Origin of the sequence: Bdellovibrio sp., from assembly GCF_047637665.1 — a bacterium.
GTDB lineage: Bacteria > Bdellovibrionota > Bdellovibrionia > Bdellovibrionales > Bdellovibrionaceae > Bdellovibrio.
On sequence record NZ_JBLJBT010000016.1, the window covers coordinates 115343 to 229603 of the forward strand.

The following is a 114261-nucleotide window of genomic DNA, read 5'->3' on the forward strand; positions in this document are numbered from 1 at the left end:
GAAGGATCAATTGAACAAGCCTAAAAACTAAGATAAGGTCAGTTCATGACCTTTCACGCGCTTTTGATCTTTCTATTATGGGCTGCTCCAGCACTGGCTTCCGTTGATGAAGAAGTGCCTGTGGTGCTGCGTGAGCCCGCCTCCGTGGATACGCGGGTTTTTCGTCCCGAGGCGCGGGCGCGTGTTGAAAGTTTCATTGACAGTAAAACTCTCAGAGCGATCAGCACTTATAACGATTGGTTTATTGGTGAGGTGATCTCTTTGGAGTCGCAGACTCCGGGGGCCGGGATTATTGGTTTTTTGGAGGTGACGGGGATTGAGAACAAACAAGACGGCACCTACGAATTGACCTGCCAACTTTTGCGCCAATCACGTCTTAGTTTCATTCAGGTGGGTGACCAGTTAATGCATCTTGATTTGAGCTCAACCAACGAGCGCTACAAGGGAACCACAGATCTGATTGTGAAGGAATCCAATAAAGACATTTCAGCGAAGTACAAACCCTTATTCACCCAAGGGGTTGCGGTCGGAGAAACGGCGCAAACTCTTTGGGAAGATGAGTATCTTGTGACGTGGTTTGGTCAGGTGAATTATGGTTTGAAATCTTGGCTCACGGTGAACACCGTCGTGCCGGCCGACTTTTTAGGGGCCATGAATGCGGGAGCCAAAGCCCTGATCTATGAGTCGTATTCGAATATTTTTGCGATGGGATTGAACTTCGCGAAGATTCCCAATCAGACACGCTCAACCTTGAATCTGAATATTCACTGGGATTCGATTTCTTCCGAAAGCGTGGTTTCTCATACACTTTTATCGATGGCCCTTTTCAGCTTTGAAGATGCCGAAGACACCACGGCGATTAAATCCTTAGGGACAAGCTCTTTCCAGACAGGGTATGAGTTCATTCTGGATAATTGGGATCGAGTTCTATTGGGCCCCAGTTATAACTTCGAAAAGAAGGCCGTGGGGGGCTATCTGACTTATCTCAAGATTTGGGATAAGTTTCATCTCAGTTTTTCTTTGAATGCGACGGATGTGGCTTCTCTTAAGTTCTCTCCGGTGGATGGTTATTATCTTCTCTTTGATGCCTATTGGAGATTTTAAGAATGAATCGTTTTTTTGTTTCAACTCCTCTGGGCTTTGAAGAAAGAACTCTTTTGGAAATGAAGGAAGTGTGGCCTTATTTGCTGGGTAAAGATGCAAAAACTCACGTTCTGCCTTTTCCTGAGGTGGCGGTTCTTCAAGGAGGACTGGAGTTTGAAACGGATCTTTTTGCAGCTCTTCAGTTGAATTTCTTTTTAAAAACCGCCAATCGAGTTCTTTTAAGAATGACTTCTTTCAAGACGCGCGACCTTCCTAAGTTCTATCAAAAATTTAAGTCATTGCCGTGGCGCGAATATTTAAGTCACGGCAAAGTCGAGTGGGAAGTGGCCGCTCAAAAAAGCCGTCTGAACAATGAAAAGCGCCTTCAAGAAAGTGCGGAAAAAGCCCTGACAGAGATTTTTGGAGCAGCCCAGTCACCAGAGCCTTGCGCCAGTATTTATATTCGTATGGAAGACGATCTTTGCACGATCAGTTTGGATTCAACCGGGGAGCACTTACATAAAAGGGGTTGGTCGACATTAAAAGGCGAAGCGCCTTTGCGGGAAACCATCGCCGCTTTTCTTTTGCACGAAATGATCAGTGATGCCACTCCGGCGGAGGTGGCGCAGGTCACGCTTTTGGATCCGATGATGGGCTCGGGAACTTTTTTAAGTGAAGCCCGGGCTTTGCGAAGTGGGCAGTTTGCGCGGCCTTATGCTTTTCAGAAGTGGAAGAAAACTCCGAAGTTGTTTTTGTCGCCAAGTTTTGCATTCAACTATGAAATGCCCACGGAAACCGTATTTAAGAAATTGATGGGTTTTGATCTGGAACAGGAGATGATCCCTGCAGCCGAAAAGAACTTCACGGAAGTGGAAAGGCAACTGGCGTTGGTTCAAAAAGACGGCTTTAAAGCCGCCGTCAAAGAGTACCGGGTCCAAGACGCCCTTCAGGGCGAGGTCCACGCCGAGAGCCCTCTCTGGATGATCGTCAACCCTCCTTACGGGGAGCGCCTTCCGGAGGCCCTTAAGGGAGGCCTTTCTGGCTTGGCCAAGGTGCTTTGTGGACGCTATAAACCAAATAAAGTGGGTATTTTGTATCCCGAAAAAGAGCGTGTTGTGCCGGTGCCAGAGGGCTACCAGCTTCTTAAAGAGGTTAAAATCAATAATGGCGGACTGCGCTGCCTGTTCACAATTTTGACACGTCTGTAAATTTTCAGGAATTGGTTAGAATTCAGGGAACCCCCTCGGGTTCCCCTAGAAAGTTCAGGGATTTCAAGATAGATTCCTGACCCATGAAAACAAGCAAATTTATTTCAGCTCTTTTTGTTTCTTCTCTTCTGGGTGTGACGGCCTGTACTCCTCGCGATGTGAAGGTGGTGGATGAAAACACGCGCCTTAAGATCAACGCTCAAAAAGGGGGCGCGCGCGGCAGTCAAAAACAATCGGGCGAGTTCAGCTTGGGTAATTTTGCTTTGGCGTCTTTCCTGATGGAGCGACAGATTGAAGCTTTAGAGTTTGTGAAATTGGCAACGGGAACGACAGAGGCCAGAAAGACCCAGTATGTGCTTGAGGATCAAGGAGTGGCGACCGATGGTTCTCAGCAGGTGAAGATCTCTTCTTCGAAAGAGAACCTTGAGTATCTAAGTGGGGACATCACTTGGAAGGTCAAAGCAGCTAAAACCTTGTTGGCGTCTTATGCATTGAAGAATGGTCTTTTGGACTCTGTTTTAGTCAAAGGTGCCAATATCAAAGCGACCGTGGATGCGGTCGGTAAAGACAGAACCTATGTGAATCTGGTTGAGAACTATGAACTTACTTTGAAACCCACCAAAGACGAAAATGTTGCGATGATTGAAGTCAAAACGGATGGAACAATCAGCGGCGCCAAAGGTGGCAAAAACATTCCGAATAAAATCACAGTTTCATTGACCATGACTGTCGACAAAGCTTCCTTGGCAACTCAAGAGGTGAAGATTCTGAGCGTGAAGGCGGATATGACATATCCCGGACCAGGAGCGAAAATTTATAACTCAGGAATTCAAGGTGGAAACCTGAATCTGAAGATGAGTGGTCTCTGCAATGTCCTGGACGGAAAGGTGACAGGCAGTGCGGGTCCTAAAAACAAATTCGATGTGAAGTTTGAAGGTGAACAGATTTCAATCGGAACGAATTGGACAAACAAGCTGGCAGGGTGTGGCCAGCGCCCGACGGTCGATCTAGGTCGTCTTCAAGTGTACTAATTAATTTGTTTTCAATGAGAATGAAAAAGGCCGCTTAGTCAGCGGCCTTTTTTTATTTCTTTTTCTTGGCTTTCGGGGTGGGCTTGGTTTCGGCTTTGGGGGCTTCTTCTTGAAGCACCGGAGTTTTGGCCGGGCTTCGTTGTTTCAAACGAACATAAAGTGGGAAGTGGTCAGCGACTCCATCCATGCGGTCATAGTCCCAGCGTTTCGGATACTTTCCCTTTTTAAGATGAACATCGTTGTACCGAATCACATCAATCGTGTTGGGTTCCATCTGATAGCTGCCAGAGCCCTCTCCCAAGAGACCTTTTGAGTAGACATGAGCATCTAAGAAGGACCAGGACTTGCGATAGTTGTGAGTTCCGGGGCACTCTTTGCAGCCGACAAAGTGAGACACGGCACCCGCTTGGCCAAGAATGTCGCGGAAGTAGTGCTCTTTGGATTCCTCTTCGTGTGTGATATTGAGATCTCCCCCAGCTATAACCATCGCATTGGGGCCTTTGTCTTTAATTAATTGCGCGACAAACTCTGCCGCCTGCTTGCGCCAGTAAGACGGATTGGCTTGGGACGGGAAGTGGGCCACGAGGAAGGTGATGGGATCGCCGTTCGGAGCTTTCAAAGTCACCTCGAGAACTCCACGGGATTGTTCCATCCATTTTTTGTCGTTTTCATTGGCGGGCTTCCAAGGGATGGGATGAAGCGTGGGCTTCCCGACCAGAGGTAAGCGAGACATTAAACCTACGTCAATACCTCGTTTGTCGGGACCTTCAATCAAAACGACGGTCTGGTATTGGGCCTTTTGAAGATAGTTTTTATTCCAAATATTCAGAACGTTTTCATTCTCAACTTCGATCAACATGAGAACATCGGGGCCTTGGCCATCAACATCAAGAACGACGGACGTCAGATTTTTAAGTTTGGTATCGAGCTGAAGTTCATTCCAATCGGTGGACATGCACTCGGACACGCGGTAGGCGCTGTCGTTGGTGTCCCGACAGGCTTTTTGATAGGCTGGCGTCTTCTGTTTTACCATGAGTGGGAGGAACGTATAATCGTTGCGATCTTCATCATGAACAGTGTCGAAAAGGTTTTCCACGTTGAACGACATCACAGAGACTTCATTGTCGGCCTTGGGTGGCAAGTCCCAGTGAGGTTTTTTAAAGCTAATGGCGCAGCCGGTAACAAGTGATAATACAAGAGCGAGAGTCAGGTTCTTATAGGTCAGAATTTTTTTCATGCTCTGGTTTTAAGGGGATTGGGTGGAGGACTCAAGCCTAAAGATATTTAGGATTTTATTGAGACTCGGCCTGTCTAAATTTTGGATATTGTGTAACGTGCTGCAATATGGCATAACTCCATGGATTTCAATTCCTTAAGGAGCTCTCATGCTTAAAAAGGCCCTGGTTTTCACTCTTGCATTGTCTTGTTTTGCTCCATTCGCACTGGCTCAAGAGCGTGAAGAAAGCATGGTGATGTCGGCAGGAGAGTCGATGAGACGAAACTGGAATGTGACGCTGTTTTCGATCGCTTCACTTTCCAATATGAGTTACGGAAAAACCGCTAACTCCACTCGCTCCGTCGACTCTTACAGCTACTTCGGATTTAACTACAAAATTGACTCTGATACGAAGTTTTCAGTGCGCGTTCCCTTTATCTACAATACGGCGGGACAGAATGAATATGCGGATCAGGTCAGCTCCGTGTTGGATCTTCAGGACGTGCACTTTGCTTACTCGAAATATGATCTTGGTTATATCGGAGATGTCGATATTTCTGGGAACGTGAAGCTTTATATGCCGACCAGTGAATATTCGCAGAACTCTAAGCTAGTGACGAAACTTCGTTTTGAGGTTTATTTCGAGTACTCCATCGGCCGCTTTTCTTCGATCACCTACGGAGTGAAACCTGATATTTATTGGCAAAGACAGACGGCCTATTACGATCCCAATACTCCGCAATGGGAAGATGGCACGTTTAAAAAGGATCCGCGAGGGACCACAAAACAATATTCTTTCGAGCATTTTGTTGAGGGGGTCATTGATATCAATCGGTACTTCTCTGTGAAACCCAAAGCGGGTTTTGATGAAGACTGGTACTATTCTTCAGATGCAGAACAGCTTGAAGGGAATCATGTTACGAAAGTGCGAGCAGGTCTTGGACTTGAGATGCGCGTGATGCGTGGTTTGACTTTCACTGCGGGAGTTCAAAACACCACAAGCCTTGGCAGTTACAAAGGCAAAGACGTGACATGGATGCAGCCTGAGAATACCGAATACACGTTGATGACCAACGCCTTTATTTTCTAGATACGGAAATGATGTGATTCCCCTGTGAGTGGATTGATGAACTCCAGCTCACAGGCCTCAAGTTCAATTTTATCATCGACATAGATTTTTTCCGCGCCATAGGCATGATCGCCAACAATCGGATGCTTTTCGTATCCCAGTTGCGCACGAATCTGATGGGTTCGGCCCGTGTGCAATTGAATTTTAAGCTCACTGCGGTTGTTGTCTAAAAGGTTGATATTGAGAATCTCGAGCACACACTCTTGCCAGCCCGGCTGAGCTTCATGAGAAACTATTTTCGGAGCCCGGGGAGAGGGTTCCATATAATGGGTTAATACTCCCGTTCTGAGTTCCTGTCCTTCGACCAGCGCGCGATAGACTTTCTTCATGTCCCGTTGAATAAGCAGCTTGTTGAAGGCCGTCTGAAAAGGCAGAGTCTTGGCATAAACAATAAGACCTCGCGTTGGCACATCAAGACGGTGAGTGACAAAGAGTTCGTGTCCGACAGCTTTTGCGAGATAGGACTGAAGATGTTCTTTGTGATTATCGACGCTGGCATGAACGGGGAGCCCGGAAATTTTTTGTGCGACCAGAAAGTGTTCGTTCTGAAACACAATCCGCGAAGACCATTGGTGGTCATCGCCGATGAAACGGCGAGGTTTTGTATGGACGCGCAAGTAATCGCCGACAGAAACTGAGGAATCTTCCTTTAGTCTTTGGTGATTTAAATATATTGAACCAAGATCCAGCAAAAACTCAATCTGGGTTCGATCTAGATCCAAAATGCCTAATAAAACATCACAAACAGCTCCCGACTGAGGGCTTATTATGTGACGAACTCCGTATTCAAATCCTCTGGCACTCTGCATACTATTCCTTTGAGCAGAAAGAACACATAGCACGGTGTAGCAAGGGTGTTCAAGTGGGAGTGTTTCCTCCATATTAAAGTTCTTGGGAGAAAGCTATATTGGATTTTGCTAACGAACCGATCTTTCAATGGATGTCACAGTTCGCTTATCAGCCGGGGACGGTTTATGCGGCCTTGATCGGAATGATGATGCTGTCTGCTGTGGGCTTTCCCTTGCCTGAGGAAGTGACTTTGATCAGTGTGGGGATTTTGGCGTTCATGGGCGCGCATCCTCAGCATTTCCCGCCTCCATATGAGGGGGCTCCGGTTGTCAGCGTGCATACGGCGTCGGCCATTGCGTTTGCGGCCGTTGTGATGAGTGATACGCTCATATATCTGATAGGTAGGGTGTTCGGACGAAAACTGCTCTATCATCCACGCGTGCATAAATTCTTCCCTGAGCACATGATGAAACGAGTGGAGGAGTGGACTCACAAGTACGGAGCCTACGCTTGTGGAATTTTCCGTTTCACTCCAGGCTTACGTTTCCCGGGGCATCTGGCTTGCGGTATGCTTCGTTATCCTGCGTGGAAGTTTATCCTCATTGATGGGATTGCAGCTCTTATCAGTGTGCCGACACAGATTTATCTTTTGGCTCACTACGGAGAGCCCATCCTAAATAAACTGCGCCAATTCAAGCTGGTCGTGCTGGCTCTCTTGGCGGTGTTGCTGGTTTATTTTATCTTTAAGAAAATTCGTGCAAGAAGAGCAGAAAGAGCGTCTTAAACCTCGTCCTGGTTCCTTCAAAGCCCTTAAAGCTCCTCCCTAATCACAGATCTTCTCGGACAGTCCTCGCGGACGCCCTCCCGTTGGGAGAGGCTGCTGCGGAAGTCGAATATCTGTGATTAGGGAGGAGCTTTAAGGGCTTTGCAGGACGAGGAGAGGGTTAGTCTCCTCGTTTAATGTCGTTTCTGTTTAAGCGGCTTTGTTATCAAAGACGTAGTCTTCGCTGATTTCACAGCAAAGGTGTAAAGCAAAGGGTTTGCTGTGGAATTTAGGTTCCACGTCCTTCCAGAAGATTTTTTCGTAGCCACTTTGCAGGGCGTACACTTCTTCGCGGATTTTGAATAACAAACCTGCCGGAGAGCCTAGCAACCAGTCCATTTGTACCAAATAGAAAGCTTCTTCAAGCTCAACAGGGTTCAAGGAATTAATAAAATTCGGCGGCAAATTGTCTACCAAATGGCAGGCGTTATGAGAGTACTTATGGAAGGCTTTTTCCAAGGGATTGACGAACAACTTTTCAACTCGGCTGTCAGGAGTTTTAGGGCCTGAATAGGGTTGAGCATATTTTTTAAAATTCCAATAAAGAAGAGCATCATTCACCACATACTCTGCGCGAGGCAAGTAGTCGGTGATCGCGTCCACTTTGACGCCCTCGTGCGAAGGATCTTCAACATGGGCGTTATGATCAACGGCGACCAGGCCGCGCAAGTGATAAAGGAAAGAATAAAGTGTGTGCAGCTTTTCCGTGAAGGGTTTAGAAAAATTCAAACCAAAATTGTAAAGTAAAGGCGAGCCCACTTTGTTTTCAAACCAGGCGAAGGTGTCTAACAATGGCCAAAGTGCCGTCAGGTCCACGCCCCAAGGTTTCATCGCCATTTCAAAGTGTTCATTGAAGTGATTTTCAAACTCTGCACAAAGCTCTGGATTCACCACAGCCAAGTGAGCCTGCAACGCGCGAATGCGGGGGTGAGAGCGTTCGTAAAGCTCGATGTGAGGATCCAGGGCTTTCCATGCATCCACGGCAAACGAGTAGTCAAGGTGGGGAGTTGCGACGGGGCTTTTGATGTAATGGTTCAATTTGACCAAAGACAATCCCGCCAGTGCGTCGGCCATATATTTAAAAGGCGCAGAGGGTTTAAACTTGGCATAGTGGCCTTCATGATTCCAATACTGAACCTTCACAGGTTTCCAAGTGGAACCTTTCTCCATTGTCACATCAAAACCCAAACGTAAGCTTTTATGCTTCATACAGACTCCTTCACCTGAAACATATCGGCGGAACTTGAACCTTGTTCGAGTCCTGGAAATAGGGGTATAACCTAGCCTTATGGTTGGATTTGGCTATTGGATCGATGCACATGGGCACCTGGCAGACCCTCGATGGGAGGGTCAGCAGGAACTTATTATTCAAGAGGCTCGTGCGCGGGGAATTCACTTCTTTATGCAAGGGGGAGTGGGGCCCGAAGACTGGCAACGCCAGCGAGAGCTCAAAAGCCGTTTTCCTCAGCATATCGGTCTTTGTTTCGGTCTTCACCCTTATTGGGTGGTAGATCACGATGACGAACAATGTGAAGAAGCGTTGGATTTATTGGCCTCGCAACTGGTGGATGCTCAAGGATTGGGCGAGGCGGGATTGGATTTTCGCCCGCATATTATGAAAGACTCTCGCGAGCGGCAAATGAGCGTTTTTGAGCAGCAGTTGGAGTTGGCCCACATGGCGGCCAAACCCCTGGTTTTGCATCTGGTGCAGGCCCACGAGGAAAGCCTCAGGATCATGGACCTGTGGGGGCTTCCCTCACAAAAAGGCATGGTACACTCTTTCAACGGAAGTTTAAAAAAGGCGCAGGATTTTCTCGGTCGCGGCCTTTATCTTTCGATCGGGGGGCCGGTCTGCCGACCCGATAATCAGAAGCTGCATCAGGCCGTGAAAGAAATGCCCTTGGAATACCTTCTTATTGAAAGTGACAGCCCGGATCAGGCTCCTCCGGCCTATCAGGGGCGTTTAAATCCTCCCGAAAGCATCTGGGAGGTGGCAAGAACTATAGGGGAGCTAAAATCACTTGATCCTCTAGAAATTTTAGATATCACTACAGGGAATTTTAAAAGACTTTTCGCGCTTGGCGCACAGGGTGAGGGAACTCCATGGACGTAACCGCTCAAGATAACAATTTGCCGCAACCTCAAGAAACTGAATACGTGATGCATCGTCGTTTCGATCGCATGGGACGTTTGGTGGGCGATGAGGTGATGAAAAAGCTCTTCGGCACGCATGTTATGGTGATTGGTTTGGGAGGAGTTGGTTCCTGGGCGGCGGAATCTTTAGCTCGTTCCGGGGTTGGAACATTGACGGTTGTAGATTTTGATGAAGTCTGCATCACCAACGCCAATCGTCAGTTGCATGCCCTGCAAGGTTTGGTGGGAAAAAAGAAAGCCGAAATCATGGGCGAGCGTCTTCGTAAGGTGAACCCTCAGGCGACCGTGAATGTGATTCCTGAATTTTATAATGAACAGAATTCTGAGATGATGTTGGCTTATAAGCCCGACTATATCGTGGATGCGATTGATAACTTAACGGCGAAGGCGCACTTGTTGGCGACGTGTCGTGAAAAGGGAATCAAAGTCATTACTTCGGGGGGATCTGCGGCGAAGATGGATCCACTTCGTATCAAGTTGATGGATTTAGGTGAGACCTACGTGGACCCTATGGCGGCACAAGTTCGCAAGATTCTTCGTCAGAAATACAATTTCCCTGATACAAAAAAGTTTGGAATTCCTTGTGTGTTTTCAGACGAGGTTCCGATGCAGCCAGAAGAGTTGAAGTACGACAAGGGCATGGGCTTTAAATGCGTGTGTCCTCAAGGTCAAAACGATCTTCATAGTTGCGAACACCGCAATGTGATTTACGGAACAGCGAGCTTTGTGACAGGTTCCTTTGGTTTGGCGATGGCCTCTCACATCGTGAATGAAATTTATGCGAGCGTTCGCAATCCAAAAGCGCAGGAGTCATTATGATCGTCTTTGCTTGGTTTATGATGATTGCGTTTATAATTCTGGTGGGTTTTGCTCTTGTGGGAGCGACCTTTGTGCATTGGTACCGCGAGAAGAAAAACGCCGCGAAAGCCCCCAAAGGCCATTCTCCACTTGAGTTTTAACGTAAACATGCTAAGGTCCTGCTTCTGATTTAAGGAGCATTCGAATGGGACCTATTTCTCAGTTTATTGAGCATCACTATCGTCACTTTAATGCTGCGGCTTTGAAAGATGCGGCTAAAGGATATAAAAAACACATCGAAAATAAGGGTCAGATGTTGGTGACATTGGCAGGTGCCATGTCCACAGCGGAATTGGGTCTTTCTTTGGCAGAAATGATTCGCCAAGGGAAAGTACACGCGATTTCTTGCACAGGTGCGAACCTTGAAGAAGACGTTTTCAACCTCGTGGCGCACAATCACTATGAGCGCATTCCTAATTACCGTGATTTGACTCCTCAGGATGAACAAAAGCTTTTGGAAAGACACTTGAACCGTGTGACTGACACTTGCATCCCTGAAGAGGAAGCCATCCGTCGTATTGAAAAGGTCGTTCTTGAGTACTGGCAAGATGCGGATCAAAAGGGCGAATCTTACTTCCCTCACGAGTTCATGTACAAAATTCTTCTTTCTGGCAAGCTTGAGCAGTACTACCAAATTGATCCTAAAAATTCTTGGTTGTTGGCTGCTGCTGAAAAAAATCTTCCGATGGTTGTTCCTGGTTGGGAAGACTCTACTTTGGGTAACATCTTTACCGGTCACTGCATCAAAGGTGATGTGAAAAACATCCATACTGTGAAAAGCGGTATTCAGTACATGAAATCTTGGGCTGAGTGGTACATGAGCGCATCTAAAAAAGCTCCTGTGGGCTTTTTCCAGATCGGCGGTGGTATTGCTGGCGACTTCCCAATCTGTGTTGTTCCAATGCTTGAGCAGGATTTGGGTCATGAGGACATTGCTTTGTGGAGTTATTTCTGTCAAATCTCTGACTCGACGACTTCTTATGGGTCCTACTCTGGAGCCATTCCAAATGAAAAGATCACTTGGGGTAAATTGGCACCAACGACGCCAAGTTATATCGTAGAGTCTGATGCAACTATCTGCGCACCGCTGATTTTCAGCTACGTACTAGGACTATAATTTAGTAAGATCTTGGTTGCGTAAATGAAAGGGTCTCCTTAAGGGAGGCCCTTTTTTTTGATCTAGGGATGGGGGACGGAGGCGCAGTCCAGAATTTCCTTCGAACTTTCAGGACCGATGGTGATGGAGAGAGGGATTTTTGCGAATCCAGAGAAGTGACCCTCAGAGTTGGTGACCTCCAAGATCAGTTGCGTTTGCATAACGGAATAGGTCTTGTTATCGACTTTAGAAACTGTATTTTCAGACTGAGCTTTTTCTAACCAGAGTCCCCTAATCTTGAGTTTCTTCGAGGTGAGAGGGAATGACTCGAAGGAACTTTGAAATTCAGGAATTTCAGGGTGTTTTTGAGGGTGTCCATCATAGAAGATGAAGAAGTTTTGGAGAGTGCGACGGCAGATCTGGGGATTTTCCAGAAGATCTTGGGCGTAGAGGCGAAAAGTCATGAGATCCCGTTGGAAATGGAAACGCGAGGGGAGCTCTTGCAAAAGGGGCAGAGATTTAAGATTCCACAGGATCAGCGAAATTCCGAGAAATAGAAAAACTGGAAGAAGAAGGGCTTCTTTGGAGTGTTTCATGATTCTTCATCCTTCTTTTTTAAGGGACGCAGAATCACCTCATAAACGCCGGCATGAAGTTCGCCAAGCAAAAGATCCTTATTTAGCAGAGGTTTTGTGGGACTTTTTTTAGAACGACCATAGAGTTCTTCGATTGATAAATTGAGGACGTCACAGATGCGAAAAAGATGTTCGATCTTTCGAGGTTGCTGTCCCGACAGCCAGTGATAGATCGTTTTCGCCGGGACTCCCGTTTGACGGGAGAGTTGTGCGACAGTGATTTTTCTGTTGTCCAAAATGTGGCGCAAGCTCTTTGTCAGGCTCATAGAAGACCTTTCGACCAAACCAAGATTAGTTTTGAGAAGAAACCTTGGTTTAGAAACAAAATTCTCGCTCACGAGGTTTCATTTCTCGTGAATGAGAAGAAAATTTCGAGATGTCTTGATTTGAGCTGAATGACTTCGGGTAAAAATCAGCCCCGCGATTTTGTTTTGGCAACAAACAAGCCCTATAAGCCGTATGGCGAATAAAAGTATAGCGAGAGAGAAATATAAAAATCAAGCGGCATTCAAGTTTACTCTTGATTTCATGGGGACAAAAAGAAAGCATGAGACTCATGAAAGTTGAAGAGCTATTTATTTATCCGATAAAGTCCGCACGATCTCAAAGTCTCAAAGAAATGAAGATCACCCAAGAAGGGCCCGAGGGTGATCGCCAATGGATGTTGGTTGATGAAAGCGGAAAGTTTATTTCACAAAGAACTGTTCCTAAGGTGGCGACCATTGAGGTGTTTCACGAAGCCGCGTCGTTGACGATAGGCTTTCAGAAAATGTTCTTTAAGATATCCAAAAATAGTTCCTTTCAGCGAAAAGTGAAGGTGCAGATTTGGAATGACAGTTTTGAGGCGGCGCTAGAGCCAGATCTATACTCGCAAGCGATTTCCCAATACTTAGGGGTTCCGTGCCGGTTGGTTCGTTATGCTCCGTATTCGCAACGCCGGGTTCGCTCTCACTCCATGGAATGGAAGCCGGAGGTGCGATTTGCTGATGGGCGGCCTTTGCAGCTTTTAAACCTGAAAAGTTTAGAGGAACTTAATTCACGCCTTCCGAAGGCTGTTACGGCGGATCGCTTTCGTGCGAATATCCTGTATTCAGGACAGAATGCTTATGAGGAAGAAACCTGGAAGCGCATTCGCGTGGGGGATGTGGTGTTCTCTCAACCAAAGCGGTGTTCTCGTTGCACTATGCTCACGATTAATCAAGAAAGCGGAATACCTGAAGGACCCGAGCCATTAAAGACGTTGGCAAACTATCGTCGTGAAGGGAATGAGGTTTTTTTCGGAACCTTATGGATTCCTGAAAATGAAGGGGTCCTTCGCAAGGGTGATCATCTTGAGATTCTGGAGTAACCTCGACCTTCGCTCGGGGTTTTGTCTAAGAGTTTTACAGAAAATCCGGGATCACTCCTGTGCGATACTTTTCTCTGAGGATTTATAGATTTTCTCCGATAGGAAGGCACCAACCTATTGGAGAAGCAACATGAAGACTCCCGCAAGTTTAATCAGAGCTCTTTTTTCGGCTCTGCTCATTCTTTCCCATATTTCGTATGCGCACGCGGCTCAGGAAAAAACAGGTCTTAAGGATCTGACTCCTGAAGAGGACGCTATCCTTAAAAAGCACAAAGTAAAAAAAGTACGCCCGAATGACATGGGGCTTGGACGAATCAATCAAGAGCGCAAAAAGCAAGGCTTGCCTCCTCTGAAAAAAGAAGAGGGACTTCCTGAGTATGAAACTGAATCAGGAGGTGCCGCCAACTCTCAAGACAGTGGTGTTCTGGCGACAAGCGGTGTGCCGGCTCAGGTGGACAATTCGACTTTGGTGGCGTTCCCGTCCATTGCCAATCAGGGAAATCAGTCCTCTTGCGTGGCTTTTGCAAGTACCTATTATGTGGCCAGCCATGAAATCTGTTTAACTTTAGGATGCGATAATAAGACCGCAGGTCAGAAGGTGTTGTCTCCGAAGTGGACCTACAATCTGATTAACGGTGGGGTTGATGCCGGAGCTCGCTTTTCTGATGCTTTTGCTGTGATGAACAAGCACGGGGCTCCGCTGAATGTCGAGTATCCTTATGACTCGGACTTCAAAGCTTGGAGTTTGAATTCCACACATTGGAAGGGGGCTTTGAATTCACGCCTTTCAACCTTTGCGGCGGTGGCAGTGAATACCGACACGGGAATGGCCAATCTAAAACAAATTTTGCTCAACGGTCACGTTGTGATGGTGGGGACCTATATTAATAGTTGGGTTTATAAGACAGTAGGCAGTGGCCCCTTTGCCGGAGAAAAAATTGTGACCCATCTTAACGGAACTTTGGGTGGTCATGCGATGACGATTGTTGGTTATGACGATGGCGTATGGACTGACATCAATGGCAACGGTTTGGTTGAAGCCGGAGAAATGGGCGCATTTAAAATTGCCAACTCTTGGGGGGCAAACTGGGGCAATAAAGGTTTTGCATGGGCTTCCTATGATGCCTTTAGAACGACCTCCACGGTGCCTAATTGGAGTGTGACGGGACGCCTTCCTTTAACTCAAGGAACCAGTGTATATTTTGCGACCTACACAGCGACGACACCCAAGGCCTTGGCGGAAGTGACCTTATCTCATGCCTTGAGAAGTCAAATCTCATTGCAATTTGGTTCCTCCGCGAACACTCAATTGTCGCCAACCAGCACCTGGGTGCCATTTGCTTTTGCGAATGTTGGTGGGGATTGGGCTTTTGATGGCGCTTCTGTTGAAAAAGAAGGGACCTTCTATTTTGACATTTCCTCATTGGTTGGAACAGATTTGAATACGCAAATGTTCTACCTGTCACTGAAAGACAGCCTTGCAGGAAGTGCTTTGCAAGCCAAGTCATTTAAGATCGTCGATCCTCAAGTAGGAAATACTCTGTACGCAGCAAACAACGTCCCGATGTTCGTGGATGCGGGGACCGGAACTCTGAATGCTGGCAATTACAATCCGGGGGATGTTACCGCCCCGTCAGTCCCGCAAAACTTCGTGGCCACTTTGAACTACTATAAAGTTGGTAAAACAACCAAAGCTCGAACTCTCTTGAGCTGGTCGGCTTCCACCGACAACGTGGGCGTGGCTAAATATAGAATTTATCGCAATGGCGTGAAGTTAACGGAAACGACCTCGTTGTCCTACACGGATACGAGTATCTCCAAAGGGGTTCGTTATATCTATGAAGTGACGGCCCTCGACAGCAAGGGGAATGAATCTGGTAAGTCCTCATCTTTGACGATTCTCTGGTAAAGGTATTTTGGGGAGGGGGCTTAGGGGCCTCCTTCTTTAGCTAGTGCCGCTCTTGCGTCCCTGACAAAAATCTAATCACTTAAAGTCCTTTAAAATTTCTCATACTCCGGTCCGATGTGTGCATTCTTTTTCCTACGAAGTTTAAACTTTAAGGATGTATCATGTTGAGACAGTTCAAAATCGGAATCTTCCTGTGTATTTTGTTATGCAGATTCGCCTGGGCGGCCTCCCCCGATGCCACCGGTTTGCACCTTTCTTTTGAACAACGTCTGGCATTGACCTACGCTCTTTTAGCGCAAGGTGAAGAAGAAGCAAAAAAAGAGAAAATCCTTGAGAGAGCCAAATCCTATATGCAAGGGGTTTTCAGTCAGGACGTTCAGACCGTCAAAGTGAAAAACTTCGATCAATTTTTAAAACTCTTTAAGGGCGAGTGGCCCAATACTCACAGTGTGGCGTTGGATGTTGAAGTTTTGGAAAAACGAGGCCCGCATCCTATGATGATCTTTGAAGCGGAAAGTTCACGGGTACAAAAACAAATTGATCAATATATAGAGTGGCAGCAAGAACAGCTTAAAATCATGGCTGAAAAGGAAAAGGGCACCGAAGGTGTCTCTGTTGAAAAGGTGGGCGCCCAGGTGATGGCCTTATTGCAAGATCCTCAGGGGCAGAAGATTGCAGAAAAGTGGATGCTGAGTGAAAGTGAGACCCTTCTTGCGGATCGCATGAAAGAACTCGATCGTGTGGGTGAAAAAATGGCGGAATCCAGTTTTGCTCAGCAACAAGATGCGACGATGCGAATCTTTATGGAAACGATGTTCAGTGAATACTTCTCTCGCCTCAGTCCCGAGTCAAAAAAATTGATAGTATCGTCTTACTTGGGCGGTGATCTTCGTGTCAGTGATATGAAGAAATTTGAGATCATGGTTCAAAATAGCGGACCTCAGTTGCAAAAACTATTGCAGGTGGTGGCGCGCCAAGCGAACTTGGCTCCTGAAATGTTGGAAGTGTTTCGAGGTCTTGAAAATTCAGTTCGTCCCGTGCCATGGACTCAAGTGGAAGAGATTCTACAGCAAGAAAAGGGCAACTATAAGTTTACCTATTTCGAAAAAAAGCCCTTGGGTGTAGGGACCATGGCTCAGGTTCATCGCGCAAAGATTCTAGTCAACGGCGAGCGTAAGGACGTGGTGGTTCGGTTTATTAAGCCCGGAATTTCCCAACGAGTCGCTGAAGACAAAAAGATCTTGGCCGAAGTGGCGCAGATCCTTGATAACAATCCGGAGTTTCGTAAAACGGGAGCACCAAGGCTTTCGCCGGTGGTGGATGATATCACGGCCACGGTCACGGCAGAGCTAAGCCAAGAGGACACCATTCAACGTCAAAAATTCGCTAAAACACGCTACGAAAAAACTGTTCTTCTGAAGACGCCTGAATACAAGAATTATATCGAGTTTCACGTTCCAGAGATCTATGAATCCACTCATAAGTCAAATTTGATGGTCCAAGAGATGGTCATCGGGAAAAAGCTGGATAAGGAAGTTGCGATGTATTCCGAGATCGCGCCTCAGTTGAAAAAAGGTGTGATTGAAGAGATGGCTAGAGTCTGGGCCCATGAGGTGATGTTTGGCAGTGGTTTTTATCATTCGGATTTGCATCAAGGAAACTTCATGCTTCAAGTCACGGACCCTAAAATTCGTCTTCACATCTTAGATTTCGGCATGGGTGGAGTTATCCCTGCGAATATGCAACGTCAGGTGATGGTGTTGGGCGCGGGGACTGAGCTCTTGAACGCCGATTTGATTGCGCGAGCTTATTGGAAGGTCAGTGAACAATCTCAAAATACGATCAATGAAACTCAGTTCCGATCTTTGGTTCAAGCTAAAGTCGCAAGAATTCGGGCGGGCCACGAGGTCAGTCCTTCTTTAGAGCTGTGGACAGCTTGGGCGATGGATAGTGGTCTGAAGCTTCCTTATGAGTTCGTCAGTCTGAATCGAGGAATTGTGATCGTCAATAAGCTCTTGGCCGATGCGGGCAGTAAGATGACCGTCACCTCATTAATGAAAAGTCTGGCAAAGGGCAATCCCACCCTAGTCTATCGCCGGTTGGTGATTGAAGAAAAAATCTCTCATAAGGATCTTGTCAAGTTGGGGTGGGGGGAGCTGAAAGCCGCACTTCAAAGTGAACAGTCCCCCCAAGCCATCCTCGGTGTGCGTTGTGAGATGGTTTTTCAATAGCAAAATCTGACCTAACTATGAAAGTGGCGTGTGGCCTCATAAAGAAACCAAGAGCGCCGCTCGCTTTCATCAATCCAAACTTCGATCTGCGCGGTGCTTGCGATGTCTCGATGTTCCGCACAGACATCGTGTGCACCTCTCAATGAAGCGGTTAAGGCTCTGTTGTCTTGGCAAAGCTCTGAGAGCATATCCTGAGGTGTCACAAATTCGGCATCGTTATCTGAAATTCTTTGCAGGCGAGAGATCTGGCCGATGGAACGAATTGTCGTGCCGCCAACTTTGCGAACTCGTTCGGCCAAAGGATCGGTCATGGCAAATATTTGATCGGCCTGTTCATCAAGGAGAAGGTGAAGATCTCGGAAGTGCGTACCACTCATGTGCCAATGAAAGTTTTTTGTTTTAAGATAAAGAGCGTAGACATCCGCCAGGGCTAAGTTTAAAGCGGCAGAGATGTCTTTGGTGGCTCGTTCCCCAAGATCTGTTGGTGTACGTAGGGGAGCGATTCTTGATTTATGTTGTTGTTGCTGTTCCATGCAAACCTCCGCCAGTCAGTTTAGCGTCTGTTCAAGATAAAAGATCTTTGTAAGTTGTCTTGATGTTGCCCGACATTTGACAGATAGCAGGTCTCAATTAAGTTTTCGAAATTTTCACAGTTTTGATTGTGGGCCAACTTGAGTGCTGCCAACAATAATGTCAAAGCAGAGGGGGACGTTGTTATGGCAGCCGCAGGCACTGTGATTTCTACGACTGAAAAACGAAATATTTGGAAGGTGATTGCCGCCTCCAGTGCGGGGACTCTGATTGAGTGGTATGACTTTTATATCTTCGGAAGTTTGGCGACGATAATTTCGGCTCAGTTCTTTCCCAAAGGGCATGAAACCGCAGCTCTCTTGGGGACTTTGGCAACCTTTGCGACGGGATTTATCGTGCGACCTTTTGGAGCCTTGGTGTTTGGGCGAGTCGGCGACGTTGTGGGAAGAAAATACGCCTTTATGGTGACTTTGTTGATCATGGGCCTTGCGACAACAGCGATTGGTCTTTTGCCGGGATATGAGACGATCGGAATTTTGGCTCCTATTTTACTTTTGGTCTTAAGACTTCTTCAGGGTTTGGCTTTGGGAGGAGAATATGGAGGAGCGGCAACCTATGTGGCCGAGCACAGTCCTGACGGGAAACGGGGATACTACACAAGTTTTATTCAAACGACGGCGACTTTGGGGCTCTTTGTTTCCTTAGGGGTGATCCTGGTGACACGTCTTTCTTTAGGGGAAGAGGCTTTTAAGGTGTGGGGATGGCGTGTTCCCTTTATTCTTTCGGTCTTGCTAGTTTTGGTGTCCTATTTGATTCGACGAAAAATGGAAGAGTCACCTTTGTTTGTTCAAATGAAATCAGAAGGAAAAACCTCCGCCAGCCCTTTGCGTGATAGTTTTATGAATCCTGAAAATAGACGCTTGGTGATCCTGTCTTTGTTAGGGGCGACCGCTGGCCAAGGGGTGGTGTGGTACACCGGGCAATTCTACGCTCTTTATTATTTGCAGACGGTTTTGAAAGTGGATTTCGTATTGGCGAACCAAATCATTGCCGTTGCTCTTCTTTTTGCGACGCCCTTTTTTGTGGTGTTCGGTGCTTTGTCGGATCGAATGGGACGAAAAAGAATCATGATGGCAGGATGTTTGATTGCGGCGTTAACTTATTATCCCATTTATCGTGCGATGGAAGCTTATTCTGGTTGGAACCCGATGGAGCCCAATGCGACAGCGATTAATCCCAATGTCTTTATGCTAACACTGCTGGTTTTCATTCAGGTTATTTATGTGACGATGGTTTATGGGCCCATCGCCGCCTTCCTGGTGGAGCTATTTCCGACGCGCATTCGTTACACGTCGATGTCTTTACCGTATCATATTGGAAATGGCGTCTTCGGAGGACTGGTACCTTTTATCGGAACTGCCTTGGTGGCGTCGACGGGCAATCACTTTGCTGGGCTGATGTATCCCATTGCCGTCGCGGTGATGACATTTATTATTGGCAGCCTCTATATCAAAGAGGATCTTGATGTTCGTTGGCATGCATCACCGTCTCATTCTGGGAAAGAGTGAGGACATATACTGCCTACAGAATTAATGGGATAATCTCAGTATGGGTCTCAATCTAAGGTCTATAAAGCCGATAAGTTTAGTATGCGGTTGGGGACCTGGGGCCATGACTTATCCTTAAGTTTTTCTTGGAGAAATTATTTTTTCCCTCTGTTGCTATTGATGCTCACCGCGTGTTCTGATCCTAAAATCGAAGTCGGTGTTCTGAATAAACTCGCCAAAACAAAAGCTGAATTTAAAGTGACCAACGCCATCGGTGATGGGGATATGCTTCCTGATGCAACGGAGTCGTCCATTCCTATCGAGATCTCGTGCTCAAGCACTGTTGAAATGATGGAAATCCAAAATCCTCAAACAAAAGAGTGGAAGAAGATTTCGGATCTTATTGCTGGCGCGAGTTTTAGCTGCAGCTCCGGGGGCCCTGTGAGGTTCAATTTGCCTCTGACCCATGTCGCTCCGTATTCGGCACCCACGACTTCTGGGGATCGTCGTCAGGATTTTCAGATTCGCTGGATGGTGAAAAATATGTACGGCGAAACGTCAGTTTACTATCGAACGTTGTCGGCACTGTTCAAAGCACCTACGGTGGGTGTTGTTGCTTCGGATATCAACCTCGCCAATGCTGCTCCGGGTTCGTATGGAATCTCGGGCTCCTGCTCGCAAGAGGGGGCTGAAGTTGCGATCGAGGGGCCTTTTTCTTCGGTGATTAAAGGGATTTGTTCCAGTGGCTCCTATAGTGTTGTTGCAAGTGTCGATACAGCTTGGGCTGATGGCTCCACGGTGATCAAGGTGAAGCACTACACAGTGGACTCTTATCGAGCCTACGGAGAGGCGACAAAAACCATTCTTATTGATCGCATGGCTCCTGTGTTAAGTATTTCGTCACCTTCGGATGGGACGGTGTTTACGTCAAGTCACTTTACTGCGGGAAGTACTATTCGAGTTGAAGGAAATTGCAGTGAGTCTTTGTTGCCAGTTAAGATCGAACTGAACGGAAGTTTTATTGTTGAAACCTCGTGTTCGTCTGTTGGCACCTTTCAGGCGGACGTGAATCCTCCTGAGGGGCTCTTTACAATCAAAGCTTCGCACTCTGACGGGGCGGGAAATAATACCAGCACAAGTCTTTTGTCGCTAGAAAAGGACACAACTCCTCCGGGAGCTTTCAGTATTTCTGGGGTTCGCTCTAACAGTGGGGCTGACGTCACTGCAGACTCTGTATTAACTGATTTAGGCTTGCGTGTGGATCTGAGTACCGCAGCAGGAGCCGCCTCGTATGACGTTGTCGTGAAGGATAGCGCCGGGGCCTCCGTCATTTGTCCTTTACAAGCGGGGGCCGTGACTCAATTCTCTTTTGACGGATGTGTTTTGAATCAAAGTGGCACCTACAAGGTTTTTGCTCAGGCCAAAGATTCTCATGGCAATGTGATAGCGGCTTCCAATAATGGATTTTCTTTCACAGTGCAATATCCAGTTCCTGAAATCGTGAAGGTTTATGGAAGTGTTCCGAATACGACGCAAATGCAAGGGGCAACTATATATATTTACGTTGTATATAATCGCGCCGTCTCGGTTTTGGGAACTCCTAAACTTGCACTGAATACCTCCGCAGAAGCGAGCTTTGTGATGATGGCCGACGCAGATAAAAAAACATTGAAGTTTCAGTATGTGGTCGGGGCCAATCAGTACGCGGGGATGTTGGGCGTAGAAGGGGCGGGAGTATCTTTAAACGGCGGAAGTATTAATGATATTGCGAACTCGGCGGTGAATGCCTCCTTGGCTGTGCCTGTTGATGACGGTGTGAATGCAAATTGGTTGAAATCAAATCGAATAAAGGTCGACTCGCAGCCACCGGGATTTGTGACGGGGCTCACCTTGAATCAGGTGTCCCCTTATTATTTTAGAACTCCAATGATTCATTTCGAACTTCCTGCAGGGGAGCCAGAGCCTGTGACCGTGTTTGCGCGTGTGCGCACCTCCAGCAATAGTGAGTTGCAGGGCTGGACAGCTGTTGTCTCTGACCAACGCTTGGATCTTGTGACTCATATGATGCCTGGAACCACCTATTACGTCGATCTTCGTGCGCAGGACCCCGCCGGGAATATTGGTTCTGTTGTGACGAGTTCCTTTGTGAGCTTCTTGTGCCCGACAGGGTTTGTATATATTTATAATCCAGCGATGCCCGCCGTGGCGCCCTTTTGTGTGGGGCAGTTTGAAGCGAAGCTGGGAGCGGGTAATTTACCAAGTTTTGTAGCTGCGGGATATCCTTGGGCCTTAGGGCGAAATGATGCCATGACAAAATGCCAAAGTCTTGGCGGGAACTATGATCTGATTTCGAATACGGAGTGGAATACTGTTGCTGAACTTATCGCTCAGCAAAGCGTAAACTGGACGGGGGATGGAATATTATTCAGAGGAAATAATAATCTTAATCCACCGAGAGAAGTGAATACAGCGGCTCCCTTTTACCCTAATTTGATGGTGGATCTTTCGCAAATACGTTCTCACTCTCTTCCTTACAATCAGACTTTGTGGGATTTTTCGGGAAATGCCACAGAGGTGGTTAAGGATCTCGATGCTGTCGTATACAGTCCTTATGACGGTTATGTGGCCCAGTTGGCTCTAGGGACTACGCCTCTCAAAGAGAAATACGGGACCAGTCGCATTTGTGCAAGTTTTGGGGTAAGCCCCTATTGTGGTTTGGGTTATATCAATGTTCAATACTCAGGGACTATTTGGAGAGGCGGTTCTTGCATTGATGCCGATGGAGCTGGGGTCTTTGCTACATGGCGGAACTACACGACAGGAGCGAATGATCCTGCGACTATGCCTCCCCCGTATGGTTACACAAACGATGGCGGCTTCCGCTGCGTCTATCACCCTTAAGATTTCAGAAAACGTTTTGTGAGTATATGAAATCTCAACGTCAATAAGATCGAAGCGCAGATCAAGCCCAAGAGAAGACCAATCCAGATTCCGACAGGGCCAGCACCGCCGTGGAAGGCTAAGAGATATCCAATGGGAAGGCCCATGATCCAATAAGAAAAAAAGGCGATGACACTCGGCCATTGTGTATCACTCATGCCACGCAAGGCTCCAATGGCAATGGCTTGAATGCCGTCAAAGACTTCAAAGATCGCAACAACGATTAAAAGCTGAGCTGCCCACGTGATGACGTCTTGATCTGTCACGTAAAGCGTGGGGAACCAATGGCGAAGGAAAAAGAATCCCAAGGCACAAAGACCCATATAGTAGGAACCAAGCTTAATCGCCGTGAATCCCGCAAAGCGAGCAAGCGAATAGTCACCACGTCCTAGTTCATAAGCCACGCGGATACTTGAGGCGATGCCGATACCTAATGTAATCATAAAGCTGGTGCTGGCTAAGCTAATAGTAATTTGGTGAGCGGCGAGGGGAGCGGCACCAAACCATCCCATCATAATCGCCGCCGAAGCAAAAGCGCCAACCTCAAAAACAAAAGTCAGGCCATTGGGAAGTCCCAGGCGCAGCATGTTCTTAAGAAGATGATGGTCGAAGCGATGAGTCCAGCGTTCCGTCAAATAGTGTTTAAACTGAGAATGCCAGTGAACATAAGCAATCATAATCAGCGCCATCAGGGTGCGCGCCATCAAGGTCGCATAAGCCGCCCCATTAAGACCTAATTTGGGAAATCCATAATGACCGTGAATCAAGACATAGTTCCCGGCGATATTGAAAAGAACGCCAAAGAGCATCACAAACATGGCGACCTTCGTTTTGCCGATCCCATCTGTGAACTGTTTGTAGGTTTGATAAAGAAGACTTGGCAGAACCGACCAAGTGATGATTTCAAAAAAAGAAGCCCCCAGAGTTAAAATTTCTGGTGTCTGTCCAAACCAATGAAGATTCGGCAGAAGCAGATAAAGCAGACCAATGATAAGGGCACTCACCCCAAGGGCGATAAAAACACTGTGCCTAAGAAGCACGCCGCCCTCTGGATAGTTTTCTTGTCCCTGCATCCGCGCAAAAAGCGCCGTGACGGGAGCCAGCATCCCCAAGCCAAAAATCAAAAAGACGACGAAGACACTTCCCGCAAAAGCCGAGGCTCCTAAAGCGATGGAGCCAAGCGCGCCCACCATAAGAGTGTCTACTAAAGTAATCACATTTTGTCCCACTTGGCCGACAATGATGGGGCCCGCAAGTTTGGACAGTAATTTACTTTCGTGAAAAAACTTAGACCGCGACAACTTCTTGGATCTCCGGGAAAAGTTCTTTCATGCGTGTCTCGATACCCTCTTTAAGAGTGATCGAAGAACTTGGACATCCAGAGCAAGCGCCCTTCATGCGGATATAAAGAATCTGATTTTCATATTTATAGAAAACAATATCGCCCCCGTCGAGGGCAACAACAGGACGGATTTCTCGATTTAGCACCGACTTGATATTGCGAACCATGGGCGAGTCATTGGCGTCGTCTTCTGGGGTTGTCACGAGCTCCACCACGACAGGTTCATTACGTTCGAGGTGCTCTTGAATCAAGCCACAAAGCGGGGATGCCAAAAGATCCCACTCCACCCAGTCTTGCTTAGTGATGGCAATGAAGTCAGGTCCCACATAGACGGAACTGGTCCAAGGAAATCCAAAGATTTTAGAGGCCAAAGGGGAGCGTTCCGCCTCCTGAGACGTAGGGCAATCAAAACCCTGGGAGGTCACCTGGCGATGTAAAAGGAACTTCATCGTCGCCGGGTTGGGGGTTAGTTCATACGTTACCTGAGTTTGTACACTAGTGCTCATAGGGACCTCTAAATGAAGAACAAGGAACATTATAGCACAGAGTCTTTTCTGCCAAGCGTGTTAATCCTTGAGACGCACTTGATTATATTAGAAAAACTCAATAACTTTACAGCGCTCAAGGGGTTTTATGAAGACAACAAAACCCTGGTTTTGAGCCAATAGCTGAGTTCTACACATGTTTTGAGGAGACAAAGATGACGCCAAGAGTTAGAGAGATTTTGAGCTGGTACGGAGCTGACAATCCAGGAGTACTTACGAATTTAGCTCGTATGATGAACCACGGAAAATTGGCTGGCACCGGTAAATTGGTGATTTTGCCTGTCGACCAAGGTTTTGAACATGGTCCGGCTCGCTCTTTTGCGAAAAATCCAGATGGATATGATCCTGCTTTCCACGTTGAGTTGGCGATTGAGTCAGGCTGTAACGCCTATGCCGCTCCTCTTGGCGCATTGGAGGCTATTGCGCGCGATTATGCCGGTGAGATTCCTTTGATTCTTAAAATCAACAACTCCGACACCCTTTACACCAACAAAAGCCCGATTTCAGCGATGACCTCATACATCGACGATGCTTTGCGACTGGGTTGTGCGGGAATTGGTTTTACAATTTACCCTGGATCTTCTGAGCGAAAAAATCAGTATGAAGAAATCGCGCAGGCAGCTCGTGAAGCGAAAGCAGCGGGTCTTGCGGTTGTGATTTGGTCTTACCCTCGTGGTGAGCAATTATCCAAAGAAGGCGAAACCGCGATTGACGTGGTTGCTTACGCAGCTCACATTGCGGCTCAATTGGGCGCGCACATTATCAAAGTGAAACCTCCAACAGCACACATCGAACAAGCGGCTGCAGCGAAGGTTTACCAAGAGCAAGGTATTAAAGTCACAACGATGGCAGATCGTATCCGTCACGTTGTTCAATCTTCTTTCAACGGAAAGCGCATTGTGATTTTCTCTGGCGGAGAAGCCAAGGGCACAGAAGAGCTTCTGAAGGAAGTTTCTGAATTGGCACAAGGTGGAGCTTTCGGCTCTATCATGGGTCGTAACGCCTTCCAACGTCCGAAGAAAGAAGCGATTCAATTGTTGCACAATGTGATGGAAACTTTTGCCGGTAAAAAACTATAGGAACTTCAATGTCGATCAATGAGAACCCCTTAAGAGCCGAAAAACGCAAAAAACTTCATGCCCTTCGCGAGAAAGGCATCAACCCTTATCCTTATGTGTTTGAGAATAAGGCGAAGATTGCAGAAATCGTTGCCGAGCACGCAGCGACTTTGCAACCCGGTGAAAAGAAGCCTGAATTTGCTTATCGTATTGCCGGTCGTTTGATGACTTTGCGTGCGATGGGGAAAGCTTCGTTCTTCAACATGCAGGATCAGACGGGCACCGTGCAAGTCTATGTAAAAACGGAAGAGCTTTCTGAACAAGATCGCGCGGCGTTTGAGTTGGTTGATTTGGGTGATATCGTCGGCGTGAATGGTTTTGTGTTTAAATCGCAAAAAGGTGAGTTCTCAATTTACGTTAAAAGTTTTCAAATTTTGACGAAATCAATTGAGCCTTTGCCCGAGAAATTCCACGGGGTTCAAGATATTGAAATCAAGTATCGTCACAGACACTTGGATTTGATCTCAGATCCGGACTCGCGCAAGGTCTTTGAAACTCGCTCTAAGATTATCAAAGAAATCCGTCGTTTCTTGGACGACCGTGGTTTCATGGAAGTAGAAACTCCGACGTTGCAACCTGTTTACGGGGGAGCTGCAGCGACTCCGTTTACAACTCATCATAAAGCTTTGGACATGAAGCTTTACATGAGAATTTCTCCTGAGCTTTATTTGAAGCGTTTGATCGTGGGCGGATTTGAAAAAGTTTACGAGATCAGCAAGAACTTCCGCAATGAAGGAATCGATAGAACTCACAACCCAGAGTTTGCATTGCTTGAGTTCTATGAGGCCTACACCGACTACAACTATCAAATGAAACAGTTTGAAGAGATCATTTCCACTTTGGCGCAAAAAGTGACCGGCGGCATGAAGATCACTTACCAAGGTAAAGAAATTGATTTCACTCCTCCGTGGAGACGTTTGACGGTTTTTGATGGCGTTCGTGAGTATGCAGGGGTTGATCCTGAAAACGCGACGGATGAAGAGATCTTCCAAGCGACTCGTAAACACGGCAGCAAAGAAGACAAGCCTGGAAAGCGTGGTGAGATGTTGATGGAGCTTTTTGAGCTCACAGCAGAACAGCACTTGTGGCAACCGACCTTTGTGTTGGATCACCCGGTAGAGATTTCTCCATTGACGAAGATTCATCGCCGCGATTCCAGATTGGTGGAACGTTTTGAGCCGTTTGCAGCGTGCATGGAAATCGGGAATGCTTATTCGGAACTCAACGATCCAGAGGATCAGTTGGCGCGTTTGAAAGAGCAAGAAGCGTCACGCGCGACGGATGAAGAGGCGCACCCTATGGACGAGGACTTCTTGTTGGCGATTGATGCGGGAATGCCGCCAACGGGCGGAGTGGGAATCGGCATCGAGCGCATCGTGATGCTCTTGACCGATCGACCTAGTATTCGGGATATCATTTTCTTCCCGACGATGAGAATTACTAAATAGGAATTACGAAGGGGGCTTGTGGCCCCCTTCTCTTTGCCGGGAGCCCCTTCCTTCCCTCACGCCAGCGGCCCTCAGACAGTCCTCGCGGACGCCCTCCCTTTGGGAGAGGCTGCTGCGGAACTCGGGCCGCTAGCGTAAGGGAAGGAAGGGGCTCCCAGCAAAGAGAAGGCACGACGACCGGTCTATTTAATGCCAATGAATCTCCCCTGGATTTTTGGTTTCCCGAGCTGGATGCTCGGGAAAGGGGGCTCGGGGTCGCCCGATTGTCAGGATGCTCAGATGGGGTAGATGACGGAAGTTCATTAGTTAACATGAATCCGAAAAGTAATCGGAGGGTAGAATGAAAAGATATGTCTTAATTGTAGTCGCAGTTCTCTTGGCATCAGCCTGTCAGCAAAAGCCGACAAAGATTTCAGTTCAAGAGCCTGTGATCAGTGAAGGGGTGACGGCGGAAAAGCTTTTGAAAGAGAAGGCTGTTATCTTGGATGCTCGGCCGGCTTTTGAATTTAATTTGGCGCATGTGCCAGGCGCGATCAATGTTCGGTGGGAAGATTTTTCGCAAAACAGTCCTCGCTCTCGGGGGCTTTTGCAGGGGGATCTTTTTTCTTTGGCTCGCCGTTTGGCTTTGGTGGGGATTGATCCTGATACCAAGGTTGTTGTTTTGGGAAAAGGGGCTCAAGGGGGCGGTGAAGAGGGGCGTGTTGCTTGGACTTTGAAGGTTTTAGGAGTCAAAGATGTTTATACGCTGGTGCATACTTCCTATCGAGAGATGAATACAGCCAAGGAAGCGCCGCTTATTCAGAATAAATCTTATTGGAAGCCGCAGGAAAGTGAATCTTTAGTCACGGATATCAAAGACTTCAAAAAGCAGATCGCTAAGCCAGGTGCGGTGATTTTGGACGTGCGTTCTTCGCAAGAGTTTGCACTTCGCAATCTTTCGATTGAAAAAGGGGTGAAGGCCTCTGTGTACAATGTTGAGTGGAAAGAGTTCTTTGATGGCAAGGGTCTGCCTCAGTCAAAAATCGAGGGGCTTCTTCGTGAAAAAGGAATTCCTAAAGAGGCCATGATTTTTGTGGTAAGCAATCATGGTGTGCGCTCCGGCGCGGTCACTTATGCTTTGCAGTTTCTTGGCTACAAAAGAGTCAGCAATGTGGCCGGAGGATATGAACAATGGAAGTAGACTCTCAAGAACTCATTCGTATTTTAAAGGATAAAATTGTTCTTTATCAGCACTTGGGAATTGAAGTTGTTAAAATAGATTCTCATGAAGTTCGTTTTAAGGTCTCTTTAGAGAAAAACAAGAATCACAAAGGGACCGCCTTTGGGGGAAGTCTTTACGCTACGGGAGTGTTGGCTTCTTATGCCTTAGTGCTTGCCGGTCTTCATGAACGACATATTCCGACTGAAAATATTGTGATAGCCAAAGGCGAGATTCAGTATCTGCGCCCTGTGGATACGGATTTTGAAGTTGTGTGCCAGTTTTCTTCTCTCGAGGAAGAGGATCAGTTCTTCGCTGAGCTTAATACTAAAGGCAAAGTTCGGGGAGCCCTTGCGACGCGAATATTGGGCGCGGATGGCGTTCTAAAGGCCACGCTGATGGGTGTGTTTGTTGTAAAGAAATGAGAATCAATAGGGGACCTTATCAAACAAAATAGGGGTCCCCGCTCTGCTGACTGCTTCGAGTACGATTATTTTCTATAAACATTAAGTAATTTTCTTGTTTCTCCGAAGAATACAAAGATGTGATGGGCTCGCATTGAGTTCTTCTTAAATGTACGTAATGGAAACAAGGAGATTGCCTCTTTATGAAACACCTTAGTCATTGTTCGTTGCTCATGAGGGCAGTCCGTTTCCTCTTCCTTTCTGCGATCTTTGTTTTCCTTTCTGCCTGTGGAAATATGACCGCCGATCTGGCAAGTATTCTCAGCGGCTCTTCTATTCAGTTCCCGGAAGCAAGTAATCCTTCCAGTATTGTTGTTGGCGAGTCGAGTGCTTTGAACCCCGTTGGTGGTGTTGAGCCTTACACCTATACAGTGGTGTCAGGCGGGGGAAGCATCTCAGACTCGTCCACATATACGGCGCCGTCTTCACCAGGAGTTGTGGTTATTAAGGTGACTGATTCTGCGGGGAATTCTTCTCACTTTACAGTTAATATTGTTCCCGGTTTAACAGCGAGTATTGCAACTCCAGTGATTGCCTTAAATAATGCGGCGACGGTGGTCCCTCAAGGGGGGATTGCGGGTTACTCATACTCAGTGGTTAGCGGAGGTGGAGTGATTAGCGCATCGGGGAATTATGAACCTCAGGGGTTCATGGGGACTGCGACGATCCACATTTCTGATTCAGCAAATCATACGTTTGCAATCGACATCACCACAAACGCTCTTTTGCAGATTTCTCCTGCTAATTCTTCTATCTATACAATGACGACACAGCCCTTTTCGGCAACTGGTGGTGTTCCTCCTCTTAGCTATTCCGTGCTCTTGGGAGGAGGCTCGATAGGGTTTAGTGATGGTCTTTATCAGGCCAGCGCCTCTTCGGGAACCGCGACGGTTGTCGTCAGTGATGCTCTCGGGAACTCGTCATCAACTCAAGTCACTATTCAACAAGGAGTCAGCCTTATGCCGACAGCTGTGACCTTGGCTGTGGGAAATACGCAAGTTTTCACTGCGGGCGGGGGACCGGCGCCCTATGTTTTTGAAATTTCTAATGGGGATGGTGTCACGGGAGCGATCGTCAGTTCTACGGGGACAACGGTCACGGCAGAAGCTTTAGCTGTGGGCACATTTGTTCTGCGAGTAACGGACTCCACTCCGCGAAGTTTTGATGTTTTAGTAACGGTCAATCAGGCTCTAACGGCTTCAGCGTCGCATTCTACCATCACGGAAAATAACACGTCGACGGTTTCGGGGGTGAATGGTGTTCCGCCGTATTCATATGCTCTTGCATCGGGTCCAGGGAGTGTTAATGCCACGACAGGTGTTTATACGCCAGGAACAGGTGGTGCTGGTGTAATTGTCGTCACTGACTCCAAAGGGAATACAAGTTCTCGTACCATCTTCGTGAATCCAGCGGTGAGAATCGTAACGCTTTCTTCTGTCGTTGCGACGGGGGAAAGTCTGTCCATGGATGTCGCAGGAGGTGTTTCTCCTTATAATTTCTTTGTTGTTTCCGGGGCAGGCAATCTGTCTGGGTGGTCCTATATAGCTCCAGCAAATCCCGAGACTCTGGTTTTAAGAGTCCAAGACAGTCTTGGTAATATAGATGAAGTCTCTATTCCGGTGGTGCATCGTCCTTTGATTTCTGATTTTCAAATAACGACATCGGTGTTTCAAAACACGGCGTTCGCACAAAATAGCCTTTCTTTGTCGTTTGTAGCGTCACATCACACACAGTGGTGTATTCAGTTCAGAGTCTCGGCACCTGATAGTTGTACTTGGAACTCGACGCCGCTGCCAGCCTCCACGCCATTGGAAGATGATGGAAAAGAAATTAAAACTTTTTATGCGTGGGTAAAGAACAGTTATGGATTGATTTCTGCTCCGAAAAGTTCTTCGGTGGCTTTTAATTCTAAATTCCCAATTGGTTCGAATCTCCTGTTCGATGCGCCAGTCAGTGTAACAGTTGATGGAGATGGTTTTGTTTATACGCTGGATTGGTTCAAGGGAATATTTCGTAAGTTCTCCGCCACAGGCGAGCCAGTTTTAAGTTTCGGTGGCAAAGGCAGTACAAACGGCAAGTTTAGTGTTCCTCAAAGTGGTATTGTTCGTCATCCGTCCGGAGACATCTATATTTATGATACCGGCAATTCATGTATCAAGGTTTTTGACTCACAAGGAAATTATAAATTTCAATTTGGATACCCAGGGACAGGTCCTGGTCAGCTTTCCCCTTTGCTTGGTGCAAAGAATGGCAATTCAATAGCTCTTGCATCTGATGGAAACATCTTGGTGGCGGATACGAACAATCATCGAGTGCAAGTCTTTACTCCGACGGGCAATTACCTAAGTCAGTTCGGATCTTTAGGCAGTGCCGATGGAAAATTCAATTTACCTATTTCTCTCACGTTAGGCTCTGGTGGTGATATCTATGTCCTTGAAAGGGGTAATAATCGTATCCAAAGATTTGATTCGGCAGGGGTTTACAAAAGTAAATTTGGAGTGGCAGGAACGGGTGATGGTCAGATATCTGCGGCAAGTGCGGGACTCGCCGTTGATTCTGGTGGAAATATTTATGTCTCGGAACATCCAAGAGTTCAGAAGTTTAGTCCGGCAGGAACGTTTTTGTTTAAACTGACTGTCGATTATGTGACCGGTTTGGCAGTTGATAGTAGTGACAATTTATATGTTACCGTGAGTAGGGATGCTGAAGGAGCTGTTCGAAAGTATTCGCCTTCTGGAGGCCTTTTAGACTCCTTTGGTAGTGCTTCTGCTAAGTTGGGCCATTTTGAAAACCCGGAAGATTTTGCGACGGATGCATCAGGAAATATCTATGTTGCAGATACTGGCAATCACCGTATTCAGAAATTTGATTCCAGTGGTAATTTTATTTTATCCTTTGGCAGTAAGGGAACCGGAAATACTGAGTTTAATAGACCTTTCAGTATTACTATTGATAGCGACGGGAATATTCAGGTCATTGACCTGGATAATAATCGTATCAAGAAGTTCACCTCTTCTGGAGGCTTCATTTCATCCAGATCCGCAAGTGGCTTAATGATGATACGCAGTGATTCAGCAGGGGGTCTTTATGTAGGAAGTGGTGGATGGATTACAAAAACGGACAATGATGGAAATTATATCAAGGACGTTGGGGCAGCGGAGAAAATGAGTGTATATCAAGATCGAATTTATATGCTTTCTGATACAGGAATAAATGTTTATGATTTGGCTGGAAATACTTTAGGAAGTGATCTGGATATAAGTGGCACAATAGATGTGAACAACGTTCGCGCGATGCTGTTTAACGGTGGTTATCTTTTGGTGTGTGGAAGTGGTGGAGCTCAGAGCAATATGCTTCACTATTTTTATGCCGGCGATAACTATTTGACATGGCATACGTCGATGCGGTCCCTTGATCAAAATTTCTATGGCTTTCCTTTTGATTACCAAGGAATTGTTAGTGGGAATGGTGGCATCCTGATTTTGGATAGAAGGATGAGTCGTATTGTGAAGTTAGAAAGCTATGGTGGATGGTATTTGTTGCAGTAGCAATGAAAAATCACTGATGGCAAAGGCTTGTAGCTCTCAGGTACTCATTCGAATTTAAAAAGATAAGATCGTTATGAACGGCAGGATTTGTAGTTAAGCTTTAGTATTTTTTGACGAATAAACGGCCTGGGCCTTTTCACCCATTTTTTTCAGAGAACCGTCCTTTACGGCTTGTGCCAGATCTCGACTAGCTGTGGCTGTAGAAATGCTCTTGTGGATTTCAAGATAGTCCTTTCTTGAAAATGTTTTTCCATTGAAGTGCGCCATCGCATATTCAATTCGATTTGAGATGTTGGGTTTGCTAGGGCGATAAGAGGCTTTGAATTCTTCGAGACTCTTAAGGATATTCTCAAGCGAAAATTCAATAAATAATGTTGAGTCCCCCGCGCGATCACACTGCTCCAGGATCTTATAGTACTCCCTTTGTCTTTGATGAATCAGAGTCTCTGTGGAGAGGTATTCGAAAATAGGGGATTGTTTCATTAGCAGAAGTTGCTGCCAGAGTCTGCCCATGCGTCCGTTTCCGTCAGAAAATGGATGGATAAACTCAAGCTCATAGTGAAAAACGCAAGCTTTAATAAGCCAAGGAGTGTTTTTGTCTTTAGTGAGAAAATCAAAGAGCTTTCCCATAAGATGGGGGACTTGCTTGGGGGATGGGGCCACGTGGCTCACGGTGGTTCCTTTGAAAATTCCGACAGATGTTGTTCTGAACCTTCCCGCATCTTTCGCAAGATCTGACATAAGGGCTTTGTGTGCGGCCAGCAGGTCCTTTTCTTTAAGAGGGTTGTATTGTTCCAGGGAGTCATACAACTTAAGAGCGTTTTTAACTTCAATAATCTGCTTTTTTGGCCCTATGACTCTTTTGTTTTCAAGAATGGCAGTCATCTGTTCTTCAGTCAGAGAATTTCCTTCAATAGCCAAACTATGATGTACGGTTCGGACTTTATTTTCCTTGCGAAGTTTTACCGAAGGTTTTTGTGCCGAAAAACCATTAAGTTCCCCCACAAGTTCCTGGGTTTGGGAGATGAGATTTAGAATCTTTAAGGTTATCTGAAAGGGGGGCTTTTCTAGCATCAAATGATACTATCAAATGATACTATCATTTTCAATGAGATTTACGATGGAGCTGGTCCAGGAGGCTCTTTAAAAGCCTCGCTCATGGGTGTTTTTGTGGTTAAACTTTGAGTGAGAATTTCCAGGATCTCACTTTTCTTCACCGGCTTTACCGCGTAAGAATTGCAGCCACTGGCAAGGGCCCGTTGAAGATCTTCCACGACAGCCGTGGCCGTGAGGGCGATGATCGGGATCGGAGTCAGGTTTTTTTCTTTCTCCCAAAAGCGAATCAGCTCCGTGGCTTTATAGCCCGTCATGATGGGCATTTGCATGTCCATAAAAATCAGGTCGTACTTGTTCTTTCTAAATTTATCGACCGCCTCTTCTCCGTTTTTGGCCTCGTCACAATCAAAGGGCAGGTTTTTTAGGTAGTGAATCATCAGAACGCGATTGTCCTCTGAATCGTCGACCAGCAGAAGGTTAAAACGGCGATGGGGGAAGAGGTCGGCCCAGGAGGTCTCGACAGAGGCCTTTTTTTCGATTCGCGGGTTTAGATCGGGACGATGGGGAAGATAAATTCGAAAGGTGGTTCCTCGCCCTGCAAGACTTTTGACATCCATACTGCCACCCATGATCTCGACCAGATTTTTTGAAATGACCAAACCCAGACCTGTTCCGCCATATTTTCGCGTGATTCCAGGGTCTGCCTGAAAAAAAGGGGAAAACAAGCCTGATTGTTTTTCTCGAGGAATTCCAATGCCGGTGTCTTGCACCTCGATGAGCAACTTTTCTCCTCGTTCTTGTACAATTTTGACTGCGACTTGAACGGCTCCCTCGTCGGTGAATTTCAAGGCATTTCCGATAAGATTAAAAAGAACCTGACGAACGCGAGTGGGATCTCCCCATTGGTATTTGGGGACTTCGCGACTGATATTCAGTATGAAGTTCAATCCCTTTTCTTCGGCTTTGATCTGCAGAATTTCAAACACGCTGCGGATGGTGGAGTGTAAATCATAACTGGTATTTTCTACCGTCAAAGCCTTGGCTTCAATTTTTGAAAAGTCCAGGAGATCATTGATCAATGCTTTTAGATTTTCTCCGGCATGACTGAACAGCGTGAGATAACGTTCTTGATCCTTTGAAAGTTGAGTCTCTTTTAAAAGCTCTAACATTCCTAGCACCGAATTCAGAGGTGTGCGAATCTCATGACTCATCCTCGCTAGAAACTCTGATTTTGCCAAAGAGGCCTCTTCCGCTTGTTCTTTGGCGGTTTTCAATTCTCGTTCTGTTTCTCGGATGGTGACGAGTTTTCCGGTCAAAGAGGTGACTGCAGATCCGGTCACCAGAGAACAAAAACACAGCGTCAGCAGTGTTGCGGGGGTGTGGATTAAGACGGGATCGTTTGCCCAGGGAAGACCCAACAACTTAGGAAGGATCACGGTGATAGCCATGATCCAGGTGTTGATTAAGAGTGCGGCATAAAGTCCATACCAGGCCGAGGATATCAAGATAAGTATTCCATAGACATACCAAGTTTGAGAAAGAGGCAGGGAGATCCCCAATACGAGGCTTCCTGCCAAGATCGCCACCCAAAGGAATTTTTCTTTTCGAGGAACCCGATCTAAGCGTAAAGGGGGCAAAGAGTTATTGGGGAAGTAAGACAGTCCGGATCTATATAGAATGGGAGTCATAAGAATAAGAAGAGGCAAACAAATAAGAACGGCCCCCGTGAGATCTCCTATGATTGTCACCAAAGAAAACCATAGAAGTTGGGACTTGTCGGTCACCCCAGTTAAGACAAAGAGCGTTTGAATAGCAATGGAACTCACAATAGACGGAATCAGAAGGCCATAGACAAAGAAAAGACTGATGTTTTTTGGGTTCGGTCTCCAGCAAGTCATAAGCTTAAAGCGTTCACGGACCAGCATCCAGGCAAAGAAGACCTCCAGGGTTTCAGGAACTGCATAGACCGGATAGAGGAGGGGATTGGGAAGACCCAAGAGGGGGGCGGCGAAAAGTGCATTGAGATAGACCGCCATCAGAACCCGTGGGCCCCACCAAAGACTCATGGCAATGGCAATATTGACGGGAAAGTAGATCCAATAGATGCCTTGAGCGACCACGAACTGGCGGCTTGCCAGAGTGGCGAGAATCAATACTAGGAATGGGACAACCCAGGTCCACCAAGGCAGGCGCTTTGTGTTCATGGATGCAGTCTAGAAAAGATAACGGCGTCTGACTAAAACGGACTGATTCTTTTGTTAAAGGTCAATGTTTGAAGTTTTAAAGAACCTCTCCCCAAAGCAGGTCCCATTTTTACAGCGATGAAAGTTAATACAGCCGCCTTCGGATTGAACCCGATAGATGTCATCTTCCAAAAAATCTTCCATGCCACTACTCAAGATGCCAAGGAGTTCGCCCTTGCCATTAAAAAGCGGAGAGCCCGAACTTCCCATAAAGGTGTCGACTTCCACTTTGAGAGTGTAGGACCCGTCCGCGTTTTCAAGGACTTTGCCGATATCTTGTTTCAGAGGCAGTCCCATCGGATAAGAAAGGCTTAAAACTAAATCACCGCGTTTATTAAGTGCATCCTTGGCAATACTGACAGGTTGTATTCCCTTCGCGGGGCGATCCAATTCAATGATGGCATAGTCGATGCCTTTGCTGCGGTTATTTTCTTGGCGCAAAATATTTTTGCAGTGAAAGACCTCAGAGTTTGCGAGGGTTTTGTGTTGAGATCTTTCTAGATCCCAGCCAAAGATAAACTTTGTATTTTTACAGATGTCTTTTTCGGCGACGCAATGCCCGGCGGTCAGAATTTTGTCGGGGGCAATTAAAACGCCAGAACAAAATCCCAAGACGGGTTGCTTTAAGAACTTCTCATCTGCACAAAGGGGATAGCTTTTTTCTAGAGGCCGTGTCCCCAAGGACCACGTGGTGTCGGCATTTTGAGAGATAAGTCGTCCCTCGACAAGAGTGACGGTGGCTTGCGCTAGAGATGACACGGAACTGTTTTTTTCGACCTCCTGGCGTGTGTCCTCGTGGTAGATCACAGCCGAAGTTTGAGAGAGATCGACCTCGGGGGCGACAGGAGCGCAGGCTATCAAAACAAAGGGCAGAAGAAGAAGGATGTAATTCATTTTATTGCCCCGACTTCGAGTCGATCAGTCCCGTGACGACACCGTTTATCGCTAAATATCCGTCATCGTGAGCGCTCTTTTTGGGGCTGACATGCAACCAATGAATAACCGCTTTAAATGGCGAATAGGGGTCAGCAACAAAGTCTCCACAGGCGATAAGCTCATCTCCAGAACGGTTTTCGGGAAGGGGACCAAACTTGGTGTTGTAAATGACTTCGATGCGATCGTCATTGGTGGAAAGATCGGCATCAAGATCCACCTCAAAATGAACATGCTTTTGGCGGTCCTCCATGATGCGCACGATGACGCCTTTGATGAAAGCGCGAGCGGTGAATTTCTTCTCCATTAAATCCCGCCAAGTTAAAACCTGACTTTCATTGAATTCAAGGCGTTCTTTCTTGTCCATGCACGCGGGAACCTTGGCAAAACCAGGGGCTGAATAAGCTAAAAGAAGGCAGAGTAAAAGAGCGAGTCGTTTCATGCCGACAATATAACAGACGAGCGCTCCAGCATCCCAAGGGAAGCTCTCAGAGGGAAACGATTTCAGGGGTGTCAAAAGATTTGACGGTGGAGGCGATCCTAAGGGAGGGCGGGAGGCTAGAAAAACATTTTTACGGAGAGTTTTCCGTAATAAGCGTTCCCAATATCCACGGGCGCATCTGGATTCGTCGTATAGTTCTCAGAAATAAAGAAGGATCGATCAAAGGCATGGCCGGCCTCGATCTCTGCAAAAATATTTTTAGACAATGGAGTCTTTAGTCCCAGAAAAATCTTCTTTTCGTCATAAAAAAGACGATCTTTTTCATTTTGGCGGCCATACAAATAGTAAGTGACCTGCGAGAAGTCAATTCCACTGTAAACTCGCGCATATTCATTGAGTTTGTAGCTGAGAGAGCTTTTAAGAATCCAAGGAACTAAAGCAAAAAGATCCAAGACCCATTTTTCGCTGAAATTCCAGTTGATGGAAGCAAAGGGGGCTCCGAACACCGCGCGGAATTCTTTAGAAGGATAATAGAAATAAGCAAATCCCGGCAGTGGGATATTATTAAGAATCGGGCGGTTGTTTGAATAGTCCACCAAAAGCAACCAGCGGCTGGTTTCGTCACTCGGAAACGAATAGAATGCAGTCATTCCCAAAGTCGTGACATTGGCCGCTTCAAAGGGTTTGTCGCTGGCTGAACCATAGCGGGCAGAGGCGGACCACAAACGTTGTTCATCCAAAGCTTTGGTGTATCCCAAGCCTAACTTAAGATCATAGAGCTCAGAAAAATTGTTCTGCGCAGGGCGAACTGAGAACTGCGTTCCGCTCAGAGAAACCGTGACGGAATCGACCTCCGACTTGTAGACCGGAATCGAAAAATCGGCGGTTTGATAGGAGGTCGAAGCCCGCTCTTGAGGGAAATCTGACTTGTCATGAAATAGGCCTGAATAATTGATAAGAATTTTTTGCTGTTTCGGAGGAGTTAAGCCCGCAGCAAGTTCAAAAGCGTTAGCGGTCAGGGGAAGCCAAAGGCTGAAAACAAAAAAGAAACCGACTTTATTCATTTAAATAGCATAGAGGAACTATGCCAGATTACACAACTTCTTTTCGTTCCATGCGTACCACTCGTGCGCAGTTTTGACAAATTTCTGACAGGGGCCATTGCAGTTCGGTGGACTTAATTTTTACCGGATACTGGCAATGAGGGCAGACAGTTTCTCCGCCTAAGACTTTGCCCTCAGCTTTATAGCTTCGAAAGGCGAAGAATAATCCAAGAAAGAAAAACAGGGGCACAGTCACAAAGTGAAAGACCGGGATAAGAATGGATAAAATGGCGATCCCCCAGAAAAGGCCCAGCTTCTTTAGCGCTTGAAGAACTCGATCCGATGGCGAAAAGTCTTGGACATAAACAAAGCCCTCACTGCGACGTTCGTCGTTGACGTTTCCCACGATCAGAACTTTTCTTCCGTTATGAGTGTTATCCATCAAAACAATCCCCCAGCTAAATTAGATTGGGTCCCATGATGGCTTAATGTCAAAGTCTTTCCGCTATAATATTTAAAATCCTCTCGCAGGCTTTTCCATCGCCAAACGGATTTTTAGCTTGAGACATCCGGCGATAGATTTCGGGATTATCTAAGACTTCAGCCGCCGTAGCTACGAAAGCCTTTTCTTCCAGAGGAATAAGCTTTGAAGTGCCCGCGGCAATGGCCTCGGGGCGTTCGGTTTTCTCTCGCGCGACAAGAATGGGTTTTCCCAGCGATGGGGCCTCCTCTTGCACACCCCCAGAATCCGTGATGATAAGATGAGCTCGATTCATCAGATAAACGAAGGGAACATAGTCGACAGGCTCACAAAGCCAGATGCGACTTTGTCCCATGTGCACAGGATGACCTTTGTCGATCCATTGGGCGTGCGCACCGAAGATCTTTTCTGCGGATGCCCGCACCTGGGGATTCATATGCAGAGGAATTAGAAGTTCAACATCTTCTCTTTGAGATAAAGAGACCAATCCTTTCATGACCTCTTCCATAGGGGTTCCAAAAGATTCGCGACGATGGACCGTGACTAAAATGAACTTCTTTTTAGGATTAAGAAAAGAATAGGTTTTATCCAGCGAGGCTCTGAGTTCAGGGGACTCCGCTAACTTCTTAATGACCGTGAAGAGCGCGTCGATCCCAGTATTGCCGGTAACATAAATATCTTCGTCGGGATAGTGTTCGCGGAGAAGATTCTCGCGTGAGGGTTCGGTTGGCGAAAAGTGCAAAGAGGCCACAAGCCCTGTGGCCTTGCGATTGAATTCCTCCGGGTAAGGAGAGTAGATGTCTCCAGAGCGCAGACCCGCTTCGACATGCATGACCGGCACCTTATGATAAAAAGCAATCAGGCTTGCAATAAAACAACTCGTTGTATCTCCCTGCACCACAACGGCATCCATCTTGTGAGTGTTTAAGATGTCATGAAGTCCTCTCATAACGCCAATAGAAATGTCCGCCAGTGACTGTCCCGGTTTCATCAAATCCAAATCAAAATCCGGAGTGATGTCGAAAAAGTTTAAGAGAGGCTTAAGCATTTCGCGATGTTGTCCCGTAGAGCAAACATAAGTGCGAAAGCGGCGATCGCTTTTTGCTTGAAGAATAAAAGGGGCAAGTTTGATGGCTTCAGGTCTCGTTCCGAATACAACAACAATGTTTTTCATGCGTCGTAAACTATGGTGGGGGATTATTCTTTGGCAACTTTATTATTGTTACATCAGTTTAATTACTATTCTCAAAGGTCCTCGATTAGCGTTGATTCAACTTTTTGTGGGTGAATTATGAAAATCTCATCGAGATGTGTTTTGTACGTTGTAGGTCTTATTGTCTTGATGACGTCTTTGTCTCAAGCTTCCCAAGCTGAAGAGGCGATGTCTTACAAGTTAGTAAAAAAGTTTCGGCAAGAACTTTATTCGGAAAGTACTTACTACCAAAAATATGACGTCGTCACAGAAAGTCGACTGCGTTCTTACATTTCCATTTGGCAAGATGAACACTGGGAGCTTCGTCCTTATTTGGGAGTCTCCCTTCAGTATCAGACGCCCGGGGCTCAAAATAAGTATTTTGATAACACACTCCATCCCGCTTTAGGTGTGCAGATGACTTATCTGCGAAAAATATCTCTTTCTTTGCAAGGGGGAGTGCGGATGAACCTGTCGCAAACAGAAAAACAAAGCGAGTGGGACCCTCGCGCCGTTCTGAGCTTCGGCGACTTCTGGTCTTGGGTGCCCGTGAAGCTCCCTGGCGTGTTCACGGAGGTTTATGCCGAAAGTGCCTATCTGCCTCGGCTTTCAAGCACTCCAGTTTCAACTCTGTGGTTGAAACAAGGATATCGCATGAACCTTGTGTCGCATCTTTATCTGGATCCCTATGTCGAACTCTTTTTGCGTGAAAGTCGCTCTGCAGATCTGGGACCTTCTTTGACCCAAGGGCGAAGTGGCGCGCGCCTTTTGTGGGCCAATGATTCATGGAGTGTGGCCGGACTTATCTATCACAATTTTAGACAAGATGAATCTTCCGCCTCAACGGAAGGTCTTTTGGTGGTTGGGGGGAATTTCTAATGAACATCGCGGGCATTGAATTCGAACAACTCTTTGTGAATCTGGTTTACGCCGTTGTCACGGTGACGTTTGTTTTTACGTTGGATGATTTGTTTATTGATTTGGTGGCCTTGGTCCGTCGCCTTAAACCTCGCCGGATCAGCCTCAAGGAATTGATGGGGATGACGGAAACTCGGCAGAAGAACATCGCGATTATGATTGCTAACTGGAAGGAAGCAGAAGTGATTGCTCCGATGATTCGCGGGAATATTCGCGGCATCAAGTACGAGAACTACACTTTCTTTTTGGGCGTTTATCCCAACGACACAGAGACATGGAGAGAAGCAAAAAAACTGGAAGAGCTGTTCCCCCAGCGAGTGATGGTGGTGGTTAATTCCATGCAGGGGCCGACCTCCAAGGGGCAAATGCTTAACGAGATGGCGCGAAGAATTTTGGAATCCGAAGTCGTTTCGGGGATTCAGTACGATCTGTTTTTAATGCAAGACTCTGAAGATGTGCTTCACCCGTACTCGCTGACACTTTTAAATCAGTTCAGCAGTCAGTCCGAGTTTATTCAAATTCCGGTTTTTTCATTCGATGTGCCCAAGCGGTCTTTGGTAGCGGGGGTTTATATTGACGAGTTCAGTGAATCGCATACGAAAGACCTGCTGGTCCGGCAAGAACTGGGGGCGGCAATTCCCTCCGCCGGAGTCGGAACTTTGTTATCCAGAGAACTCATGCTCAGTGCGATGCTTTTACAAGGGGGGAATTTTCTCAAAGAAGACACCCTAACAGAAGACTATCACTTAGGGATCATGACCAAAATTATGGGTTTCCGAAGTCGGTTTCTTTGCGTGCAAATCGAGATGCCTCGGGGAAGTAAAGAGTTTATAGCGACCCGCGAGTATTTCCCTTCGGATTTCTTTGCAAGCATTCGTCAAAAATCACGTTGGACCCTGGGGATTGCATATCAAGGTTTAGATAACATTCAATGGCAAGGAAGTTGGGTGGATCGCTATTTTCTTTTGCGCGATCGCAAAGGACCGCTCAACAGTGCTCTTGTAATTTTATCGGTGATAGTGCTTTTGGGTCTTGCGGGGTTTAGGCTTTTATCTGGTCGAGTCCCCGAAATGTTGAACAACCCTGTCTTCGACACTCTTATTGTCTTAAATGCGGTGAATATGTTGTTAAGAGTGTTTCAGCGGATGTGGGCCGTACGCAGGGTGAACGGTTGGACTCAGGCTTTGATGGTTCCGGTGCGATGGCTTGTTGCTAATGTTGTGAACGTTGCGGCCACGATCAAAGCCCATCGAACTTATCGACACAGTTTAAAGACCGGGCAGAAGCCTGCCTGGGTAAAAACAGATCATCGGCTTCCTGCCCATTTTGGTAAGGAAGTGGAGGTACAAACACAATGAGAATCAAGGATGTTTCCATTGCTATAGGAACGATGGCCACTTTATCATTGGCCACGATTTTAGGATTCACCAATCATCAGGAAGTCCAGTGCGTGAATATCTACTACGACAAAACGGAAAAACCAGATTATTGGATGGGAAAAAGTTATTCCGTCATGTTGCAAAATCTTTTGGGGCACTTCCCAGAATATCAACAGATTGTAAGTCCCATTGAGTCCTATCAAGCCGGAGGACTGGATAAGTGCCAGGCTAATATTTATATTGGTTCATACTTTGATAATAAAATTCCCCGGGCTTTTTTGGAAGACTATCTAAAAACCCAAAAGAATGTCGCATGGCTAGGATATAACATCTGGCAACTGGGCGATCAGCTCGATAAAGAAATGGGCTTACGTTATGTGCGGCTCACGACTTTGGATAAACATCTTCTTGATAAAGAGAAACAGCCAACGTTCTTCAAAGAAATTCTTTATAAAGGAGAAACCTTCTATAAATTTGCAGAGTGGAGTCGCAAAGAGCCGGGGCACTTTATTGCTCCCTATGAGCAGACCGAATTGATGCCCACGGATCTTTCAAAATTTGAAACTTTGGCGGAGGCCCGGCATACGGGGACGAAAGAGGTGATTCCTTATATCGTCAGATCCAAGAATCGCTTCTTCGTTGCCGATGTTCCCTTTGCCTATATCCATGAAGCCGATCGGTATCTGGTTTTTGCCGACGTTCTTTTTGATATTCTCGGGGCTCAGCCTCGTCATAACGGGAAATATGCCTTTGTCAGAATCGAAGATATTCATCCTGTGTCGAATCTGGGATTTCTCTATGGATTGATCAACGTTCTTAAAGAAGAGAAAGTGCCGATCAATATTTCTTTGATTCCGATTTTCTATGATCCTCTTTATCGCTATGGTCGAGCCGAGAACGAAGAGTTTGTTCCGATGGAGCGAAAAAAGTCCTTTATGACTTTCCTCAATGAGATGAAAGCTCTCAATGCCAATTTCATCATGCACGGAATCACTCATCAGTATCAAAGTCACATCAACCCTTTTAACGGGGCTTCTGGTGAAGATTTTGAATTTTGGGATGCCGTTCGAAATGCGCCTTTGCAGGAAGACAGTGTGAACTATGTTTTAAGTCGCTTTGATGATGGTTGGCATTCGATGAACAAAGCCGGGGTGACGACGCGCATGTGGTTGACACCTCATTATCAGGCCAGTCCTTTGGATTACATCATTTTTGGAAAAGTCTTTCCGTGGAATGTGGGACGGGTCATCTACTATAACTTTAAGGCCAGCGGTTTGAAGGAATCTCTTTTGCAAAAAGAAATTCGCTCTGGCGATGATCCCAGATTGCATTACGCCACGAACTCCGCAGATGGAAAGAGTTTGCGTGAAGAGTATTTTAAAGATCTTCATGTCGAATATTTGGCCGACAAATGGAGCGGGCAGTTCTTCCCCTATGAAATTTTTGGAGATGTGCATGGGCAACGTTTGATTCCCGAGTGTTTGGGAAATCCCCAGAACTATTTGACGGAACAGGTTCTAAGAACCAGATCCGCGAAGCAGATCATCGAAGACGCCAAACGCAATCGAGTGCTTCGTGATGCCTGGGCCTCGTTCTTTTTTCACACCTATCTTTTGGACATCCCAGCCAACGATGGTCGTGGTCACCAGCCGGGGGACCCTCGAGAAATTCGTTACCTTGTCCAAGAAATCAAAAAGCTCGGTTACACCTTTATCGACATAAATACGTTTTTGGATGCAAACACACGGACGATTCGTCCTGAACCGATCTATACGGAGGTAGGTCTATGATGATTTTAAGAGCGTTCTTACTGGCATTGCTGCTGACTCCTGGGTTTTCCTGGGGGAACGACGGGGGCTTACCGCCTGCAGACGAGTTGATGTTTAAAGCCTCTCAGGGCCGCATCGAGTTGCGCGAGGTCTTGATGGATCTTGAGAACAATATTCAGGAGATGGGCTACCCGGAGGTTTTTGATTCCTATTTCTATTTGCTGGATGGTCTTAAAGAATTGGCCATTCGTTTTAATCTGGACGAGATCTATCCAGGGGCTGTGGAGAATCTCGGGGCACAGATGGTCGATAGTGGAATTCGCTGGTTGGATATTGCCGAAGCCAAAGAGGAACGTCTTCTTTATTATCACAAGTGGATGAATCTGGATGTGGCGGTTCGCTATATGGATCAGGTCGAGGTTGAGATCGGATCTCTTAAGAATATGGATAAAGTCCGTTCTGCCAGTGACAATGTTGAAATTCTTTTGAATTACGTCGAGACGCGGTTTCCTCGATATTATCATTTGAAAACGGGCTATCGTCGTATCTTGTCTAACGTGGCTTTAAAGTTTTTACGTCAGCCTGACATTTCGAATGAAGATGTGCAGCACTGGATCGGCAAGCTGCGCAGTCCTGCTGGGTATATGGATTATATGATTCTTCTTTCCACTGAAATTTATTCTTTGAAAGAAGACACCAAAGGGGAGGCTCATGTCTATAGTGGCCGTCTCAAGGCATTAGCGACGGTGGTCGCGCAAGATGGAATGGATATTCCTGTCGCGATCCCTAAAGGGATTGGTGAGATCAGTGAAGATTTGATCTTGCGTTTTATCCATTTAGAAGAGCCCTTCCAGGCCGAAGAGTTGCGAAGTTTGTTGGATCTTCTCAGTGTGGGTCAGTTGCATGATCTGGCCACGCGATGGAACTCTTTTAAAAAACTTCCTTCAGACAAGTACATTCAAAGCTATTTTGAATCCTCTCGAGAGTTTGTCGGCAAACTTCGTGAAATTGGTATGGCGAAAGAAGTAGCTGATATCAACTCTTGGGTCGGAGCGATGGGTGCTCCCGCGATGGTTCGACTTTTAGGAATGGAAGGGCGCTATTCATTGAAGGATGCTCAAGGGGCGGCGTGGACGTTGATGATCGTCAAAGTTCGTGAGATGCAACTGGAGGCCTTGATGTGGAAAGAGGGAGATGAGTTTGGTAAACTCTATCAAACCATTCGCTGGGACTTTGAAAAAAGCACGTTTGTTGCCTCGGAACGCGTCCTGGATTTGACAGATTTTTCAGCCCCTTCTTTGGTCAAATTTAATGCGATCCCAGGAGGGATTGAGTTCTTTAATCCTTTCGCGAATCCAGATACGCAGAAGATGGCGGGCGTCATGACCGAGGCCTACGAAGATCTAATGAAAGAAGCCGCAGAGTCTTTTGATTATGAAGGTTTCTATCATGGTGTTTTGAAGGATGCGGCGGGAAAAACAATTGCTGTGAATCTGACCGTGAGCTCTTTGGGAGGACACTACATGGGACGCATCATCGGGGAGGGTGTTGATCACTCCTTTGAAATGGGCTCTCAAGTAAACGGTGGCGCTCTGTATCTGACAGCCTCTCGCGACGGCTCCTTGTCAGAGTTCTCTCACCTTCGCCTCCGAAAAAACCAAGGCCACCTCATCACCCCCCAAGGCACATTCTCCCTCTCCGCCGAAATCAAACACTAACCCCCAAAAGGCCACCCCCCCGGTGGCCCCACAAAAGGTGCCTGGTGACTTTTTCGGTCTACAGTGCATCATGGCCTTCCATCCAATCATCTCTACAGCCCTTTGCTTTTCCGCCGTCGGGACGTGCCAAAGTGTGAGCCCTCGATGGCTTATATTGGAAATAAGGATCTTTTTTGCATCAACCTAATTTTACACATGTGCACATCATGTATGTACAAGTGGAGATTAGGATGTTACCATGAAAATTGAGTTTGTGTGGGATCTGCGTAAGGCCGTATCAAACAAAAAGAAACATGGAGTCTCTTTTGAGGAGGCTTCTGGTGTGTTTTATGACGAACGCGCCCTATTGATTAGAGATGTTTTACATTCTCTTGGAGAAGAGCGATTTATACTTTTAGGTCGAGGCAGCGTGGCGCGTGTTTTGGTTGTCGTTCATATTTACTGGGAGAGTGCCGAGACGATTCGGATTGTCTCGGCAAGGCTCGCAAGTAGAGATGAAGTAAATCAGTATTACAGGAGGTAGCAATGAGAAAAGAATACGACTTTACTAAAGGTAAAAAGAATCCCTACGTAAATAAACTAAAAATCCGAACGACCATTCGTTTGGATGAAGATGTGATTGAGTATTTTCAGAAATTGGCCGAGTCGACGGAAATTCCTTATCAAACTCTGATAAATCTTTATCTTAAGGATTGCGTTCGTCAAAAACTTCAACCAGACCTCTCTTGGAAGTAGTCCGGTCTCCGATATAAATAAGTCGTGTGCCCCAAAATGAGACCTCTTTGAGGTGTTGATGGATTTTGCATCCTCGTAACAAGGTATTTTGACAAAGGGAGGATGGAGATGTTTGACACATTATTGTATACTAAAAAGCTAGAGGCAGCGGGTATGGCTCGAGATCAAGCCGAGGCCCAAGTTAATGTCATCGCGGAGATGGTTGTGGACGGCGTAGCAACAAAACAAGATATCGGTCTTTTGAAGGCTGAAACTCAAAAAGAGTTTGCTGAGCTGCGCTTAGAGATGGCCAAGGGTTTTGCCGAAGTTCGTACTGATATGGACAAAGGGTTAACCAGTGTCCGCGCAGAGCTACAAGAAGGTCTTGCTGTCCTCCGTACTGATATGGATAAAGGATTAGCTAGCGTTCGCGCCGATATGGAAAAAGGATTGGCTAGTGTCCGAGCTGATATGGAAAAAGGATTCGCTAGTATCCGAGCTGAGCTGCAAGGAGGCCTGGTCGCTCTCCGCAGTGAGATGCAAAGGGAGATCACTAGCATTCGCATGGAAATGGCGGCTTTTGATGCAAAGTTGGTAAGCCTCGAACATCGACTGACCTTGCGAATGGGGGCCATGTTCGCGGCCAGTACCTCGATCACCATTGCGGTTCTGGCATGGATCAAATAATCCCAATAAGGCCCCGCGTTGAAGTAATATCCTGGATGACCTATTGTGATGGAAATCTTACGCTTAACTGATGAAGTCACTCCAATCTGATAAATATTTTATTCGTGAATCCCTTTATAACTTGGTCGAGCTTTCGTTGTTAGCGCGACTTTATGAAGAGCACTGCACTCCCTCAGCAAGTAGTGGGAAATTGAATCAGGAATCCCTGGCGCAAACGCTTCTGAAAATGAAATCGACGGAGGGTAAGGGAGAGCTTCGAGTGGCGATCTATGAAGCCGATCCAATTGGTTTTTATTGGAAGCTTGGAGATCTTGTCTTGGCTCATTGGGTGCATCCAGAGCATCGTGGTTTGGGTGTTGAACAAGGTCTTTTGGGATAGGCCGTGACTTCCTTCCCAGATTTTTCTTTTTGGAATGGGAAAAGAGTTTTTTTAACCTCTCCGACAAGTTTTCTTGGTTCTTGGATCGCGCTTTCGTTGCAGCATCTGGGAGCTCAGGTCTTTGGTTTTGGCGAAAGTGCCACGACTCAGCCGAACCTTTTTGATCTTGCCAATCTGGCACAGAGTATTTCAATGACATACGGAGATCTTCGCAATGAAGAAACGTTTCGTCAGGCATTGCAGTTTGCTCAAGCTGACGTCGTCATTCATTTGGGCGAAAGTGGTCTTCTTAAAGAGGCAGAAAAAAACTCTCTCGACATTTTTTCGAAATCCGTGCTTGGTACGAATCTTTTGATGGAGCTTTTGCGCGAGACGGCCTCAATTCGTTCGGTTGTCGTTTTGAGTTCCGATAAGGTCTATGCACGCAGTTCTGGCAATCACCCACTTCAGGAAAACGATCCGGTGAATGCTCAAGATATTCTTCCGACGGCAAAACTTTGCTCGGAATTTGTGGCCTTGGCCTATCGGCAAACGTTTTTTAATCCAGAAAAATATAACAAGCATAAGGTGGCAATAGCCACAGCCCGCATCGGAGCGGGAATCGGTGGCGGGGACTTTGCGGAGGGCTCGTTGATTCCTGAGGCCGTGCTGAGTTTTGTGAATAACAAAGTATTCACGTTGCGAAATCCAAACTCTGTCAGACCTTGGATTCATGTTTTTGATCAAGTGGCCGGAATTTTGATGTTGGCTGAAAAGCTTTACGTGAAGGGGCCGAAACTTGCGCCAACATACAACCTTGGTGCGAGCGAATACGAAAGTGTCGGCGAAGTTATTAAGGAGTTCCGTCAGGCATGGGCCGCTGGAGGCTCTGTTACGTCGGATGATGCTATCAAAGGAAGCCTCTCATTGCACAGTCAGCTTAGCAGTGCTTTGGCACGCCAAGATTTAGGATGGGCTCCTCGTTGGGACCTTGCCCAATCCCTCCAACAAACCGCCGACTGGTATCGCAACTACTACTCCGGTCACCCAAGGTACGCCGTACCTTTTTGAAGTGCGGTGCAGCGAAAAATCCTTGAGACCTGCTTTTTAACGCGCCGTAGACTGAAAAAGTCACCAGGCACCTTTTGCTTTTTGATTTGGGGTCCTTTATTCAATGAGGATGCTCTTTAATTCGTATCCGTTTTTGTTCCTGTTTTTGCCCCTGACTTTGCTTGGCTATTACTTAATTAGTAAGAAGAACTTGCAGTTGTGGTTTTTGTTTCTGTCCAGCGTGTTTTTCTACGCCTATTGGAGCACGGTTTACGTATTTCTTTTATTGTTCACAGTGGTGCTGGATTTCTATATCGCCAAAGCCATTTACTACGCCAAGACGCAAAAGATGCGGAAGGCGCTGCTGCTGATTTCGGTGGTGGCGAATCTTTCTGTATTGGGGTTCTTTAAATACTACAATTTTTTTGCGGACTCACTGAACGGTCTTTTTCATGTTGGCGGAGGACAGGGAAGTATTTTACCAGCTCTGCAACTGGTACTTCCAATCGGAATTTCTTTTTATACCTTCCAATCGATGTCCTATGTGATCGATGTATACCGAAGGGTGTCCGATGCGCATGCGCATTTATTAGAGTTTGCCGGCTATGTAACACTTTTTCCGCACCAGATCTCCGGTCCCTTGGTGCGACACAATCAAATTGTGCCGCAGCTTGAAAGCTCGAATACGTACTTCTTTCATGCCGAGAACTTTTGGAGAGGTTTTTACTTCTTCGTGTTTGGTCTCGCCAAAAAGATGTTGATCGCCGATCGGATCGCGGTGGTGGTAGATCCTCTGGTCGGGAACATCGCCGCCCTTTCAAATGCCGAGGCGTGGCTCGCGATGTTGGGTTATACCACGCAATTGTACTTCGACTTCAGCGGTTATTCGGACATGGCCGTGGGCTTAGGGCTTATGATGAACATCAAATTCCCTGCGAATTTCAATTCTCCGTATAAGTCTTTCTCCATCACGGAGTTTTGGCAGCGCTGGCATATGACGCTGTCGTCGTGGCTTCGCGATTATCTTTATATTTCCCTTGGAGGAAATAGGCAGGGCAAACTTAAAACTTACCGAAATCTTCTTCTGACGATGGCGATCGGTGGACTGTGGCACGGGGCGAGTTGGACGTACGTGGCTTGGGGAGTTTTGCATGGTTCAGTCCTGGCGCTGGAGCGGTTTTTCAAAGATCGCGAATGGGATCTGTTCAAGTTTAAATACCTCAAATGGGCGCTGACTTTTTTTGTGGTTTGTATTGCGTGGATCTTTTTCCGTTCTCCAGACTTTGCGACAGCCTCTTTGTGGTTAAATAAGATATTTCTGCTTAATGGGAATATCTCATGGGATGTTATTTTGATTCCGTTAAAGCATAAAGATCGTTTTTTCGCGGCGTTGGTCGTGGGGCTTGCTGTGGCTTTGGCTTGCAAAAACACTTGGGAGCGAGAATTTAAGCCAAGCTGGGCGAACGCGATCTTGTTGGCCTTTTTGTTTGTGATTTGTTTGTCGTACATGGGCGAAGAGTCGCCCTTTTTATACTTCCAGTTTTAAGGACGAAAGATGAATGCGATTAAAGCCCTCGGAATTTTGACTGGAAGTATTTTGGTTTTCATGGCGGCGATCGCCGGATTTAATTTTGTGGTGGATTCACAGTGTTATTATCGCTGCGAAACGATTGATCCACAAAGAAGAACTCTCAATAGCTACTATCGAGTGGCGCAAAGAATTCACGCCTTCCCCGAAACAGAGGTGGTGATTTTAGGTTCTTCACGCGGAGAAACAACTCCTCCATTGTGGATTGAGTCTGCGACGGGAATGAAGACCTTGAACTTGTCTGCGGCGGGGTCTGAGTTATCGAGCAAATTGACGTTTTTAAAGATTGCTCAAGAAAATACCAAACTGCGGAAGGTGATTTGGTTTGCTGATTATTTCGAGCTTATTAGTGAGACTACGGATGCCAAGCTGAAGAACACCCCAGCACTTCGTCGTTATGTGGGCGAGGAGTCTTCTGCGCTGAGCTTTAGACAATGGCTTCGTGAGTTGCAAAGTCTGATTGATCACAACACCTTGGAAGCCTCTTTATACTTTTTGAATAATGCTGAAGAAACCCAGTTGAATCAGGGCGCAGGCTCGACGATAGATTATAAACTTTGCGAAAGTTCCGAGTTTAAGGGGAAGGAGACTCCAGAGAGTCTCGCAAAAGAGGTTGAACTTCTTTATCAGAATTACGCTGCTCGCGTGTTGCCTCCATCGCAAAGCCTGAAGGCTCAAGAACAGTTTATTCAAGAGATGTCGACCCTGGCGGCCAAGGGAATTGAAGTCATCGTGGTCATCACGCCTTACCATCCAACATTTTTGAAAAGACTAAAAGCGGAGCATGCGGACATCTATCAACGCCATCTAGACTGGATTTCCAAAATCGAGACCCTGTCGAGTCGGGGCGTGCGAGTGCTTAACTATTTTGCAGGTCTTCCCGGAGACGACGGTTCCCCAGCTTTATGGGATGACGGCGTTCACTTCACCTGCCGCGGCTCCATGGCAATGCTTAAGGGGTACGCCGTACCTTTTTGAAGTGCGGCGCAGTATCTACGATGCTTTTTGTCCCTTGCTTACGCTGACGGTAAAACTTAGCTTTTCTCTGGTAACGTGATCTTGAAGAATGAGTTGCACAACGAGCTCTTCCATCACGCCCATCTTTTTTGCAATTTCGACAGCTCGACGAATTGAAGGGATTTTGCGACCGTGCTCCAGATCATTAAGACTTTGTTTGGACATCTTGAGATGTTTTGCCATTTCAACTTGAGTTAGCTCTTCGCCGAGGCGATGGGACTTTAAAAGTCTTCCAAATGTCAGAGGACCAAACTGTTTTTCAATTTCTGCAAGGCCCACTTTTTTCGTTTTAGTACTCATGTTTGTTAACCTCTTCAAGGATGACTAAGTTTATTGTTCCGTCGTCCTCTTCGATGTAGATAGCTCGGTAGCTTTTGGAAAGCCTTATCGAGCGTTGCCCTTGTCTTTGGCCTTTTAAAGGCTCGTCATGATAGCCCGGGATCTTCCTGACCTCACGAAGTCCCTTCATTTCCACGGACATCGCCCACGCGACCAATTTGTCCACCACATAGGCGGGTACCTTTTTAAGGTGTTTTTGGATTTTATCAAAGATGACCTTATCCATCGATAGAGTACTCCAAAAAGGCATACTTCACAAGGGGCTTTGAAAAAAGGAATAGGGTGGGCATGTGACATCCTCTCTTATAAATTTTTATGGAAGCACTTTGTGGGCCAGTTTGTAGGCGGACAGCTTTCCTCAAATCAGGAAGCAAAGTTGATTAACGGACATTAGGGGTACGCCGTACCTTTTTGAAGCGCGGCGCATTAGTTCGGAGATGGTTTTGTGAACATGAGTAGGAATAACGCGCCGTAGACTGAAAAAATCACCAGGCACCTTTTGGGGTTTTATAGTATCGTCCGGGGATGCGCGAAATCACTATTAAGAACAAGTACGTAGAGTCTTTTTGGAAGATTGTTCTCTTTCTATTTTGTGTGTCTGTTTATACTTCAAAAAGTGGTTTAAGTATTTTTGGTGTCTTGTTGATTTTGCTTTCGGCTTTCTATGTTGATTGGAAGGACTTTGGAAAGCAGAAGTTTTTGGTCGGAGCTGTGACTTTGTACCCCCTAGCAATCCTCTGCAATCTGTTTTCTTTGGGGGGCGTAGCGAGCAGTTTGAAGGTGGTTTACAGTTGGCCGTGGCCTTTGCTGGTGATTCCGGCTTACCTCGTATCTCGCCGCCCAAAGGACTGGAGGCTTGGATTTGTCGCCCTGGCTTTAGGTTTCATCATCGCATGCGGAAAATCCCTGTACACGTTTATCACCGTTCACGGCGGAGTCTTTAGCAGTGCCGTGCGGGTTGACAGCTTCTGGGACATTGGCCGCTGGGGAGTCTTTTTGGCGGTAACGACCTTGGCCCTTTTCGGGGTTTACGGGTCTCAAAAACTTCAAAAGACTTACGAAAAAGTCGTCGTGTTGGCGTTGTTTGCTCTCGGGTTTGTTTGTCTGATTTTATCAAACACCCGCGCCCCGTGGTTGGCGTTTGGGGTGGGGTTTACGTTGTACTGTTTTTCAGACAGAAGATTGTTGAAATACTATTTCGGTCTATTTGCTTTGGTCCTTTTGTTAGTATTTTCGAATTCTGGGTTGAGGGATCGTACCTCTTCTATTGGTTCGATTAAAACTGATCAAACGGGACAAATTACCTCAGGCGATCCGTCCAACGCAGGGCGTTTGCACATGTGGAAGGTAGCTATGGATTTCTACCGTGAGCAGCCATGGTTCGGAACTGGGTTTGAAAGCGTCGAGGCGCCGTTGCGAGCCTTCTTGGACGTTAAGGGGTCTGAGTATAAAGAAAAGTATACAAAAGTTGAATTCAGCTTCCGCGATCAGCATTCAAGCTATTTCGGGATACTCGTGCAGATGGGTGTGTTGTTTTTTCTGTTTTTTTGGTTTTTCTTGGCGGGGATTTTTTTTAAAAGCCTTAGAGATGCAATACGGCTGCGTGATAAGACGAGTTCTTTGTTGTGTTGTATTTTAGCAACGCATTTTGTGATATTTGTTTTTTACTCCTCGTTTGGGAGTTATGAGATGATTTCGCTCTTTCCGTTCCTTGCATTGAGGAAGCTTAATCAATAAAATCTGATTTTGTTTGCTTCAAATTATTTTGGTGCGCGTAGTTATCAGCTATCGCGATGATATTATGTGTGATTTACTTTCGTCTCCCATTGTCGTAATTGATTTGGGTTAAACTTTATTTCACAAATCCTCAGTTCGGTTTTTTGAGGTTTGAAGGGATCTTCCTATGATTTTTGTCACAGGTGGCGCTGGCTTTATCGGAGCTAATTTTATTCTTAACTGGGTGAAGAATAAAAACGAACCCGTTTTAAATATCGACAAGCTTACATATGCCGGAAATCTCGAAAGTCTTAAATCTGTTCAGGGGCATCCTAACTATCAGTTTGCAAAGGTAGATATTGGTGATCAAAAAGAGATTTCACACCTGTTTGCACAATATAAGCCTCGTGCGATTTTAAATTTCGCGGCAGAAAGCCATGTCGATAGATCTATCCATGGACCTGGCGAGTTTATTCAGACAAATATTGTTGGCACCTTCAATCTGCTACAGGCAACTCGTGAATACTGGAGTAGTTTGCCTGAAAAGGAAAAGAAAGATTTTAGATTTCTTCACGTTTCTACGGATGAGGTTTTTGGAAGTCTTGAGATGCACGATGAGGCATTTAAAGAGACAACTTCATATGCTCCGAACAGCCCATATTCTGCGTCAAAGGCGGCGAGTGATCATTTAGTAAGAGCTTATCATCATACCTATGGGTTGCCTGTTTTGACGACGAACTGCTCAAACAATTATGGTCCATATCAGTTTCCGGAAAAGCTAATCCCCTTGGTTATTCATAATGCTCTCAGTGGTAAAAATCTTCCGATTTATGGTGATGGAAGTAATATTCGCGATTGGTTATATGTCGTTGATCACTGCGAGGCGATTCAGCTCGTGTTGGAAAAGGGTCGCTTGGGTGAAACTTATAATGTTGGCGGCTGGAACGAGAAGAAGAATATTGAGGTGGTTGATACGATTTGTAAAACTTTGGATCGTCTTAAATCTCGAGCTGATGGTAAGAGCTATCTAGAGCAAAAAGTGTTCGTGGCGGATCGCCCTGGACATGACAAACGGTATGCAATTGATGCAACTAAAATTGAAAAAGAATTGGGATGGAAGCCCAAGGAAAATTTCGAGAGTGGTTTAGAAAAAACCATTCAATGGTACCTTCAAAATGAGGATTGGGTCCAAGGCATTGTTTCCGGTCATTATCGGGAGTGGGTTGATAAAAACTACGGAGTAAGAAAATGAAGGGTATCATTCTAGCCGGTGGATCTGGCACTCGGCTTTATCCCGCAACAACTGTTGTTAGTAAGCAACTGCTGCCTATCTACGATAAGCCAATGATCTATTACCCACTGACGACGTTGATGTTGTCAGGAATTAAAGACATTTTGGTGATTTCTACGCCGCAAGATACGCCGCGCTTTGAACAGCTTTTGGGAAATGGAAATCAGTGGGGTGTTCGGATTTCCTACGCCGTGCAACCGTCTCCAGATGGGTTGGCGCAGGCTTTTATCATTGGAGAGAGTTTTATCAATGGGGAAGAGTGCGCTCTAATTCTTGGAGATAATATCTACTACGGTCAGGGTTTTAGCAAGCTTTTGCAGGAAGCCGCTCATTTGAAGAGTGGTGCGAGTGTATTTGCTTATAAGGTCCATGATCCGGAGAGATATGGTGTTGTTGAGTTTGATTCTCAAGGAAAAGCGAAGTCCATTGAGGAAAAACCAGCAGTTCCTAAATCACATTTTGCTGTTACAGGGCTATATTTTTATGACAAGCAAGTTGTTGAGTTTGCTAAGGCTTTAAAGCCGTCTAAAAGAGGCGAGCTTGAAATTACCGATTTGAATAGAATTTACCTCGAAAAAGGTCTCCTCAACGTGCACACCATGGGGCGTGGGTATGCCTGGTTGGACACTGGAACCCATGAGAGTCTTCTTGAGGCAAGCTTGTTTATTCAAACAATTGAGCATCGTCAGGGAGTCAAAGTGGCTTCTCCAGAAGAAGTTTCCTATAGAATGGGTTATATTGATTCAAAACAGTTGATTGAGCTTGCGGAGCCTTTAAAGAAAAATCGCTACGGTCAATATCTGATTCAATTGGCTAATGAAGGATTATAATGAGAGTCGAGAAAACACCACTTGAAGACTGTCTTGTCATTGAGCCTATTGTGTATGGCGATAGTCGGGGTTTTTTTTATGAGAGCTTTAATCAGAAAAAGTTCAATGAGTTGACCAAGGCTGACTGGAGATTTGTTCAGGATAATCACTCCATGTCCGGCCGTGGAGTGTTGCGAGGACTTCATTATCAGATAAAGAATGCCCAAGGGAAGCTTGTCCGTGTTGTGAGAGGGGAAGTGTTTGATGTTGTGTTGGATTTGCGCAAGTCGTCCCCAACCTTTGGGAAGTGGTTCGGTGTTTTGTTAAGTTCTGAAAATAACAAACAGGTGTGGATTCCACCTGGGTTTGCTCATGGGTTTGTTGTCTTATCTGAGCAGGCAGAGTTTTTGTATAAGACAACTGACTTTTATGCGCCAGAACATGAACGATGTATTTTGTGGAATGATCCAACTTTAAATATTGATTGGCGCTTAAGTGGTGAGCCCATTTTATCCGAGAAAGATAAGTTAGGCGTTCCTTTTGTTCGGGCAGAGGTCTACCCGTGAGGATTTTGATCTTTGGAAAGCAAGGACAGGTTGGGTGGGAACTTCAGAGGTCCTGCTCTGTCTTAGGGATGGTAAAATCCCTCGGTAGCCAAGATGTGAATTTTTTGGATGGGAAAGCCATTTCTCAGGCTATCCGTGATTATCAACCTACCCATATAGTGAATGCGGCAGCTTATACTGACGTAGATAAGGCCGAAACAGAGGAGAATATTGCTAGTCAAATAAATGGTGTTTCCGTGGGAGTTCTGGCTGAAGAGGCCAAAGTATGTCGTGCGAAGCTTGTGCACTATTCCACTGATTATGTTTTTGATGGCAGTAAAGATGGGGCTTATACAGAAGTGGACGCTCCAGCTCCGTTGAATGCTTACGGGAGAAGTAAGCTTTTGGGTGAGAAATACATTCAGGACGTCGGTGGGGAGTCGATCATCATTAGGGTGACGTGGTTGTACGGTAAAAGAGGTAAGAACTTTTTTAAGACGATGCTTCGCCTTGGTCAGGAAAAAGAAGAACTTCGAATTGTAAGTGATCAGGTCGGGGCCCCGACTTGGTGTCGTCATGTTTCTGATGCGACGGCGCGAGTGATCAGTGATCTAGATTTTGGAGACAAGACAGGAGTCTATCATATGACTCCCCAAGGAAGCACGTCATGGAGCGGTTTTGCTGAAGAGATTTTCGGTGAAGTTCGAAAGATAAAACCGTCAACTGTTTTGAAAGTTAAAGATTTGGTTAAAATTCGTTCTGATGAGTATCCGAGTCCAGCACGACGCCCTAGGAATTCACTTATGGAGAGTCGAAAGATTGAGGCGCAGTTTGGAATTAAGCTGCCCCATTGGCAGGAATCTTTGAGGATGGTGATTGATGATATCGACTGATGATTTGAAAGTTACTTGACCTCATTGGTCCGCAAAAATCTTGTATATGCGACGAATAATTTGATGCAAATACAAGTTGAGAGGTTGATATTTTAGGGTTTGTGTATGTTAGCAATTGATAGGGGTCGCGTGATAACGCCACATTTTATAGAATTTCGAAAATTTGGGGATCATAGAGGTTCTCTGGTTGCTATTGAAGGAGCAAGAAGTCTCCCTTTTGAAATCCGCAGAATTTATTATATCTATGGGAATACAGACTGCGTCAGAAGGGGCTTTCATGCTCACAAGAATCTGAAGCAGGTGGCGATCGCGGTCAGCGGCTCTTGTAAGTTTTTGCTGGATAATGGCTCTGATAAAGCTGTCGTTGAGCTAAACTCTCCAGATCGCGGTCTCTTGATTGAAGGACACATCTGGCGGGAGATGTATGATTTTACGCCTGATTGTGTCTTGTTGGTTCTTGCTGACCAAGTGTTTGATGAAAGTGATTATATTCGCAATTATTCTGAGTTCCTCTCCTTTGTTTCAAATAAGGATTAATGAGTTATATGTTAGTTCCATTTCTTGACCTTGGTGCCACTTACAAAGAATTAAAAACTGAAATTGATGAGGCTTACTTCCGTGTGATGAACAGCGGACATTACATCTTGGGTAAAGAGGTGGAGTCTTTCGAAAAGGAATTTGCTCAGTATTGTGGAACATCCTACTGCGCTGGAGTATCTAATGGGCTAGATGCACTAGTGCTCTTACTGCGAGCCTATGGTGTGGGTGAGGGTGATGAAGTCATTGTTCCATCAAATACCTTTATTGCGACTTGGTTGGCTGTAACGGCGGTTGGAGCGACTCCGGTATCTGTAGCACCAGCACCGGGGACTTATAATATTGATCCAGAAAAAATCTCTTCGGCCATTACTGCGAAGACGAAAGTGATCATGCCGGTTCATCTATATGGTGCTCCTTGTGAGATGGACAAGATTATGAAGATCGCCTCTGAACATAATCTTATCGTTATTGAGGATGCAGCGCAGGCTCAGGGAGCTACTTTTAAGGGAAAAAGAGCTGGGAATCTCGGACATGCTGCGGGGTTTAGTTTTTATCCTGGAAAAAATCTTGGTGCCTACGGGGATGCAGGGGCAATAACGACGAATGACCCAAAGATATTTGAAAAGGTATGTCATCTTCGGAACTATGGATCTCCTGAGAAGTATGTTCATAAGTATCAAGGACATAACTTTAGACTTGATGAGCTTCAGGCTGCTTTTTTAAGGACGAAACTTCGTCATCTTGAGAATTGGAATCAAAAAAGAAAAGTAATTGCTAAGCAATATTTTGAAGGTTTGGCCGGGCTTGATCTAACACTTCCTGCTCAGGATTCTGAGAGTGCGAGTTCGTCTTGGCATCTTTTTGTTGTTCAAACATCAAGACGTGACGAGCTTAGAAAGTATCTCGCTGAAAAGGGTATTACTACGTTGGTGCATTATCCTATTGCTCCGGCTAAGCAGGAAGCCTACGAAGCGAAAGGCTCTTTCGTGGAGAAAGAGGCTTATGATGCCACTGGAGTTCTTTCTCTGCCTATTGGGCCGCATATGACAACCGAGATGTGGAAGTTGGTGATCTCGGAAGTGGTAAATTTCTTTAAGACTTAGTTTTGAAACTTCATTGAGTAGTCGGAAGACAGTGAATTGGGGCAGTGTGTGACAAAGGATAGCGAGAGAGAAGTTCTCATCTCATATTTGGTTGCATCCTACAACCATGAAAACTACATCATTGATTGCTTAAATAGTATTCTCGCAGATGGCATTGATAATCGAGAAATTGTAATTGTTGACGATGGGTCTGTGGATTCATCGGTAAAGGTTATTCAACAATGGATGGACTCGCAAGATGTAGGTGAGGTTAGGTTAGTAAGTCGAGAGAATAGAGGGGTTTCTGCAACCTTTAATCAGCTGCTTGAAACATCCCGTGGTAAGTATGTCCGCATTGTCGCTAGTGATGATATGGTGGTGAAGGGATCTACGGGGGAAATGATTTCGCAGTTACAGGCGAACCCGCAGATGTTAGGCATTGTTGGAGATGTCTCTGTTATAAATGAACAAGGTCAGATCATTGCGCAAAGCCAGATGGAAAGGCTTGGCAAAGATTCAGTTGTGTATAAAGAGGATATAAAAAGGGCTATTATTTCCAGTTGGGCTATCTGTGGACCAGCGGGGGTGTTCTCTCGTAACTATCAGAATGTTGTGGGAAGGTATGACGAGGAGTTGGTCGTTGAAGATTGGAGTATGTATTTAAGGCTGGTTGCTGCGAATGTCTTAATGTTTTCCGATCTCAAGGTTGCCTATTATCGCATACATGATACGAACACATCGCTGACAAAAGATGTTTCGAAACGACTCAGAAATCTAAATTCGCAGAAAATTGCCGGTGAAAAAGCACTGGATCTTTTTGTTGGTGCATATCACTACTTTCTACTTTCAGAGGTTCTGCTGTTGAAGTGTAAAATTGCATTCCTTAGCAAGAGATATCTAACCTGTGGAGGTTATCTGTTTCTAGCAAAGTTGGTAAACTTATTCGGGATGTTTCTATATTTCTTTAAATTTAAGAATAGAATCTAATATTCTCTTGGATTTCTTTCTTTTAAGAGATTTTCGTAAATGGAGATAATCTCGACGAGTTTTGTCGAGGTTGGTCTAAGATTATTTATCACATATTGTTCGATCTCTTTTGATTGCCCCGTAAACCCATATTTATCGATGGCATAGGTGTTAACACTCAGCGGTTGTCCTGGAATGTAGCGGCTAAAAGGCTTAACTCCCTTGATTGCTGGAGCACCCATGGCAACAATGGAGTACTGGCCAATCACGTTTCTCTGGGAAACGGTCGCTCCCATTCCTAAGTAAGAGCCTTTCAGAATTCTAGTGAGTCCAGCGAGAGTGACTCCAGCAGTAAGGGTTACTTGATCCTCGAGAATAGAGTCGTGCTGAATCGTGACTCCAGGCATTATGTGGACGTCGTTTTTGATAATTGTAAGATCCTCATAACAAGGCTTTTGAATCGAGGAGAACTCGCGAATTATGTTGTTATTGCCGATTTGAATCTTGCATGATGCATCATTGTATCTTGGGTTTCGTGTATCAGCCCCCGGTGTTCCAATGGCACAGTGAGGACCTATAATATTATTGTCTCCAATACTCAAAGGTCCTCGGAGGATAGTGTAGGGGAGAATCCTATTGTTTTTACCAAGTACTACGTCACCATCAATTATGACAGAGGGATGTATTTCATTTTCCTTCGTTATATTCATGGGAATAGTAATCCAGCTTTGTGTCCAATAAAATGAGTGAAAATTAATCTATGTTGCATATTTTCCTTATGGTACTCTCTATGCAGTAAATTTAAAGATTTTTGTAGTTCATTGATGCAATGAGTGGTTGTCCATTTGTTACGCAAAGAGGTTTTGTTACTCCGATATGTCTTTTTTTAATAAGGTTCATTCATTCTTTAAGAGAGTTGACGTTATAGTTCTTATTTCTGTCAACGCCATTTTGGACGTAATCGTTAGGCTTCGTGGGAACCCGACGCGGACATTCAGCTTGATATATGATTATTTGAGCGGAAATCGATCTTTGAGAATGGATCTATTTTGGATCATTAAGTCGCGAGGCTACGAGTCGCAAAATAAAGCTATAAACGAGATTTTGCAGATAATGTGGTCATCTGAGTTCTTAGTGCGAGAAATAAAAAAAACTGAAGATAAAGAAGTAATAGCGAATAATTTTTACCTTATTGCAGAAAGGCATTCGCGGATTCACTCTTCACACTTTAATGACGCCAGTTTTTGCGAAAAGTTTTACGTATATTTGAGGGGTACGCCGGATCCAAGTGGAACTCTACTGCGATTCAGTACTGAAAATAAAAAGAATAAATTGATATACCTAATGATGGGTGGGCTTTCGTTGAGGGGATTAACTTTGGAACTTCCCAAGGCTTTTTTCGACAACGGAGAGTTCGGTGAAGGCGTTTTGGGCGTTTCGCTAGGTGAGGGTGACTCCCTTAGGATGATGGTCAGTGGTGAGAGTACATATTCTTTTAAAGACCCGGAAATATTTGAAGATCATGCCCCACGTGAAGAGCGAACTTTGCGTCTGCCTCCTGTTGAACTGTTGGTGATTGAAGGAGTGAGTGCTTATTCCGGGGGCCAGGTGGTTAAGAATGGGAGTTTGATTGTATATGAGGAATCAGCGAATCCATTAAAGCGAAAGTTTATTGCAGGTCTTCATGACAAAATTTTTAGAGCGGGAGATTCTGTAATTGGCTCCTTTAAGTACAACAAGGCATATGAACTGAATCAGGCGGTTTTGTTTTTTTCAAGATGCCCTACCAACTATTTTCATTGGATGATTGAGTATCTTCCGCGCCTGAAAAGCCTTGTTGATATGGGATTGACAAGTATACCAGTCCTTGTACCGAAGGGATTGGCCAATCAACAGTATGAAGCACTGGATATTTTGGTAAAAAGATTTGATTTGAAATTGTACTATATTGATCCCAGCTTCAAGGTGAAATTAAATAAAGTATATATTCCCTCTCCTGTGACATTTCATCCTGATGATCCGGATGTTCCATTTTGGATGGGGGCCGGTCTTCATAGCGAATCGGTGAAGTTCCTTAGAAATAATCTTATGGAAGGCTTGGGGGTTTTGGAAAATAAAAGCCCTAAAGAAAAGATTTTTTTGGCCAGATCGGGCAATCTTAGAAATGTCGCCAATATTTCTGAGATACACAGAGTCGTTCAGGAAGAGGGTTTTACTTTGGTATATCCTGAGCGCTTTAGCCTTAAAGAGCAGGCTTCGATTATGGCGAATGCAAGAGTTGTTATTTCCCCAGGAGGATCTTCGCTTACGAATGTTATTTTTATGTCTCCGGGGGCTAAGTTGATTTCCTTGATTGGTCATCAAAATCGTTATTATTCAATCTACGCCAATTTGGCTGACCTATGTGGAGTGAGCTATCTTCATGTGACTGGTGAGCCGACAATGACTCTTGAGCAATGTGGGTCGGATTTAAACTATATGCATTCCGGTTATAAGGTGGACGCTGAGAAGTTGCGTAGGGCCATTCGCTCTTGGGGTAACTGATCTTCTCTTTATTAAGAGAAGGCAGGGGCTTGGATGCCCCTGATTAAAGTTAGGTTTTGTCTTATAGGTTGTTCCATCAACTCCCAGTGTAAAATGATGCTATCTCGAAATATTATCTCCATTTCATGTTCAGGGCTTCTCAATTATATCGAGTGAGGGTTTGCTCACCTGAATCTATGTTTTCAGTGCTTTCCACTATATACAGCGGTCGCCCTTTTATTTCTCGATATACTTTGCTTATGTAAATACCGAGAATACCAATAGATAACAGTTGTATTCCTCCAAAAAACAAAATGATGACCGTGAGTGACGTCCAGCCGCGTATTGAGAAACTTGGATCGGCTATCTTCTTTATGATCAATGTGACAGCAAGAAGGAAGCTGATAAAGGTGACGAATACCCCAGCTAGGCTTGAAAAATATAGAGGCTTCTCGGTAAATGAGGTCAAGCCATTCAGTGCGAAGTTTATATACTTTTTAAGAGAGAACGTCGAAACTCCTGCGTATCGTTTATCTCTTTCATATTCTACGCCAATCTGTGAAAACCCCACCCAGGCGACCATGCCTCGGTAATAGCGACTTTCCTCTTTCATTTGTTTAAGTGCCTCAATAACGACCCTATCTATTAAGCGGAAATCGCCAGTATCGTTGGGGATCTTTGTGTCACTTAAGCTGCTTATTGTCCGATAGTACATCTTCGCAATTAATTTGAAAAGAAAGCCAACGCCTTGGCGCTTTGGGCGAACTCCGTATACGACCTTGTACCCTTTGTCCCACTTAGAAATTAAATTCAATATTATTTCTGGGGGATCTTGCAGATCATCATCAATAATGACGGCAATGTCGCCTCGTGAGAAGTCAATCCCAGCAGTAATGCCGATTTGATTTCCGAAGTTCTTTGAGAAATTTATCACTTTCACTGAAGAATCAAACTTTGCGAGGCCTCTAATTTTTTCTAATGTGTTATCTGTGCTAAAATCATTAACAAAAATTATTTCATGGCTGAATCTTGGGGCTAATGAGACTAAAACGCTCTTTGTTCTACGGTAGAACTCCTCAATTCCATGCTCCTCGTTGTATGTAGGAACTATTACTGAAAGTAGTTTTGGTGCACCCTTTAGATGACTATAGTATTTAGTGAGTGATTTTTTAATATAGTCTCGATCAAAGTTGATCTTTAGATCTATGATAATGGATTTGATCTCAGATATGTCGATTTCAAAAGTAGTTCCTTTAGGAAGCTCGGTGAAGCTAGCCGAAACTCCTAGGAAATCCTCAATTATATGCACGACTTCAAGAGTAGAGGTTTGACGGGAGCTTGCGATGTTCACTATCTTATTATTGTAAGTGTTGCGCTTGAGTAGTTCCCCAACAATATCGTGAACGTCATCAATATCAATAAAGTTTTTTCTGGCATTGCTCCAAAGTTCAAAATGTCTTTTTTCTGAAATTGCACTGACATAATAGTTTATCAAACTTGAGTCGGCGTCGGATAGGCCTAGCACCTGAGGGAGTCGAACAATTAGGAAGCTTTTCGCTGTTTCTCGGATTTTTGATTCCATCCGTATTTTGTGTTTAGTGTACTCAGAGTGGAGTGTGTCTGCGTCTAGAGTGCTACAAGAACTAAAGTAAACAAAGGTCTTTTCAGGGTGGTTTTTCAAAGCGGAAGATATGGCGTGCTCTTCCTTCTGAAAGATAGTTTCATCTTTAATAGAAGAGTCATTAACGTTCCCTGCAAAGATTAAATACTTTGTCTGCAATGAGTAGTCTCTAAAACGATTTGCGATCATGCCTTCGCCAAATACCATACTCATATTATTATCTCCCTGAATTCTTTGAACTACTTTTTAACAACGGCAATTATGGAAACCCCAAATGGTAATCTAAAAAATCTGAGAAGATACAGCTCAAGTCCAAATATCTTGGTAAGGATATAGTTTACAAATTTATTAGGCATGTCCACATCCGATGCACCATCTCTTTTAAGAAGATTATTTATCTTTCGAACGATATAGACGATCGGAAATAGTAATGTATTAAAATATGAAATGTCTTCTACGGTAAACCCAGATTGGATGAGCTTCTCGTGTAACTCAGTGAGCGTGTATCGACGTTTGTGCTCGTTAACCTCATCAAATGGTGACCAGAGAAACATATATGCGGGAACCGTGATGATGGCTTTGCCGTCGTCAGCAAGTAGGTTGCGAATTTTCTTTAGAGAGTCTACATCGCGATCAATGTGCTCAATAACGTCTAAGGCAGTAATGAGATTAAAGAAGCTTGTTTGATAGGGGACCTGGTCCGGGAGTAATCCTTTTTCAACTTGGCCCTTAAAGATCTCCTTACTGAACGCAATCGCATCGTCAGACATATCCATGCCAAAAGTTTGCCCTATATTCTCAAGGGCATTCAGCATCAACCCACTTCCGCAGCCGATGTCTAGGATCTTTGCGTCCGCTTTAAGCTTGAGAAATCGTGAGATGAAATCAATAACAATTTTCTTCTTGGTAACAAACCACCAATGTTTTTTCTGAATTTCAAAAAAAATGCGGTACATGCTTATGTTCATTTGATTTCGTGCCTTTAGTTTGAGGTTGTGGGTAGTTCTTGAGCTACGTCTTTTGGCCGCAAGAAGATCGATGCTGTGATTAGGAATATAAATGTGATGACAATTTTAGGAAAGAAAAAGTAACGAGATTCGAACTGCTGAACGGTAAATATTAGAATATAGGTAGAAAACAACGCAATCGTAAGTAAAGTGAGTGGAAGCCAAGAGGGATGAGATCGAACTCGTCTCGTGACTAGCATAGCAGGCAAAGCCAAGAGCATACTTAGAAATGAACTATTTATAAAAAGATCAGACATAGAGGGCACTTCGTTTGGGGTCTTCCAGAAGCCACCTACAGAGGTATACCAAAATTTACCTATAAGACTGAGCTTAATTGCATACCATTTGCTCGGATTCTCAAAAAAAGTTTTAAAAAATAAGTGGCGAGCGTTTTCTCTATCATTACAGACGGTAGGGTTAATTCTGCAAACCAGATTCCCACCTCCGGTGACGACGAGGCTTCCGGACTTCTTTTCTAGTTCTTCCGGCGAGAGTACGGAGTTTTCAAATGTTACACCAGACGTCTGAGTCCAAAGTGGACTTCCTTGGTATTTCCAGTGATAGAGGCGCCAAGGGATAGTTGCTGTGTGTGCAACAACGATTGAAATCATTATCGATTTGCCTGCTGTACGAAGGGTTTGTGAAGTTTTTTTGATGTATAAGTACAGGCCCATCAGTAAGGCCCAACCAGTAATTCCCATTAGTATGAGTTCAAATTGAGATCTGAAGTAAGCGGATAGGGCTAAGAAAACCCCAGCCCATACTGAATACCAAACAGATTTCTTTTCGACGGACTTTATCGAGTAGAGCAAGGTAAGTAGAAAAAAGCCAATTGAAAAACTCTCGCCAAGTACGAGACCGATTGGTTGCAGCAAAAATACTCTGGAGACTGGAAACGCGAAAATTAGAAGAGGGACGCCAAAAGCGACATAACTCTTGGTTTGTACAGAGAAGAACTTGTAAAGGAGTGCTAACACCCATGAGAAGAGAAGAGAGGCTATGATCTGTAGGATTAAAATAATGGGAGTATTAATGCCGAATATCTTAACAATGGAGACCTCTAACAAGATAAATCCCGGAGGCCATAGATTTAAAATCCACGCATTGTTCGGGCTGATCCAGCCATTTTCATAAATATCAAGGGCTGCGGTGGCAAAGGAGCCAGGATCATGTATTCCGACCGCTGTAGGAATTTGACTCAAGGTTGTAGTGAAGGCATTCGGTTGTTCATTTATGTCATGAACAAATAGTGCCATTGGCAGCAATATTATAAAGTATAACAAGTATATAGCTAAGAGGTTATTTGTTTTAAACTTCATTCCTTAACCTATGGGGATTTTTCTTTTGTTTGATTGTCGGTATCATTCCATAGTGGGCTTACCAGTCAAGGGATTTTCCCAGTGAAGTGGAGCTATAATTTAGCTTAGCTATCTTGCTGAAGGTTGTCATGTGCGAGTCGTTATTGTTCAAAAACTTCCGGCAGATTGGATGTTGCCCAAAGCTCAAATGCTTTCCCCACCCTATAGCTTCCGTATTCGGAAAGGTGACCATAGTTGTCCCTAAACAATGGGTTGCCATCGCGAACAGCAGAGCACATTTCGTCTTGACAGAAAATCTGATTTTGATCGAAGACGAGCACCTTAGGATTTTTTTTAAGCATTTTCTCGAGTGACTTCATAAATCCATTGCTCAGAGTATCTATTTTTTGTTTTTCGATATCACAACGATTTGTAGCTACTTTCAATGGACGTTTAAAACAGCTTTGAATGGAGTAGCCAAGATCGACGAGGGGGGTAAATATAATGGCTCGAATTCCTAAGCTCTCCAAAAAATTGATTCGTTTCCTTAATATCTCAACGTCTTCTTCGGTAAGGTTTGGGGGTATTCCGGATAAAATTGCGAATTTTGTAGTCTTTGAGCGTAGTAAGATAGAGTTGATAAAGTCCTGCTCCTTCTGGGCTCTATCTCCTGAGCAGGGGTCGTCCTGAACCTTGTTGTGGTCGTTTTCAGTGGGGCGCAATATGAGGTTGCAGGCGCCGATTGAAAGAACGCTGTGATGATTCAACTTAGTATTATCCACTATACCTGGAAATAGTTGGTTGGCGTAACTGTTGCCCAAGAGGATCAGAGTTGGGTCCTTTTCCTTGTTTGCAATGCAAAACCACCAGCGATAATGGGCAGAGGGGGAATAGGGATACATGGTGTTACATATTGCATTGGAACTGAATCGCCATAATGGTCCTGAAAACTGCGAGTAAATCTTATGGTGTTCAAGATCTTCATGTCTAAAGTCATTCCCCTTCTTGGAATAGCTAAAGGCGCCGAGTCCACCAACTATAAGCATGCCGAATACAAGGGCTGGAATGGTGAATCTACCAAAGACCTTTCTTTGTCGTATTGGATTCTCAATGTAACGATAGGTTAAACCGGCAAGTGCAAAGGAAAGTACCAACGCAATGACTCTTGCTTCGCGACTTGGCGTGGTCCCCTCGATTATATGCATAAATGAAAGTATGGGCCAATGCCAGAGATAAAGTGGAAAACTAATTAAGCCGATCGCTACCAAAAATTTATTCGATAGAATACGTCTACTTACCCAGGAGTTTTCTCCAAAAAGAATCAAAATGGCCGTTCCGGAGACTGGCAACAGGGCCCAGAACCCGGGGAAGTGATTGTATTTATTAATTATCCATAGTGACGAGATAATTAAAGAAAGGGCAAGAGTCGAAAGCGCCTCTTTTAGGACCTGAGAACGGAAAAATATTGACTCTTGAGGGAGTCTGCCTAGGAAGAAGGCTAAAGATCCGCCGGTCAGGATCTCCCAAAAACGATATTGCGGAAGGAAAAACGTGCCACTGGGATCGATCCGTACGTTGAGAACACCTAAAGCGAATGAGATTGTGAAAATAATCAGGGTGATTTTAAGAAGATTCAGTCTTAGTTTCCATCCAACCCAAAGCAGTGTGGGCCATATAATATAGAACTGTTCCTCAACTCCGAGCGACCAGAGATGAAGTAGAGGTTTATATTCGGCACTATGATCAAAGTATCCACTTTCGAAGTATAAAATTATATTCGAAATAAAACTGGCGCCCGAGGCAATATGCTTCCCAAGAAGTGCTCTCTCTTGATTGAAGAGAACAAAGAATCCAACGGAATAGGCAACAACTAGCATCAGAAGGAGCGATGGAAATATGCGTAGAATTCTGCGGGAGATGAACTCATCAATCTTAAAAGTTTCACATTCAATTCCCTTAAGAATTATCGTGGATATTAAAAAACCAGATATAACAAAAAAAACGTCGACTCCTGCGAAGCCTCCGGCGAAATGCCCTGGGAAAGCATGAAAGCCCAATACCATAAGGATCGCGATGGCACGCAGTCCGTCAATATCGCTTCTGTATTTCATGTCTGGTAACCTTTGAAATCATCGGAATTCCTGGTCGGTCAGCAAGATTTGCGCCCCAACTTTTGCGCTGTTTTTGAAGTTAAATAAGTAATTAAGTCGTGCTACTGCGATCTTCTTTCGCCAAAAGTCTTTCCCTGGAGCCTTCAGCGCTTCGATTCCTTCCTCTATTGCAAGATGATTGGGAATCACTGTGCCGACGATACTTCGTGCCTCGTCCTCGATGGAGGGTAGGGGGTACTCTTTCCAGCATTTAGTGTTGATTTTTCGCGGAGAGTCAATAAATAGAACGGGGCGCTCCGTTGCAAAGGCATATTCAAAAGCAACACCTGACCAGTCCGATATCAAAAAGTCAGATTCAAAAAAGGACTGATTGGATGTTCGCGAGTCCTCAATAGTTAAGCCATCAAACTCGAGAGCCAAAGCTTTTAGCGTGTCCATGGTTTTCTCATCATGGTCAAATGTTAGTGGATGAGGCCGAATGAATAGTTTTTTTACGTATTTTATCGAGAATATTGTACGAACGATCTCTTCAGCATGAGCTTTGAGAAGGTTGTCCTCATGCCAGGATGGGGAGAAAGAGATAGTTGTACAGTCATCTTGTGATAATGAACCGCGGGAATCTCGATCTTTTAGATATTGGTCATATTGTTCTGCTAGCGCATCAATTTTGGGGTAGCCAACTTCAAAGACGGTGGGTTTTTTTAGTTTTCTTAGTTTGCAAATCGCATCTATTTCTTTGACGTGGTGAGGACCGCAAGCGAAAAAATGAGTGTAGGAATCGAATGCGTCATCTCCATAGACGACATGCATGCTGACCATAGAGTGGTATATGTGAATTAAGTTGGTGCCTAGGGGTCTACTCGATTCATGAATGTGAGAGGCTGCTGTAAGGAGATTCCTAATTCTTAAATCAGCCTGGAAAAACCAATTAATATTCTCAATGAGAATCACAAAGAGATTTCTATTCTTCTGTGACAAGGCTGGATGGTTTTTGGAGCTTACTACCAAGATAACATTTGTTTCAGTTGTTAAGTTATCGATGTATGGTTTACTGAAGCCATAGTGAATTGGGTGGAGGTCAAAAAAAGCGTACTTCACGCCAAAGAGCTTCTTAATCAAATGAAACTTAATTAATCCAATAGAGCATCGTCTTTTGTACGAATCATCAAGGTACTTTTCGTGAAGTTCCGAATACCAACTTTTTAACTTGGAAAAATGGCTATTAAAGATCACATGGGCCTTCTATATTCTTGCAATACATCTGCCGATGTTTGATTTTTCTCCGGCAAACTGGGCAAAGCTATCACTTTCGTTTTCGAAAATTATTTTAAACCCTAAATCTTTGAGTTTGTCACATAATTGATCATGTTTAATATATCTGCGAAAATGATTTCCAAAGGTCTTCTTGTTTTTTTCATCCGACGTGGTTCTGTATTCGAATGCAAGGTAGGAGCCATGTGAGAGCATAGTTGAGGCATTTTTAAGTAAATCTGCTTCCTCCTGGCTATCTAAAGCATGGAGTAGAAAGCGTCCGTAAACCAAGACCGGCGAGTTCAGAGTTAGATTTAGAATATCATCGACATTGGGGGCGAATATTGAGTTTATAAAGTTAATATTGGGTGCTTGGTGTCTTTGTTTGCAATAGGCAATTGCTTCGGGTGAGGTGTCAATCCCAACTACAGTTTGAAATAACTTTGAGAGAAAGATGGTGTCTCTGCCATTCCCACATCCAACTTCAATAAGACGAGATACAGGTAATTTTTGCGCAGAAATGAATTTCGCAAATTCAGAAGGATCTTGTAGTTGCTTCTCGTGATGATTCTTATAGAATTCATTCCAATACTTTATTTCATCTGCTTGATTTTTAAATTGACTATCTTTTGGCATATTTGTCCTTTTATACACTATTTAAATGCAATGAATAGGTGTCTACGAAAATCTTGTTCTGTAATACTCGATTGCCTCGTCTGGTCTGCCCCGGAAAACGATTTGCCCTTTGCTGACGACAATGACTTCCTTGCATAGATTTTCAACAAGCTTTAAATCGTGTGAAACAAAGACAAGAATCTTAGCCATCTCCAACAATGTATTCATTCGCTTTTTCGCTTTCTCCATAAAATGAAGATCGCCAGCGGAAAGCATTTCGTCGAAGACAAGGATTTCGGGTTCAATGCTGGTGGCAATGGCAAAGGCCAACCGGACAGACATTCCAGAACTATAATACTTAATTGGCACATCAATAAACTCTCCTAATTCAGAGAATTCAATGATTTCTTTTTCTTTCCTGGTAATTTGCTTTTTTGAAAAACCTAACATGTAGCCATTAAGGTATATATTCTCTCTTCCCGAAAACTCAGGATTAAATCCAGCTCCTACTTCGATAAGAGGCTGGATATTTCCCTTAACGTTTATGGTGCCGCTAGTGGGGTGTAAAACGCCCGAAATAATTTTTAAAAGCGTGCTCTTTCCTGCGCCATTTGGTCCAATGATGCCGACTCTGTCGCCTTCTTTTAGATGTAAATTAATATTACTTAAGGCCGCCAATTTATTTTCTTTTAGCGGGAGATTGGTCCTTTTTCTCTTTAAGAAATTAATTAAAAACTCTTTAAGGTTCGTGGTTTTATCATAATAGAGATCATATTTGAGACCGACATTATTTAATTCAATTTCATACATAAAATGACCTAGAGTTTGAAGATGATACGATTATCAAAGTGTTTGATCATCCAGTAACCTACGCCAATGGTCGCGAGAGATGTGAAGAATGAGACCGCATAGTGTTCGTTTGGCGCCAGAACTCCCTGTGTAATCGGAATACGGATGGTTTCGATAATGTGATAGAATGGGTTAAAATTAATTAGCTTTTGTATTTTTTCTGGAAAAGTCTCAAGGCGGTAAATAATTGGAGTCAGGAAAAATGAGGCCTGCATAATCGGCGGCATGATGTAGGATAAGTCACGGAAATAGACTCCACCTATCGCGAGAATGGCACTTGCTCCGAGCAATGTAATGAAAAGTAGTATGATAGCCAAAGGAACTGTGAGTAGTGCTGCTGAAGGGGAGATTATTCCAAGCAGGAGTCCAAGGGCGAATAGGGTTATCCCTGTAAAGAAAAAATTGGTCAGCTCATAAAGACAGGTGTTAAGCACGTAAATGGATTTTGGTAGGTAAATCTTTTTAATGTACATCTCATTGGCGAGCATGATGTTGGGCGCCCGCAAAAGGGTGACAGAGAAGGCATTAAATACAACTGCCCCTGTAAAAAAATATGCAAAGTAGTTATGATCCGTAATGCGTGAAGCATACTTAAAGACGTAGGCAATAATCATGTATTGCAGAAGTGGGGCAATGATTGTCCACAGGAAACCAACGAACGAGCGTCGATATCGTAGGCGAAGGTTTGTCTCAACATAGCTGGAGATCACGTAGCGATACTTGTAGATGTGCTTTAGATCTATTTTAATACAACTATATAGATTCGCAAGTGCCACTTGGGAGTTCACCTTCTTTAGTTTGATCAGATGCCTATGTTCTCTTCCACTCCAGACTAGCGTCTGCGAACAGCGGGATTTAGATAATCGAGCATATCATGTTAAATGTGTAGTAGGAAGTGTAGGGCTTGCACGCAGCGCCACGGGAGTTTATTCAGAACGGAAATGAGCCCAAGCCAGCTTAAGAGGTCTGAGTTGTGCAAGTAAGGCAACGCTGTAGGAGAGGTACGTGCCGGTTACACCGGCATATACGCCCAAGTCTTTTGTGAAAAGAAGAACTATTCCAATATTAATTGCTCCCGCAAGGAGATTAGTCATTGAAGAGAGCTTTGAACGGTGGAGTCCTATCCAAATAGCCTGAAAAACAGCGTAAAATCCAGCCAGAGGAATGGTGAATAGAAGTGAGTTCATAATGGGCATAGAGGGTTGAAAGTTCGATAGTCTTGCCACAGGAAGTAGGTAAGAAACTAGAGGGGCGGTGATGGCTATGAATATGCTTGCTGGAAGCACATAGAATAAGCTCTTTTTAATGAGTTCATCTGCTCCTTTCCACGATGTGGCCGTGAGTTTTTCTTGTAGCTTAATCTGCATGACGGTAAAGGGGAAATAAAAGGTCGCCAGAATTTGGAGCGCGAAGCTATAGTGTCCAAGCTCCTCCCTAGACGTCTGAAGCCCAACTATAAAGATGGCTAACGGAGGAGCAGACAAGGCAAGACTATCTAGAAAAGGCCATTTTGCTGACCGTAGCATGCTTTTTAAGATATCAAAAAGGCCGTAATCGGACGTGTTCAGAGAAGTGTTCGAGTACTTGAGTAGAAGTAGATATTCTGCATAAAAAATGGCAAAGCTAGTCAGGCTATAAAGGAAGAGAAAAGTCTTGAGAGAAGCGCCGAAGAGTCCCGAAACGCACAGCGCCATTAGTTGAAGAGTTCGCGAAATGAAGATGGCCTTGTCATGCACATGAGTAATCTGTTGCGCCGAGTAGAGAAAGTTGGACATGTTCTGCCAGGTATAGAACGGCAAAACACCAAAAAAGAGTAAAAACTCTATTGGGTGGTAGTCTTCAAAAAGCTCTTTTGAGCTGAATGTGAGGGCAATCAAAAGCAAAAGAATAAGGGCGGAGATACTCAAGATATAACGCACAATTGTTTTATAGTAGAGAATAGCCTTATGAGGATTTAAGGAGACAAATTGATAGGTGGTTCTTCCGAGCCCCAGAGACAATAAGAGGGCCAGCGTTAGGTAAAAGGACGTTAAGAATGAGAAAATGCCTCGTCCCTCCGGGCCGTATAGATAAGATGATAGCAGGAAGATTCCGAAGGCGGAAAAGATCGTGGTCGATCGCAATAAGACAGAGAAAAGAAATTTGAGAGGCATCAGGTGGCTTTACCTCTCGAAAACTTGTCTTTGAATCTTAAGGCGGGCTTCTCGATCATTTTCCAGCTGAATATCGCAAGAGGTACCACAATGGTCATGCTCAGTAGAAATAGGGCGTAGGGGTTCGATACCGTTTTTGTATAGATGAGAGACTGTTGAATCGGCCACGATAGCACGTACACGCCATAAGAGATGTCATTTTTGAAGTTTAGATTTTTAATATACAACTTCGGATGATAACCAAATACATAGGCCGCATAAATGTATGCCAGCGCTCGGATGAGCCAGTTTTCAGTCAGATATAGTGACGCGAGGACCATGAAAGCTACTGGGATGCTAAGATAGAATTTATCTCTGTATAGATAGGCTAACATTCCTGAGCCAAAACAAATTGGAAGGCTTAGGGTGGCCGAGCTATAGGTGCCGGCCCCAAAAATGTGTGGAAAAACCTCATTAACAACAAAATCAACCTTGAGCAGGACCATGAATATAGATAGCGCTGTAAATCCCACGAGGAGAAGGCGGTGTTTGAAGAAACCGAGGAGTCCCATTATCATAACAAGAAAGTAGAGATGAAATTCAATGGGTAACGTCCAGAGAGAACCATTGGGGCCGGTATAGGGCAATCCAGTGAAGGCATCGCTGTAGAAATAAAATTTAAAAAAGGTTCCCCCAATTAAATAACCCCAGTTGTTTACGTCAGCGAACATCGAGAACCCCTGGTTTCGCACAATTTGGCTCACAAGGATAACCGTTATAAGATTAGCGAAGCAAAGACCCGGGAAGATTCTCAAGCAGCGAGCCAGAAGATAAGACTTCCAGTTGCTTTGTCGGCAGAAACTTTGGGTGATCAAGAACCCCGAGAGGCCGAAAAATACAGCAACTGCGAGGAATCCGAAAGTTGAACTGTTGATGGTTGGCAGAAACTCATAGTGATATCCGGTCAGCATAGCAAAACTATGTCCAAATGTGACTGCGGTAGCGGCAATGAGGCGAACCAAATTTAGATTATTTTCTCGAGACGACGTATTAACTGCAGATAGAAACATTTTCCCCTCATAGCGTTCAGTTTAATATATGCACATCGTTATATGTTTTAGGAATCATTGACTGTGGGCGTTGGTGTATTATTTAGTCACTCTTTTACAATGATTAGGCAGGAAGGCCTTTGTGGAGATTTCGATGAAGACTGTGTTGGTAACTGGTGGTGCTGGTTTTATTGGGAGTGAGTTGGTGAAGCATCTTCATAATAAGGGTTGTCGAGTGCTTGTTTTGGACTCACTGACTGAACAGGTTCATGGCTTGGATCCGAAGTCGACATCTGCGACTTTTGCGAAGATTCAGGAGTTTTGTGAGTTTTTTCAAGGAGATGTCAGAGATCGAAATATGGTTCGGAAGCTTGTCGCCCAATCTGATGTCGTGGTTCATCTGGCAGCTGAGACTGGTACCGGTCAGTCAATGTACGCAATTTCTAACTATTGTGATGTGAATATTCAAGGGACTGCAATTTTGTTGGAGGAGATTTTCTCCTGCCCTCGAAAGATCGAAAAAATTGTGGTTGCCTCCAGTCGAGCGATCTATGGGGAAGGCAAGTATAGTTGTGTAAGTCATGGCGACTTCTTTCCTGAGATGAGGCTGGATCATGATATGGCAAAAGGAGTGTTTGATCCATTGTGCCCCAAGTGCCATGAGCCCGGGATGGCTGTGCCGACCACAGAAGATTCTCCTGCAAAACCCCAGTCAATATATGGAATAACCAAGTTGACCCAGGAAGAGTTGGTTATCAAGGGAGCTCGCGCAGCTCAGATCCCGGCAATTGCTTTGAGATTTCAAAACGTCTATGGCCCAGGGCAATCTCTTTCCAATCCCTACACAGGGATTCTTTCGATTTTTTCGACGAGAGCTCGCAATAACAACAGTATTAACATATTTGAGGATGGATTGGAGTCGCGGGACTTTGTTTATATTGATGACGTTGTTGAATCTCTCTCGTTGGCGGTGTTCTCGAATCTAAAATCTCAGGAAGTATTTAATGTCGGTTCGGGGAAGTCGACCAGTGTGAAAATGGTCGTGGAGAAGATCGTTGGTTTCTTTAATGCGAGTTCTACAATAAGTGTTACTGGGGCCTATCGTGTTGGGGATATTCGCCACAATATGGCAGACCTTTCTAAGGCAAAAAGGATTCTTGGATTTGAGCCCAAAGTTGAGTTTTCTGAGGGAGTCGTTAAGTTTTTAACCTGGGCGCTAAAGCAAGAGTCCGTGAAGGATGATTACGAAAAGTCGTTGAAGGAATTAAAAGACAGAGGGCTTCTTAAGTAGATATGAAAAAACGAATTCTCCTGATTGCACCTGAGTTCTTTAATTATCACAAACTTATAATAGCTGGGCTTGAGGAGTTGGGCTGGGAGGTCGTTTTCGTTCCAGACAGACCTCCGGTGAGTTCTCTAAAGAAAATTGGTATTCGGAAGGCGCGATTTCTTTTTGAGTCTTCTCTGAACTCATTCTACGAAGACAAGCTAAAGAAGGCCGGTCGTTTTGATCGAGTTTTAATTATTAAGGGGGAGTGTGTCACTCTTAAGACTTTGCGCCGGATTAGGGAATTTCATTGTGACGCTAAAGTAACGCTCTATCTTTGGGATGGAATTAATAATGTTCCCGGTGGGTTTTCTCTGAGTCAGGCGGTTGATGATGTGTTTTCGTTCGATACCCACGATTCGAGAAAGTACGGATTCGGGCTGTTGCCTCTTTTCTACACTAGGAATAAGGGGGCCTCGATTGCAAATGGGGAAGAACAGTGGCTTGTTTCATTTGTGGGGAGCATTCACAGTGATCGCCTCAAGGTCATTTCCCGCGTTCGGAATTGCCTAAAAAGACCAGACTCAATGTTTGTATTTGTATATTTCCCTAGCCGAATTCTGTATTGGTTTCGAAAGATATTCGATACTAGCTTCAGAAAATTCTCTGATGAGGAGCTAAGTCTGATCTCCATAAATAAGGCAAAGGTTGAGGAGGTTTTTGTTCGATCAAGAGCGGTTTTGGATATTCAGCATCCAAAGCAAACAGGTCTAACTATGAGAACAATTGAAGGGCTCTCCGTAGGCAAAAAGCTGATTACGACCAATGACACTATTGTGGATTATCCTTTTTATGATCCTGCTAATATTCTAGTCGTGGATAGGAATAACCCAGTTATCCCAGAGGAGTTTTTTACGACTCCAGTTGCAACTGATAAGGTTGCGATGATGGAAAGTTATGAGCTTCGCAACTGGATTCGAAAAGTTCTCTCTATTTCGTAGGTTTTGTCTTGTGCTTTTTCAGGGATATAGCAAAAATCAGAGCTAAGGTAGCTAGTCCCACCAGAATCAAAATGGCACTGAGAGATCGCAGTTCTTTAAGGTAAAGACCTATTCCGATAAAGACAAATGAGAACAAGTAAAGCAGCAGGCTTATGTGAATGTGTGATAAAGAGAGATCTAGCAGGATGTGATGAATATGATTTCTGTCTGCGGCAAAGGGGCTCTTTTTGTGAATGATGCGGTTGAAGAAAACTCTTGTCATATCAAGTAGTGGAATGAGTATTGCGCTAAGTGCTACAGCCGGAGCTGCTTTGATATAAAAACTGGAGTTTTCAACTCCGGGAAGCCGGTTGTTTTCAATAAACTTAATTACTAGAATTGATATTATAAAACCGATCATCATTGAGCCGGTATCGCCCATGAAAATCTTCCCGTGTTTGAAATTGAAGATTAGAAATCCAACAAGAGCGCCACTTAAAGAAAATGCGAGAATGCTCAATGAGGCAGCGCCAGTCAGGGCGAACCAAGAACCAAAAAATAGGGCAGAAATAAGCCCCAATCCGCCGGCGAGGCCATTGACTCCATCGATAAGATTAAATGCGTTTATAAGTGCTACGACAAACAAAAAAGTTATGGCAATCCCGGTGAGGGGGGAAATATCAGTAATTCCTAACATGCCCCATAGGCTGGTGATTCGTAGGCTGCCAAAAACCGTAATCAAGAGTGCACAGATAAGCTGAACGCCAAGCTTTTTTAGGGGTGATAGCAACAATATATCGTCTTTGATTCCCGCAAAGAACAGCAAGATAAGGGCTGAGTTCATGAATTTAATATCGCTCGCATTTACGTAGTCGCTAAATGCTGAATAAGCGAAAATGGTTCCTGCGAAAATAGCGACCCCCCCTAGGGTTGGGGTCTTCTGAGAGTGAACTTTTCGGTTTGAGTCTGGCTCATCCATAAGATGTTTGATGGCCGCAACCTTAATTATAATGGGAATTGAGAACGCAGAGAACAGTAAGGAGACTATAAAAGGCCAAAACGTATTAAATAGCATTGCTGAATTCTATTTTCATTGGGTGTAATCAGGCAAATAAAAAGGCGCAATGCCTTCGTTCGTGAGCGAGCTCCTTTTTAGGATTTCTTGGGCGCGTCAAATGAAGAGAGTAGGGTTTCTAAGAAGTCAGGGTTCCTTTGGAGAAAGGAAAAGATCCGTTTTGCAGATAAAATGACTAATACGAACCCAAGCGTCGTCCATAGGAAGAACTGAGGTGCAAACCCAAAAAACACTGCACAATATGAAAATCTTAAAAAGAGGAGGAGACTAAAAAGACTTTTCTGGCGCAAAAGGGCTTCAGCTGAGAGTTTGAGGATAAGATATTCAGCTATGATGCAAACTAAGACGCCGAGAGCACCAAATGCTAAAAAAAATGGCATTGCTTCCGTTCCGACGTTAAGCCTTGGGGAAACCAGGAGAGGGCCCCCTGTGGAGTTGAATCTCTTCCAAAGGGGAATAACTTGAGCCTTGAGAAATGAAGGATCTGAAATCGCGCAGGTGTCCTGCATGGCTAAGTTATAAATGGGTGAAGCTGCATAAAGAATCAACCATTGGAGTGACTGGGGGAGGTCACGAACATGCTGGCTCACGGGAAGATATTCAGGGACTTTGCATGCGGCAGCAACGTCCTTAACTCCCATAAGAGTAATCTGAGTGGTTCGTGAATCCGTGTAGGTACTAACAATGCCGTTGGAGCCACTCCGGATCTCTCCTACTAATGAAAAAACTCCGACACATAAGAGAGCCAGAGACGCGGCAATGAGTTTCTTTGCCTTTGGCGTAACGCGCGTCCAGTTCAGAATGAAAAAGACAATTGCGACCGAAAAAAGTGCCATTAGAAGACGATTTCTGTCCAAAACAAGGACTGGAAATATAATTGACCAAAAAAACATTCCAATTCGAGTCCATGTGGGAAAAATCTTAATTAGGCTAAGTGGGGCAAAAATCCATATTAGCATGCTGATATGTCTTATGCGTGCTTCATATTCGTTGAAAATTGAATATCTAGTTCTATCTCCTAAAATGATGATTCCGTGTACGTAGAGGTCAATAAGTGTAAAGAGAAAAATCACCCCAATAAAAAGATAAAAGGTATTACTCAGTGCTGTTTGTTTGGAGATGTCGAGGTTAATCCCTTCAGCAAGGGGGGTGGCTCTACTTTCTTTGCTTCTAAGGTGATTAAATAGCTCTAGGAGAAATATGGCTCCGGCGCTGATTGTCATGAGTGCGGGTATACTGTTGTCAATACTGTGTATGGGAAATGTAAAGGAATATAAGAATAGAGAAATTGCGAGAGGTATTGCTAGAAATATTGTTCCACAAAATCTCAAAAGGGCCAAGGTTTACTCCAGAGTATCAATCGTTTGCAGAAAGTTACCCTATTTTCTTAAAAGGTGCCTGTTTCTTTTTTGGATCTACAGCGCGTTAATTCAAAAAGGTACGCCGTACCTTTTTGAATTGCAGACCGTAGTTGAATCGCAGTCTCTTTGATTGCTTGCAATCCCCCTGTCATTGCTTTTGTTTTATCCGTTGCTCAGAGTTTCCTATCCATGAAGACAGAATATTTCAGCCCTTGTTGCGGCGTTAACTATGCGCAAATCCTAATTAAAACGTGTTTTTAATATTGTATGGCTAATAGCCATACAAAAAGTATAATGCATGAAGAAGATCAACTCTTTGAAAAGCAAGAGGATACGAGAGCTCCGGGGTTATCTTATTGAAGAGGTTGTTTCGGAAGGGGTTCTTTTAGATGTTCGTGAGAACCCGAAATATCCGGATCAATATGTGGAGATATACTATTTTCGGGATTATGTTTGGGCGGTCATTCCCGGAGTAAATCCAGAGCGCTATATTACGATGTTTCTCAGTCGTAAGTTAAAGAAGGAGTACGGATTGTGAAAAAGAACAAGTTTCCCACAAAGAGCGAGTTAGAGAAGGATTTTGGAAGATGGAAGAGCGTAGGACGCGAGAAAATGGCAGAAGTCCGGGCTCGCAACGATGTTATCCGCACGGAAAAAGCCAAAAAGGAAGCCAAGTTCACAGCAAGGCTTACGCTTGAAGATTTTGACGGATTTAAGAGTGTCGCCGAGAAAAAGGGCATTCCCTATCAAACGCTTCTTAGTTCGATTATCCATGGGTATATCAATGGTCAGTTGGTCGACGTTGAAGAAATCCGCAAAGTTATTCCAGGTCTAAAATTAAAGAAACAAGTCGGATAAAGAGGTACGCCGTACCTATTTGAATTGCACGGCATTACGGGGTATCCATAATGCCGTGGTTGTCTTTTATTTCAACAGACTATATCCAAAGCCAAAAAGCCAAAGTAATTTTAGCAAGGCTGAGATGACCATATTCACCTTTCTAAGTTCTTTCGGCTCTGTGACTGTGAGACTTGCTTCCGCGAAAGCCACCATTAAAAGAAGCCAGCCGTATTCTTTTGTCGCAGTCGGGGAGAAGTTCTGAATAAGAAAAGCGATTATGAAGGCCCAGGAGGAAATTCTCACTTTGTGGGATAGAATTGGCCTCATTAGAACCCTCCAGTCCATCGGGATGGACCGTTGTTGATGACGATATCATACCGGGCACGACGAATTTGTTCTAGGTTGGGGCGCGAGGAGCGAGTGAAGTCGAAATCACGTCCTGAAAATTTATTTTTATCATTTTTGTTGCACTCAGGTCGTGTGGAGCAGGCGACACCTCCTAAAGCTCCGCCAACAACGGCTCCTCCAACTGCTGCTGCACCTGCCGTAGCGGGGCCTCCAGCAATGCCGATGGCGCCACCAGCTCCCGCTCCATTGCCGATCCCGTCGAGAATGTCACGAATGCATGAGCCAACACATTCGTTGTTTGAGTTGGCGACAATGTCGATATTCTTACGTGGATTGAAGGGCTGTTTATCGGGGTGTTGAGGAATTCGCTTTTGAGGCATCGCGACTCCCACTTCGGTAAAGATATTTCTAAGGAGGTGCTCCTTTCGAGGATCCTTTTCCATCCAGTAGAGCTGTCGCGCGGGTTCTAGAAGTCCTAGCTCAAGACCTTTGACTTCTGAGTTTCGCAAGATCTGATAATAGATTTGGCTTGAGTTTGAACTGAGGTCTTTCTCACTAGCATACTGGGCGAGCTTTTCGATGGCTTGATATACTTGGGCCTTTGTTGGTTCTACGGTAGTGGCTTGGCTTAGGTAGCCGTTCAGTAGTGTGAGTATAAAGAATAGGTATTTTTTCATATTGCCCCCTTGGCTTTATTGTTCTGTTAAGGGGGATAAGCAAAACTGGGGACAGGGGTTACGGCCCTCACGACTATTATATGCGTTTTGAGGCCAACAAATTCGCAGTTTTAAGAACGAGTCGGTTTCGAATCTCGGATTTTGGACGAGAGCCGGCCGGATCGCTGCGCTGCAATTCAAAAAGGTACGGCGTACCCTCTAGAACGGGAGTTTGGAGGGGGTGAAGAATTTTGTGGAGAAGATCCAGGGGTTTTGATTGAAGAACTCTGTCATGCCGGGGCTTTGGGGGGTGATCTTTGAGAGTTCGATCAGGGCGGCAATGCTGATCTTCTCATTTCCTAAGAGGCGCTCTGCTTGTTCGTTTTTAAGTTGTTGCTGACGGCGAAGTTCTTCGACGCGTTCGCCGAGGTCGATGTTTCCTTTTGTGCTTGCTTTAGGTGGGAGCTCTAGCTGTCGACCTAAAGAATCGCAATGAGCCTTGTAAATCTTAAGCGCTTCGGAATGGCAGAGGGGATCCTTGGTAAATTGTCCCGCTGCGAATTCTTTGTAAAGATCCTGATGGCCACGCAAAGCTAAGTGCAAGCGGGGATTCTGCTTTAATAAGTACTGTAAGAAGATATTGGAGAAGAGTTCATCCCGCTGTTCGAGATTGGAGATAGACTTTACGAACTCCACAAATTCTAAAGCGAAGGAAGGTTCCATTAAGGTTGTGTTCTCGGGCATGGTGGAGATCATTTCGCGGAGGAGGCGAACTTTGATGGGGCTTGTGCCGCTGACTAAGAGAGCGGGGAGATATGTCCTGCGATAAGAGATGTCTTGGTTAAGGAAATTGCCGTTCGTTGATGCCAGAAGGGTTTTAATTGTGGCAAGGTCGGAATTTCTTTTGAAAGTCCACTTCTGGAAAATCCCCTTAACCAACCCATTCTGAAGCTGTGGCAAAAGACGTAATATCCCGCGCTCACTTTGGAGCAAGTCTGCCCACAAAAGATCATGGTCAGTGATGACCCAAGAGTTTGTTTTCAAAAACCAATTTTTCTGCAAATCAGGAATGAGGCGGAAGGTGCTATTGATAAATTGAAGGCTCAACGCCTCAAACCGCCGACTCATCCCCTGATTCTCTTTAAACTTAAACAAATGCTCCGGATTCAACCAAAGCCTTTCCCCCTGAACTTCTCCCATCAAAAGCCCAGGGAGCTTAGAAACCTTCACGGATTCCAAAATCGAAAGCAGCTCTTTTTCCGCAAGATCACTTTCAAAGGCAAATAGGAACTCTTTCGTAAAGAGCTCCACTTCCTCATCTGCAGAAAGAAGTCCGCGGGCTAAAGCCCATTCGCTGTGCAAAGCCATCAATACTTGGCTGGCGTTTTTATCGCCCGCAAAACGACGTTGGAACAAGTTGCGAAGATGCTCTGCTGTTTGTTGAGCGCTCATCTTCATGCCAAGATCTTTCAGAATCTGATACTCCGCCAAAGACCAAGCGCCGTCAAAAGCATCGCGTTGAGATTGGCGCAACTCCACACTGAGAACGCTGACAACTTGACGGAAGTCCTCGGGGGTTAGGCGTCCCAGAAGAGATCTTACGAATCCCTCAGGGGCCTTTTCTGAATTAAGAACCAAAAGTCGAAGAACATCGCCACGCTGAGCCTTCAGCGCAGGGTGTGTGATCGCTAATTCAATGCACTCACTGCAAAACGCCAATTCAGAAGCCTGAGGAATCAACAAAGAAAGTGTCTTTTGAAGCTGATCCATGGCCAACAACTGCCCCGAAGACTGGGATCGCGTGAGTCTATTAAGATAGTCTTTTTGCAAAACAGCCAGGCTTTCGCCGGCAAAGAACTGGTGACGATTCAGCGTTTCCAGAGTTTCATTTAAGACACTAAAAGGTGAACTTTGAATCAGCTCTAAAACAAAGGTCTTTTCAAGTTGAAGCTCTTGAGCAAAGACCGCCCTTGCTGAAGTCGCAAAAAGCTGTGAGTCCACCAGGGAAAGTCTTAAAAGCTTTTCCTTGCTCTTTGCCAGAGAAGGCTTTTCCTCCAGCAGCTTCAACATCAGATCCTTGATTTCATGAGTTAAAGTAGTCTCTTGTTTAAGAGCCAGATCCAAGAAGTGAAGGTCTTCAAATAGACTGTCTGAAGACTTGATATAGTTGGCACGCAAAAGGTCCAAGGCCGTGAGATATTGTCGTTCTTCAATTTTTCCGTAGATTTCAGTCTTTCTTGTGTTAACCGCATCTTGCAATGCCTTAAAGATAGAGGCCTTCGTCTTTGCCGCCAATTCCATAGGCGTGACTTCCGAGTTTTTGCCAGGCTTTAAAGGCAGTGCGCCCTTTGCTAAAAGTTGCTCCACCGCTTTAAGATTCGACTTGTGTACAGCCACCTCAAGAAGAGTTGAGCCATCCTTTTGATGTTCGTTAACCTGTTCAGGGTGCAGGGTAGACAGATGCTTATCAAAGACTATCATATCGTCCACAAGAAGAGCTTCCAGTGCCGTCTGAGGTTCGTGGTGGAACTTTTCTACGACCACGGTTGGCGGCGTTTCGACCTTGTTCGAGTCCTTCTTGAAAGAACAGCCGCTAAGCAGCATAAAGCTACAAAGAGTGAGGCTGTTAAATAAAGAAGAAGGCCGTAATAGCATCAGTAGAGTGTCCTTTTGTGAGGATCTAAAGCAAAACTCTGGCCAGTTTATAAACAATAGAATGGTGCTTCATAAACTAAACCTTATGCAGTTGACAATATTTGTAAGCCAATTTTGGTATTCAACGTCTTACTTGGGATTTCAAAGAGGGGGTGTCTCATTTTGGGGCAGTCTTTGGGAGAACTGCTTTTGAACAAATACTCTAAGAAGTCTCAGTCTCGAATCAGACCTTAAAACACTTGCTATATCCCTCATTCAGCTTTAGTTCTATTAAAATGAGAGTCATTGAGCACATCGAAAAAGCATCATCGTCATTGTTCAGTTTTGAAATCGTTCCTCCACCGCGAGGAAGATCTGTGAAAGATATTATCGAAGTGGTGGAGGCCCTGGTGCCTCTGAATCCGGCGTGGATTGATGTGACTTCGCACAGTTCAACGACCTACTTCCAAGAAAAAATCGATGGCACTATTCAAAAGAGAACCCTGAAGAAAAGACCTGGAACGCTGGGGATCTGTGGCATTATCCAAAATCGTTTCCGTATTGATACTGTAGCTCATATTTTATGTCTGGGGTTCACGCGTGAAGAAACAGAAGACGCGTTGATTGAGCTGAACTTTCTGGGAATCGAAAATGTCTTGGCCCTGCGCGGGGACACGCCGAATGTGCAAAAGGCCCTGCGCGCGGATCGCACGATCAATCAATACGCCTCTGATTTGGTGGGACAGATCAAAGATCTTAAAGAGGGTAAGTTCCTCGACGAACTGGATCGCGCCGACAAATTGGATTTCTGTGTCGGGGTTGCTGGTTATCCCGAAAAACACTTCGAAGCCGCTTGTCTGAAGTCTGACATTCAAAGTGCCAAACGCAAAGTCGAGGCCGGGGCTGACTACATCGTGACCCAAATGTTTTTTGATAATGAGAAGTATTTTAAGTATGTCGAACAATGCCGAGAGGCCGGTATCACTGTCCCTATTATTCCAGGAATTAAAATTCTGAAATCTGCCAATCAACTAAGATCCATTCCTAAAAACTTCTATATCGATCTTCCTGAGGAACTTGTTGAGGACGTAGAAAAAAATCCTCATCATGCTGAAGAGATTGGTAAACGCTGGTGTCAAAAACAGGTCGAAGGGCTTTTGAACTATGGTGTTCCCAGTGTTCATTTTTACGTCTTAAATGACGTGCATTCGATTGTTGATATTGTTCGTAAAGTTAAATAGCTCTTGTTGGTAGGAAAAATTCCATGAAAAAGTCAGCACTCCTCGTTGAGTTGGAACGTGTTCTGCAAAATAAACTACTCATTTTAGATGGGGCGATGGGGACCATGGTTCAGCTTCACAAATTAGGTGAAGCCGACTATCGGGGCGAAAGATTTAAAAATCATCCCAAGGATCTCAAAGGCAATAATGATCTGCTTGTTTTGACTAAGCCTGAGGTCATCTATGCAATTCACCAACAATACCTCGAAGCCGGCGCCGATATTATCGAGACAAATACCTTTAATGGAACCTCGATTGCCCAAGCGGACTATGAGCTTTCCCATCTTGCATATGAATTGAATGTCGAAGCTGCGAAGCTAGCGAAAAAGGCCTGCCTGGACTATGAAAAGAAAACGGGAAAAAAAACCTATGTGGCCGGGGCCGTGGGGCCGACGAACAGAACGGCCTCTCTCAGTCCTGACGTGAACAATCCGGGCTACCGGGCGGTGACCTTCGATCAACTTAAAGAGGCTTACAAAGAACAAGTGAAGGGTCTTCTGGATGGGGGCACGGATATTCTGTTGCCAGAAACCACCTTTGACACTTTGAACTTGAAAGCGGCCTTGTTTGCCATCTCTGAAGTGGAAGAGGAGCGGGGGCAAAAACTCCCCTTGATGCTTTCCGTGACAATTACGGATCTTTCCGGGCGAACTCTTTCCGGTCAGACAGTAGAGGCCTTTTGGAATTCCGTTCGTCACTCGAAGCCCTTAAGTGTCGGCATTAACTGCGCCTTGGGAGCTAAGGAAATGCACCCATACATTCGCGAATTGGCGCGAGTGTCTGATTGTTATATTTCTTGTTATCCCAATGCGGGCCTTCCGAATCCCTTAAGTCCGACAGGTTATGATGAAACGCCAGAGTCTTTGGCCTATCAACTGGGGCTGATGGCGGAAGAGGGGATTGTTAATATCGTGGGTGGATGTTGCGGAACAACGCCGTCGCATATCAAGGTCATCGCAGACTCTTTAAAAAATCAAAAGCCCCACGAGCGGCCTAACCATAGAAATCAAGGAATGAAGTTAAGTGGACTTGAACCCTACAATCTTTCTTGGGATCAGGTTCGTAATTTCGTCATGATCGGGGAAAGAACCAATGTCACCGGATCGCCGAAGTTCGCAAAGCTGATTAAGGAAGATCGTTATGATGAGGCGATCTCGGTAGCCCGCAGTCAGGTTGAAAACGGCGCTAATATCATCGATATCAACTTTGACGAGGGCATGATTGATGGCCCGCAAGCTATGACTCGCTTTTTAAATCTTATTGGGGCTGAACCTGACGTGGCGAAGGTGCCCGTGATGATTGACTCCTCTAAGTGGGAAGTCTTGGAGGCCGGATTAAAGTGTCTTCAGGGTAAACCCATCGTGAACTCAATCTCCCTCAAAGAAGGCGAAGAGGAGTTCTTGCGCCATGCGCGCCTCATTCAAAGATATGGGGCCGCAGTGGTGGTGATGGCCTTTGATGAAAAAGGTCAGGCGGTCAGCCGCGAGGACAAGGTTCGCATCTGCGAAAGAGCCTATAAACTTTTGACTGAGAAGCTTGATTTTGACCCTGCGGATATTGTCTTTGACGCCAATATCCTGACAGTCGCAACCGGGATGGAAGAGCACAACAACTATGCCGTGGATTTTATCGAAGCCGTGGCTGAGATTAAAAAGCGCTGCCCAGGAGTTTATACTTCCGGAGGCGTATCTAATTTGAGTTTTAGCTTCCGCGGGAATAATAAAGTTCGTGAGTCCATGCACGCGGTTTTCTTGTATCACGCCATCCGTGCGGGCTTGGATATGGGAATTGTCAACGCCGGGATGTTGGAAGTTTATGAAGAGATCGAACCGTCCCTTCGGCAACTGGTCGAAGACGTGATCTTAAATAAATCTGAACACGCTGCAGAGAACCTTTTGGCCGTCGCTGAAAAATACAAATCTGAAAAAGGCGAAGAAAAAACTTCAACACAGGATGATTGGCGCAAACTTCCTCTGCAAGAGCGAATCACTCATGCGTTGGTGAAGGGGATCGACACTCATATCGTTGAAGATACTGAGGAAGCTCGTCAACAATTTGGACGTCCGTTGAACGTGATCGAAGGCCCCTTGATGGAGGGGATGAAGGTCGTGGGAGGACTGTTCGGAGAAGGAAAAATGTTTCTTCCCCAAGTTGTTAAAAGTGCGCGAGTGATGAAAAAAGCGGTCGCCTACCTTGAACCTTTTATGGAAGAAGAGAAAAATGCGAAGACAGGCCTGCAGAGTCAAGGCACGTTTGTGATCGCAACCGTAAAAGGGGATGTTCACGATATCGGAAAAAACATCGTTTCGGTTGTTCTGGCTTGTAACGGCTATAAGGTGGTGGATCTTGGGGTCATGACTCCGGTTCAGCAGATCATCAAAGCGGCTTTGGAGCATCAGGCGGATGTTATTGGTCTAAGTGGTTTGATCACGCCATCTTTGGATGAAATGATTTTTGACCTTAATGAATTTCAAAGAGAAGGATTTAAAGTCCCTGTTCTTATTGGGGGAGCAACAACAAGCAAGGTTCATACAGCAGTGAAGTTAGACCCTCATTATGAAGGGGTGGTGGCTCATGTGGCGGATGCGTCGTTGGTTGTTGAGGTTTGCAATAAGCTTTTAAGCCCCAACTCGAAGGTCACTTATGCTGCGGAGGCAAAACAAAAGAATAAATCCCTGCGTGAAAACTATCTGCAATCTTTAAATCCAGCAGATTCTCTCAGTCTAGCAGAAGCTCGTCAGAAAAAGTTTAAGTGTGACTGGTCCTCTGTGGATATTGCGAAGCCTTCTCGCCAGGGGGTCTTCGAGGTTCCTGTTTCGGTGGCGGATATCGTGGATTACATCGACTGGAGTCCTTTTTTCTGGGCGTGGGAGTTAAAGGGAACCTTCCCTAAGATCTTGGACTCGGAAAAATATGGATCGGAAGCAAAGAAGCTTTTTGCGGATGCGCAGGCCATGTTGAAGCGAATTATCCAAGAGGATCGAGTAAAGCCTAAAGCCATCGTCGGCGTTTTCCCAGCTCAGTCTCAAGAAGATGAGGTTCGAGTTTTCTCGGAAGCTGGAGAAGAAGTGGAGACGCTGCGCTTTGATCGTCAAACGCGAAAGAAGGTTGCTAACAACGACATCTATTACTGCTTGGCGGACTTTATTGCTCCGGCCGAAGCGCAAAGAAAAGATCATATTGGATTTTTCGTTGTCACCGCAGGACACGAGGTGGAGATTCTGGCGCATGAGTTTGAAAAAGAGCATGACGACTATTCTTCGATCTTGGTGAAGGCCATTGGGGATCGAATCGCAGAGGCATTGGCGGAGTACACGCACAAACACATGCGCTCGATTTTTGGGATTCAAGAAAGTCTTTCCAATGAAGATTTGATCGCAGAAAAATACCGGGGAATTCGGCCGGCGCCTGGTTACCCCGCTTGCCCGGATCATAGTGAAAAGAAAAAAATCTGGAAGTTACTGAGCGTGGAAGAGCGAATTGGCGTGGTCTTGACCGAAAATTTCGCCATGAATCCGCCCTCCAGTGTTTCAGGATACTACTTCATGCATCCCGACGCGAAGTATTTTGCAATTTAATTAAAAGCGAATTCGAACGCCGATGCCGACATCGAGATCGACATCGGTCTTAGGCACCACATCTAGCGCCAGGGCCAATTCGCCAAAAATTTCAATGTTGGGATTGTGGAAGTTATAAAGAAGTCCTAAGGGAGCGCGCATGCCAATTGCGGTGTCGCCATCGTATTTTCCCTTGTTGATGCTAATAAGTCGGGCTCCCAAACCATAATAGAGTTCAAGAGGTCCTTCGCTGGTTGCAAAACTGCGAGCCCGATCCCACAGGTAAGTCGCGTGGATATGCAAACCTTCATAGTAGCTAGATGAATAAGCCAGGGCCCCTTCGAGAGAGTGTTTATTATCAAGACCCAGGCGCCCGGAAACTCCCGTAGGGTCACCGATGACGACTCCCAGCGCGGCATCGGCGCGGGCGGTATCCATTAAGAGCATAGATGCAAGCAAAGCAAAAAGTGGTAAGAGTTTTCTCATGAAGTTCTCCTTCACTTCATGATTATGCCAAGGGGATTCCTTGATGCCATAGATTATTGTGGAGTGTTTCAAAGCGATTGTGATCTGTCAAAAGACTGCACAGAAAATTTAAAATTTGATGTGAATTATTACGAATTAGCGATTGTAGAAATAGCGAAATATGTGACGAAGACTTTTATGGAGTCAGGGGGCCGAGTCGAGTTCCCACAGGGCTCCAAGTGAGGTAGCTATTTCCCAGGGCTGAAGATCCCGCAGCACCACCAGCGCCTCCGGCAGTGATCCCCCAAGCATCTCCGGCCGTATTGAAGGCACTGCCTCCAGGTGAGCCAGCCTGTCCCAAGGCTCCGCCAATGCCGCCAGCACCACCACTGCGTAGTCCAGAGCCATCGGCACCTGGAGCGCCTCCCGAACCGGGAGTGAGCGTACCACTTCCGCCAGCGGCACTGGGATAGAAGTCACAGTTAACGCCGCTTCCGCCACTGCTGCTGGAGACTCCGGCGCCACCACCACCACCGCCGCCGCCAGCGACGGTTCCGTTGTTGATGACAGTTGTTGCTGTTGTGGCTTGTAAAGCGGGGCCACCATTGCCTCCGGGATAACCGGCCCCAGTCCAGGAACTTCCGGAGCCTCCGTTGCCGCCTCTGCCGATGATAGAGCCGTTATTGATGATTTCTAATTGCGAACCCCCAGGCCATCCGCTGCCAGTGGTGAAGGCGGGTGTTGCCGTCGATGATGAGCTGATAGTGACGCCCGCATTGATAATGACTCGATAGTTGACGCCCAGAGTGGGGGACCCCATGGCCGTGTACATATTGAAGTTGTTGGTGTTGGCGCTGATTGTGTACTCGATCCAATCTAGCACAGTGATGGTGCTGGTGCCGACGTTACCAAGACTGTCAGTCACTTGCACGACAGATGTCGTGGCCGTGCTGGGAGCGGTGTAGGTGGTACCAGAGAAAGAACCTCCACCAGAAATAAGATTGTAGCTGTACGGTGGGACTCCTCCCGAGGCGGTGACATCTTGATTTTTATTAATGGCCGTCGTGGTTGTTGAGGGCGAAAGAGTTAAGGCAGCGTTGACTGTGACATTCACAGTTCTGGTGTTACCCAGTTGATCCGTGACTCGAAGAATCGCGTTGCCGTTAGAACCCGGAGTATATACTTGGGTGCCGGAATCAATGGCTCCAGGTCCGCTGTCTATCGAGAAATTTAAAGGAGAAACGCCCCCCGTCGTCGATAGTGTTACGGTATTGTTTGCGGCAATCGTGGAATGATTCGCAGAAAAAGTGAGAGCGTCGAGAATGGTGATGGTGTCTGTTGCGGTATTTCCGAGAGAGTCTGTGACTAAGATCGTGGCGTTCCCGGGTGTTCCGGGGGGAGTGTAAAGTCCCGTCGAACTGTTCACGCCGCCGCCTCCACTAGAGACCGAATAGACGTACGGAGCGACTCCTCCTGACGCAACAAAGACCGCCGTGTTTTCTGTCGTCATCGACGGAGTTGTTGTCGAAATCGCCAAAGCAGGATTGATGGTGACGGTGGCGGAACTTTGATTGTTAAGACTGTCGGTGATTCGAACAACCGTGGTCCCGGAATTTCCGGGAGCGGTGAAGAGGCCACTGGAGCTGTCAACACTGCCGCCACCACTGAGGATGTCAAAAGTGAAAGGCCCCACGCCTCCGGTATTTGAAAAAGTGAAGGTGTTATTCACAGCCAATGTTTTACTGCTAGGAGTGATTTGTAAGGATGGATTCACGGTGACTTCAGAGTCCGAAGTGTTGCTGGCAGCATCGGTGACTCTGACTGTGATTGTTCCCGAAGCTGTGGTTGTCAGTTGCCCGGTGGAGGAGTCTATCGCGCCCAGTCCGGAGCCGCTCGTGATACTATATACATACGGAGGTGGACCCGAGGATGCGCTGAAGGTAAAACTGTTTCCACTGGCAAGAGTGACGCTGGCAGAAGAAATAGAAACACCTTGATTCACGGTTACGGCGGCAAGCGCGGTATTTCCCAGACTGTCCGTCACCTCGATATGAGACAAGGTTGCCAAAGCGGGCGCCGTATAGGCCCCCGTCGTCGTTAGAACCGAACCACCTCCTAAAACCAGCGCATAAGAATAAGGAGGTACTCCATTGACACCGTTCAGAGTGATGTTTTGTTTGGTCCACAGGGTTGAAGCGGCCGGAGTGACGGTCAGTGCCGGGGTGGTGGTGATCGAAGTTTGAGAGATATTCCCCGCGGCATCGCGAACTTGAATGACGGTCGTACCAGAGTTTGAAGGCGTAAACATCCCCGAAGAGTTCACATGGCCATCTCCGGAGATCAAAGAAAACTCGTAGGGTTCAATGCCCCCTTGAGGTGATAGTTGTGTCGTGTTGGCAACGGAAATTGTCGCGTGTGTGGCATTCAAATTCAGAGTGTCTTTAACATGCAGAATGTAGTCATAAGTAAGGCCTAAAGAATCGCGAATACGAATCGTCACGTCACCAGCGGTTGCAGGCGCGGTGAAGGAACCGGATTTATCGATTGAGCCTCCGCCGGAGATGACTTCGTAAGAGTAAGGGCCTTTTCCTCCTGACGGAGTTAACGTGCGTGTGTCATTGACAATAATGGAGTCGCTGGGAAGGTTTTTATTAGGCCCTAAAGCAATTCGGGAATAGAGATCAAGACCTGCGGTAATATTTCCGCAGCCCAAGGTAAAGACAAGAAGGACGCTCCAGAGGTGTCTTAGACCATACATATGCATACTCTTCGTCAAGGATTGAAGAAGAGTAAAGCCATTTGAGGAGGGTTTTGTTTAAATCTTCGCTGAGTCTCATTGTGAGTCGCGAGCATTTAAAAAAATAAATAAAAAACCTATTTGGCTCGGATAACAAGTTCCTTATAACCAGTATGGCCGTCGATCTCGCGATGAAAGAGCAGTTCTGAATTTTCTAGGAGAACGATTTCGGCTGTGGTGAAGATCTCCGAGCCATCCATAAGGTGCCCGCCAATCACTCGGCCCTCAAAATTACTCAGGGAGATATGCAGATGCACGCCCTCAGTTCCCAAGGTTCCTGTCAAAGAAACAATCTCAAAAGGTCCCTGAAACTCCACGACATCTTTGCCCCCTGACAATCGAATATGAGCCTTATTAAGGCTTCCCACCGCACTCAGAATGCAAGCGGCATGGAGGTGATGCATCTGGCAATAATACGTAAGCTCTTTTTTTAGGTCCTGCCCAGGTCTCAGACGGAAACAGTGACTTAGAACAGAGCTGGTATAAGGTTGAGTTCCCACAAAGACCTCCTTTGGTTGACAGAAATAGAACACAGTTTTCCTAAACTAAAACTTTAATAGCATCCCCATTGGGAGTAGTATTAAAAAAGGCCTTTCTTATTGAGGGCCGTTGAACGTATGAGCTGAGACTCGGGACCCCAAAAAAGAAATAGGCATCTTCTATGAGAACATATTCTGATATCACAAAGACGATTGGTCAAACTCCGTTAGTTGAAATGCAAAGAGTCGGAAAAGGGCTCCCGGGAAAGCTTTTGTTAAAATTGGAATTTTTTAACCCTCTGAGTTCTGTAAAAGATCGTATCGGGCTTGCGATGATCGAAGAAGCCGAGCGCTCTGGGAAGTTAATGCCGAGCATGGAGATCATTGAGCCGACAAGCGGAAATACCGGCATTGCCCTTGCTTTTGTCGCCGCAGCTAAAGGATATAAACTGACTTTGACGATGCCAGAAACGATGTCGCAAGAACGTCGGACTTTGTTGTTGCTATTGGGAGCAAAGATTGTTTTGACTCCGGGGCCTCTGGGGATGAAAGGGGCCATCGCCAAAGCCCTGGAGCTGCATGAAAAAACTCCGCAGAGCTGGATGCCCAGTCAGTTTGACAACAAAGCCAATCCGGCCATTCATAAAGAGACAACGGCTTTAGAGATTTGGAATGATACCGATGGCAATGTCGATATGGTCATTAGCGGTGTTGGCACGTCTGGAACAATCACAGGAGTCGGTCAGGTTTTAAAATCTAAAAAACCCAGTGTGAAGATGATTGCGGTCGAACCTGTCGAAAGCCCTGTTCTTTCGGGAGGTAAACCCGGCCCTCATAAAATCCAAGGCATCGGCCCGGGGTTTGTTCCTTCGGTCATGGATCGTTCCGTCGTCGATGGTGTTGAACAGATCTCATCGGAGGAGTCTTTGCAAACGGCCCGAGAAGTTATTAAGAGCGAGGGGATTCCCGTGGGGATCTCTTCGGGGGCCGCCATCGCGGCAGGTCTTCGTCAGGCGGCCAAAGAGGAAAATCGCGGAAAGTGGATCGTGGTTATTGTGCCGAGCAGTAGTGAACGTTATTTGTCTACCTTACTGGCAGAACAAGAGCGCCAAGAGGCTCTCGCTTTACCGGTGGCCGCAGTTGATGAAAGTTATTTAAATAGATTGAAGTAGAATTTATGGTTCCATATATCGTGCCCACAAAAGAAAAAGTGCTGTTGAAGATCGGCGAGGGAGACGAGTCTCCGGTCGTGATCCCTACAGAATTTGACATCTTTGTGTGGAACGTATTTAAGGGACAAAAAGCGCATATCTTTGAAAAGGATTTTCGCAGTCTCGGCGAAGGGAAAGATTTCATTTTACTTCAAGAAGCAACCGTTGATCAGCGCATGCCCAAGATTTGGAAAGAAGATTTTTCGTCCTACGAGTGGCATTTGGCGCAAAGTTTTCATTATAAAAAAGATCTGACCAGCACCGGCGTGGCAATCGGTTCAAAACTTCGCCCCGAGTCCGTGGATTTTATTCGTGCGAAAACCCGGGAGCTTTTTTGGTTAACACCAAAATTAACCTTATTCAGTGAATACGACTTTGCCGGGAAAAAAGTTTTATTCGTCTGCACGCACGTATTAAATTTTGTGACCCTAGGCGCCTTCACGGAATCTCTCTACGAGATTGCGCAAAAAATATCGACCTTCAACGGTCCGATCGTTTTAGCCGGGGACTTCAACACCTGGAACTTTAAGCGTTACATGATTATGAAAAGCATCTTTCGCGAACTGGGCCTTGAGCACGTCGACTTGGAAGATGACGGACGTATTTTAAAGCTGGATCACGTTTTTGTGCGTGGTTTTGATGTGGTTCGAGCGCGCGTTCATCACTCGGTGATAAGTTCAGATCACTTTCCTTTAGAAATCCGTCTTAAACTTTAAGGAGCCTGTTGTTGGCGGGCCCACTTCCAAAGACCATCGGGAGAAAGCCCCGGAGTGCCCTCTAAGGCCCAATAGTTTTTAGGCCAGACCTTCTTATTAAAACTCATCGGATGAGTCGGGATGTTTAAAAGCTTTGCAATCAGCTCTGTGCAATACAAAGCTTCATCACTCCAAGAATACCAAAAATCAAAAGGCCGTCCCATGTAGGGAGTGATTTGAGAAAGTTTAATTTTTTGGGGAATTTCAATCACATCCGCGATCACGCCTCGCTCTTGCAGTTGCTCCCAGGAAATAAGGGCGACGCCTTCACCGGGGTAGCTGTTCAGCCACTGGTCGCCCAGTTCATCAAATTGAATCGCCGTGTGAGCAAAACGTCCTCCGGGTTCGTACTGAACCAGTTCACCGCGCTGATTGTAGAGTTCTAAAAAAGCGATACGGGTCTTTGCAAACGCTGCAGAACTCAAAGAGGTGAGAAATACAAAAAACAATAGAAGGACGTGGCCATTTTTCATGGGCTTTTCTTACGTCCAAATGACGGGGAAGGCAAGGTTCGTTCGGACTTACTTGCGTAAAGAAGTGTGTGAAAACCACAAGTGAGGGGATTTTACATAGGTCACAAGTTCACCCCCCAGGGCCGCCCCGAAAAACCACAAAAGGCCCGTCTCGAAGTTGACCTCATGACTGACCAACGAAAAGCCTCCTAAGGAAATAAGGGCCAAAGAAGCAATGCTCAGGCCGCGCGAACGCAGGATGAGATTCCACTCATCGTGAGTCAGAAATAGACGGGCCAGTAAAACGGTCGTTGCCAAATACAGTGCTCCACAAAAACTCATACAAAAGGTGGGACTGATTTTCATGAAGTAGTGCATAAGTCCTTCGCCGTCAAAAAAGAGGCGAACACCGAATTGAGAACACGCCATGAGTGTAAGAAAAGAGCTTCCAAGGTGGGCCAGGCCAAGCCCGCGTGCAGCCGTCCAAGGCGACGGAAGTTCTTTCTCAAGCTGAGTCTGAATTCTGTTGAGAACAGCGGCGGAGGCCTTGGGGGAAGGGTCACTGGCAAAAGACTCAAAATCTTTTTTAATATCTTTCATCGTGATCCTCCTAACTATTCTTTCCACGATTTCGCAAGAAACGAAGGCTGCGGCTGACGATTTGACGAAGATTGCTTTCAGATTCTTTGAGAAGAATTGCGATTTCGTCGTACTCCATCTCATCCAAGTACCGAAGCCTCATGACTTCTTGTTCGCGAGGTTTGAGTTCCCCTAAAAGAGACTCGGCCTCGTCCTTCATTTCTAATTTAGGAGCCGAATCCGCAGTTTGTGACAGGGATTCGTCTAGTTCTGAGAAATCCTTTATTTCCCTGTTACGATAGTCCTTAAGCTCGCTCCGGGTGATGACGTAGATCCAAGCCAGGGCAGAGTGGCGGGGGTTATAAAGGTGTTTTTTGCGGTGAAGCTGTAGAAAAACAATTTGCAAGACATCTTCACTTCTCTCCTGCGAAAGCCCGCGACGAAGCCCGTAGTTCAGAATCCGCCCCGAGTGTCGTAAGTAAAGATGATCCAAAGCCTCGCGCTCGCCTTCGGCCAGACGTAACAAAAGCTCCTCATCCGTAGAATCCCGCAAATCTTTTTTCATCCCCCCTGATTTAGCAGGTATGGCCTTATATTTGGAGAAGTGGCGCGTCAAATCTAACGCGATGTTGCTACCAAAAGTAAGGTCGTACCCAACCTCCAGATTGACTAATTGCAATGAAATCGGTACCCCTAAGTCTTCGTAATTTAAACGAGAAATCAAACACGGAGTGCAACAATGTTTAGTGAATCTTTGCTAATTTCTCCGGCGATTGCTGGGGTTGTTGGTTTGCTCGTTGCTTTGGCTTTATACCTTCGCGTGAAGGCACAGCCTGCAGGCAATGAGACAATGAATCGCATCGCGACTTACGTTCGCGAAGGCTCAATGGCTTTCCTCGTACGTGAGTACAAGGTTCTTTTCGTCTACGCGATCGTCGTAGGCTTGGCTCTTTGGTTCGCGTTGGGCGGAATCGCAGCAGGATCTTTCATCCTGGGCGCTTTCTTGTCTTTGCTTGCGGGCTTCTTCGGTATGAAGGCGGCAACTTATGCCAACGTTCGTACTTCTCAGGCAGCAGCGGATGGCTCCAAAGCGGCAGCATTGCTTGTCGCTCTTGATGGCGGTGCCGTCATGGGTCTTTCTGTGGCAGGTCTTGGTTTGATTGGTTTGGGCGTTCTTTTCTGGATGTTCCAAGGACAAGAAATTGTTGGCACAATCCTTCACTCTTTCGCTGTCGGTGCTTCTTCGATCGCTCTTTTTGCGCGTATCGGTGGTGGTATCTATACTAAAGCCGCAGACGTGGGCGCGGATATCGCGGGTAAAGTGATCGAAAATATCCCTGAAGATGATCCTCGCAACCCAGGCGTTATCGCTGATAACGTGGGCGATAATGTCGGCGACGTTGCGGGTATGGGTGCAGACATCTATGAGTCCATGGTGGCGGCGATCGTTTCTGCGATGGCCATTGCTTTGACAATTCCTGCAGAGGGTTTGTCTTCTTTGATGTCCGGTGCAGATGCCGTGACCACTCGTGTTGCGGGTGTGACTTTGCCTTTGTTGCTTTCAACATTGGGCTTGGTGATTTCAATCGTTGTGATCTTTGCGGCACGCGCGTTTAAAAACGGCAAGCCTGCTACAGTTCTTCGCAATGCTTTGATCGTTCCACCGATTCTTTTGACTGTTGCTTCTTATATTTTGATGCCGATGTTCGGTATTAGCCAATCTGTGACTGTGGCTTTGGCAGCAGGTGCGTTTGGTGGAGCTTTGATCGGTTTGATCACGGAGTACTACACAGCAGCTCGTCCAATCCGTTTGGTGGCTGAAGCTGCTTTGACGGGTGCGGGAACTGGTGTGATCCGTGGTTTGGCTGTCGGTATGGAGTCTACAGCGATTCCTATGTTGATCGTTGTGGCAGCGGCTTATGTTGCTGACCAGGCGTTGGGTCTTTACGGTATCGCTATGGCGGCTGTAGGTATGCTTGCAGGAACTGCTGTTGTAATGACAGTGGATGCTTATGGTCCTATCGCTGACAACGCGGGTGGTATCTCTGAAATGTCAGGTCTTGGTAAAAACGTTCGTGATATCACTGACGAGTTGGATGCTGTAGGTAACACAACAGCAGCCATCGGTAAGGGTTTTGCGATCGGTTCTGCGATCTTGACAGTTCTAGCTCTTTTCTCTGCATTCAACATGGAAGTAAACCATGTGCGTGAAAAAGCCGGCCTTGCGAAGATGTCTTTGGATTTGACTTCTTCTGGCGTTTTGATCGGTATCTTGTTGGGTTCTATCCTTCCTTTCCTTGTTGGTTCTACAACAATGACAGCGGTCGGTAAGGCAGCTCAAAAAATCGTTAAAGAAATCGCTCGTCAGTTCAAAGAAATTCCTGGTTTGCGTGAAGGTAAAGCAGAACCTCAACCAGCGGCGATTGTAGATATCGCAACTCAAGCGGCTTTGTTTGAAATGATTCTTCCTGGAATGATCGCGATCTTGGCTCCTGTGGCTGTGGGCTTCATCTTGGGACCTCAAGCTTTGGCAGGTCTTCTTGCGGGTGGTTTGGCAGTAGGTGCGACCATGTCTCTGTATATGGCGAATGCCGGTGGAGCTTGGGACAACGCTAAGAAATTCATCGAAAAAGGTGGATTGCCTGGTCATCCAAAAGGTTCTGACGCGCACAAAGCGGCGGTTGTTGGTGACACTGTCGGTGACCCGTTCAAAGATACATCAGGTCCTGGTATCGCCATCCTGATCAAGGTTATGTCCGTAGTATCCTTGTTGATCGCTCAATTGATCGCCACAATCGGCGGTTAATCTATCGCCAGCCCAATTCCACAAATGTGGAACTTAGCGTAGGCAAAAAAACGACCCCCATAGACTTTCGACTATGGGGGTCGTTTTTTTCATGACTTTCTACATCCCCGTTGGCGATCATTAATTTATGAGAAAAGTTCAGCTGGTTACTCTTGGTTTGTTATCCCAGATTCTTATTTCCTGTGGGGATATGTCAGTTTCCACAACGTCTGCCACGGAGATTTTACCGATTCCAGAATCTATGTACTACAAGATGGATGGCAGCTGTGAGGATGGTTCGTTGTTCTTTCAAGCTCTTCAAGGGGCGGGAGTTCAGCTTTGGACAGATCCTCAGTCGGTGCTTGTCGGGCAGGTTGAGCTTTATATGAATCAAGATGAAACCTACTTCGCACGATACAGAGAATACGATTTCACATCCAAAGTGTTCGAGAAAGAATTTTCTTCGACGTACTCATTTGATCCGAAGACGGGAAGAGTGACTTTCAAGGACCTGGGAGTGGCAAAGGTCGTAAAAGTCGTAAAAACGCGCACAAAGTACTATTTAGACCTTCAGTTCACAGAGAATATTAACTCTCAAGAACTGAAAGGGAAGACTTTGCGCTACCGAATTGCCAAAATGGATCGGGGAGTAAATATAGATCGGAACCAGTACTGCAACTACGCTCCCTAAAACAGAACTAACCCTTGGCGGTTAGAACCCAGATCCCGACAAGAATAAAAAGAGTCCCCGAGACATACTTCATAAGTTGAGGGCTTAAGACTGTTCCCAGAAAACGTCCGAAGATCACGCCCAAGGCTCCCGCAAGCCCCAATGCCAAAACAACCGCAATCATGACAGTCAAAGTTGATTTTGTTTGTGAAGAGGCAGCCAAAGCTGCGAATTGAGTTTTGTCACCCATTTCAGCAAGAAAAATAGTGACGAAAGTGCTCGCAAAAATCTTCCAATCCATTGCCGGTCCTTTAGAATAAAGTGAAAGCATATTGATAAAGTCTATGCTGAAGGAAGGCAAGTTTGAAAAGTCGATTTATTGCGGCTATGGATCTATTGCAAGAGGAGGCCTCTCGAGGAGACCTCACTTTGCGCCATGTCTTCGATATACTAGGAGAAGAAGGGCACGCGATGCTGATTCTTTTCCTATGTCTTCCTTTTATGCAGCCCATTCCTATTCCTGGACTTTCGACTCCCTTGGGGTTTTTGATCGCCGTGGTGGCCTTTTTTTTATATCGCGATCGTCCGCCCTGGCTTCCGAATAAGTTTGAGAGCTTAAAGATCTCTTCGGAGGTGATTCTGAAGGTCTCAGAACAAGCCGAACGAATCTGGGGGTATGCTTCGCAGGTCGTGACAGAGCGATATGTGTTCTTTCATGACCAACATTTTTTTCGCGTGGCCAATCTGATCGTGGTTGTCGTAAATGCCTTTCTCTTGTCCTTACCCTTGCCCATCCCTTTTTCTAATACGGTGCCTGTTGTGGCAATCATCCTGAATGCGATTGGGCACATGGAAAAAGATGGAATGTTTATTCTTTTTAGCTATTTGTGGTGTCTGATAGTGGCATCTTTTTTTGCGACCCTCACGGCGGGCGCGATCCATTTTTTATAATCAAAACCAAAGTCGAGAACGCGAGAAAGGGCCATAAGACCTCAAGGTCTTTGTAAGCGCCAATTTCTGCCTGCTAGAATGAGAACTCATGGAGGTACATCGTGAGTAAATACGTTATTGTTGTCGCTTTAGTATTGGGTTTGGGGTCATTTGCCAAAGCTCAAGGAGGGGAAGGTCCTTGTGCGAAGGATCGCGAAACTCTTTGTGCGGGGATTGAACCAGGCGATGGAAAACTTTTTAAGTGCATGAAGGACAACGCGGATAAACTATCTGCGGAATGTAAAGCGCATCAAGAGAAGATGAAAGAACACCGCAAAGATATGAAAGAAGCTTGTGCGGATGACGTCGAGAAATTCTGTGGTGAAACAAAACCCGGAAAAGGTCGTATCATGAAGTGCATGAGAGAGCATAAAGAAGAGCTGTCTGCTGCATGCAAAGAAGAGATGGGACAGGCCAAAGAAATGCGCAAAAAAATGAGAAAAGGAAAGTAATAAGATTCTATGCGAGAGCGAAGTCTTCGACTGAGTCTCATAGACGCTTTCTTAAGCGCATTAATGGTCGGAGCCGGCGAGACCTACTTGCCGGCTTATTCTTTATCTATCGGCATGGGAGAGATCTTTGCCGGTGTTCTGGCCACTTTGCCTATTGTGAGTGGCGCCTTTCTGCAACTCATTACCCCTCGAGGTTTGCAGCGCGTTCAATCGCACAAACACTGGGTGGTCGCCTCCAGTGTGCTTCAAGCCCTGACATTTATTCCGTTGGTGTATTTTTCGGCCACGCGTGCTCCTAATTTTTGGACCTTGTTTTTTATTCTGACCCTTTACTGGGGTTCGGGTTTTTCCTCCGGTCCCGCCTGGAACTACTGGATGGGGCGCCTGGTACAGGTGGAAGAAGGAAATCGGTTTTTTTCTAAAAGAGCCCGGGTGTCTCAGCTTGGCATTCTGATAGGATTGATTGGTGGAGGAGTGGCTCTTCACAATAAGGTGGAGATCGGTCCTTTTTCTTCCGTCTTTACGATGCTTTTTGTTTTTGCGGGTGCCTGTCGTTTGATTTCATCTTTGATTCTGTCATCGCAGTATTTTGATCCTCAGTGGAACAGAGAACCTAAATTGGGTTTTCGGGCCTCTTGGAAGGTGTTTTGGGCGAACAAATCGAAGCGTCAATTTTTCTTTTATTTAGTTCCGTTTCAAGCCGCCGTTTTTGTGTCGTCCCCTTTTGTGACTCCGTATATGTTAGCTCAAGTAAAGATGGACTATGGCACCTACATGGCCGCCATCGGAATTTTATTCATCGGAAAGGTTATGGCCTTGATGATGATTGAACGTTTCCGAGGGAGTGCTTCGGGAGTCAGCCTCTTCATGTTCGGCGCAGGAGCAATTGTGCCTTTGCCAGCCTTATGGGCGTTCAGCAGTCAGGTGTACTTTATCTTTTTCTTGCAACTTCTGAGTGGCTTGGCGTGGGCCTTCGTTGAGGTGGGACTTTCTTTGATTTTCTTTAAAGATCTCAAGCATGAAGAAAAGATTCCAGTTCTTATGGTTTATAATCTGCTCAACTCGGTGGCGATTATCCTAGGAACCTTCGTCGGCGGAAAGTTCTTATGGCTCTTCGGAGAGAAAATCTCAAGTTACTATATGGTTTTCATTCTGGGCTCCGTAAGCCGGGCCGCAGGTTTTATTCCTCTTTATCTTTATACGAAGTCCCAGGTCTTTGCTTTTGCAAAGGCGTCTACGCTGTCTGATTCGGAAAAAGCTTCTTAAAAGCGCGATGAATATTCTTATCTAAGTAGGGGTCTTCCGTCTGGTGCAAATCTTGGTCGCTATATCCAGAAAAAATATTTAAAACTTTCACTTCGTTATTGGCGATGGTGAAGCGGGCTCGCCAAGTTCGGTAGGCGATTACAAACTCAGGGCCGTCTTGCTTCACGCGCTTTTTTTTAGAGTTCGTGGGCTCATATTCAAGTTGATGCTGCAAAAATCCTCGCAATTGTGAAACATTTTGCGCTTCAATCCATTCCAGTTGCTCCAGCACCTCTTGCGCAAAAGAAACTTCATAGCGGGGAGTGCCGTGCAACCACTGAGGCTCAACCCCAGGAAAAGAATCCGCGTAAGCCACATAGGGTTTAATATCTAAAACGGGGCTGCCATCTAAAAGATCCGCGCCTTCAACAAAGATCTTGAGCTTCTCAATGCGCAGAACCTTCACGCAACTCATGCCGACGGGATTGGGGCGATACGGGGAGCGGGTGGCAAAAACACCCAGCTTAATATCAGAACCTCGTGGTGGCAGCACCATGGGATTCCAATGTTGATTGTGATGGAACGTAAATAGCACCCAGATACGCTCGCATCCTTCAAGGCCAATGAGGGCTTGTTCGAAATTATGGCCTGAGAAAAGTTCGATATAACCCTCTGAATGATGTTCATCCGGCTGACGACCGGCTTCGTAGGGGTGAACCTGATGGCTGTGAAAGATTCCAATCGGGGTCATTTCTATTTTTTGTTTCGCCATTGCCTCATCCATTCAAAACCCGCGACAGCGGCAGTGACGCCCACGTTTAAAGAATTCTTTCGTCCTCGGAGAGGTACAATACGAACCTCATCAATCACTTTTAAAATTTCTGGATCCAAACCAAAACGTTCGTTTCCTAAAACAAAGGCTGTGGATTCCATTTCAAAAGGTTCGTAGAGATCTGTCGCGTGAGCAGCCGTTTCAAGGGCGACGATACGATAGCCCTCTTCTTTGAGTTCCTCAAGGCACTCCAAAAGATGTGGGGATTCCTGCCACAAAAGATGCTCTTGCGTCCCCATGGCGGTTTTTTCCACCTTCCACTGAGTGGGGTTGGGGGTGTAACCGCAAAGATAGATTTTTTCAAGCCCTAGGCATTCGGCCGTTCTGAAGATAGAGCCAACATTGAAGGCGGAACGAATATTATCAAGGACAAAGACCAAGGGTAGAGGTTCAGAGGTCGTCGCCTCTTTGTCATTTTCGATGATGAGAAAATCGTCGTCTTGAAGATTCTTATGAAGAAGGCGCTCAATGGGAACGGCAAAGCTGACGAAGTGTTTTAAAGTCATTTCGTGGGTCAGATGTTTTTGCAGGTCTGCCAATCGTGAGACGTCGGGATTGGGGGAGTCTTTAAGGTTTGAAATCTTATTTTTAAGATCTGCCAGGAGGGGGACTGAAAAAGAAAAATCCCCCGAGGATTTCTCAAGCTCTAAAAAAAGCTTATGAATTTCTTCGAGGGATTTTTTATCCTGGACAGAAAGTGCCATTATTTAACTCGCTGGCCGACTTTGGCTCCGTCGTCCGCAGAAAGAACAAAGAGATCACTGCCACCGCTTCCGGCGGCGAGGACCATGCCCTCAGACATTCCAAATTTCATTTTGCGAGGTTTGAGGTTTACGCAAACCAAAATCTTTCGGCCCAGCAGTTGTTCAGGTTTGTAAGCGGACTTGATGCCGGCAATGATTTGGCGAACTTGTCCATCTCCGATGTCCACTTTCAAACGAAGAAGTTTATCGGCTTCTTTGATTTCTTCCGCTTCAATGACTTGTCCAATGCGTAGATCTACTTTTTCAAAATCAGAAAACTCAATCTCTGCCGGGCGTTCGGCATTGCGCTCTTCGCTTGGTGCGGTGGCGGTTTTGGGGGTCGCCGTGGTTGTGGTTTTTTTTGCCGCCTGGATCTCTTCGTTGATCTTACGACTTTCTTCCACCATCGCTTTGACTTTGTCTGGCTCAATACGAGTTGCTAAGTGCTCATAGTCGTTGATAGGGCGATTTTTAAGCACAGTGTGGATGTCGGACCACTTGTAGTCTTGTTCCCCTAAAAGTTTCTCTACTTTTTCGGTATAGAACGGAAGCACGGGCTTAAGGTAGATCGCCAACAAGCGGAACATATTCAACGTCGTTGTGATAACTTGTTTTGTTCCTGCAGGGTCTGTTTCTAAAGTCTTCCACGGAGCTTTTTCATCAAAATATTTATTCGCTTCGTCAGCCAATGAGCGAATCTCGTTGATGGCTTTCGCAAAGTCACGCGCTTCATAATGAGCGGCAATGGAATCTGCCGTTTTCTGAGCATGGGCGATTAGCTTTTCACCTTCCTCATCCGGAGTGCTCATAACGCCATCCATTTTTTTCTTCAACATCTGTCCACCGCGAGATCCCAGATTGGTGATCTTTCCCACCAACTCTGAATTCACACGATTCACAAAATCCTCAAGATTCAAGTCGATATCGTCAACCGAGCTGTTGAGTTTGGTAGAGTAGTAATAGCGCAGATACTCGGGATTCAGATGATTTAGGTAAGTGCGAGCCGCGATAAAGGTGCCCTTGGATTTGGACATCTTTTCTCCGTTAACCATCAAGTGACCGTGGACGAACACTTGATTAGGGGAGCGGAACTCTGCCGCTTTCAAGAAGGCCGGCCAGAAGATCGTGTGGAAACGAGCAATGTCTTTTCCGATAAAGTGATAGATTTCCCTCTGAGGGTCTTGCCAGATATCGTTCAACGAAAGTTTTTGCGACCGAGCCCACTGCTCGGTGGTCGACATGTATCCCATGGGGGCATCCACCCACACATAGAAAAACTTTTTATTGTTGGTTCCCGGAATGGCGAATCCAAAATAAGGTTCATCGCGGGAAATATCCAGATCATGAAGGTCTTCATTAAACCACTCCAGCATCTTTTTTGAGATTTCCGGAGAGCAGTGTTCAGGGATCCAGGTTTCGAGATACTTTTTAAAGTCATTGAGCTTAAAGAAGATACTTTCACTGTCTTTAAGAACAGGAGCATTGCCACACATAGAGCAATGTACATCCTTCATGTCGCTCGGAGAATAAGTGGAACCACACACATCGCAGGAGTCACCGTATTGTTCTTTGGCTCCACACTTGGGACAAGTCCCTTTCACAAAACGATCGGGGAGGAACATTTTATCGTGATTGCAGTAGAGCTGCTGAATAGCCTGGGTGCGCGTGTGGCCGCCTTCGACCATTTTTTTGTAGAAGTATTCGCAAAGATTTTTATTTTCTTGCGAATTCGTCGAGCCATATAAAGAGAACTGAACCTGGAAATCCGCAAAATCTTTTGAATGATCTTCATAACTTTTTGCAATCAAGGCTTCGGGAGTAATGCCCATCTCACGCGCTTTCACCATGATGGGAGTTCCATGGGTGTCGTCTGCGCAAATGTAGATGCACTCATGGCCTCTCATTGTTTGAAAGCGTGCCCAGAAGTCAGCTTGGAGATACTCCACCAAGTGACCTAAGTGAATGTACCCATTGGCGTAAGGAAGAGCACAAGTTATGAGGATTTTACGGTTTTGGTTCATTTATCGCCTTTCAGTTAGCGCCACTCAACGTTGCCGGATTCGAGATGATACATGGCCTTGACTATTTTTACATCCCCTGACGCCACAGCGTCACGGATGATTGCAGAGCGTTCGATCAACTCTTTGGCGACGCCATCGACGTTGCTCCAGGATTCGTGTTCGACGTTCTCAGAGGGGGAGGTGCTTGCATACTGCTGAAGGCGAGGCTTCAGGTCTGCCACCAGCGCATTTAAAGCCGGGCTTCCCATGTCGGCGCCGTGAAGCGAAGACAGGGCCGCCTTAACCGCGCCACAAGATTCATGCCCCATCACGACAATAAGGTTCGAACCCAGGTGAGCGACTGCGTATTCGATACTGCCGATCACATTGTTGTCGAGGGCTTGGCCCGCAGTTCTGATCACAAAGATTTCTCCCAGTTTTTGGTCAAAGACCACCTCAGGAGGAACGCGAGAGTCACTGCAGGACAAAATTACGGAGTGAGGTTTTTGCCCTGTTGCAAGGCGACGGCGATCTTGCGCTTTGGCTCCGTCATTACGGAAAAATCCTTTAGTAAAACGAGCGTTCCCATTTTTCAGCCAACCCATGGCTTTGTCTGCCGGCACGGGGCCTGCCTCGCGAGGATGCTGATCGTGTGTGCTTTGAATGTGTTGAGCAGCAGCGGCTACGGCCTCTTTCATTTCTTTTGCTTGTGTGTTGGGAGCGGTGTCTTCAGGAGAAACGCGGGTGATTTCCTTTGGACCATTGCTAGTGGCTTGTTCTGGAGCTTCTTTTTTTGCCCCTTGTTGGTCTTTAAGAACGACTTTTGTTTCTTGATTAGGTGTGCGTTGTGTCTGAAAAGTTGAGCAAGCAGCTAATGACATAATAGCCAGGCCCATTGTGAAGACTTTTAACATTTTTCCTCCCTTGAATCTTAGGTTTCATTGTCAGGACCTCGATCGAGGGACGTCAAATTAAAAACAAAAAAACTTTTACCTAAGTAAGGCCGGCCCCTAGAATAGCCCTATTGAGGAGTTCTTATGTCCATCACAGTGCTTTCTCCCTCTGAAATTCAGGCGAAACTTCAAGAAAAGTCCTATCCCGCACAGAAGTCTTATCTGGCCATGTACAGCAGTTGGCTGGGGGGCATCGTGAAAGATCCGGGATTGATGATGGTGCCAGTGGATGACCATTTGGTGCATCGGGGGGATGGTGTTTTTGAGGCGATCAAGGTGGTGGACGGACGTGCCTTTTTACTTCAAGAGCATTTGGAGCGTCTGGCGGCGTCAGCGGCACAGATCGGACTGCCATTGCCGATGCCGATTGAGCAGATGCGCGAGGTGATTCTGAAAACCACGGCCGAGACGGGGACTCGTTATGCAGTCTTGCGTCTTTATGTGTCCCGAGGACCGGGCGGTTTTACGACGAATCCCTATGATTCCGTGGCGTCGCAGATGTATTTGATTGTCACGTCGTACACGCCGTTAGCTGACGAAAAATATTTGGCGGGAGTCAAAGTCGGACGCAGTCAAGTGCCTCCGAAAGAACCTTGGTTGGCGAAAATCAAAACCTGCAACTATCTTCCCAATGTTCTGATGAAAAAGGAAAGTGTGGACCGCAAGCTTGATTTCACCATCGGCATTGATGGGCAGGGATTTCTGACAGAAGGAAGCACGGAAAATATCGTGTTGATCGATAAAAATAAAAATCTGCTGCGCCCGAAGTTGCGTCAGATTCTTAAAGGAACCACGATGATGCGCAGTTTTGAACTTGCGCAGTCCCTGCTGTCAGAAGGTTTGCTAAGCTCAATTCAAGAAAAAGATCTGACGGAAAAAGATATTTTCGAAGCACAAGAAGTGATGATGATCGGAACCACATTGGATGTTCTTCCGGTGACAGAGTATGAAGGACAAAAGATTGGCGAGGGTCGTCAGGGGGCTGTTTCCGCCCAACTGCTAAAACTTTTACGTGAGGATATGAAGCAGGGGCCGAAGTCGACCCCTGTGTATGCTTAAACTTCCAATTGAATTTTGTCCAACAACTCAGGGTCGCTCAAGACCGCTTCGCCACCTTTGGCAATGGCGGTCAGTGGGCTCTCCGCAACTCGCACGGGCAAACGAACTTCGTTTTGAATGCGCAAATCAAAATCGCGAATCAAGGCGCCGCCTCCGGCAAGAACAACACCGCGCTCGATGATATCAGATACCAGCTCTGGAGGTGTGTGTTCAAGTGCTCTGTGGATAGCGTTGATCACTTCCTGAACGCAGTTATTCATCGCAAGTCCGACATCCTCGGAGCTCACTTCCATGGTTTTATTCATTCCAGTTTCAGCATCGCGCCCTTGGATTGAAATGCTGCGAATGTCTTTCTTAGGAACGGCCGTGCCGATGGTCACCTTGAGGTGTTCCGCCGTCGCTTCAGAGATGATCAGTTTTTTATAGCGACGGAAGTAATCAATAATGGCGTCATCGATCTTATGTCCACCCACGCGAGCCGCTTCACAGTAAACAATATCCGCAAGGGCAATCACCGCAACTTCTGTCGTGCCTCCTCCGATATCGATAATCATGTTTCCTTCGGCAGACTTGATGTTAAGGCCTGAGCCAATGGCCGCCGCCATAGGTTCGTCGATGAGAAAAACAGCTTTTGCTCCCGCAGCTTTACAGGATTGAATGACAGCCTTCTTTTCAACCTCCGTCACTCCATAGGGAAGAGAGACCACAACGCGGGGTCTGGAAAAAGCAGACTTTACGCCTTGCTGGCTTAGAAAGTGTTTGAGCATGACCTCGGTGGTTTCAAAATCCGCAATCACACCATCGCGAATGGGTTTTTGCGCAAAAATACTTCCGGGGTTATTGGCTAACTTTTCTTTGGCGTCAGAGCCCACGGCGATGACTCTTTTTTTGCCAGGACTGGTTTGTTGGTAAGCGATCAGTGAGGGTTCGTTAAGAATGATCCCTTTTCCGCGCGCAGCAATTAGAGTGTTGGCAGTCCCAAGATCCACATAAAGATCAGCGGCGGTTCCGGCCTCGTCCTTAAAAAACCATGAAAACATATTATTTCCCGAATCCTTTGTGGCTTTCAAATGGGAATGTGACAAAGATCGAAACGTAAGAGTACGACTTGTTTAAGTCCACGCCCACTTCGCCTCCGAGAGTCACTTGATCCCAGTCTACATAATGAAACTCACTGCCCACGACTAAGTTGGTGGCGGCGAAGTTTTCTTCTTTGGTATTTACATAAGTAAACGGAATGGCGATATAAGGCACCGTCAGGCCGTATTCTGTATCAAATTTTTTGCTCGCCATGGGAGCGAGTTGCAGGTGTAAGAGGTTTTCCTCTTCGTCTCTGGCTAGGCCGGCGCCCGCACGAAGTCCCATCGCTGGTTGATTGTCGACGTCAGGGAAAGGGATCCACTTTGCGCTGGCAAAAGCGTTAAAGTCGACAGCTCCAGCTCCCATAGAGATACGAGCGCTGGTGGCTTCGTTAATAGAAGAATCCAAGAAAACATTAAAGTTGGTGCCGCCACCTTTATTGGTAAGAATTTGAGGTTCAACTCCTACTTGATATTTTCCTGGAGAAAGAACTTCTCCAGATTCTGCGATGCTCAGGTAAGCATGGGCGTTGGTGCTGAGAAAGAGACCTAAAACGAAGTATTTAGCAAATTTCATGAATAAAAACCTTTCGACTCAAAAAATGGTATCGAGTCGCGAATCGTTTGACAAGACCTTGATCCAAAGAGACCCTGAAAGGGTGACGAAATTGCCAATATCTCTTGTGATCATTACTTTGAATGAAGAAGCCCATATTGAACGCTGCATTCGTTCGGCTCCCTTTGTCGACGATATTGTGGTGGTGGATAGCTTTTCGACGGATCGCACCGTTGAGATTGCCAAAGAGTGCGGGGCTCGGGTTTTTCAGGAAAAGTGGAAAGGTTACGGCCCTCAGAAGGCCTTTGCCGCGGATCAAGCTCGGCACCCGTGGATCTTGTCCCTGGATGCGGATGAGGCGTTGAGCCCTGAGTTGGCGGCGGAAATCATGCAAAGATTTGTCGATTTAGATGCGGAGGCAGGCTACTTGTTTCCGCGAAAATCGTTTCATTTGGGGCGTTGGATTGAGCATGGTGGATGGTATCCTGATTATCAGTTAAGGCTTTTCAATAAAGACAAATCGCAATGGAATTCCGCAGCCTTACATGAAAAAGTGGAAGTAAAAAGAAAACTTAAAATGAAGCGTGATTTGCTTCATTGGGTCTTTGATGACTTGAGTGATCAGGTTGTGACAAACGATAAGTATTCCACGTTGGGGGCGCGACAGCTTGCCGACTCTGGAAAGTCGTTTTCTTATTCAAAGTTGATTTTTAAGCCGTGGTCAAAATTTGTGGAGACCTATTTTTTCAAACGCGGTTTTATGGATGGCCTCCCCGGGTTTATAATTTCGGTGGGGGCGGCATACTCGGTGTTTTTGAAGTTCGCCAAGCTTTGGGAGATGCAACGTGTTCAAAAAAAATCTTCTAAATAAGATGGCCTTGATCGGGGCCCTTTTGATGGTGTCGCTGCTTGGACAGGCGGAGGCTCCCAAATATCCGGCCTTGCGCGAATGGCGGGGACAGGTTTGGTTGACAGGGAAAGACGGCAAACGTCTGCTGGTTCGCGGTAAACAGGTTTTGCGAGAGAAGGCTTTTTTGGAAACCTCCTTGGCTGGACAAGTGAAAGTGCAGTTGGATGCTCAGCGCACTTTGACGTTACTTGAGGGGGGGGAGCTTTCGATCCCCGTGATTAGTTGGGAGAGTGGCGAGGCTCCAGTGGTGATGCTTAAAAAGGGCGAGCTTCATTGGCAGCAAAGTCTCAAAACCAAGGGAGCGTACAATGTAGCTCTGCGCTCGGATCTTTTTGAATTTATAGCTCCGGCGGGCGATTATATTCTTTCTATCAATCCCGCAAAGGCCTTTGCGAGTGTGAAAATGTATGAAGGCTCGATGCAGTTTTCGGCTTTAAATGGTGAAGAGTCCGTCCTTGTAAAGGCGGGGCAGCAGGTTGGTTTTCAGGGGGTTCTTGAGGGAGGCGAAATCGCCTACGATGTTCTTTTAAAGGGAAAGAAGATTCCTCGCGGGCAACTGACGGCGGTGACTGCTGTTGATATGTCTGAGATTCAGAAAGCTGCCGATGTTGAGAAAAAGCGTCTTAAAAAAGAGGCCGATAGAAAGCTTCATGACAAGGCGGCTTTAGCGAAGGCGAAGAGTGAGGGTTATATCTGTGAAGCGCCCCTTGCGAAGTTTAATGAGTGTGCGTGGGTGTGCTTAAACAATCCCAAAAAGGAAAAGAAATCTTGCCTGGTTGGTGTGGCGGGAGTGTCTTGTGTCCGTCGCCGCTGCAATGCGAACGGGGAGTGGGCCGAGGAAACTGTATTAGATGCTGAAAAAGCTGGCACTCTGTGCAGGGCGCAGCCTGTCGTAGCCCCTTGTGATTATTAAGATTTTCTCATTTTTGATCCTCGGGCCGCATTTTCCCCCTTGCACTTTCCGCAGCGAAGCTCTATAAAGGTTCTTCCTTTGTGGTGGCTGTAGCTCAGTTGGTAGAGCATCGGATTGTGATTCCGAGTGTCGCGGGTTCAAGCCCCGTCAGTCACCCCATTTTTCTTCTCTTTTTAATCCCGAACAATCTAAGTTACCGAAATTATTAACGAGTCTCGTTGCGCGTTTAATTTCGTTTAAAAATTCGTGCAACACAAAACAACACAATGAAACACAGCGCTTGGTGCAACTAAGGTACAAATTTAGGTGTAACCAGGTGTAACTAATTTAACCCGGAAGGCTGGGGTTTTCATTCATCCAGATATTTAAAAAGTCCCTAACGGCGGACTCGGCAGGGCTTTATGCTGCGGTTTTCGTCGTTATTTGGGGACTTCGATCCCCGTTTGGGGATTGTTGTCAAAGAACCTCTTATTTTATTTCAGAATGAGGTTTGGATGAAACTAAACAAAACTCTCACAGCTCTATGTAAAACAAAAGGGATGACTCTTGCCGAGTTATCTCGTCGCACGGGTATTCCCAAGCAGACGCTGCACAATTGGACGATTGGGCGTCGCTCGATCAATCCCGATCAACTTAAAAAGGTTTCGCAGGTGCTTGAAGTCTCCGTTCATTATTTGTTGTACGGGGAGAATGATCCGTTCGAGGCGCCATCTGAGGTGATCTTGCGTGAGATCTTTTCTGGTGATGTGCGAGTGACATTACATCGTATCGAACGAAAGGGACGAAGATGAAGCGTTTGATTATTTCGTTGGTGTTTGGAGTGTCGTTAACGTCTCACGCAGAATTATCAGTCGATCAACGCATCGAAAAGCTTCAAAAAGGTGTCGATCAAGGGAGCGTCGAATGGGTACGCGAGGCGTTCGACGGCGTTAAAGATCCGTTCAAGAAGGGACGTGGCGGTCTGTTTGGAGAGAAAGCTGGAGTCTTTGGTGAATATAACCCCGAGTACTTTTTAGAAAAGGCGTTCGTCGCTCGTCCATGCAAAGACGAAGTGGCGTTAATCATTCTGCAAAATGGTGCAGAGATGTCGATGGGGGCTTTGTTTGAAAAGGCTTATCAAGGTGGTTGTGCAAAGACTGTTGAATATCTCATCGAAACTAAGAGCTCGGCATCGGTCGCTCAAGGTGCAATCAGCTTTTTTAATTTCTACGGTAAAAAAGTGTCTCAAGTTGTTCGCAGCAAGACCCAAGGTTATCACGAATCGGAAGACACTTTAGATAAATGGGACCCGATTCAAGTGGCGTTCGAGGACTTTGTGATGAAAAAGTGTCCTGATCGCACTAAGTCGTCTCCTGAATGTAAAGCTCGTTCGGCCTTTGACGATATGTCGTCGAATATCTCATCCGAAGTTGCTTCGATGAAAAAGGCCGTCGCTAAGAAAGAAGTGGATGATGCTTACATGGAATCATCTGACGGATTGGCGTTGCAGCTTTGTGAGGTTGAAGGGCGTATCAATGAGGCCAAGGCTCAGATTGAACGGCAACGAAAGATCGGCAAGGTATCGGGAACGGTTGATATGGCCGTCTTAAACCGTGCAGGAACGAGAGTTGTTGATCTTGAGGATGAACGTAAGTCTTTGGTCGCACGCTTTAAGAAGGTGACGGGAAAGTCGTTTAATCGCGTTGTTTGTAAGTAGTCGACGACGGCGGTTAGTTTTTACGCTGTGCATTCTTGCGGTCGATCCGTAAAATATTTGAAGCCCCCTCCGAGCGTGTTCCTTATCTTATGTGAAAAAAATATATGAATTATGATGATCATATCTTTTTAGGATAGGGGAACTTTTAAGATTCTTGTTTATAGATTTAAACTGTCGTAGCGGAGGCACTTAGGAGTCTATCGTGAGACAAAATTTAGAACATCCAGAATTGGGATTTCTTTCCCAAGATCTTAAAAACCATGCTGATGAGATCAAAAAGTGTGCTCGAATGCTTGGTAGAGACGCGGAAGAGTTATACGGAGATTTTCTGGAGAGATATTCAATTCCGGATAAAAAAGATTTTCTAGATAGTTTAGTTGATTTACTTCAAGAGCAAAATCAGAGTCTCTCGCACGATGAAATATCCAGAATTAGGAGTTCTTTTAATCTGCATGAAGGATTAGTTTTTTTTAGGTCTTCTAAATTAGATCATGAGGCAGTTTATTATTTGGAATGTGTGTTAGATGAAATTGGTATTTATCATCGATCTTTTGGGAAGTCCAACTCTCGCGATTTGGCTAGATCTCTTCGTCAAAATAAGAAAAGTGAAGTCACGACCATCATAAGGCAAATGATATGGCATTGTTTAGATCATTTTTCATCGGGAGTTGAGATTGCTTTGGAGTTGGTTCAACCTGAAAACTTCAAAAAATGGCAGTTTGTTGTGTGGAATCAGGAAAGGCTGAAAGTCATACCAGGCAAGTGTGTTGATGGAAGAAAAATAAGTTTCAAAGATCGCGATGGTCAGGATTACGAGTACGGTTTGAGGAGTTTAGAAAATCTTGTTCCTATAGTTAGAAAGGAAAGGGCGTTATCCATCGAGTAAGTTGCGATACGCCAAGTCTCATCGTAACGAAGCGATGAGATGAATTATTTTTCAAAGTGCTAATATTGGAATATGTCCTCCCAAGAACAGGAGGAATAGAGATGTCTAACGATTGTGAATCGCTTATTTCCGAGTTAAGCGTATCGAAAATGTTAAATATAAAGTTAAGAACTCTCCAGAGCTGGAGAGGGCAAGGGAAAAGCCCCCCGTATATCAAAATCGGGGAAAAACTTATACGCTATCGAACGTCAGATGTTTATCGCTGGCTAGACGAGCAGACTTTAAAAGTTCAAAATCTTAATAGAACTTAAGACAATTCAAAAAACAGCACATACAAGAAATTAGTAAATTTAGGGATTTGCATGGTTGGCGCCTGTGAAATCTCTAAGTTTACCGTGGAGAAAGCAATGAATAACTTAGTAGTAGAGGTATTACAAGAGAAAACTCTCTTGGAGAATACTCATAATCGAATAAAGGTTCTCAAAGAAATATATTCCCTTCCCGATGGGTTAACGAAATGGGAAGTAACTCGTTATTTGCATCGACGAATAAAGAACCGAGTTCATTTGAGACCTGACTATCAAGAAATTTGTAAGTCATTAGAGTCCGGTAGACGAGCAGAGATGTCGCGAACTCCTGCTGAAGATCGATTTTTATCTCAGTTTAAAAAACAATGGAGAATTCAACTATACCCTCAAGTATGGGTAGGTAACATTTGTTTGGATTGGTTTACTCCGGCATTGGCAGAGAGACCGCAATCTAATTTAGCACGAAAGAGATTTAAAGGATTGGCGATCGAGATCGATGGGTCGATTCATAATCAATCGTCGAAAATGAAAATTGATTCTTTTAAGGAAGAGTGTCTCACGAAGTTGGGTATTGGCTTATGGAGATATTCAAACGATCAAGTTTTTAAAAACCAAGGGTTGCCGACAAAACTTCAGGTCGACACTCAATACTTGAGACAATGCTCACGCGAGAGAGAAAGACTGTGGAGTCGCGTGTATCTGTTGACCATTATCTATCATGGCAACTCAGAGCTTTTAGAGCGTTATTTCCCGAGTTTTTTGATGAAGGGTGGTAAGTAATGTCGGTTTTGCGAAAAATCAGCTTAATGAGCCGTTTAGAGCGTCAGGGGTGGATGAAGACCGACCAAGTAGCAGAGTATCTCGGGACCTCGCCCAACAACGTCCGCAATATGATTTATCGAAACTATCTAAGACCTAAGCGCTATGCCGGTCGTTGGTATTTCAATCGAGAAGAAATTGATCGTCTGATCAATGGTGGGACGAGGTAGGTATGGGCGTGAGATATTTTTCAGAAGGACCTAAGCAAGGGTATTTAGTTACCTGTGTTGGGAAGAGTTCGGTGCGATTAGGGCTAACGATAAGAAAACAGAAGTACTTGGGGCTTGTTGACGAGAAAGATGCAAAAAAAGCCTATAGGCAACTTCAATTAGACGTTGCTAGTGAATTAAGAGAGCGAGAGTGCGGTGAAATTCAATGGGGACACCTATTGGATCTTTGGTATAGAGAAGTGGTTCTTCGTGACGTCAGCGATACTATTACAAATAAAGCTACCCACGATGCTCTTAAAATACATATCAAGTCGTGGTTTCAAATTGGAGTGGATAAGATTACTCCTTTATCTTTTCAGATTATCGTGAGTGAAATGGAAAGCAACAGGCTAAAGCGTGGCCGTATCCGATCTGTTAAGTCCGCAATTAATAAAATTTTCGAATGGGGTATTTTAAAACGTTTCATTCCTCCTACTTTAGTTTGTCCGACTCGAGGTGTGCGATTACCGATGTCTATCAAAAAAGATAGACCAGTACTTGATATGACTGAAGTAAGGTATCTTCTTCAAAGCGCCTATGAGAGCAATCATGAGTACTTCCCTGTTTGGACTGTCGCTTTTGAGACTGGATGCCGTTCGGGTGAACTCTGGGCTTTAAAATGGTCTGATATTGATTTTCATAGAAAAGAAATTACTGTCGATAAATCTTTTAGCTTTGTTCTAAATAAAACAAAAAGCACTAAATCTGGTAAGAATAGAATTTTGCCAGTAAGTCCTAAATTTGAATTATTTCTTAGGGACTTACAGAAGCAGACTTTAAAGTCTGGATATGTTCTTCCTCGTATAAGTTCATGGAAAAATAGAAAAGGAGCATTGATATTGAGAAAGTTTTGCCGGGATATTGGTGTTGTTGAGATTCCGTTTCATGGAACAAGAGCGTGCTTTGCCATGATGTGCCTTCAGAGTGGAGAAAGCATCCCTAGGATCATGTGTGCTGGAGGATGGAGTCGTTTAAGTAGTTTTCAGTACTATGTTAGGACAGCA

The 114261-nt window shown here is 45.6% G+C and carries 108 protein-coding genes and 1 tRNA gene (2 of these 109 only partly in view); 64 read left to right on the forward strand and 45 right to left on the reverse strand.

Annotated elements, in window-relative coordinates; translation table 11 throughout:
* From ACM64D_RS04480 to ACM64D_RS04495, 4 genes are all read left to right on the forward strand, one after another.
* A protein-coding gene (locus tag ACM64D_RS04480) for a hypothetical protein (RefSeq protein WP_415061985.1) crosses the window boundary here: on the forward strand, positions 1-31 show its 3' end. The gene continues 2258 nt to the left of window position 1, outside the view; the window shows 31 of its 2289 coding nt (coding positions 2259-2289); its start codon lies beyond the left edge, outside the window; it ends in the stop codon at positions 29-31.
* Between the two features lie 14 nt (positions 32-45).
* Positions 46-1104 carry a hypothetical protein gene (locus ACM64D_RS04485; protein ID WP_415061986.1) on the forward strand — a complete coding sequence of 353 codons (1059 nt, stop codon included), beginning with the start codon at positions 46-48 and terminating at the stop codon, positions 1102-1104.
* Between the two features lie 2 nt (positions 1105-1106).
* Positions 1107-2291 (forward strand): THUMP domain-containing class I SAM-dependent RNA methyltransferase, encoded by a 1185-nt coding sequence (locus ACM64D_RS04490; RefSeq protein WP_415061987.1) that lies wholly within the window; start codon positions 1107-1109, stop codon positions 2289-2291.
* An 83-nt stretch (positions 2292-2374) separates the two neighbouring features.
* A complete protein-coding gene (locus tag ACM64D_RS04495) occupies positions 2375-3322 on the forward strand; it encodes a hypothetical protein (RefSeq protein ID WP_415061988.1) in 948 nt (315 codons plus the stop codon).
* A 52-nt stretch (positions 3323-3374) separates the two neighbouring features.
* On the opposite strand, the gene ACM64D_RS04500 is transcribed toward ACM64D_RS04495, so the two are convergent.
* Entirely contained in the window at positions 3375-4559 is a 1185-nt protein-coding gene (locus ACM64D_RS04500; protein WP_415061989.1) for an endonuclease/exonuclease/phosphatase family protein, read from the reverse strand.
* 148 nt (positions 4560-4707) lie between these two features.
* Between ACM64D_RS04500 and ACM64D_RS04505 the strand changes: the two genes are divergently transcribed.
* Positions 4708-5628, forward strand: a complete 921-nt coding sequence (locus tag ACM64D_RS04505) for a hypothetical protein (RefSeq protein WP_415061990.1) — start codon at positions 4708-4710, stop codon at positions 5626-5628.
* Here ACM64D_RS04505 and ACM64D_RS04510 read toward each other — a convergent pair.
* A complete protein-coding gene (locus ACM64D_RS04510; RefSeq protein ID WP_415061991.1) occupies positions 5625-6476 on the reverse strand; it encodes an RluA family pseudouridine synthase in 852 nt (283 codons plus the stop codon). The genes ACM64D_RS04505 and ACM64D_RS04510 overlap by 4 nt on opposite strands.
* Positions 6477-6574: 98 nt before the next feature.
* Here ACM64D_RS04510 and ACM64D_RS04515 point away from each other — a divergent pair, with 98 nt between their 5' ends.
* Positions 6575-7240: a DedA family protein gene (locus tag ACM64D_RS04515; RefSeq protein WP_415061992.1), complete on the forward strand. Its 666-nt coding sequence runs from the start codon at positions 6575-6577 to the stop codon at positions 7238-7240.
* Between the two features lie 189 nt (positions 7241-7429).
* Here ACM64D_RS04515 and ACM64D_RS04520 read toward each other — a convergent pair whose 3' ends face one another.
* A complete protein-coding gene (locus ACM64D_RS04520) occupies positions 7430-8488 on the reverse strand; it encodes a hypothetical protein (RefSeq protein ID WP_415061993.1) in 1059 nt (352 codons plus the stop codon).
* A 79-nt stretch (positions 8489-8567) separates the two neighbouring features.
* On the opposite strand from ACM64D_RS04520, the gene ACM64D_RS04525 reads away from it, so the two are divergent.
* From ACM64D_RS04525 to ACM64D_RS04540, 4 genes are read left to right on the forward strand one after another with little or no spacing between them, the layout of a single operon-like run.
* Positions 8568-9392 (forward strand): TatD family hydrolase, encoded by an 825-nt coding sequence (locus ACM64D_RS04525; protein WP_415061994.1) that lies wholly within the window; start codon positions 8568-8570, stop codon positions 9390-9392.
* Positions 9383-10252, forward strand: a complete 870-nt coding sequence (locus ACM64D_RS04530; RefSeq protein WP_415061995.1) for a ThiF family adenylyltransferase — start codon at positions 9383-9385, stop codon at positions 10250-10252. Before ACM64D_RS04525 ends, ACM64D_RS04530 begins: the two co-directional genes overlap by 10 nt.
* On the forward strand, positions 10249-10392 hold the full coding sequence (locus ACM64D_RS04535) for a hypothetical protein (protein WP_415061996.1): 144 nt from the start codon (positions 10249-10251) through the stop codon (positions 10390-10392). The genes ACM64D_RS04530 and ACM64D_RS04535 overlap by 4 nt, the downstream gene beginning before the upstream one ends.
* Before the next feature lie 44 nt (positions 10393-10436).
* Complete coding sequence (locus ACM64D_RS04540) at positions 10437-11408, forward strand: deoxyhypusine synthase family protein (protein WP_415061997.1); 972 nt, start codon at positions 10437-10439, stop codon at positions 11406-11408.
* Between the two features lie 62 nt (positions 11409-11470).
* Here the strand turns inward: ACM64D_RS04540 and ACM64D_RS04545 are convergent, their stop codons facing one another.
* Positions 11471-11983: a hypothetical protein gene (locus tag ACM64D_RS04545; RefSeq protein ID WP_415061998.1), complete on the reverse strand. Its 513-nt coding sequence runs from the start codon at positions 11981-11983 to the stop codon at positions 11471-11473.
* Entirely contained in the window at positions 11980-12288 is a 309-nt protein-coding gene (locus tag ACM64D_RS04550) for a helix-turn-helix domain-containing protein (RefSeq protein WP_415061999.1), read from the reverse strand. Before ACM64D_RS04550 ends, ACM64D_RS04545 begins: the two co-directional genes overlap by 4 nt.
* 281 nt (positions 12289-12569) lie before the next feature.
* Here ACM64D_RS04550 and ACM64D_RS04555 point away from each other — a divergent pair, with 281 nt between their 5' ends.
* The 3 genes from ACM64D_RS04555 (at position 12570) to ACM64D_RS04565 (ending at position 17510) form a co-directional block, all read left to right on the forward strand.
* Positions 12570-13370, forward strand: a complete 801-nt coding sequence (locus ACM64D_RS04555; RefSeq protein WP_415062000.1) for an MOSC domain-containing protein — start codon at positions 12570-12572, stop codon at positions 13368-13370.
* Positions 13371-13500: 130 nt separating this feature from the next.
* Positions 13501-15279 (forward strand): C1 family peptidase, encoded by a 1779-nt coding sequence (locus ACM64D_RS04560; protein WP_415062001.1) that lies wholly within the window; start codon positions 13501-13503, stop codon positions 15277-15279.
* A 161-nt stretch (positions 15280-15440) separates the two neighbouring features.
* On the forward strand, positions 15441-17510 hold the full coding sequence (locus ACM64D_RS04565) for an AarF/ABC1/UbiB kinase family protein (RefSeq protein ID WP_415062002.1): 2070 nt from the start codon (positions 15441-15443) through the stop codon (positions 17508-17510).
* Between the two features lie 11 nt (positions 17511-17521).
* Here ACM64D_RS04565 and ACM64D_RS04570 read toward each other — a convergent pair whose 3' ends face one another.
* Positions 17522-18043, reverse strand: coding sequence for a Dps family protein (locus ACM64D_RS04570; protein ID WP_415062003.1), 522 nt, complete (start codon positions 18041-18043; stop codon positions 17522-17524).
* Positions 18044-18226: 183 nt separating this feature from the next.
* Between ACM64D_RS04570 and ACM64D_RS04575 the strand changes: the two genes are divergently transcribed.
* On the forward strand, positions 18227-19609 hold the full coding sequence (locus tag ACM64D_RS04575; RefSeq protein ID WP_415062004.1) for an MFS transporter: 1383 nt from the start codon (positions 18227-18229) through the stop codon (positions 19607-19609).
* Between the two features lie 81 nt (positions 19610-19690).
* Complete coding sequence (locus tag ACM64D_RS04580; RefSeq protein WP_415062005.1) at positions 19691-22489, forward strand: hypothetical protein; 2799 nt, start codon at positions 19691-19693, stop codon at positions 22487-22489.
* On the opposite strand, the gene ACM64D_RS04585 is transcribed toward ACM64D_RS04580, so the two are convergent.
* Both ACM64D_RS04585 and ACM64D_RS04590 read right to left on the reverse strand, forming a co-directional pair.
* Entirely contained in the window at positions 22486-23829 is a 1344-nt protein-coding gene (locus ACM64D_RS04585; protein WP_415062006.1) for an MATE family efflux transporter, read from the reverse strand. The genes ACM64D_RS04580 and ACM64D_RS04585 overlap by 4 nt on opposite strands.
* Positions 23816-24376, reverse strand: coding sequence for a NifU family protein (locus ACM64D_RS04590; RefSeq protein ID WP_415062007.1), 561 nt, complete (start codon positions 24374-24376; stop codon positions 23816-23818). The genes ACM64D_RS04585 and ACM64D_RS04590 overlap by 14 nt, the downstream gene beginning before the upstream one ends.
* 194 nt (positions 24377-24570) lie before the next feature.
* On the opposite strand from ACM64D_RS04590, the gene ACM64D_RS04595 reads away from it, so the two are divergent.
* From ACM64D_RS04595 to ACM64D_RS04615, 5 genes are all read left to right on the forward strand, one after another.
* Positions 24571-25494: a class I fructose-bisphosphate aldolase gene (locus ACM64D_RS04595; protein ID WP_415062008.1), complete on the forward strand. Its 924-nt coding sequence runs from the start codon at positions 24571-24573 to the stop codon at positions 25492-25494.
* An 8-nt stretch (positions 25495-25502) separates the two neighbouring features.
* Positions 25503-26981 (forward strand): lysine--tRNA ligase, encoded by a 1479-nt coding sequence (lysS, locus tag ACM64D_RS04600; protein ID WP_415062009.1) that lies wholly within the window; start codon positions 25503-25505, stop codon positions 26979-26981.
* Positions 26982-27321: 340 nt separating this feature from the next.
* Positions 27322-28161: a rhodanese-like domain-containing protein gene (locus ACM64D_RS04605; protein ID WP_415062010.1), complete on the forward strand. Its 840-nt coding sequence runs from the start codon at positions 27322-27324 to the stop codon at positions 28159-28161.
* Positions 28152-28604 (forward strand): YiiD C-terminal domain-containing protein, encoded by a 453-nt coding sequence (locus tag ACM64D_RS04610; RefSeq protein ID WP_415062011.1) that lies wholly within the window; start codon positions 28152-28154, stop codon positions 28602-28604. The genes ACM64D_RS04605 and ACM64D_RS04610 overlap by 10 nt, the downstream gene beginning before the upstream one ends.
* A gap of 182 nt (positions 28605-28786) precedes the next feature.
* Positions 28787-32191, forward strand: coding sequence for a 6-bladed beta-propeller (locus tag ACM64D_RS04615; protein WP_415062012.1), 3405 nt, complete (start codon positions 28787-28789; stop codon positions 32189-32191).
* Positions 32192-32284: 93 nt separating this feature from the next.
* Here ACM64D_RS04615 and ACM64D_RS04620 read toward each other — a convergent pair whose 3' ends face one another.
* From ACM64D_RS04620 to wecB, 7 genes are all read right to left on the reverse strand, one after another.
* On the reverse strand, positions 32285-33265 hold the full coding sequence (locus ACM64D_RS04620) for a Fic family protein (RefSeq protein ID WP_415062013.1): 981 nt from the start codon (positions 33263-33265) through the stop codon (positions 32285-32287).
* Between the two features lie 41 nt (positions 33266-33306).
* Entirely contained in the window at positions 33307-35451 is a 2145-nt protein-coding gene (locus ACM64D_RS04625; RefSeq protein WP_415062014.1) for an ATP-binding protein, read from the reverse strand.
* Positions 35452-35505: 54 nt separating this feature from the next.
* The gene (locus ACM64D_RS04630) at positions 35506-36384 is read right to left on the reverse strand and encodes a trypsin-like serine peptidase (protein WP_415062015.1); all 879 of its coding nucleotides are present in this window, start codon (positions 36382-36384) and stop codon (positions 35506-35508) included.
* Between the two features lies 1 nt (position 36385).
* On the reverse strand, positions 36386-36865 hold the full coding sequence (locus ACM64D_RS04635; protein ID WP_415062016.1) for a hypothetical protein: 480 nt from the start codon (positions 36863-36865) through the stop codon (positions 36386-36388).
* A 116-nt stretch (positions 36866-36981) separates the two neighbouring features.
* On the reverse strand, positions 36982-37929 hold the full coding sequence (locus ACM64D_RS04640) for a hypothetical protein (RefSeq protein ID WP_415062017.1): 948 nt from the start codon (positions 37927-37929) through the stop codon (positions 36982-36984).
* A gap of 28 nt (positions 37930-37957) precedes the next feature.
* A complete protein-coding gene (locus ACM64D_RS04645; protein WP_415062018.1) occupies positions 37958-38350 on the reverse strand; it encodes a hypothetical protein in 393 nt (130 codons plus the stop codon).
* A gap of 49 nt (positions 38351-38399) precedes the next feature.
* Positions 38400-39563, reverse strand: coding sequence for a non-hydrolyzing UDP-N-acetylglucosamine 2-epimerase (gene wecB / locus ACM64D_RS04650; protein WP_415062019.1), 1164 nt, complete (start codon positions 39561-39563; stop codon positions 38400-38402).
* Positions 39564-39680: 117 nt separating this feature from the next.
* On the opposite strand from wecB, the gene ACM64D_RS04655 reads away from it, so the two are divergent.
* The 11 genes from ACM64D_RS04655 (at position 39681) to ACM64D_RS04705 (ending at position 50740) form a co-directional block, all read left to right on the forward strand.
* On the forward strand, positions 39681-40460 hold the full coding sequence (locus tag ACM64D_RS04655) for a hypothetical protein (RefSeq protein ID WP_415062020.1): 780 nt from the start codon (positions 39681-39683) through the stop codon (positions 40458-40460).
* Positions 40460-41857, forward strand: coding sequence for a glycosyltransferase (locus tag ACM64D_RS04660; RefSeq protein ID WP_415062021.1), 1398 nt, complete (start codon positions 40460-40462; stop codon positions 41855-41857). The genes ACM64D_RS04655 and ACM64D_RS04660 overlap by 1 nt, the downstream gene beginning before the upstream one ends.
* Positions 41854-43668 (forward strand): DUF2334 domain-containing protein, encoded by a 1815-nt coding sequence (locus tag ACM64D_RS04665; protein ID WP_415062022.1) that lies wholly within the window; start codon positions 41854-41856, stop codon positions 43666-43668. Before ACM64D_RS04660 ends, ACM64D_RS04665 begins: the two co-directional genes overlap by 4 nt.
* Entirely contained in the window at positions 43665-45365 is a 1701-nt protein-coding gene (locus tag ACM64D_RS04670; RefSeq protein WP_415062023.1) for a hypothetical protein, read from the forward strand. Before ACM64D_RS04665 ends, ACM64D_RS04670 begins: the two co-directional genes overlap by 4 nt.
* Positions 45366-45603: 238 nt before the next feature.
* Complete coding sequence (locus ACM64D_RS04675; RefSeq protein WP_415062024.1) at positions 45604-45888, forward strand: BrnT family toxin; 285 nt, start codon at positions 45604-45606, stop codon at positions 45886-45888.
* 2 nt (positions 45889-45890) lie between these two features.
* A complete protein-coding gene (locus tag ACM64D_RS04680; protein ID WP_415062025.1) occupies positions 45891-46100 on the forward strand; it encodes a BrnA antitoxin family protein in 210 nt (69 codons plus the stop codon).
* Between the two features lie 108 nt (positions 46101-46208).
* The gene (locus ACM64D_RS04685) at positions 46209-46766 is read left to right on the forward strand and encodes a coiled-coil domain-containing protein (protein WP_415062026.1); all 558 of its coding nucleotides are present in this window, start codon (positions 46209-46211) and stop codon (positions 46764-46766) included.
* Positions 46767-46836: 70 nt separating this feature from the next.
* Positions 46837-47145, forward strand: a complete 309-nt coding sequence (locus ACM64D_RS04690; protein WP_415062027.1) for a hypothetical protein — start codon at positions 46837-46839, stop codon at positions 47143-47145.
* A 3-nt stretch (positions 47146-47148) separates the two neighbouring features.
* Positions 47149-48195 (forward strand): NAD-dependent epimerase/dehydratase family protein, encoded by a 1047-nt coding sequence (locus ACM64D_RS04695; RefSeq protein ID WP_415062028.1) that lies wholly within the window; start codon positions 47149-47151, stop codon positions 48193-48195.
* Between the two features lie 109 nt (positions 48196-48304).
* Positions 48305-49720: an MBOAT family O-acyltransferase gene (locus ACM64D_RS04700; RefSeq protein ID WP_415062029.1), complete on the forward strand. Its 1416-nt coding sequence runs from the start codon at positions 48305-48307 to the stop codon at positions 49718-49720.
* A gap of 9 nt (positions 49721-49729) precedes the next feature.
* Entirely contained in the window at positions 49730-50740 is a 1011-nt protein-coding gene (locus tag ACM64D_RS04705) for a hypothetical protein (RefSeq protein WP_415062030.1), read from the forward strand.
* A 15-nt stretch (positions 50741-50755) separates the two neighbouring features.
* On the opposite strand, the gene ACM64D_RS04710 is transcribed toward ACM64D_RS04705, so the two are convergent.
* Positions 50756-51079, reverse strand: a complete 324-nt coding sequence (locus ACM64D_RS04710; protein WP_415062031.1) for a helix-turn-helix transcriptional regulator — start codon at positions 51077-51079, stop codon at positions 50756-50758.
* Entirely contained in the window at positions 51069-51344 is a 276-nt protein-coding gene (locus tag ACM64D_RS04715) for a hypothetical protein (RefSeq protein ID WP_415062032.1), read from the reverse strand. Before ACM64D_RS04715 ends, ACM64D_RS04710 begins: the two co-directional genes overlap by 11 nt.
* 299 nt (positions 51345-51643) lie before the next feature.
* Here ACM64D_RS04715 and ACM64D_RS04720 point away from each other — a divergent pair, with 299 nt between their 5' ends.
* The 8 genes from ACM64D_RS04720 (at position 51644) to ACM64D_RS04755 (ending at position 58981) form a co-directional block, all read left to right on the forward strand.
* The gene (locus tag ACM64D_RS04720; protein WP_415062033.1) at positions 51644-52855 is read left to right on the forward strand and encodes an O-antigen ligase family protein; all 1212 of its coding nucleotides are present in this window, start codon (positions 51644-51646) and stop codon (positions 52853-52855) included.
* 166 nt (positions 52856-53021) lie between these two features.
* Positions 53022-54086 (forward strand): dTDP-glucose 4,6-dehydratase, encoded by a 1065-nt coding sequence (gene rfbB / locus ACM64D_RS04725; RefSeq protein WP_415062034.1) that lies wholly within the window; start codon positions 53022-53024, stop codon positions 54084-54086.
* The gene (rfbA, locus tag ACM64D_RS04730; RefSeq protein ID WP_415062035.1) at positions 54083-54955 is read left to right on the forward strand and encodes a glucose-1-phosphate thymidylyltransferase RfbA; all 873 of its coding nucleotides are present in this window, start codon (positions 54083-54085) and stop codon (positions 54953-54955) included. Before rfbB ends, rfbA begins: the two co-directional genes overlap by 4 nt.
* Entirely contained in the window at positions 54955-55500 is a 546-nt protein-coding gene (gene rfbC / locus ACM64D_RS04735; protein WP_415062036.1) for a dTDP-4-dehydrorhamnose 3,5-epimerase, read from the forward strand. Before rfbA ends, rfbC begins: the two co-directional genes overlap by 1 nt.
* A complete protein-coding gene (gene rfbD, locus ACM64D_RS04740) occupies positions 55497-56372 on the forward strand; it encodes a dTDP-4-dehydrorhamnose reductase (RefSeq protein WP_415062037.1) in 876 nt (291 codons plus the stop codon). Before rfbC ends, rfbD begins: the two co-directional genes overlap by 4 nt.
* A 105-nt stretch (positions 56373-56477) precedes the next feature.
* Positions 56478-56909 carry a sugar 3,4-ketoisomerase gene (locus tag ACM64D_RS04745; RefSeq protein ID WP_415062038.1) on the forward strand — a complete coding sequence of 144 codons (432 nt, stop codon included), beginning with the start codon at positions 56478-56480 and terminating at the stop codon, positions 56907-56909.
* On the forward strand, positions 56909-58015 hold the full coding sequence (locus ACM64D_RS04750) for a DegT/DnrJ/EryC1/StrS family aminotransferase (protein WP_415062039.1): 1107 nt from the start codon (positions 56909-56911) through the stop codon (positions 58013-58015). Before ACM64D_RS04745 ends, ACM64D_RS04750 begins: the two co-directional genes overlap by 1 nt.
* A 48-nt stretch (positions 58016-58063) precedes the next feature.
* Entirely contained in the window at positions 58064-58981 is a 918-nt protein-coding gene (locus ACM64D_RS04755; RefSeq protein ID WP_415062040.1) for a glycosyltransferase, read from the forward strand.
* Here ACM64D_RS04755 and ACM64D_RS04760 read toward each other — a convergent pair.
* Positions 58978-59670 (reverse strand): hypothetical protein, encoded by a 693-nt coding sequence (locus tag ACM64D_RS04760; RefSeq protein ID WP_415062041.1) that lies wholly within the window; start codon positions 59668-59670, stop codon positions 58978-58980. The genes ACM64D_RS04755 and ACM64D_RS04760 overlap by 4 nt on opposite strands.
* A 424-nt stretch (positions 59671-60094) precedes the next feature.
* Between ACM64D_RS04760 and ACM64D_RS04765 the strand changes: the two genes are divergently transcribed.
* Complete coding sequence (locus ACM64D_RS04765; protein WP_415062042.1) at positions 60095-61504, forward strand: glycosyltransferase family 61 protein; 1410 nt, start codon at positions 60095-60097, stop codon at positions 61502-61504.
* Positions 61505-61643: 139 nt separating this feature from the next.
* Here ACM64D_RS04765 and ACM64D_RS04770 read toward each other — a convergent pair whose 3' ends face one another.
* The 10 genes from ACM64D_RS04770 to ACM64D_RS04815 form a co-directional block, all read right to left on the reverse strand.
* Entirely contained in the window at positions 61644-63317 is a 1674-nt protein-coding gene (locus tag ACM64D_RS04770; RefSeq protein WP_415062043.1) for a glycosyltransferase, read from the reverse strand.
* A gap of 26 nt (positions 63318-63343) precedes the next feature.
* On the reverse strand, positions 63344-64060 hold the full coding sequence (locus ACM64D_RS04775) for a class I SAM-dependent methyltransferase (protein ID WP_415062044.1): 717 nt from the start codon (positions 64058-64060) through the stop codon (positions 63344-63346).
* A gap of 26 nt (positions 64061-64086) precedes the next feature.
* On the reverse strand, positions 64087-65367 hold the full coding sequence (locus ACM64D_RS04780; protein ID WP_415062045.1) for a hypothetical protein: 1281 nt from the start codon (positions 65365-65367) through the stop codon (positions 64087-64089).
* Positions 65368-65570: 203 nt separating this feature from the next.
* Positions 65571-67520: an acyltransferase family protein gene (locus tag ACM64D_RS04785; protein ID WP_415062046.1), complete on the reverse strand. Its 1950-nt coding sequence runs from the start codon at positions 67518-67520 to the stop codon at positions 65571-65573.
* An 18-nt stretch (positions 67521-67538) separates the two neighbouring features.
* The gene (locus ACM64D_RS04790) at positions 67539-68753 is read right to left on the reverse strand and encodes a CDP-glycerol glycerophosphotransferase family protein (RefSeq protein WP_415062047.1); all 1215 of its coding nucleotides are present in this window, start codon (positions 68751-68753) and stop codon (positions 67539-67541) included.
* Positions 68754-68762: 9 nt separating this feature from the next.
* Complete coding sequence (locus ACM64D_RS04795) at positions 68763-69407, reverse strand: class I SAM-dependent methyltransferase (protein WP_415062048.1); 645 nt, start codon at positions 69405-69407, stop codon at positions 68763-68765.
* Between the two features lie 42 nt (positions 69408-69449).
* Positions 69450-70196, reverse strand: a complete 747-nt coding sequence (locus ACM64D_RS04800) for an ABC transporter ATP-binding protein (protein WP_415062049.1) — start codon at positions 70194-70196, stop codon at positions 69450-69452.
* An 8-nt stretch (positions 70197-70204) separates the two neighbouring features.
* Positions 70205-70945 (reverse strand): ABC transporter permease, encoded by a 741-nt coding sequence (locus tag ACM64D_RS04805; protein ID WP_415062050.1) that lies wholly within the window; start codon positions 70943-70945, stop codon positions 70205-70207.
* Between the two features lie 216 nt (positions 70946-71161).
* Positions 71162-72154, reverse strand: a complete 993-nt coding sequence (locus ACM64D_RS04810; protein ID WP_415062051.1) for a hypothetical protein — start codon at positions 72152-72154, stop codon at positions 71162-71164.
* A gap of 233 nt (positions 72155-72387) precedes the next feature.
* Positions 72388-73437, reverse strand: a complete 1050-nt coding sequence (locus ACM64D_RS04815) for an acyltransferase family protein (protein WP_415062052.1) — start codon at positions 73435-73437, stop codon at positions 72388-72390.
* A 133-nt stretch (positions 73438-73570) separates the two neighbouring features.
* Here ACM64D_RS04815 and ACM64D_RS04820 point away from each other — a divergent pair, with 133 nt between their 5' ends.
* Positions 73571-74707, forward strand: a complete 1137-nt coding sequence (locus ACM64D_RS04820) for an SDR family NAD(P)-dependent oxidoreductase (protein WP_415062053.1) — start codon at positions 73571-73573, stop codon at positions 74705-74707.
* A 2-nt stretch (positions 74708-74709) separates the two neighbouring features.
* Positions 74710-75684, forward strand: a complete 975-nt coding sequence (locus ACM64D_RS04825; RefSeq protein ID WP_415062054.1) for a hypothetical protein — start codon at positions 74710-74712, stop codon at positions 75682-75684.
* Here ACM64D_RS04825 and ACM64D_RS04830 read toward each other — a convergent pair.
* Positions 75674-76738, reverse strand: coding sequence for a glycosyltransferase family 4 protein (locus tag ACM64D_RS04830; protein WP_415062055.1), 1065 nt, complete (start codon positions 76736-76738; stop codon positions 75674-75676). The genes ACM64D_RS04825 and ACM64D_RS04830 overlap by 11 nt on opposite strands.
* A 77-nt stretch (positions 76739-76815) precedes the next feature.
* Entirely contained in the window at positions 76816-77961 is a 1146-nt protein-coding gene (locus ACM64D_RS04835) for a hypothetical protein (protein ID WP_415062056.1), read from the reverse strand.
* 436 nt (positions 77962-78397) lie between these two features.
* Between ACM64D_RS04835 and ACM64D_RS04840 the strand changes: the two genes are divergently transcribed.
* Together ACM64D_RS04840 and ACM64D_RS04845 are read left to right on the forward strand one after the other, a co-directional pair.
* Positions 78398-78637: a hypothetical protein gene (locus tag ACM64D_RS04840; protein ID WP_415062057.1), complete on the forward strand. Its 240-nt coding sequence runs from the start codon at positions 78398-78400 to the stop codon at positions 78635-78637.
* Positions 78634-78957, forward strand: coding sequence for an antitoxin (locus tag ACM64D_RS04845; protein ID WP_415062058.1), 324 nt, complete (start codon positions 78634-78636; stop codon positions 78955-78957). The genes ACM64D_RS04840 and ACM64D_RS04845 overlap by 4 nt, the downstream gene beginning before the upstream one ends.
* A 308-nt stretch (positions 78958-79265) precedes the next feature.
* On the opposite strand, the gene ACM64D_RS04850 is transcribed toward ACM64D_RS04845, so the two are convergent.
* Complete coding sequence (locus ACM64D_RS04850) at positions 79266-79964, reverse strand: hypothetical protein (RefSeq protein WP_415062059.1); 699 nt, start codon at positions 79962-79964, stop codon at positions 79266-79268.
* A 198-nt stretch (positions 79965-80162) separates the two neighbouring features.
* Positions 80163-82598, reverse strand: a complete 2436-nt coding sequence (locus ACM64D_RS04855; protein ID WP_415062060.1) for a hypothetical protein — start codon at positions 82596-82598, stop codon at positions 80163-80165.
* Between the two features lie 275 nt (positions 82599-82873).
* Here ACM64D_RS04855 and ACM64D_RS04860 point away from each other — a divergent pair, with 275 nt between their 5' ends.
* Both ACM64D_RS04860 and metH read left to right on the forward strand, forming a co-directional pair.
* Positions 82874-83818, forward strand: a complete 945-nt coding sequence (locus ACM64D_RS04860; RefSeq protein WP_415062061.1) for a methylenetetrahydrofolate reductase — start codon at positions 82874-82876, stop codon at positions 83816-83818.
* A gap of 23 nt (positions 83819-83841) precedes the next feature.
* Positions 83842-87435 carry a methionine synthase gene (metH, locus tag ACM64D_RS04865; protein WP_415062062.1) on the forward strand — a complete coding sequence of 1198 codons (3594 nt, stop codon included), beginning with the start codon at positions 83842-83844 and terminating at the stop codon, positions 87433-87435.
* On the opposite strand, the gene ACM64D_RS04870 is transcribed toward metH, so the two are convergent.
* The 3 genes from ACM64D_RS04870 to ACM64D_RS04880 all read right to left on the reverse strand — a co-directional run bounded on the left by ACM64D_RS04870 (position 87436) and on the right by ACM64D_RS04880 (position 91176).
* Positions 87436-87900 (reverse strand): hypothetical protein, encoded by a 465-nt coding sequence (locus ACM64D_RS04870; protein ID WP_415062063.1) that lies wholly within the window; start codon positions 87898-87900, stop codon positions 87436-87438.
* A 175-nt stretch (positions 87901-88075) separates the two neighbouring features.
* Positions 88076-90637 carry a beta strand repeat-containing protein gene (locus tag ACM64D_RS04875; RefSeq protein WP_415062064.1) on the reverse strand — a complete coding sequence of 854 codons (2562 nt, stop codon included), beginning with the start codon at positions 90635-90637 and terminating at the stop codon, positions 88076-88078.
* A 116-nt stretch (positions 90638-90753) separates the two neighbouring features.
* The gene (locus ACM64D_RS04880) at positions 90754-91176 is read right to left on the reverse strand and encodes a PPC domain-containing DNA-binding protein (protein WP_415062065.1); all 423 of its coding nucleotides are present in this window, start codon (positions 91174-91176) and stop codon (positions 90754-90756) included.
* Positions 91177-91337: 161 nt separating this feature from the next.
* On the opposite strand from ACM64D_RS04880, the gene cysK reads away from it, so the two are divergent.
* Positions 91338-92327, forward strand: a complete 990-nt coding sequence (gene cysK / locus ACM64D_RS04885) for a cysteine synthase A (protein ID WP_415062066.1) — start codon at positions 91338-91340, stop codon at positions 92325-92327.
* A gap of 5 nt (positions 92328-92332) precedes the next feature.
* Positions 92333-93082: an endonuclease/exonuclease/phosphatase family protein gene (locus tag ACM64D_RS04890; RefSeq protein ID WP_415062067.1), complete on the forward strand. Its 750-nt coding sequence runs from the start codon at positions 92333-92335 to the stop codon at positions 93080-93082.
* Here ACM64D_RS04890 and ACM64D_RS04895 read toward each other — a convergent pair.
* Genes ACM64D_RS04895 through ACM64D_RS04905 form a run of 3 tightly spaced genes read right to left on the reverse strand, consistent with a single transcriptional unit; the run spans position 93079 to position 94717 of the window.
* The gene (locus tag ACM64D_RS04895) at positions 93079-93594 is read right to left on the reverse strand and encodes a hypothetical protein (protein WP_415062068.1); all 516 of its coding nucleotides are present in this window, start codon (positions 93592-93594) and stop codon (positions 93079-93081) included. The genes ACM64D_RS04890 and ACM64D_RS04895 overlap by 4 nt on opposite strands.
* Before the next feature lie 48 nt (positions 93595-93642).
* Complete coding sequence (locus tag ACM64D_RS04900) at positions 93643-94173, reverse strand: hypothetical protein (protein ID WP_415062069.1); 531 nt, start codon at positions 94171-94173, stop codon at positions 93643-93645.
* 10 nt (positions 94174-94183) lie between these two features.
* The gene (locus tag ACM64D_RS04905) at positions 94184-94717 is read right to left on the reverse strand and encodes an RNA polymerase sigma factor (protein WP_415062070.1); all 534 of its coding nucleotides are present in this window, start codon (positions 94715-94717) and stop codon (positions 94184-94186) included.
* Between the two features lie 174 nt (positions 94718-94891).
* Between ACM64D_RS04905 and ACM64D_RS04910 the strand changes: the two genes are divergently transcribed.
* A complete protein-coding gene (locus tag ACM64D_RS04910; protein WP_415062071.1) occupies positions 94892-96958 on the forward strand; it encodes a sodium-translocating pyrophosphatase in 2067 nt (688 codons plus the stop codon).
* A gap of 127 nt (positions 96959-97085) precedes the next feature.
* Entirely contained in the window at positions 97086-97628 is a 543-nt protein-coding gene (locus ACM64D_RS04915; protein ID WP_415062072.1) for a hypothetical protein, read from the forward strand.
* Positions 97629-97635: 7 nt separating this feature from the next.
* Here the strand turns inward: ACM64D_RS04915 and ACM64D_RS04920 are convergent, their stop codons facing one another.
* Positions 97636-97938 (reverse strand): TMEM165/GDT1 family protein, encoded by a 303-nt coding sequence (locus ACM64D_RS04920; protein WP_415062073.1) that lies wholly within the window; start codon positions 97936-97938, stop codon positions 97636-97638.
* A 32-nt stretch (positions 97939-97970) separates the two neighbouring features.
* On the opposite strand from ACM64D_RS04920, the gene ACM64D_RS04925 reads away from it, so the two are divergent.
* The 3 genes from ACM64D_RS04925 (at position 97971) to ACM64D_RS04935 (ending at position 100315) form a co-directional block, all read left to right on the forward strand.
* Positions 97971-98558: an exopolysaccharide biosynthesis protein gene (locus ACM64D_RS04925; RefSeq protein WP_415062074.1), complete on the forward strand. Its 588-nt coding sequence runs from the start codon at positions 97971-97973 to the stop codon at positions 98556-98558.
* Between the two features lie 101 nt (positions 98559-98659).
* Positions 98660-99049 carry a cysteine rich repeat-containing protein gene (locus ACM64D_RS04930; RefSeq protein ID WP_415062075.1) on the forward strand — a complete coding sequence of 130 codons (390 nt, stop codon included), beginning with the start codon at positions 98660-98662 and terminating at the stop codon, positions 99047-99049.
* Between the two features lie 9 nt (positions 99050-99058).
* Positions 99059-100315 (forward strand): MFS transporter, encoded by a 1257-nt coding sequence (locus tag ACM64D_RS04935; RefSeq protein ID WP_415062076.1) that lies wholly within the window; start codon positions 99059-99061, stop codon positions 100313-100315.
* Here the strand turns inward: ACM64D_RS04935 and tsaA are convergent.
* From tsaA to ACM64D_RS04955, 4 genes are read right to left on the reverse strand one after another with little or no spacing between them, the layout of a single operon-like run.
* Positions 100284-101066: a tRNA (N6-threonylcarbamoyladenosine(37)-N6)-methyltransferase TrmO gene (tsaA, locus tag ACM64D_RS04940; protein WP_415062077.1), complete on the reverse strand. Its 783-nt coding sequence runs from the start codon at positions 101064-101066 to the stop codon at positions 100284-100286. The two genes, ACM64D_RS04935 and tsaA, sit on opposite strands and share 32 nt — an antisense overlap.
* Positions 101048-101830, reverse strand: coding sequence for an RNA methyltransferase (locus ACM64D_RS04945; RefSeq protein WP_415062078.1), 783 nt, complete (start codon positions 101828-101830; stop codon positions 101048-101050). The genes tsaA and ACM64D_RS04945 overlap by 19 nt, the downstream gene beginning before the upstream one ends.
* Complete coding sequence (metG, locus tag ACM64D_RS04950; RefSeq protein ID WP_415062079.1) at positions 101830-103890, reverse strand: methionine--tRNA ligase; 2061 nt, start codon at positions 103888-103890, stop codon at positions 101830-101832. The genes ACM64D_RS04945 and metG overlap by 1 nt, the downstream gene beginning before the upstream one ends.
* Positions 103891-103904: 14 nt before the next feature.
* Positions 103905-104783, reverse strand: coding sequence for a carbonic anhydrase (locus ACM64D_RS04955; RefSeq protein ID WP_415062080.1), 879 nt, complete (start codon positions 104781-104783; stop codon positions 103905-103907).
* Positions 104784-104906: 123 nt separating this feature from the next.
* Between ACM64D_RS04955 and ACM64D_RS04960 the strand changes: the two genes are divergently transcribed.
* Positions 104907-105881: an aminotransferase class IV gene (locus tag ACM64D_RS04960; protein ID WP_415062081.1), complete on the forward strand. Its 975-nt coding sequence runs from the start codon at positions 104907-104909 to the stop codon at positions 105879-105881.
* Here ACM64D_RS04960 and ACM64D_RS04965 read toward each other — a convergent pair.
* On the reverse strand, positions 105878-106921 hold the full coding sequence (locus ACM64D_RS04965; RefSeq protein ID WP_415062082.1) for a rod shape-determining protein: 1044 nt from the start codon (positions 106919-106921) through the stop codon (positions 105878-105880). The genes ACM64D_RS04960 and ACM64D_RS04965 overlap by 4 nt on opposite strands.
* Position 106922: 1 nt before the next feature.
* Complete coding sequence (locus tag ACM64D_RS04970) at positions 106923-107537, reverse strand: hypothetical protein (protein ID WP_415062083.1); 615 nt, start codon at positions 107535-107537, stop codon at positions 106923-106925.
* On the opposite strand from ACM64D_RS04970, the gene ACM64D_RS04975 reads away from it, so the two are divergent.
* From ACM64D_RS04975 to ACM64D_RS05020, 10 genes are all read left to right on the forward strand, one after another.
* Complete coding sequence (locus ACM64D_RS04975) at positions 107536-108387, forward strand: glycosyltransferase family 2 protein (protein WP_415062084.1); 852 nt, start codon at positions 107536-107538, stop codon at positions 108385-108387. The genes ACM64D_RS04970 and ACM64D_RS04975 overlap by 2 nt on opposite strands.
* Complete coding sequence (locus tag ACM64D_RS04980) at positions 108362-109339, forward strand: hypothetical protein (protein ID WP_415062085.1); 978 nt, start codon at positions 108362-108364, stop codon at positions 109337-109339. The genes ACM64D_RS04975 and ACM64D_RS04980 overlap by 26 nt, the downstream gene beginning before the upstream one ends.
* Positions 109340-109422: 83 nt before the next feature.
* Positions 109423-109498: transfer RNA gene (locus ACM64D_RS04985), tRNA-His, on the forward strand.
* A 335-nt stretch (positions 109499-109833) separates the two neighbouring features.
* A complete protein-coding gene (locus ACM64D_RS04990) occupies positions 109834-110130 on the forward strand; it encodes a helix-turn-helix domain-containing protein (protein ID WP_415062086.1) in 297 nt (98 codons plus the stop codon).
* Positions 110127-111035 (forward strand): hypothetical protein, encoded by a 909-nt coding sequence (locus ACM64D_RS04995; RefSeq protein WP_415062087.1) that lies wholly within the window; start codon positions 110127-110129, stop codon positions 111033-111035. Before ACM64D_RS04990 ends, ACM64D_RS04995 begins: the two co-directional genes overlap by 4 nt.
* A 202-nt stretch (positions 111036-111237) precedes the next feature.
* Positions 111238-111921 carry a hypothetical protein gene (locus ACM64D_RS05000; protein WP_415062088.1) on the forward strand — a complete coding sequence of 228 codons (684 nt, stop codon included), beginning with the start codon at positions 111238-111240 and terminating at the stop codon, positions 111919-111921.
* A gap of 149 nt (positions 111922-112070) precedes the next feature.
* Entirely contained in the window at positions 112071-112232 is a 162-nt protein-coding gene (locus ACM64D_RS05005; protein WP_415062104.1) for a helix-turn-helix transcriptional regulator, read from the forward strand.
* Between the two features lie 522 nt (positions 112233-112754).
* Positions 112755-113009 carry a hypothetical protein gene (locus ACM64D_RS05010; protein WP_415062089.1) on the forward strand — a complete coding sequence of 85 codons (255 nt, stop codon included), beginning with the start codon at positions 112755-112757 and terminating at the stop codon, positions 113007-113009.
* A gap of 26 nt (positions 113010-113035) precedes the next feature.
* Positions 113036-113218 (forward strand): helix-turn-helix domain-containing protein, encoded by a 183-nt coding sequence (locus ACM64D_RS05015; protein WP_415062090.1) that lies wholly within the window; start codon positions 113036-113038, stop codon positions 113216-113218.
* A gap of 2 nt (positions 113219-113220) precedes the next feature.
* Positions 113221-114261 carry the 5' portion of a tyrosine-type recombinase/integrase gene (locus ACM64D_RS05020; RefSeq protein ID WP_415062091.1) on the forward strand. Its footprint extends 54 nt past the window's final position, so only the first 1041 of its 1095 coding nucleotides appear in the window; it begins with the start codon at positions 113221-113223; its stop codon lies off the right edge, out of view.

Excerpts from the sequence above, each read along its gene's own strand:
- ACM64D_RS04645 (WP_415062018.1), bottom strand. The coding sequence starts at position 38,350 with ATGGATAACACTCATAACGGAAGAAAAGTTCTGATCGTGGGAAACGTC.
- ACM64D_RS04910 (WP_415062071.1), top strand. The coding sequence starts at position 94,892 with ATGTTTAGTGAATCTTTGCTAATTTCTCCGGCGATTGCTGGGGTTGTT.
- ACM64D_RS04915 (WP_415062072.1), top strand. The coding sequence starts at position 97,086 with ATGAGAAAAGTTCAGCTGGTTACTCTTGGTTTGTTATCCCAGATTCTT.
- ACM64D_RS04855 (WP_415062060.1), bottom strand. The coding sequence starts at position 82,598 with ATGCTATTACGGCCTTCTTCTTTATTTAACAGCCTCACTCTTTGTAGC.
- ACM64D_RS04505 (WP_415061990.1), top strand. The coding sequence starts at position 4,708 with ATGCTTAAAAAGGCCCTGGTTTTCACTCTTGCATTGTCTTGTTTTGCT.
- ACM64D_RS04760 (WP_415062041.1), bottom strand. The coding sequence starts at position 59,670 with ATGAATATAACGAAGGAAAATGAAATACATCCCTCTGTCATAATTGAT.
- rfbC (WP_415062036.1), top strand. The coding sequence starts at position 54,955 with ATGAGAGTCGAGAAAACACCACTTGAAGACTGTCTTGTCATTGAGCCT.
- ACM64D_RS04775 (WP_415062044.1), bottom strand. The coding sequence starts at position 64,060 with ATGTACCGCATTTTTTTTGAAATTCAGAAAAAACATTGGTGGTTTGTT.
- ACM64D_RS04715 (WP_415062032.1), bottom strand. The coding sequence starts at position 51,344 with ATGGATAAGGTCATCTTTGATAAAATCCAAAAACACCTTAAAAAGGTA.
- ACM64D_RS04615 (WP_415062012.1), top strand. The coding sequence starts at position 28,787 with ATGAAACACCTTAGTCATTGTTCGTTGCTCATGAGGGCAGTCCGTTTC.
- ACM64D_RS04675 (WP_415062024.1), top strand. The coding sequence starts at position 45,604 with ATGAAAATTGAGTTTGTGTGGGATCTGCGTAAGGCCGTATCAAACAAA.
- ACM64D_RS05005 (WP_415062104.1), top strand. The coding sequence starts at position 112,071 with ATGTTAAATATAAAGTTAAGAACTCTCCAGAGCTGGAGAGGGCAAGGG.
- ACM64D_RS04905 (WP_415062070.1), bottom strand. The coding sequence starts at position 94,717 with ATGAAAAAAGATTTGCGGGATTCTACGGATGAGGAGCTTTTGTTACGT.
- ACM64D_RS04830 (WP_415062055.1), bottom strand. The coding sequence starts at position 76,738 with ATGCTATTTAATACGTTTTGGCCTTTTATAGTCTCCTTACTGTTCTCT.
- ACM64D_RS04965 (WP_415062082.1), bottom strand. The coding sequence starts at position 106,921 with ATGTTTTCATGGTTTTTTAAGGACGAGGCCGGAACCGCCGCTGATCTT.
- ACM64D_RS04890 (WP_415062067.1), top strand. The coding sequence starts at position 92,333 with ATGGTTCCATATATCGTGCCCACAAAAGAAAAAGTGCTGTTGAAGATC.
- ACM64D_RS04500 (WP_415061989.1), bottom strand. The coding sequence starts at position 4,559 with ATGAAAAAAATTCTGACCTATAAGAACCTGACTCTCGCTCTTGTATTA.
- ACM64D_RS04720 (WP_415062033.1), top strand. The coding sequence starts at position 51,644 with ATGCGCGAAATCACTATTAAGAACAAGTACGTAGAGTCTTTTTGGAAG.
- ACM64D_RS04485 (WP_415061986.1), top strand. The coding sequence starts at position 46 with ATGACCTTTCACGCGCTTTTGATCTTTCTATTATGGGCTGCTCCAGCA.
- wecB (WP_415062019.1), bottom strand. The coding sequence starts at position 39,563 with ATGAAAAACATTGTTGTTGTATTCGGAACGAGACCTGAAGCCATCAAA.
- ACM64D_RS04780 (WP_415062045.1), bottom strand. The coding sequence starts at position 65,367 with ATGGCACTATTTGTTCATGACATAAATGAACAACCGAATGCCTTCACT.
- ACM64D_RS04550 (WP_415061999.1), bottom strand. The coding sequence starts at position 12,288 with ATGAGCCTGACAAAGAGCTTGCGCCACATTTTGGACAACAGAAAAATC.
- ACM64D_RS04610 (WP_415062011.1), top strand. The coding sequence starts at position 28,152 with ATGGAAGTAGACTCTCAAGAACTCATTCGTATTTTAAAGGATAAAATT.
- ACM64D_RS04580 (WP_415062005.1), top strand. The coding sequence starts at position 19,691 with ATGCGGTTGGGGACCTGGGGCCATGACTTATCCTTAAGTTTTTCTTGG.
- ACM64D_RS04630 (WP_415062015.1), bottom strand. The coding sequence starts at position 36,384 with ATGAATTACATCCTTCTTCTTCTGCCCTTTGTTTTGATAGCCTGCGCT.
- cysK (WP_415062066.1), top strand. The coding sequence starts at position 91,338 with ATGAGAACATATTCTGATATCACAAAGACGATTGGTCAAACTCCGTTA.
- ACM64D_RS04995 (WP_415062087.1), top strand. The coding sequence starts at position 110,127 with ATGAAGCGTTTGATTATTTCGTTGGTGTTTGGAGTGTCGTTAACGTCT.
- ACM64D_RS04850 (WP_415062059.1), bottom strand. The coding sequence starts at position 79,964 with ATGAAAAAATACCTATTCTTTATACTCACACTACTGAACGGCTACCTA.
- ACM64D_RS04960 (WP_415062081.1), top strand. The coding sequence starts at position 104,907 with ATGTCCATCACAGTGCTTTCTCCCTCTGAAATTCAGGCGAAACTTCAA.
- ACM64D_RS04625 (WP_415062014.1), bottom strand. The coding sequence starts at position 35,451 with ATGAACACAAAGCGCCTGCCTTGGTGGACCTGGGTTGTCCCATTCCTA.
- ACM64D_RS04680 (WP_415062025.1), top strand. The coding sequence starts at position 45,891 with ATGAGAAAAGAATACGACTTTACTAAAGGTAAAAAGAATCCCTACGTA.
- ACM64D_RS04820 (WP_415062053.1), top strand. The coding sequence starts at position 73,571 with ATGAAGACTGTGTTGGTAACTGGTGGTGCTGGTTTTATTGGGAGTGAG.
- ACM64D_RS04605 (WP_415062010.1), top strand. The coding sequence starts at position 27,322 with ATGAAAAGATATGTCTTAATTGTAGTCGCAGTTCTCTTGGCATCAGCC.
- ACM64D_RS04570 (WP_415062003.1), bottom strand. The coding sequence starts at position 18,043 with ATGGAACAGCAACAACAACATAAATCAAGAATCGCTCCCCTACGTACA.
- ACM64D_RS04655 (WP_415062020.1), top strand. The coding sequence starts at position 39,681 with ATGAAAATCTCATCGAGATGTGTTTTGTACGTTGTAGGTCTTATTGTC.
- metH (WP_415062062.1), top strand. The coding sequence starts at position 83,842 with ATGAAAAAGTCAGCACTCCTCGTTGAGTTGGAACGTGTTCTGCAAAAT.
- ACM64D_RS04920 (WP_415062073.1), bottom strand. The coding sequence starts at position 97,938 with ATGCTTTCACTTTATTCTAAAGGACCGGCAATGGATTGGAAGATTTTT.
- ACM64D_RS04495 (WP_415061988.1), top strand. The coding sequence starts at position 2,375 with ATGAAAACAAGCAAATTTATTTCAGCTCTTTTTGTTTCTTCTCTTCTG.
- ACM64D_RS04895 (WP_415062068.1), bottom strand. The coding sequence starts at position 93,594 with ATGAAAAATGGCCACGTCCTTCTATTGTTTTTTGTATTTCTCACCTCT.
- ACM64D_RS04510 (WP_415061991.1), bottom strand. The coding sequence starts at position 6,476 with ATGCAGAGTGCCAGAGGATTTGAATACGGAGTTCGTCACATAATAAGC.
- ACM64D_RS04750 (WP_415062039.1), top strand. The coding sequence starts at position 56,909 with ATGAGTTATATGTTAGTTCCATTTCTTGACCTTGGTGCCACTTACAAA.
- ACM64D_RS04990 (WP_415062086.1), top strand. The coding sequence starts at position 109,834 with ATGAAACTAAACAAAACTCTCACAGCTCTATGTAAAACAAAAGGGATG.
- ACM64D_RS04840 (WP_415062057.1), top strand. The coding sequence starts at position 78,398 with ATGAAGAAGATCAACTCTTTGAAAAGCAAGAGGATACGAGAGCTCCGG.
- ACM64D_RS04490 (WP_415061987.1), top strand. The coding sequence starts at position 1,107 with ATGAATCGTTTTTTTGTTTCAACTCCTCTGGGCTTTGAAGAAAGAACT.
- ACM64D_RS04870 (WP_415062063.1), bottom strand. The coding sequence starts at position 87,900 with ATGAGAAAACTCTTACCACTTTTTGCTTTGCTTGCATCTATGCTCTTA.
- ACM64D_RS04875 (WP_415062064.1), bottom strand. The coding sequence starts at position 90,637 with ATGTATGGTCTAAGACACCTCTGGAGCGTCCTTCTTGTCTTTACCTTG.
- rfbA (WP_415062035.1), top strand. The coding sequence starts at position 54,083 with ATGAAGGGTATCATTCTAGCCGGTGGATCTGGCACTCGGCTTTATCCC.
- ACM64D_RS04520 (WP_415061993.1), bottom strand. The coding sequence starts at position 8,488 with ATGAAGCATAAAAGCTTACGTTTGGGTTTTGATGTGACAATGGAGAAA.
- lysS (WP_415062009.1), top strand. The coding sequence starts at position 25,503 with ATGTCGATCAATGAGAACCCCTTAAGAGCCGAAAAACGCAAAAAACTT.
- ACM64D_RS04835 (WP_415062056.1), bottom strand. The coding sequence starts at position 77,961 with ATGACAATCAGCGCCGGAGCCATATTTCTCCTAGAGCTATTTAATCAC.
- ACM64D_RS04800 (WP_415062049.1), bottom strand. The coding sequence starts at position 70,196 with ATGTATGAAATTGAATTAAATAATGTCGGTCTCAAATATGATCTCTAT.
- ACM64D_RS04745 (WP_415062038.1), top strand. The coding sequence starts at position 56,478 with ATGTTAGCAATTGATAGGGGTCGCGTGATAACGCCACATTTTATAGAA.
- ACM64D_RS04545 (WP_415061998.1), bottom strand. The coding sequence starts at position 11,983 with ATGAAACACTCCAAAGAAGCCCTTCTTCTTCCAGTTTTTCTATTTCTC.
- ACM64D_RS04540 (WP_415061997.1), top strand. The coding sequence starts at position 10,437 with ATGGGACCTATTTCTCAGTTTATTGAGCATCACTATCGTCACTTTAAT.
- ACM64D_RS04860 (WP_415062061.1), top strand. The coding sequence starts at position 82,874 with ATGAGAGTCATTGAGCACATCGAAAAAGCATCATCGTCATTGTTCAGT.
- ACM64D_RS04620 (WP_415062013.1), bottom strand. The coding sequence starts at position 33,265 with ATGCTAGAAAAGCCCCCCTTTCAGATAACCTTAAAGATTCTAAATCTC.
- ACM64D_RS04640 (WP_415062017.1), bottom strand. The coding sequence starts at position 37,929 with ATGAATAAAGTCGGTTTCTTTTTTGTTTTCAGCCTTTGGCTTCCCCTG.
- ACM64D_RS04535 (WP_415061996.1), top strand. The coding sequence starts at position 10,249 with ATGATCGTCTTTGCTTGGTTTATGATGATTGCGTTTATAATTCTGGTG.
- ACM64D_RS04825 (WP_415062054.1), top strand. The coding sequence starts at position 74,710 with ATGAAAAAACGAATTCTCCTGATTGCACCTGAGTTCTTTAATTATCAC.
- ACM64D_RS04710 (WP_415062031.1), bottom strand. The coding sequence starts at position 51,079 with ATGAGTACTAAAACGAAAAAAGTGGGCCTTGCAGAAATTGAAAAACAG.
- tsaA (WP_415062077.1), bottom strand. The coding sequence starts at position 101,066 with ATGGCGAAACAAAAAATAGAAATGACCCCGATTGGAATCTTTCACAGC.
- ACM64D_RS04525 (WP_415061994.1), top strand. The coding sequence starts at position 8,568 with ATGGTTGGATTTGGCTATTGGATCGATGCACATGGGCACCTGGCAGAC.
- ACM64D_RS04690 (WP_415062027.1), top strand. The coding sequence starts at position 46,837 with ATGAAGTCACTCCAATCTGATAAATATTTTATTCGTGAATCCCTTTAT.
- ACM64D_RS04685 (WP_415062026.1), top strand. The coding sequence starts at position 46,209 with ATGTTTGACACATTATTGTATACTAAAAAGCTAGAGGCAGCGGGTATG.
- ACM64D_RS04795 (WP_415062048.1), bottom strand. The coding sequence starts at position 69,407 with ATGCCAAAAGATAGTCAATTTAAAAATCAAGCAGATGAAATAAAGTAT.
- ACM64D_RS04595 (WP_415062008.1), top strand. The coding sequence starts at position 24,571 with ATGACGCCAAGAGTTAGAGAGATTTTGAGCTGGTACGGAGCTGACAAT.
- ACM64D_RS04945 (WP_415062078.1), bottom strand. The coding sequence starts at position 101,830 with ATGGCACTTTCTGTCCAGGATAAAAAATCCCTCGAAGAAATTCATAAG.
- ACM64D_RS04785 (WP_415062046.1), bottom strand. The coding sequence starts at position 67,520 with ATGAAATACAGAAGCGATATTGACGGACTGCGTGCCATCGCGATCCTT.
- ACM64D_RS04590 (WP_415062007.1), bottom strand. The coding sequence starts at position 24,376 with ATGAGCACTAGTGTACAAACTCAGGTAACGTATGAACTAACCCCCAAC.
- ACM64D_RS04700 (WP_415062029.1), top strand. The coding sequence starts at position 48,305 with ATGCTCTTTAATTCGTATCCGTTTTTGTTCCTGTTTTTGCCCCTGACT.
- ACM64D_RS04575 (WP_415062004.1), top strand. The coding sequence starts at position 18,227 with ATGGCAGCCGCAGGCACTGTGATTTCTACGACTGAAAAACGAAATATT.
- ACM64D_RS04970 (WP_415062083.1), bottom strand. The coding sequence starts at position 107,537 with ATGAAATTTGCTAAATACTTCGTTTTAGGTCTCTTTCTCAGCACCAAC.
- ACM64D_RS04770 (WP_415062043.1), bottom strand. The coding sequence starts at position 63,317 with ATGAGTATGGTATTTGGCGAAGGCATGATCGCAAATCGTTTTAGAGAC.
- ACM64D_RS04660 (WP_415062021.1), top strand. The coding sequence starts at position 40,460 with ATGAACATCGCGGGCATTGAATTCGAACAACTCTTTGTGAATCTGGTT.
- ACM64D_RS04815 (WP_415062052.1), bottom strand. The coding sequence starts at position 73,437 with ATGTTTCTATCTGCAGTTAATACGTCGTCTCGAGAAAATAATCTAAAT.
- ACM64D_RS04900 (WP_415062069.1), bottom strand. The coding sequence starts at position 94,173 with ATGAAAGATATTAAAAAAGATTTTGAGTCTTTTGCCAGTGACCCTTCC.
- ACM64D_RS04955 (WP_415062080.1), bottom strand. The coding sequence starts at position 104,783 with ATGTTAAAAGTCTTCACAATGGGCCTGGCTATTATGTCATTAGCTGCT.
- ACM64D_RS04635 (WP_415062016.1), bottom strand. The coding sequence starts at position 36,865 with ATGAAACGACTCGCTCTTTTACTCTGCCTTCTTTTAGCTTATTCAGCC.
- ACM64D_RS04565 (WP_415062002.1), top strand. The coding sequence starts at position 15,441 with ATGTTGAGACAGTTCAAAATCGGAATCTTCCTGTGTATTTTGTTATGC.
- ACM64D_RS05015 (WP_415062090.1), top strand. The coding sequence starts at position 113,036 with ATGAGCCGTTTAGAGCGTCAGGGGTGGATGAAGACCGACCAAGTAGCA.
- rfbB (WP_415062034.1), top strand. The coding sequence starts at position 53,022 with ATGATTTTTGTCACAGGTGGCGCTGGCTTTATCGGAGCTAATTTTATT.
- ACM64D_RS05010 (WP_415062089.1), top strand. The coding sequence starts at position 112,755 with ATGAAAATTGATTCTTTTAAGGAAGAGTGTCTCACGAAGTTGGGTATT.
- ACM64D_RS04705 (WP_415062030.1), top strand. The coding sequence starts at position 49,730 with ATGAATGCGATTAAAGCCCTCGGAATTTTGACTGGAAGTATTTTGGTT.
- ACM64D_RS04665 (WP_415062022.1), top strand. The coding sequence starts at position 41,854 with ATGAGAATCAAGGATGTTTCCATTGCTATAGGAACGATGGCCACTTTA.
- ACM64D_RS04670 (WP_415062023.1), top strand. The coding sequence starts at position 43,665 with ATGATGATTTTAAGAGCGTTCTTACTGGCATTGCTGCTGACTCCTGGG.
- ACM64D_RS04560 (WP_415062001.1), top strand. The coding sequence starts at position 13,501 with ATGAAGACTCCCGCAAGTTTAATCAGAGCTCTTTTTTCGGCTCTGCTC.
- ACM64D_RS04935 (WP_415062076.1), top strand. The coding sequence starts at position 99,059 with ATGCGAGAGCGAAGTCTTCGACTGAGTCTCATAGACGCTTTCTTAAGC.
- metG (WP_415062079.1), bottom strand. The coding sequence starts at position 103,890 with ATGAACCAAAACCGTAAAATCCTCATAACTTGTGCTCTTCCTTACGCC.
- ACM64D_RS04530 (WP_415061995.1), top strand. The coding sequence starts at position 9,383 with ATGGACGTAACCGCTCAAGATAACAATTTGCCGCAACCTCAAGAAACT.
- ACM64D_RS04975 (WP_415062084.1), top strand. The coding sequence starts at position 107,536 with ATGAATAAAAACCTTTCGACTCAAAAAATGGTATCGAGTCGCGAATCG.
- ACM64D_RS04555 (WP_415062000.1), top strand. The coding sequence starts at position 12,570 with ATGAGACTCATGAAAGTTGAAGAGCTATTTATTTATCCGATAAAGTCC.